Origin of the sequence: Enterobacter sp. E12 (genome assembly GCF_014596715.2) — a bacterium.
Classification (GTDB): Bacteria; Pseudomonadota; Gammaproteobacteria; order Enterobacterales; family Enterobacteriaceae; genus Enterobacter; species Enterobacter bugandensis.
On the sequence record NZ_CP115601.1, the window covers coordinates 3,615,184 to 3,730,526 of the forward strand.

General features: G+C 52.0%; 97 protein-coding genes, 1 tRNA gene, 2 rRNA genes, 1 other RNA gene, 3 pseudogenes and 1 other annotated feature (2 of these 105 only partly in view). Of the genes and pseudogenes, 61 read left to right on the forward strand and 43 right to left on the reverse strand.

The window, feature by feature from the left end:
• From IB212_RS17255 to rluD, 6 genes are all read right to left on the reverse strand, one after another.
• Window positions 1–2,185 (reverse strand): 23S ribosomal RNA (locus IB212_RS17255) (it extends 719 nt beyond the left edge of the window).
• A gap of 184 nt (window positions 2,186–2,369) precedes the next feature.
• Window positions 2,370–2,445, reverse strand: a tRNA-Glu gene (locus IB212_RS17260).
• 85 nt (window positions 2,446–2,530) lie between these two features.
• Window positions 2,531–4,070 (reverse strand): 16S ribosomal RNA (locus IB212_RS17265).
• Together the 16S and 23S rRNA genes with 1 tRNA gene alongside form the textbook arrangement of a ribosomal RNA operon.
• A 426-nt stretch (window positions 4,071–4,496) precedes the next feature.
• Window positions 4,497–7,070, reverse strand: coding sequence for an ATP-dependent chaperone ClpB (gene clpB / locus IB212_RS17270; protein WP_188245857.1), 2,574 nt, complete (start codon window positions 7,068–7,070; stop codon window positions 4,497–4,499).
• A 129-nt stretch (window positions 7,071–7,199) separates the two neighbouring features.
• The gene (yfiH, locus tag IB212_RS17275; protein ID WP_041908642.1) at window positions 7,200–7,931 is read right to left on the reverse strand and encodes a purine nucleoside phosphorylase YfiH; all 732 of its coding nucleotides are present in this window, start codon (window positions 7,929–7,931) and stop codon (window positions 7,200–7,202) included.
• Window positions 7,928–8,908, reverse strand: coding sequence for a 23S rRNA pseudouridine(1911/1915/1917) synthase RluD (gene rluD, locus IB212_RS17280; RefSeq protein WP_028014116.1), 981 nt, complete (start codon window positions 8,906–8,908; stop codon window positions 7,928–7,930). The genes yfiH and rluD overlap by 4 nt, the downstream gene beginning before the upstream one ends.
• A gap of 131 nt (window positions 8,909–9,039) precedes the next feature.
• Between rluD and bamD the strand changes: the two genes are divergently transcribed.
• From bamD to pheA, 4 genes are all read left to right on the forward strand, one after another.
• Window positions 9,040–9,777 carry an outer membrane protein assembly factor BamD gene (gene bamD / locus IB212_RS17285; RefSeq protein ID WP_023308867.1) on the forward strand — a complete coding sequence of 246 codons (738 nt, stop codon included), beginning with the start codon at window positions 9,040–9,042 and terminating at the stop codon, window positions 9,775–9,777.
• Window positions 9,778–10,045: 268 nt separating this feature from the next.
• A complete protein-coding gene (gene raiA, locus IB212_RS17290; protein ID WP_003863162.1) occupies window positions 10,046–10,387 on the forward strand; it encodes a ribosome-associated translation inhibitor RaiA in 342 nt (113 codons plus the stop codon).
• A gap of 103 nt (window positions 10,388–10,490) precedes the next feature.
• Window positions 10,491–10,616, forward strand: a sequence feature (Phe leader region).
• The gene (gene pheL, locus IB212_RS17295) at window positions 10,492–10,539 is read left to right on the forward strand and encodes a pheA operon leader peptide PheL (RefSeq protein WP_100249759.1); all 48 of its coding nucleotides are present in this window, start codon (window positions 10,492–10,494) and stop codon (window positions 10,537–10,539) included. Its footprint overlaps the feature before it by 48 nt.
• Window positions 10,617–10,646: 30 nt before the next feature.
• Window positions 10,647–11,807 carry a bifunctional chorismate mutase/prephenate dehydratase gene (pheA, locus tag IB212_RS17300; RefSeq protein ID WP_028014117.1) on the forward strand — a complete coding sequence of 387 codons (1,161 nt, stop codon included), beginning with the start codon at window positions 10,647–10,649 and terminating at the stop codon, window positions 11,805–11,807.
• Here the strand turns inward: pheA and IB212_RS17305 are convergent.
• From IB212_RS17305 to aroF, 3 genes are read right to left on the reverse strand one after another with little or no spacing between them, the layout of a single operon-like run.
• Window positions 11,804–12,676, reverse strand: a complete 873-nt coding sequence (locus IB212_RS17305; RefSeq protein WP_041908639.1) for an SMP-30/gluconolactonase/LRE family protein — start codon at window positions 12,674–12,676, stop codon at window positions 11,804–11,806. The genes pheA and IB212_RS17305 overlap by 4 nt on opposite strands.
• A gap of 60 nt (window positions 12,677–12,736) precedes the next feature.
• On the reverse strand, window positions 12,737–13,858 hold the full coding sequence (gene tyrA / locus IB212_RS17310) for a bifunctional chorismate mutase/prephenate dehydrogenase (protein WP_028014119.1): 1,122 nt from the start codon (window positions 13,856–13,858) through the stop codon (window positions 12,737–12,739).
• Between the two features lie 10 nt (window positions 13,859–13,868).
• A complete protein-coding gene (aroF, locus tag IB212_RS17315) occupies window positions 13,869–14,939 on the reverse strand; it encodes a 3-deoxy-7-phosphoheptulonate synthase AroF (protein WP_041908638.1) in 1,071 nt (356 codons plus the stop codon).
• A 213-nt stretch (window positions 14,940–15,152) separates the two neighbouring features.
• Here aroF and IB212_RS17320 point away from each other — a divergent pair, with 213 nt between their 5' ends.
• From IB212_RS17320 to IB212_RS17335, 4 genes are all read left to right on the forward strand, one after another.
• Window positions 15,153–15,527 carry a DUF2799 domain-containing protein gene (locus IB212_RS17320; RefSeq protein ID WP_041908636.1) on the forward strand — a complete coding sequence of 125 codons (375 nt, stop codon included), beginning with the start codon at window positions 15,153–15,155 and terminating at the stop codon, window positions 15,525–15,527.
• 228 nt (window positions 15,528–15,755) lie between these two features.
• A complete protein-coding gene (locus IB212_RS17325; RefSeq protein WP_369797228.1) occupies window positions 15,756–16,217 on the forward strand; it encodes a YfiR family protein in 462 nt (153 codons plus the stop codon).
• Complete coding sequence (gene dgcN / locus IB212_RS17330) at window positions 16,210–17,430, forward strand: diguanylate cyclase DgcN (protein WP_041908632.1); 1,221 nt, start codon at window positions 16,210–16,212, stop codon at window positions 17,428–17,430. Before IB212_RS17325 ends, dgcN begins: the two co-directional genes overlap by 8 nt.
• 12 nt (window positions 17,431–17,442) lie before the next feature.
• Complete coding sequence (locus IB212_RS17335; protein ID WP_028014123.1) at window positions 17,443–17,928, forward strand: OmpA family protein; 486 nt, start codon at window positions 17,443–17,445, stop codon at window positions 17,926–17,928.
• Between the two features lie 2 nt (window positions 17,929–17,930).
• Here the strand turns inward: IB212_RS17335 and IB212_RS17340 are convergent, their stop codons facing one another.
• From IB212_RS17340 to ffh, 7 genes are all read right to left on the reverse strand, one after another.
• Complete coding sequence (locus tag IB212_RS17340) at window positions 17,931–19,301, reverse strand: PepSY domain-containing protein (protein WP_041908630.1); 1,371 nt, start codon at window positions 19,299–19,301, stop codon at window positions 17,931–17,933.
• Window positions 19,302–19,340: 39 nt separating this feature from the next.
• The gene (locus IB212_RS17345) at window positions 19,341–19,745 is read right to left on the reverse strand and encodes a DUF2946 domain-containing protein (RefSeq protein WP_041908628.1); all 405 of its coding nucleotides are present in this window, start codon (window positions 19,743–19,745) and stop codon (window positions 19,341–19,343) included.
• Window positions 19,746–19,877: 132 nt separating this feature from the next.
• Window positions 19,878–20,225, reverse strand: coding sequence for a 50S ribosomal protein L19 (gene rplS / locus IB212_RS17350; RefSeq protein WP_002914145.1), 348 nt, complete (start codon window positions 20,223–20,225; stop codon window positions 19,878–19,880).
• A 43-nt stretch (window positions 20,226–20,268) separates the two neighbouring features.
• Window positions 20,269–21,036, reverse strand: a complete 768-nt coding sequence (gene trmD, locus IB212_RS17355; RefSeq protein ID WP_003863138.1) for a tRNA (guanosine(37)-N1)-methyltransferase TrmD — start codon at window positions 21,034–21,036, stop codon at window positions 20,269–20,271.
• Window positions 21,037–21,067: 31 nt separating this feature from the next.
• Window positions 21,068–21,607: a ribosome maturation factor RimM gene (gene rimM, locus IB212_RS17360; protein ID WP_028014127.1), complete on the reverse strand. Its 540-nt coding sequence runs from the start codon at window positions 21,605–21,607 to the stop codon at window positions 21,068–21,070.
• A 15-nt stretch (window positions 21,608–21,622) separates the two neighbouring features.
• Window positions 21,623–21,871: a 30S ribosomal protein S16 gene (gene rpsP, locus IB212_RS17365; RefSeq protein ID WP_022649067.1), complete on the reverse strand. Its 249-nt coding sequence runs from the start codon at window positions 21,869–21,871 to the stop codon at window positions 21,623–21,625.
• Window positions 21,872–21,987: 116 nt separating this feature from the next.
• On the reverse strand, window positions 21,988–23,349 hold the full coding sequence (gene ffh, locus IB212_RS17370) for a signal recognition particle protein (RefSeq protein ID WP_003863132.1): 1,362 nt from the start codon (window positions 23,347–23,349) through the stop codon (window positions 21,988–21,990).
• A gap of 166 nt (window positions 23,350–23,515) precedes the next feature.
• Here ffh and IB212_RS17375 point away from each other — a divergent pair, with 166 nt between their 5' ends.
• Together IB212_RS17375 and IB212_RS17380 are read left to right on the forward strand one after the other, a co-directional pair.
• Entirely contained in the window at window positions 23,516–24,307 is a 792-nt protein-coding gene (locus IB212_RS17375; protein ID WP_032645009.1) for an inner membrane protein YpjD, read from the forward strand.
• Window positions 24,308–24,326: 19 nt separating this feature from the next.
• Window positions 24,327–25,613, forward strand: coding sequence for an HlyC/CorC family transporter (locus tag IB212_RS17380; RefSeq protein ID WP_032644905.1), 1,287 nt, complete (start codon window positions 24,327–24,329; stop codon window positions 25,611–25,613).
• Window positions 25,614–25,664: 51 nt separating this feature from the next.
• Here the strand turns inward: IB212_RS17380 and grpE are convergent, their stop codons facing one another.
• Window positions 25,665–26,258 carry a nucleotide exchange factor GrpE gene (gene grpE, locus IB212_RS17385; protein WP_032644906.1) on the reverse strand — a complete coding sequence of 198 codons (594 nt, stop codon included), beginning with the start codon at window positions 26,256–26,258 and terminating at the stop codon, window positions 25,665–25,667.
• A gap of 122 nt (window positions 26,259–26,380) precedes the next feature.
• Here grpE and nadK point away from each other — a divergent pair, with 122 nt between their 5' ends.
• From nadK to bamE, 3 genes are all read left to right on the forward strand, one after another.
• The gene (nadK, locus tag IB212_RS17390) at window positions 26,381–27,259 is read left to right on the forward strand and encodes an NAD(+) kinase (RefSeq protein ID WP_008502500.1); all 879 of its coding nucleotides are present in this window, start codon (window positions 26,381–26,383) and stop codon (window positions 27,257–27,259) included.
• A gap of 85 nt (window positions 27,260–27,344) precedes the next feature.
• On the forward strand, window positions 27,345–29,006 hold the full coding sequence (gene recN, locus IB212_RS17395; RefSeq protein WP_041908625.1) for a DNA repair protein RecN: 1,662 nt from the start codon (window positions 27,345–27,347) through the stop codon (window positions 29,004–29,006).
• 138 nt (window positions 29,007–29,144) lie between these two features.
• Entirely contained in the window at window positions 29,145–29,483 is a 339-nt protein-coding gene (bamE, locus tag IB212_RS17400) for an outer membrane protein assembly factor BamE (RefSeq protein WP_028014132.1), read from the forward strand.
• A gap of 103 nt (window positions 29,484–29,586) precedes the next feature.
• On the opposite strand, the gene IB212_RS17405 is transcribed toward bamE, so the two are convergent.
• On the reverse strand, window positions 29,587–29,874 hold the full coding sequence (locus tag IB212_RS17405; protein ID WP_041908623.1) for an RnfH family protein: 288 nt from the start codon (window positions 29,872–29,874) through the stop codon (window positions 29,587–29,589).
• Window positions 29,864–30,301, reverse strand: a complete 438-nt coding sequence (locus tag IB212_RS17410) for a type II toxin-antitoxin system RatA family toxin (RefSeq protein ID WP_008502504.1) — start codon at window positions 30,299–30,301, stop codon at window positions 29,864–29,866. The genes IB212_RS17405 and IB212_RS17410 overlap by 11 nt, the downstream gene beginning before the upstream one ends.
• A 156-nt stretch (window positions 30,302–30,457) precedes the next feature.
• Here IB212_RS17410 and smpB point away from each other — a divergent pair, with 156 nt between their 5' ends.
• The 9 genes from smpB to IB212_RS17455 all read left to right on the forward strand — a co-directional run bounded on the left by smpB (window position 30,458) and on the right by IB212_RS17455 (window position 41,018).
• Window positions 30,458–30,940, forward strand: a complete 483-nt coding sequence (smpB, locus tag IB212_RS17415; RefSeq protein ID WP_024908331.1) for an SsrA-binding protein SmpB — start codon at window positions 30,458–30,460, stop codon at window positions 30,938–30,940.
• Window positions 30,941–31,029: 89 nt separating this feature from the next.
• Window positions 31,030–31,393: a transfer-messenger RNA gene (ssrA, locus tag IB212_RS17420) on the forward strand.
• Window positions 31,394–31,597: 204 nt separating this feature from the next.
• Window positions 31,598–32,839 carry an integrase gene (locus IB212_RS17425; protein ID WP_188245858.1) on the forward strand — a complete coding sequence of 414 codons (1,242 nt, stop codon included), beginning with the start codon at window positions 31,598–31,600 and terminating at the stop codon, window positions 32,837–32,839.
• Window positions 32,840–32,977: 138 nt separating this feature from the next.
• Entirely contained in the window at window positions 32,978–36,607 is a 3,630-nt protein-coding gene (locus tag IB212_RS17430) for an ATP-binding protein (protein WP_188245859.1), read from the forward strand.
• Window positions 36,608–37,209: 602 nt separating this feature from the next.
• On the forward strand, window positions 37,210–37,644 hold the full coding sequence (locus IB212_RS17435) for a MarR family winged helix-turn-helix transcriptional regulator (protein ID WP_174592426.1): 435 nt from the start codon (window positions 37,210–37,212) through the stop codon (window positions 37,642–37,644).
• Window positions 37,645–37,674: 30 nt separating this feature from the next.
• Window positions 37,675–38,409, forward strand: coding sequence for an NADPH-dependent F420 reductase (locus IB212_RS17440; RefSeq protein ID WP_049137951.1), 735 nt, complete (start codon window positions 37,675–37,677; stop codon window positions 38,407–38,409).
• A gap of 17 nt (window positions 38,410–38,426) precedes the next feature.
• Window positions 38,427–39,191 (forward strand): NADPH-dependent F420 reductase, encoded by a 765-nt coding sequence (locus IB212_RS17445; RefSeq protein WP_042718056.1) that lies wholly within the window; start codon window positions 38,427–38,429, stop codon window positions 39,189–39,191.
• A 110-nt stretch (window positions 39,192–39,301) separates the two neighbouring features.
• Window positions 39,302–39,904 carry a site-specific integrase gene (locus IB212_RS17450; protein ID WP_023320086.1) on the forward strand — a complete coding sequence of 201 codons (603 nt, stop codon included), beginning with the start codon at window positions 39,302–39,304 and terminating at the stop codon, window positions 39,902–39,904.
• Window positions 39,905–40,214: 310 nt separating this feature from the next.
• Window positions 40,215–41,018, forward strand: a complete 804-nt coding sequence (locus IB212_RS17455) for a sugar phosphate isomerase/epimerase (protein ID WP_223239657.1) — start codon at window positions 40,215–40,217, stop codon at window positions 41,016–41,018.
• A gap of 49 nt (window positions 41,019–41,067) precedes the next feature.
• Here IB212_RS17455 and IB212_RS17460 read toward each other — a convergent pair whose 3' ends face one another.
• Window positions 41,068–42,051, reverse strand: a complete 984-nt coding sequence (locus IB212_RS17460; RefSeq protein ID WP_127353584.1) for a LysR family transcriptional regulator — start codon at window positions 42,049–42,051, stop codon at window positions 41,068–41,070.
• 107 nt (window positions 42,052–42,158) lie between these two features.
• Here IB212_RS17460 and IB212_RS17465 point away from each other — a divergent pair, with 107 nt between their 5' ends.
• The 3 genes from IB212_RS17465 to IB212_RS17475 all read left to right on the forward strand — a co-directional run bounded on the left by IB212_RS17465 (window position 42,159) and on the right by IB212_RS17475 (window position 45,537).
• Window positions 42,159–43,295 (forward strand): metallophosphoesterase, encoded by a 1,137-nt coding sequence (locus tag IB212_RS17465; protein ID WP_042718060.1) that lies wholly within the window; start codon window positions 42,159–42,161, stop codon window positions 43,293–43,295.
• Window positions 43,296–43,499: 204 nt separating this feature from the next.
• Entirely contained in the window at window positions 43,500–44,708 is a 1,209-nt protein-coding gene (locus IB212_RS17470) for an MFS transporter (RefSeq protein WP_188245861.1), read from the forward strand.
• Window positions 44,698–45,537 carry an SDR family oxidoreductase gene (locus tag IB212_RS17475; RefSeq protein ID WP_042718063.1) on the forward strand — a complete coding sequence of 280 codons (840 nt, stop codon included), beginning with the start codon at window positions 44,698–44,700 and terminating at the stop codon, window positions 45,535–45,537. The genes IB212_RS17470 and IB212_RS17475 overlap by 11 nt, the downstream gene beginning before the upstream one ends.
• Before the next feature lie 130 nt (window positions 45,538–45,667).
• On the opposite strand, the gene IB212_RS17480 is transcribed toward IB212_RS17475, so the two are convergent.
• From IB212_RS17480 to IB212_RS17490, 3 genes are all read right to left on the reverse strand, one after another.
• Complete coding sequence (locus tag IB212_RS17480) at window positions 45,668–46,471, reverse strand: SDR family oxidoreductase (RefSeq protein WP_042718064.1); 804 nt, start codon at window positions 46,469–46,471, stop codon at window positions 45,668–45,670.
• 67 nt (window positions 46,472–46,538) lie between these two features.
• Complete coding sequence (locus tag IB212_RS17485; protein WP_042718065.1) at window positions 46,539–47,423, reverse strand: NAD(P)-dependent oxidoreductase; 885 nt, start codon at window positions 47,421–47,423, stop codon at window positions 46,539–46,541.
• 391 nt (window positions 47,424–47,814) lie between these two features.
• Window positions 47,815–48,600, reverse strand: coding sequence for an IclR family transcriptional regulator (locus tag IB212_RS17490; protein WP_020688229.1), 786 nt, complete (start codon window positions 48,598–48,600; stop codon window positions 47,815–47,817).
• 150 nt (window positions 48,601–48,750) lie between these two features.
• Here IB212_RS17490 and IB212_RS17495 point away from each other — a divergent pair, with 150 nt between their 5' ends.
• Together IB212_RS17495 and IB212_RS17500 are read left to right on the forward strand one after the other, a co-directional pair.
• Entirely contained in the window at window positions 48,751–50,334 is a 1,584-nt protein-coding gene (locus IB212_RS17495; RefSeq protein WP_188245862.1) for an MFS transporter, read from the forward strand.
• Between the two features lie 18 nt (window positions 50,335–50,352).
• Complete coding sequence (locus tag IB212_RS17500; RefSeq protein ID WP_020688231.1) at window positions 50,353–51,381, forward strand: HlyD family secretion protein; 1,029 nt, start codon at window positions 50,353–50,355, stop codon at window positions 51,379–51,381.
• A gap of 252 nt (window positions 51,382–51,633) precedes the next feature.
• Here IB212_RS17500 and IB212_RS17505 read toward each other — a convergent pair whose 3' ends face one another.
• The gene (locus IB212_RS17505; protein WP_047058016.1) at window positions 51,634–53,013 is read right to left on the reverse strand and encodes a PLP-dependent aminotransferase family protein; all 1,380 of its coding nucleotides are present in this window, start codon (window positions 53,011–53,013) and stop codon (window positions 51,634–51,636) included.
• Window positions 53,014–53,122: 109 nt separating this feature from the next.
• On the opposite strand from IB212_RS17505, the gene IB212_RS17510 reads away from it, so the two are divergent.
• The 3 genes from IB212_RS17510 to IB212_RS17520 are packed head-to-tail and all read left to right on the forward strand — an operon-like array spanning window position 53,123 to window position 54,659.
• Window positions 53,123–53,548 carry a GNAT family N-acetyltransferase gene (locus IB212_RS17510; protein ID WP_020688232.1) on the forward strand — a complete coding sequence of 142 codons (426 nt, stop codon included), beginning with the start codon at window positions 53,123–53,125 and terminating at the stop codon, window positions 53,546–53,548.
• Window positions 53,549–53,555: 7 nt separating this feature from the next.
• Window positions 53,556–54,164, forward strand: coding sequence for an FMN-dependent NADH-azoreductase (locus IB212_RS17515; RefSeq protein WP_223239658.1), 609 nt, complete (start codon window positions 53,556–53,558; stop codon window positions 54,162–54,164).
• A gap of 15 nt (window positions 54,165–54,179) precedes the next feature.
• The gene (locus IB212_RS17520) at window positions 54,180–54,659 is read left to right on the forward strand and encodes a carboxymuconolactone decarboxylase family protein (protein WP_005131815.1); all 480 of its coding nucleotides are present in this window, start codon (window positions 54,180–54,182) and stop codon (window positions 54,657–54,659) included.
• A gap of 245 nt (window positions 54,660–54,904) precedes the next feature.
• Here the strand turns inward: IB212_RS17520 and IB212_RS17525 are convergent, their stop codons facing one another.
• Window positions 54,905–55,354 carry a carboxymuconolactone decarboxylase family protein gene (locus IB212_RS17525; protein ID WP_005131814.1) on the reverse strand — a complete coding sequence of 150 codons (450 nt, stop codon included), beginning with the start codon at window positions 55,352–55,354 and terminating at the stop codon, window positions 54,905–54,907.
• 518 nt (window positions 55,355–55,872) lie between these two features.
• On the opposite strand from IB212_RS17525, the pseudogene IB212_RS17530 reads away from it, so the two are divergent.
• Window positions 55,873–56,232, forward strand: a pseudogene (locus IB212_RS17530) (integrase); the annotation flags it as partial.
• A 93-nt stretch (window positions 56,233–56,325) separates the two neighbouring features.
• Here IB212_RS17530 and IB212_RS17535 read toward each other — a convergent pair.
• A protein-coding gene (locus IB212_RS17535; RefSeq protein ID WP_188245863.1) for an IS3 family transposase occupies window positions 56,326–57,446 on the reverse strand; the annotation gives its coding sequence in 2 pieces (ribosomal slippage) (window positions 56,326–57,188 and window positions 57,188–57,446; 1,122 coding nt in all).
• Window positions 57,447–58,052: 606 nt separating this feature from the next.
• Complete coding sequence (locus IB212_RS17540) at window positions 58,053–58,814, reverse strand: hypothetical protein (protein WP_188245864.1); 762 nt, start codon at window positions 58,812–58,814, stop codon at window positions 58,053–58,055.
• Window positions 58,815–59,092: 278 nt separating this feature from the next.
• Here IB212_RS17540 and IB212_RS17545 point away from each other — a divergent pair, with 278 nt between their 5' ends.
• From IB212_RS17545 to IB212_RS17605, 13 genes and pseudogenes are all read left to right on the forward strand, one after another.
• Complete coding sequence (locus tag IB212_RS17545; RefSeq protein WP_004136909.1) at window positions 59,093–59,302, forward strand: AlpA family transcriptional regulator; 210 nt, start codon at window positions 59,093–59,095, stop codon at window positions 59,300–59,302.
• 226 nt (window positions 59,303–59,528) lie between these two features.
• Window positions 59,529–61,139: a YfjI family protein gene (locus tag IB212_RS17550; RefSeq protein WP_163387543.1), complete on the forward strand. Its 1,611-nt coding sequence runs from the start codon at window positions 59,529–59,531 to the stop codon at window positions 61,137–61,139.
• 404 nt (window positions 61,140–61,543) lie between these two features.
• Window positions 61,544–62,662: a hypothetical protein gene (locus IB212_RS17555; RefSeq protein ID WP_223239659.1), complete on the forward strand. Its 1,119-nt coding sequence runs from the start codon at window positions 61,544–61,546 to the stop codon at window positions 62,660–62,662.
• Window positions 62,663–62,939: 277 nt separating this feature from the next.
• Complete coding sequence (locus IB212_RS17560; RefSeq protein ID WP_163387544.1) at window positions 62,940–63,404, forward strand: hypothetical protein; 465 nt, start codon at window positions 62,940–62,942, stop codon at window positions 63,402–63,404.
• A gap of 54 nt (window positions 63,405–63,458) precedes the next feature.
• Complete coding sequence (locus IB212_RS17565; protein ID WP_004136901.1) at window positions 63,459–63,818, forward strand: hypothetical protein; 360 nt, start codon at window positions 63,459–63,461, stop codon at window positions 63,816–63,818.
• Between the two features lie 85 nt (window positions 63,819–63,903).
• Window positions 63,904–64,116 (forward strand): hypothetical protein, encoded by a 213-nt coding sequence (locus tag IB212_RS17570; RefSeq protein ID WP_032755286.1) that lies wholly within the window; start codon window positions 63,904–63,906, stop codon window positions 64,114–64,116.
• 106 nt (window positions 64,117–64,222) lie between these two features.
• Entirely contained in the window at window positions 64,223–65,044 is an 822-nt protein-coding gene (locus IB212_RS17575; protein WP_163387545.1) for a DUF932 domain-containing protein, read from the forward strand.
• Between the two features lie 78 nt (window positions 65,045–65,122).
• Window positions 65,123–65,602: an antirestriction protein gene (locus tag IB212_RS17580; RefSeq protein WP_188245865.1), complete on the forward strand. Its 480-nt coding sequence runs from the start codon at window positions 65,123–65,125 to the stop codon at window positions 65,600–65,602.
• Window positions 65,603–65,693: 91 nt separating this feature from the next.
• Window positions 65,694–65,846: a hypothetical protein gene (locus IB212_RS17585; protein WP_223239660.1), complete on the forward strand. Its 153-nt coding sequence runs from the start codon at window positions 65,694–65,696 to the stop codon at window positions 65,844–65,846.
• Entirely contained in the window at window positions 65,843–66,325 is a 483-nt protein-coding gene (gene radC / locus IB212_RS17590) for a RadC family protein (protein WP_188245866.1), read from the forward strand. The genes IB212_RS17585 and radC overlap by 4 nt, the downstream gene beginning before the upstream one ends.
• Before the next feature lie 13 nt (window positions 66,326–66,338).
• Window positions 66,339–66,561 (forward strand): annotated as a pseudogene (locus tag IB212_RS17595) (DUF987 family protein).
• 22 nt (window positions 66,562–66,583) lie between these two features.
• Complete coding sequence (locus IB212_RS17600; RefSeq protein ID WP_163387548.1) at window positions 66,584–66,943, forward strand: type IV toxin-antitoxin system YeeU family antitoxin; 360 nt, start codon at window positions 66,584–66,586, stop codon at window positions 66,941–66,943.
• Window positions 66,944–66,992: 49 nt separating this feature from the next.
• On the forward strand, window positions 66,993–67,367 hold the full coding sequence (locus tag IB212_RS17605) for a TA system toxin CbtA family protein (RefSeq protein WP_163387549.1): 375 nt from the start codon (window positions 66,993–66,995) through the stop codon (window positions 67,365–67,367).
• A gap of 79 nt (window positions 67,368–67,446) precedes the next feature.
• Here the strand turns inward: IB212_RS17605 and IB212_RS17610 are convergent, their stop codons facing one another.
• From IB212_RS17610 to IB212_RS17630, 5 genes are all read right to left on the reverse strand, one after another.
• Window positions 67,447–67,902 (reverse strand): hypothetical protein, encoded by a 456-nt coding sequence (locus IB212_RS17610; protein ID WP_223239661.1) that lies wholly within the window; start codon window positions 67,900–67,902, stop codon window positions 67,447–67,449.
• 3 nt (window positions 67,903–67,905) lie between these two features.
• Window positions 67,906–68,895 carry a glycosyltransferase gene (locus IB212_RS17615; protein WP_163387550.1) on the reverse strand — a complete coding sequence of 330 codons (990 nt, stop codon included), beginning with the start codon at window positions 68,893–68,895 and terminating at the stop codon, window positions 67,906–67,908.
• A gap of 776 nt (window positions 68,896–69,671) precedes the next feature.
• Window positions 69,672–70,580 (reverse strand): kdo(2)-lipid IV(A) palmitoleoyltransferase, encoded by a 909-nt coding sequence (gene lpxP / locus IB212_RS17620; RefSeq protein ID WP_188245867.1) that lies wholly within the window; start codon window positions 70,578–70,580, stop codon window positions 69,672–69,674.
• A 204-nt stretch (window positions 70,581–70,784) separates the two neighbouring features.
• Window positions 70,785–71,057: a hypothetical protein gene (locus tag IB212_RS17625; protein WP_023322470.1), complete on the reverse strand. Its 273-nt coding sequence runs from the start codon at window positions 71,055–71,057 to the stop codon at window positions 70,785–70,787.
• A gap of 79 nt (window positions 71,058–71,136) precedes the next feature.
• A complete protein-coding gene (locus tag IB212_RS17630) occupies window positions 71,137–71,373 on the reverse strand; it encodes a YnfU family zinc-binding protein (RefSeq protein WP_071885096.1) in 237 nt (78 codons plus the stop codon).
• A gap of 93 nt (window positions 71,374–71,466) precedes the next feature.
• Between IB212_RS17630 and IB212_RS17635 the strand changes: the two genes are divergently transcribed.
• On the forward strand, window positions 71,467–71,700 hold the full coding sequence (locus IB212_RS17635) for a hypothetical protein (protein ID WP_004132711.1): 234 nt from the start codon (window positions 71,467–71,469) through the stop codon (window positions 71,698–71,700).
• Window positions 71,701–71,719: 19 nt separating this feature from the next.
• Here IB212_RS17635 and IB212_RS17640 read toward each other — a convergent pair whose 3' ends face one another.
• The 3 genes from IB212_RS17640 to cspF all read right to left on the reverse strand — a co-directional run bounded on the left by IB212_RS17640 (window position 71,720) and on the right by cspF (window position 80,916).
• Entirely contained in the window at window positions 71,720–80,302 is an 8,583-nt protein-coding gene (locus IB212_RS17640) for a GH36-type glycosyl hydrolase domain-containing protein (RefSeq protein WP_188245868.1), read from the reverse strand.
• Between the two features lie 155 nt (window positions 80,303–80,457).
• Complete coding sequence (locus tag IB212_RS17645; protein WP_306308615.1) at window positions 80,458–80,628, reverse strand: YnfU family zinc-binding protein; 171 nt, start codon at window positions 80,626–80,628, stop codon at window positions 80,458–80,460.
• A 75-nt stretch (window positions 80,629–80,703) separates the two neighbouring features.
• On the reverse strand, window positions 80,704–80,916 hold the full coding sequence (gene cspF, locus IB212_RS17650; RefSeq protein WP_188245869.1) for a cold shock-like protein CspF: 213 nt from the start codon (window positions 80,914–80,916) through the stop codon (window positions 80,704–80,706).
• A 266-nt stretch (window positions 80,917–81,182) separates the two neighbouring features.
• Here cspF and IB212_RS17655 point away from each other — a divergent pair, with 266 nt between their 5' ends.
• The 3 genes from IB212_RS17655 (at window position 81,183) to IB212_RS17665 (ending at window position 82,856) form a co-directional block, all read left to right on the forward strand.
• Window positions 81,183–81,401 carry a cold shock domain-containing protein gene (locus IB212_RS17655; protein WP_180264366.1) on the forward strand — a complete coding sequence of 73 codons (219 nt, stop codon included), beginning with the start codon at window positions 81,183–81,185 and terminating at the stop codon, window positions 81,399–81,401.
• 268 nt (window positions 81,402–81,669) lie between these two features.
• The gene (locus tag IB212_RS17660; RefSeq protein ID WP_010434226.1) at window positions 81,670–81,897 is read left to right on the forward strand and encodes a hypothetical protein; all 228 of its coding nucleotides are present in this window, start codon (window positions 81,670–81,672) and stop codon (window positions 81,895–81,897) included.
• A 554-nt stretch (window positions 81,898–82,451) separates the two neighbouring features.
• Window positions 82,452–82,856: an H-NS family nucleoid-associated regulatory protein gene (locus tag IB212_RS17665; RefSeq protein WP_188245879.1), complete on the forward strand. Its 405-nt coding sequence runs from the start codon at window positions 82,452–82,454 to the stop codon at window positions 82,854–82,856.
• Window positions 82,857–83,159: 303 nt separating this feature from the next.
• Here the strand turns inward: IB212_RS17665 and arsC are convergent, their stop codons facing one another.
• From arsC to IB212_RS17680, 3 genes are read right to left on the reverse strand one after another with little or no spacing between them, the layout of a single operon-like run.
• Window positions 83,160–83,585 (reverse strand): glutaredoxin-dependent arsenate reductase, encoded by a 426-nt coding sequence (gene arsC, locus IB212_RS17670; RefSeq protein ID WP_142471945.1) that lies wholly within the window; start codon window positions 83,583–83,585, stop codon window positions 83,160–83,162.
• A gap of 12 nt (window positions 83,586–83,597) precedes the next feature.
• On the reverse strand, window positions 83,598–84,887 hold the full coding sequence (locus tag IB212_RS17675; protein ID WP_023329310.1) for an arsenic transporter: 1,290 nt from the start codon (window positions 84,885–84,887) through the stop codon (window positions 83,598–83,600).
• Between the two features lie 43 nt (window positions 84,888–84,930).
• Window positions 84,931–85,251, reverse strand: a complete 321-nt coding sequence (locus tag IB212_RS17680; protein ID WP_142471946.1) for a transcriptional regulator — start codon at window positions 85,249–85,251, stop codon at window positions 84,931–84,933.
• An 85-nt stretch (window positions 85,252–85,336) separates the two neighbouring features.
• Here IB212_RS17680 and arsH point away from each other — a divergent pair, with 85 nt between their 5' ends.
• The 3 genes from arsH (at window position 85,337) to IB212_RS17695 (ending at window position 88,503) form a co-directional block, all read left to right on the forward strand.
• A complete protein-coding gene (gene arsH, locus IB212_RS17685) occupies window positions 85,337–86,035 on the forward strand; it encodes an arsenical resistance protein ArsH (protein ID WP_180264367.1) in 699 nt (232 codons plus the stop codon).
• Window positions 86,036–86,335: 300 nt separating this feature from the next.
• Complete coding sequence (locus tag IB212_RS17690) at window positions 86,336–86,554, forward strand: hypothetical protein (RefSeq protein WP_142471948.1); 219 nt, start codon at window positions 86,336–86,338, stop codon at window positions 86,552–86,554.
• Window positions 86,555–87,096: 542 nt separating this feature from the next.
• The gene (locus IB212_RS17695; RefSeq protein ID WP_007665146.1) at window positions 87,097–88,503 is read left to right on the forward strand and encodes a hypothetical protein; all 1,407 of its coding nucleotides are present in this window, start codon (window positions 87,097–87,099) and stop codon (window positions 88,501–88,503) included.
• A gap of 74 nt (window positions 88,504–88,577) precedes the next feature.
• On the opposite strand, the gene IB212_RS17700 is transcribed toward IB212_RS17695, so the two are convergent.
• The 3 genes from IB212_RS17700 to IB212_RS17710 form a co-directional block, all read right to left on the reverse strand.
• Entirely contained in the window at window positions 88,578–89,162 is a 585-nt protein-coding gene (locus IB212_RS17700; protein WP_223239662.1) for a DUF4145 domain-containing protein, read from the reverse strand.
• Between the two features lie 159 nt (window positions 89,163–89,321).
• Entirely contained in the window at window positions 89,322–89,924 is a 603-nt protein-coding gene (locus IB212_RS17705) for a site-specific integrase (RefSeq protein ID WP_188245870.1), read from the reverse strand.
• Between the two features lie 135 nt (window positions 89,925–90,059).
• Window positions 90,060–90,632 carry a flavin reductase family protein gene (locus tag IB212_RS17710; protein ID WP_028012260.1) on the reverse strand — a complete coding sequence of 191 codons (573 nt, stop codon included), beginning with the start codon at window positions 90,630–90,632 and terminating at the stop codon, window positions 90,060–90,062.
• Between the two features lie 128 nt (window positions 90,633–90,760).
• Between IB212_RS17710 and IB212_RS17715 the strand changes: the two genes are divergently transcribed.
• Both IB212_RS17715 and IB212_RS17720 read left to right on the forward strand, forming a co-directional pair.
• Window positions 90,761–91,660, forward strand: coding sequence for a LysR family transcriptional regulator (locus IB212_RS17715; protein ID WP_188245871.1), 900 nt, complete (start codon window positions 90,761–90,763; stop codon window positions 91,658–91,660).
• Between the two features lie 452 nt (window positions 91,661–92,112).
• On the forward strand, window positions 92,113–93,003 hold the full coding sequence (locus tag IB212_RS17720; protein WP_155963346.1) for a hypothetical protein: 891 nt from the start codon (window positions 92,113–92,115) through the stop codon (window positions 93,001–93,003).
• A gap of 570 nt (window positions 93,004–93,573) precedes the next feature.
• On the opposite strand, the pseudogene IB212_RS17725 reads toward IB212_RS17720, so the two are convergent.
• Window positions 93,574–94,848: pseudogene (locus IB212_RS17725) on the reverse strand (hypothetical protein); the annotation flags it as partial.
• A gap of 378 nt (window positions 94,849–95,226) precedes the next feature.
• On the opposite strand from IB212_RS17725, the gene IB212_RS17730 reads away from it, so the two are divergent.
• Window positions 95,227–95,949, forward strand: a complete 723-nt coding sequence (locus IB212_RS17730) for a hypothetical protein (RefSeq protein WP_047364363.1) — start codon at window positions 95,227–95,229, stop codon at window positions 95,947–95,949.
• Between the two features lie 2 nt (window positions 95,950–95,951).
• The gene (locus IB212_RS17735; protein ID WP_041908572.1) at window positions 95,952–96,419 is read left to right on the forward strand and encodes a hypothetical protein; all 468 of its coding nucleotides are present in this window, start codon (window positions 95,952–95,954) and stop codon (window positions 96,417–96,419) included.
• A gap of 324 nt (window positions 96,420–96,743) precedes the next feature.
• On the opposite strand, the gene IB212_RS17740 is transcribed toward IB212_RS17735, so the two are convergent.
• On the reverse strand, window positions 96,744–97,466 hold the full coding sequence (locus IB212_RS17740) for an SDR family oxidoreductase (RefSeq protein WP_188245872.1): 723 nt from the start codon (window positions 97,464–97,466) through the stop codon (window positions 96,744–96,746).
• A gap of 98 nt (window positions 97,467–97,564) precedes the next feature.
• Here IB212_RS17740 and IB212_RS17745 point away from each other — a divergent pair, with 98 nt between their 5' ends.
• From IB212_RS17745 to IB212_RS17770, 6 genes are all read left to right on the forward strand, one after another.
• Entirely contained in the window at window positions 97,565–98,482 is a 918-nt protein-coding gene (locus IB212_RS17745) for a LysR family transcriptional regulator (protein ID WP_188245873.1), read from the forward strand.
• Window positions 98,483–98,883: 401 nt separating this feature from the next.
• A complete protein-coding gene (locus IB212_RS17750; RefSeq protein WP_188245874.1) occupies window positions 98,884–99,240 on the forward strand; it encodes a hypothetical protein in 357 nt (118 codons plus the stop codon).
• 764 nt (window positions 99,241–100,004) lie between these two features.
• Window positions 100,005–111,053 (forward strand): BapA/Bap/LapF family large adhesin, encoded by an 11,049-nt coding sequence (locus IB212_RS17755; protein ID WP_188245875.1) that lies wholly within the window; start codon window positions 100,005–100,007, stop codon window positions 111,051–111,053.
• Window positions 111,054–111,133: 80 nt separating this feature from the next.
• Complete coding sequence (locus tag IB212_RS17760; protein ID WP_041908566.1) at window positions 111,134–112,537, forward strand: TolC family outer membrane protein; 1,404 nt, start codon at window positions 111,134–111,136, stop codon at window positions 112,535–112,537.
• Window positions 112,534–114,729 carry a type I secretion system permease/ATPase gene (locus IB212_RS17765; RefSeq protein WP_028014148.1) on the forward strand — a complete coding sequence of 732 codons (2,196 nt, stop codon included), beginning with the start codon at window positions 112,534–112,536 and terminating at the stop codon, window positions 114,727–114,729. The genes IB212_RS17760 and IB212_RS17765 overlap by 4 nt, the downstream gene beginning before the upstream one ends.
• 10 nt (window positions 114,730–114,739) lie before the next feature.
• On the forward strand, window positions 114,740–115,343 hold the 5' portion of the coding sequence (locus IB212_RS17770) for an HlyD family efflux transporter periplasmic adaptor subunit (protein ID WP_088204896.1). 566 nt of this gene lie beyond the right edge of the window; only the first 604 of its 1,170 coding nucleotides appear in the window; its start codon is at window positions 114,740–114,742; the stop codon falls past the right edge of the window.

Genomic DNA, 115,343 nt, shown 5'->3' on the forward strand with positions numbered 1-115,343 from the left:
ATTAAAGGGTGGTATTTCAAGGACGGCTCCACGCAGACTGGCGTCCACGCTTCAAAGCCTCCCACCTATCCTACACATCAAGGACCAGTGTTCAGTGTCAAGCTATAGTAAAGGTTCACGGGGTCTTTCCGTCTTGCCGCGGGTACACTGCATCTTCACAGCGAGTTCAATTTCACTGAGTCTCGGGTGGAGACAGCCTGGCCATCATTACGCCATTCGTGCAGGTCGGAACTTACCCGACAAGGAATTTCGCTACCTTAGGACCGTTATAGTTACGGCCGCCGTTTACCGGGGCTTCGATCAAGAGCTTCGCGTTGCCGCTAACCCCATCAATTAACCTTCCGGCACCGGGCAGGCGTCACACCGTATACGTCCACTTTCGTGTTTGCACAGTGCTGTGTTTTTAATAAACAGTTGCAGCCAGCTGGTATCTTCGACTGATTTCAGCTCCGTCCGCAGGGACTTCACCTACATATCAGCGTGCCTTCTCCCGAAGTTACGGCACCATTTTGCCTAGTTCCTTCACCCGAGTTCTCTCAAGCGCCTTGGTATTCTCTACCTGACCACCTGTGTCGGTTTGGGGTACGATTTCGTGTTACCTGATGCTTAGAGGCTTTTCCTGGAAGCAGGGCATTTATCACTTCAGCACCGTAGTGCCTCGTCATCACGCCTCAGTGTTAAAGTGAACCGGATTTGCCTGGAACACACACCTACACGCTTAAACCGGGACAACCGTCGCCCGGCTGACATAGCCTTCTCCGTCCCCCCTTCGCAGTAACACCAAGTACAGGAATATTAACCTGTTTCCCATCGACTACGCCTTTCGGCCTCGCCTTAGGGGTCGACTCACCCTGCCCCGATTAACGTTGGACAGGAACCCTTGGTCTTCCGGCGAGCGGGCTTTTCACCCGCTTTATCGTTACTTATGTCAGCATTCGCACTTCTGATACCTCCAGCATGCCTCACAGCACACCTTCAACGGCTTACAGAACGCTCCCCTACCCAACAACACATAGTGTCGCTGCCGCAGCTTCGGTGCATGGTTTAGCCCCGTTACATCTTCCGCGCAGGCCGACTCGACCAGTGAGCTATTACGCTTTCTTTAAATGATGGCTGCTTCTAAGCCAACATCCTGGCTGTCTGTGCCTTCCCACATCGTTTCCCACTTAACCATGACTTTGGGACCTTAGCTGGCGGTCTGGGTTGTTTCCCTCTTCACGACGGACGTTAGCACCCGCCGTGTGTCTCCCGTGATAACATTCTTCGGTATTCGTAGTTTGCATCGGGTTGGTAAGCCGGGATGGCCCCCTAGCCGAAACAGTGCTCTACCCCCGAAGATGAGTTCACGAGGCGCTACCTAAATAGCTTTCGGGGAGAACCAGCTATCTCCCGGTTTGATTGGCCTTTCACCCCCAGCCACAGGTCATCCGCTAATTTTTCAACATTAGTCGGTTCGGTCCTCCAGTTAGTGTTACCCAACCTTCAACCTGCCCATGGCTAGATCACCGGGTTTCGGGTCTATACCCTGCAACTTAACGCCCAGTTAAGACTCGGTTTCCCTGCGGCTCCCCTATACGGTTAACCTTGCTACAGAATATAAGTCGCTGACCCATTATACAAAAGGTACGCAGTCACACCACGAAGGTGCTCCCACTGCTTGTACGTACACGGTTTCAGGTTCTTTTTCACTCCCCTCGCCGGGGTTCTTTTCGCCTTTCCCTCACGGTACTGGTTCACTATCGGTCAGTCAGGAGTATTTAGCCTTGGAGGATGGTCCCCCCATATTCAGACAGGATACCACGTGTCCCGCCCTACTCTTCGAGTTCACAACCTGTGCATTTTCGTGTACGGGACTGTCACCCTGTACCGTGCGACTTTCCAGACGCTTCCACTAACACACAAGCTGATTCAGACTCCGGGCTGCTCCCCGTTCGCTCGCCGCTACTGGGGGAATCTCGGTTGATTTCTTTTCCTCGGGGTACTTAGATGTTTCAGTTCCCCCGGTTCGCCTCGTTAACCTATGTATTCAGTTAACGATAGTGTGACGGATCACACTGGGTTTCCCCATTCGGACATCGACGGGTCAAAGGTTCATATCACCTCGCCGTCGCTTTTCGCAGATTAGCACGTCCTTCATCGCCTCTGACTGCCAGGGCATCCACCGTGTACGCTTAGTCGCTTAACCTCACAACCCGAAGATGTTTCACTTCATGATTGCGAAAATTTGAGAGACTCGAACACACCATTTAAGATGTGTCGTTTCAATTTTCAGCTTGATCCAGATTTTTAAAGAGCAAATATCTCAAACATGACTCGCAAGTCAGTTTTGAGATATGACGGCAGGTGACTTTCACTCACGAACCAGCAAGTGGCGTCCCCTAGGGGATTCGAACCCCTGTTACCGCCGTGAAAGGGCGGTGTCCTGGGCCTCTAGACGAAGGGGACACTGAAGTCTCAATCGCAAGACGCCTTGCTGTTTACTTTTCATCAGACAATCTGTGTGAGCACTGCAAAGGCAGGTTCTTTAAGGTAAGGAGGTGATCCAACCGCAGGTTCCCCTACGGTTACCTTGTTACGACTTCACCCCAGTCATGAATCACAAAGTGGTAAGCGCCCTCCCGAAGGTTAAGCTACCTACTTCTTTTGCAACCCACTCCCATGGTGTGACGGGCGGTGTGTACAAGGCCCGGGAACGTATTCACCGTGGCATTCTGATCCACGATTACTAGCGATTCCGACTTCATGGAGTCGAGTTGCAGACTCCAATCCGGACTACGACGCACTTTATGAGGTCCGCTTGCTCTCGCGAGGTCGCTTCTCTTTGTATGCGCCATTGTAGCACGTGTGTAGCCCTACTCGTAAGGGCCATGATGACTTGACGTCATCCCCACCTTCCTCCAGTTTATCACTGGCAGTCTCCTTTGAGTTCCCGGCCTAACCGCTGGCAACAAAGGATAAGGGTTGCGCTCGTTGCGGGACTTAACCCAACATTTCACAACACGAGCTGACGACAGCCATGCAGCACCTGTCTCAGAGTTCCCGAAGGCACCAAAGCATCTCTGCTAAGTTCTCTGGATGTCAAGAGTAGGTAAGGTTCTTCGCGTTGCATCGAATTAAACCACATGCTCCACCGCTTGTGCGGGCCCCCGTCAATTCATTTGAGTTTTAACCTTGCGGCCGTACTCCCCAGGCGGTCGACTTAACGCGTTAGCTCCGGAAGCCACGCCTCAAGGGCACAACCTCCAAGTCGACATCGTTTACGGCGTGGACTACCAGGGTATCTAATCCTGTTTGCTCCCCACGCTTTCGCACCTGAGCGTCAGTCTTTGTCCAGGGGGCCGCCTTCGCCACCGGTATTCCTCCAGATCTCTACGCATTTCACCGCTACACCTGGAATTCTACCCCCCTCTACAAGACTCTAGCCTGCCAGTTTCGAATGCAGTTCCCAGGTTGAGCCCGGGGATTTCACATCCGACTTGACAGACCGCCTGCGTGCGCTTTACGCCCAGTAATTCCGATTAACGCTTGCACCCTCCGTATTACCGCGGCTGCTGGCACGGAGTTAGCCGGTGCTTCTTCTGCGGGTAACGTCAATCGATGAGGTTATTAACCTCACCGCCTTCCTCCCCGCTGAAAGTACTTTACAACCCGAAGGCCTTCTTCATACACGCGGCATGGCTGCATCAGGCTTGCGCCCATTGTGCAATATTCCCCACTGCTGCCTCCCGTAGGAGTCTGGACCGTGTCTCAGTTCCAGTGTGGCTGGTCATCCTCTCAGACCAGCTAGGGATCGTCGCCTAGGTGAGCCGTTACCCCACCTACTAGCTAATCCCATCTGGGCACATCTGATGGCAAGAGGCCCGAAGGTCCCCCTCTTTGGTCTTGCGACGTTATGCGGTATTAGCTACCGTTTCCAGTAGTTATCCCCCTCCATCAGGCAGTTTCCCAGACATTACTCACCCGTCCGCCACTCGTCACCCGAGAGCAAGCTCTCTGTGCTACCGTTCGACTTGCATGTGTTAGGCCTGCCGCCAGCGTTCAATCTGAGCCATGATCAAACTCTTCAATTTAAGTTTGATGCTCGTGAATTAAACTTCGTAATGAATCACGTATGTTCACTCAGAGACTTGGTATTCATTTATTGTCCGAAGACATTAAGAATCCATGTCACTTTGAGTGCCCACACAGATTGTCTGATAAATTGTTAAAGAGCAGTGCCGCTTCGTTTTCGCTGCGGCGCGGGGTGTGCATATTACGCTTTCCCGCTTCAGAGTCAAGCATTTGTTTCGCTTTTCTCTGCTGACCCGGCGGCGTGTGTGCCGTTGTTCCGTATCAGTGGAGGCGCATTATAGGGAGTAATTCCGAAGCTGCAAGGATAAAGTGAAAATTATTTACTGACTGCTCACTTTCCAGGCAAAACGCATCCCAGACCTCAATTTTCGCCTGGTTTTTAAACAAAAACGAGCCGCAAGCGGCTCGTTTTTGCATTTTGTGACTTACTGCACTGCCACAATACGATCGTCGTTGGCTTCCAGACGGATAACTTTGCCCGGAATCAGTTCTCCGGAGAGGATCTGCTGCGCCAGCGGGTTTTCGATCTGCTGCTGAATAGCACGTTTCAGTGGACGCGCACCATAAACCGGATCGTAACCATTCTCGCTCAGCAGCTTCAGCGCATCGTCGGAGATGTGAATTTCATATCCACGCTCTTCCAGACGTTTGTACAGACGCTGCAGCTGGATCTGCGCAATCGACGCAATGTGTTTCTCACCCAGAGGATGGAATACAACCACTTCGTCAATACGGTTAATGAACTCCGGACGGAAGTTATGGCTCACCACACCGAGCACCAGATCCTTCATATGGCTGTAGTCCAGCTCACCGAAACGTTCCTGAATCAAATCGGAACCCAGGTTCGAGGTCATGATGACGACCGTATTACGGAAATCGACCGTTCTCCCCTGCCCGTCTGTCAGACGACCATCATCCAGCACCTGAAGCAGGATGTTGAACACATCCGGATGCGCTTTTTCCACCTCATCCAGCAGGATGACGGAATAAGGACGCCGGCGCACCGCTTCGGTCAGGTAGCCGCCCTCTTCATAACCCACATATCCCGGAGGCGCACCGACCAGACGCGAGACGGAGTGTTTCTCCATGAACTCGGACATGTCGATACGCACCATCGCATCGTCGCTGTCGAACATAAAGTTTGCCAGCGCTTTACACAGTTCGGTTTTACCGACACCGGTCGGCCCCAGGAACAGGAACGAACCGATCGGGCGATTTGGATCGGAAAGCCCAGCACGGCTACGGCGAATAGCGTTGGAGACCGCTTCAACCGCCTCGTCCTGACCAATCACCCGCTGATGCAGATCCTGCTCCATACGCAGCAGCTTATCGCGTTCGCTTTCCATCATGCGCGCCACCGGAATACCGGTCCAGCGAGCGAGCACTTCGGCAATTTCGGCATCCGTCACTTTATTACGTAACAGACGCATGGTTTTTCCTTCAGACTGCGTGGCGATCTCAAGCTGTTTCTCCAGCTCAGGGATTTTGCCGTACTGCAGTTCAGACATACGTGCCAGGTCACCCACACGGCGAGCCTGCTCAATGGCAATTTTGGCCTGTTCGAGTTCAGCTTTAATGGTCTGCGTGCCAGAGAGGGAGGCCTTCTCGGCTTTCCACTCTTCTTCCAGCTCAGAATACTGGCGCTCTTTATCGTCCAGCTCTTCATTGAGCATATCCAGGCGTTTCTTACTGGCTTCATCAGACTCTTTTTTCAGCGCCTGCTGTTCCAGCTTGAGCTGAATGATGCGGCGGTCGAGTCGGTCCAGTTCTTCCGGCTTCGAGTCAATCTGCATACGAATGCTCGACGCCGCTTCATCGATCAGGTCGATTGCTTTATCAGGCAACTGACGATCGGCGATATACCGATGCGAAAGCGTCGCCGCCGCAACGATGGCCGGGTCAGTAATTTGCACATGGTGGTGCAGTTCATAACGCTCTTTCAGACCACGCAGGATCGCGATGGTATCTTCAACGCTTGGCTCAGCAACAAACACTTTCTGGAAGCGACGTTCCAGAGCGGCATCTTTCTCAATGTACTGACGATACTCATCAAGCGTAGTGGCACCAACGCAGTGAAGTTCACCACGCGCCAGCGCAGGTTTCAGCATGTTCCCGGCATCCATCGCGCCGTCAGCCTTACCAGCCCCCACCATGGTGTGCAGTTCGTCGATAAACAGAATGACGTTGCCTTCCTGTTTCGCCAGGTCGTTAAGCACGCCTTTCAAACGCTCTTCAAACTCACCGCGGTATTTCGCCCCGGCCACCAGCGCGCCCATATCCAGCGCCAGTACGCGGCGGCCTTTCAACCCTTCCGGCACTTCACCGTTTACGATACGCTGCGCAAGCCCTTCAACGATGGCGGTTTTACCGACCCCCGGCTCACCAATCAGTACCGGGTTGTTTTTGGTACGACGCTGCAGTACCTGAATCGTACGGCGGATCTCTTCGTCACGGCCGATAACCGGGTCAAGTTTGCCCTGCTCGGCACGTTCGGTCAGATTGACCGTAAATTTCTTCAAAGCCTGACGTTGGTCTTCGGCTCCCTGATCGTTCACGCTTTCACCTCCGCGCATTTTCTCAATCGCCTGAGTCACATTGGCGGTGGTTGCACCGGCAGATTTCAGCAGGTCGGTCAAGGTACCGCGTGATTCAAGCGCCGCCAGAACAAAGAGCTCCGACGAAATAAAGTTGTCCCCACGTTTTTGCGCCAGCTTGTCGCAAAGGTTCAGCACGCGCACCAGATCCTGCGACGGTTGAACGTCGCCGCCGGTACCTTCTACCTGCGGTAAACGGCTCAGCGCCTGATCGATAGCGGTGCGTAACTGGCCAGCATTAATGCCAGCAGACGTTAATAAAGGACGTACCGATCCCCCTTCCTGATTCAGCAAGGCGCTCATTAAATGAAGAGGTTCGATGAATTGGTTGTCGTGCCCCAGTGCAAGGGACTGGGCATCGGCGAGAGCAAGCTGGAATTTATTAGTAAGACGATCCAGACGCATAACTCCTCCCATAACAGGTCAAATTTGCTACTGGAGATTAAATGAGGTCATCCCTCAATTATTCAAGGTTAATGACCTGAATTATGTGAAAAGAAAACGGCACGTGCCGGATCGTCTTGATTCTTTAGGTTATATCAGCCAAATGAAACTTGCCATACGACCCGTCGTCTTGTCGCGGCGATAGGAGAAAAAATCACCCTTTTCGGTGAACGTACAGCGATCGCCGCCGAAGATCTGCGTTACGCCAATATTATTCAGACGCTGGCGGGCAAGCTGGTAAATATCCGCCAGATATTTTTCCCCGGCAGGCAGGAAGGCCTCAATGGCTTGCGGATCTTTTTCCATGAATGCTTCGCGAACCTCCGGCCCCACTTCAAAAGCACGAGGGCCAATCGCCGGACCTAGCCAGGCCATGATATTGGCGGGATCATCATTGAAGCAGGCGACGGTCTCTTCCAGCACGCCCTCGCATAAGCCACGCCAGCCCGCGTGCGCTGCTGCTACCTCCGTACCGGCACGGTTACAAAACAGAACCGGCAGACAATCGGCGGTCATTACGGCACAAACCGTGCCCGGCGTATTACTGTAAGAAGCATCGGCGCGTTTGGAAGCGTAAGGTTCTCCCGTCAGCTTCAGTACCGCTTTGCCGTGAACCTGCTCCAGCCAAACCGGCTTCGACGGCAGATTTCCCGCAGCAAACAGACGCGTGCGGTTCTCTTCAACGTGTTCCAGGCTGTCGCCGCAGTGCGCGCCGAGGTTTAAAGACTCCCACGCGCCCTGGCTCACGCCGCCAATACGGGTCGAACTACAGGCGGCCACGCCTGCAGGCAGCGGCCACTCCGGGACAATCAGTTTGGTCATAACCAGTCCACTTGATCCTTATGTTCTTCGAAATCAGCACGCATGGCATCAATGAGTTCCACCATATCCTGCGGGATAGGCGCATGCCATTCCATCTGGATACCACTGATCGGGTGATAAAGACGCAGCATGGTCGCGTGCAGCGCCTGACGATCGAATTTACGCAGTACGCTGATGAACTCATCTGACGCGCCTTTTGGCGGACGCGGACGACCGCCGTACACCTGATCCCCCACCAGCGGATGGGTAATGTGCGCCATGTGTACGCGGATCTGGTGAGTACGACCGGTTTCCAGGCGCAGGCGCAGGCGGGTATGAATACGGAAGTGCTCCATAATGCGATAGTGCGTCACCGCCGGTTTACCCATCGGATGCACCGACATATGGGTACGTTTCGTCGGGTGACGGCTGATCGGCTCTTCTACCGTGCCGCCAGCGGTCATGTGTCCAATCGCCACCGCTTCATATTCGCGAGTAATCTCACGCAACTGCAGCGATTCCACCAGACGGGTTTGAGCGGGAACGGTCTTCGCCACCACCATCAGGCCGGTGGTGTCTTTATCCAGACGGTGAACGATACCTGCACGTGGGACATCCGCAATCGGCGGATAATAATGAAGAAGTGCGTTAAGTACCGTACCGTCTGGATTCCCTGCGCCCGGATGAACAACCAGGTCGCGCGGCTTGTTGATCACCAGAATGTCATCATCTTCATAGACGATGTCCAGTGGGATATCCTGCGGCTCGAAGCGGATTTCCTCTTCGATTTCAGCATTGATGGCAACAGCTTCCCCACCAAACACTTTCTCTTTTGGTTTGTCCCAGATCTTGCCGTTTACCAGCACGCGCTGGTCAAGGATCCATTCTTTTATGCGTGAACGCGAATAATCAGGGAACAATTCGGCCAAAGCCTGATCTAAGCGTTGACCGAGCTGATTTTCGGAGACTGTTGCGGTGAGTTCTACTCGTTGTGCCATAAACTGCTTCTTTGTTTAACGTTGGGTTTTACGGCTTTGCCGTTTAATATAGTGTGCTATTGTAGCTGGTCTTAATCGGGAGCAGGAACAGAGTTTCTCCCGGACAAACATTTGAGGAAAGTCAAAACGTCATGACGCGCATGAAATATCTGGTGGCAGCGGCCACGTTGAGCCTGGCTTTGGTGGGCTGCTCCGGTTCGAATGAACAGGTCCCTGACAATCCGCCGAATGAAATCTATGCGACTGCACAACAAAAGTTGCAGGACGGTAACTGGAAACAGGCGATAACGCAACTGGAAGCGTTGGATAATCGCTATCCATTTGGTCCGTATTCGCAGCAGGTACAGTTAGATCTTATCTACGCCTACTACAAAAATGCCGATCTGCCGCTGGCTCAGGCAACTATCGATCGTTTCATGCGTCTGAACCCGACTCATCCTAACATCGACTACGTCATGTACATGCGCGGCCTGACCAACATGGCGCTGGACGACAGCGCCCTGCAGGGCTTCTTCGGCGTAGATCGCTCCGACCGTGACCCGCAGCATGCGCGCGACGCCTTCAATGACTTCTCCAAGCTGGTGCGCGGCTATCCGAACAGTCAGTACGTCACCGACGCGACCAAACGTCTGGTGTTCCTGAAAGATCGTCTGGCGAAATATGAGTACTCCGTTGCGGAATACTATACCCGCCGTGGCGCATGGGTTGCCGTGGTTAACCGCGTAGAAGGTATGCTGCGTGATTACCCGGATACTCAGGCAACGCGCGACGGCCTGAAGCTGATGGAAAATGCTTACCGTCAGATGCAGATGACCGCTCAGGCTGAAAAAGTGGCGAAAATCATCGCCGCGAACAGCAGCAACACGTGATATCGCTTCAATGCAAAACGGCAGCCCGAAGGCTGCCGTTTCTTTATTCAATTCAGACATCCGCTGAAGCGCTTTAGCCTCAACACATCCCGTCAACTATGACCGCAATTCGTACCTTCCACAAGGTAAATCTCATCTCTTCCTGCCCTGCCTCACAAAAAAGATTCACTGACAAAAACCGACAAAATAACGTGATCTAAATCACACATTTTGACATTAGGTCGGGTATGCTGGAATCACCAAGACGGAAAGACAAGAGGTAAAATTTATGACAATGAACATTACCAGTAAACAAATGGAAATTACTCCGGCAATTCGCCAGCACGTCGCAGACCGTCTCGCCAAACTGGATAAATGGCAAACACATTTGATTAATCCACATATCATCCTGTCCAAGGAGCCCCAGGGTTTCATCGCTGACGCAACTATCAATACTCCAAACGGCCATCTGGTCGCCAGCGCAAAACATGAGGATATGTACACCGCAATCAACGATTTGATCAACAAGCTGGAACGGCAGCTCAATAAAGTGCAACACAAAGGTGAAGCCCGTCGCGCCGCAACGTCGGTGAAAGACGCCAGCTTCGCGGAAGAAGTTGAAGAAGAGTAATCCTTTAAATTGAGTGTACCGCCAACGCGCCTTCGGGCGCGTTTTTTATTGACAGGGTGAAAACAGTACGGGTACTTTAACGGTATCAATCACAGGATGACTTTATGAAACTTACGCCGTTCTTCTTCGCATTCTTTTTTACCTTCCCCTGAACGGGAGGCGTTTCGTCGTGTGATAAAGAATGCGAAGACGAACAACAAGGCCTCCCACACCGGGGGGCCTTTTTTATTGATAACGATAAAATGAGACAGGCAACACTATGACACCGGAAAACCCGTTACTGGATCTGCGAGTAAAAATCAGCGCGCTGGATGAAAAATTACTGGCGCTGCTGGCCGAACGTCGCGCCCTCGCCGTTGAAGTGGGCAAAGCCAAGCTGGACTCCCATCGTCCGGTCCGTGACATCGACCGCGAGCGGGATCTGCTGGAACGTCTGATCCAGCTCGGCAAAGCGCATCACCTTGATGCCCACTACATCACCCGGCTGTTCCAGCTCATCATCGAAGATTCCGTTCTGACCCAGCAAGCGCTACTCCAGCAGCATCTCAATAAAACCAACCCGCACTCGGCGCGCATCGCCTTCCTCGGGCCTAAAGGCTCCTACTCTCATCTGGCCGCACGCCAGTATGCCGCACGTCATTTTGAAGAGTTTATTGAGAGCGGCTGCGCAAAATTCGCCGATATTTTTAACCAGGTTGAGACCGGCCAGGCGGATTACGCCGTGGTGCCGATTGAAAACACCAGTTCCGGTGCCATCAACGACGTCTACGATCTACTGCAGCACACCAGCCTGTCGCTGGTCGGCGAGCTGACGATCCCTATCGATCACTGCGTGCTGGTCTCCGGTTCAACGGACCTGAACACGATCGAAACGGTCTACAGCCATCCGCAGCCTTTCCAGCAGTGTAGCCAGTTCCTGAACCGCTATCCGAACTGGAAAATTGAGTACACCGAAAGCACCTCGGCGGCAATGGAAAAAGTAGCGCAAGCCAACTCCCCAACCGTTGCTGCGCTCGGCAGCGAAGCGGGCGGCGCGCTGTATGGCTTACAGGTTCTGGAACGCAATCTTGCTAACCAGACGCAAAACATCACCCGCTTCGTGGTGCTGGCCCGCAAGGCAATCAACGTGTCAGACCAGGTGCCGGCAAAAACCACGCTGCTGATGGCGACCGGCCAGCAGGCGGGCGCGCTGGTAGAAGCCCTGCTGGTGCTGCGCAACCACAATTTGATCATGACCAGGCTGGAATCACGCCCAATCCACGGTAATCCATGGGAAGAGATGTTTTACCTCGATATCCAGGCCAACCTGGAATCTGCATCCATGCAGAAAGCCCTGCGCGAACTGGGTGAAATTACCCGTTCAATGAAAGTGCTGGGCTGCTATCCGAGCGAAAACGTCGTCCCGGTCGATCCAAGCTAGCATTCGATAAAACGGCTTTTCTTCATCCCTGCCACATTAACCGGCAGGGTGAAGACGGCTCCGGAAAGCGGATACTTCGCCACCTCCTCCGCATCCATATTTTCCCGCGTGGTGGTAATGAACAGCGTTTTCATATCGTCGCCGCCAAAGCAGACCATCGTCGGGCAACGCACCGGCATGCGGTATTCTTCCAGTTGCTCCCCTTGTGGAGAAAAACGTGCGATACGCCAGCCGTCAAACAGCGCGCTCCAGTAGCAGCCTTCCACATCCATCGCCGCACCGTCCGGTATCCCCTCGCCCTCTTTAAACTGACGAAACACCCCACGCCTGCCGGGTTCGCCCTGCTCGTTAAGCGGCGTGCGGTAAATTACGCCGTTTGGCGTGTCTGAGGTAAACATCCACTGTTTATCCGGGGTAAACGCTAAGCCGTTGTGCCCGTGAATATCGCACTGGATCACTTTCGGCGTCAGGTCATTGTCGATGCGCATCAGCAGGGCACCGTTGTAATCTCCCGGCCCCCAGAACGTGCCCGCATAGAACCGGCCCTGATGGTCGGTGCCCCCATCGTTAAAACGTGCGAGTTGCGGGTTAGAGGGGTTATCACACACCTTGCGCTGCAGGAGCCCATGCTTATCGGCAAGCCAGATGCCGTTGCGCATAGCGACGATAAAACCGCCTCGCTCACGCAGGGCAAAGCAGCCCACCTCTTCATGGAAGGAAAGCACGGTATGTTCCCCCGTCGGCAGGTGGTAGCGGTGGATCTCCCCTTCCAGAATATCAGCCCAGTAAAGCGCATTTTCTTCTGCGCTCCACGTCGGGCATTCGGGCAGATGCCCGGTGTAGTTTAACAGCAGCTGCGGTTCAGCCATGACAGTTCCCCAAAATGAAAAAAGCCAGCATTGCTGGCTTTCAGTATATACATCATTGGATTACTGGCGACTGTCATTTGCCTGGCGCAACAGCGTGCGGCTTTCACTCTGGAAACGCGTGGCGTAATCGCCGAACCAGTGCTCCACTTTGCGGAAGCTGTCGATAAACGCCTGCTTGTCTCCGTGCTCCAGCAGCGTAATGGCTTCGCCAAAGCGCTGATAGTAGCGCTTGATCAGCGCCAGATTATTTTCAGACGACATGATGATGTCGGCGTAAAGCTGGGGATCCTGCGCAAACAGACGCCCGACCATCGCCAGCTCAAGACGATAGATCGGTGAAGAGAGCGCCAGCAGCTGTTCAAGCTGCACGTTCTCTTCCGCCAGATGCAGACCGTAGGCAAAGGTCGCAAAGTGGCGCAGCGCCTGAATGAACGCCATGTTCTGATCGTGCTCGACCGCGCTGATGCGGTGCAGCCTCGCGCCCCAGACCTGAATCTGTTCCAGGAACCATTGATAGGCTTCAGGCTGACGGCCGTCGCAGTAAACCACCACCTGCTTTGCCAGGCTGCCGCTGTCCGGGCCAAACATCGGGTGCAGCCCGAGCACCGGGCCCGTATGCGCAGCCAGCATCGCCTGCAGAGGACCGTTTTTAACGGAAGCCAGATCCACCAGAATGCAGTCTTTTGGTAAAGGAGGAAGCTTCCCGATGATCTGCTCCGTCACGTGGATCGGCACGCTGACGATAACCATTCCGGCATCTTTCATCAGTTCTGGTGCTTGTGCCCAGTCCTCTTTTTCCAGAATGCGCACCTGATAGCCAGAAAGCGTCAGCATTTTCTCGAACAGACGCCCCATCTGCCCTGCTCCGCCAACAATCACCACCGGACGCAGGGACGGACAGAGGGTTTTAAAGCCCTTGTCGTTTTCGCTGGAATAGGATTCCCGCATCACGCGACGCAGAACATCTTCAATCAAATCCGGCGAAACGCCCAGCGCCTGCGCCTCTTTACGACGGGAGGCCAGCATTGAGGCTTCGCGCTCCGGGACGTAAATCGGCAGGCCGTATTTGCTTTTCACCTCACCGACTTCGGCAACAAGCGCCATGCGGCGCGCCAGCAGGTCCAGCAGCGCCTTATCCACTTCATCAATTTGATCGCGCAGTGCGGTCAATTCAGCAACCATAACTACCCTCTTAAGCCAGACGCGTCGCCAACTGGCCGCTTAAATCTTTATGGATCTCACGCAGCAGCGCATCGGTGGTTTCCCAGCTGATGCAGGCATCCGTCACGGAGACGCCGTGCTTCATCGCGCTGCGCGGCTGTTCTGATGACTGATTACCTTCATGAATGTTGCTCTCAATCATCAGGCCGATAATCGAACGGTTTCCGTCTTTGATCTGTGCGACCACGGATTCCGCAACCGCTGGCTGGCGACGGTAATCTTTATTCGAATTACCATGACTGCAATCTACCATCAGTGCCGGACGCAGTCCCGCCTGTTCCATCTCTTTTTCACACTGCGCCACGTCCGCCGGGCTGTAGTTTGGCGCTTTACCGCCGCGCAGGATCACATGACCGTCCGGGTTGCCCTGCGTTTGCAGCAGGCACACCTGGCCCGCCTGGTTGATCCCAACAAAGCGGTGCGGCATGGCGGCGGCGCGCATGGCGTTGATCGCCGTCGCCAGGCTGCCATCGGTACCATTTTTGAAGCCAACCGGCATCGACAGGCCAGACGCCATCTCACGGTGGGTTTGCGATTCAGTCGTACGCGCACCAATTGCGGACCAGCTAAACAGATCGCCCAGGTATTGCGGGCTGTTTGGATCCAGCGCTTCGGTTGCCAGCGGCAGCCCCATGCTGACCAGTTCCACCAGCAGGCGACGCGCAATCTTCAGGCCTGCTTCCACATCAAACGAGCCATCCATGTGCGGATCGTTGATCAATCCTTTCCAGCCAACCGTCGTACGTGGCTTTTCAAAATAGACGCGCATCACCAGGTAGAGGCTATCGCTGACCTCCTCCGCTAATGCTTTAAATCGACGCGCATACTCAATGGCGGTTTCAGGATCGTGAATAGAGCAAGGACCACAAACCACCAGCAGGCGCGGATCGCGGCCGGCAATAATGTCAGAAATGGTCTGGCGAGAGTGCTCGATCTGAGCCTCCTGCGCGGCGCTCAGCGGAAACTCCGCTTTCAGTTGATCCGGGGTAATCAAAACCTGTTCGTCAGTGATATGTACGTTGTTCAGCGCGTCTTTTTGCATGATAGCGATCCTGTAAAGCTCGTTTGCGATAGTTGTTTTCCTCAGTGAGGTGAAACCACGATACCATAAAAAGTAAACATTTCAATCCAAAATACGTACACATTAGTTTACATTGGCACAATAAAGGCAAAAATCAGCCGCTAAAATCGTAAAGTTTAAATTACACTCTAAATTTCTCCCGCCAGGCTATGCTGAAGAAAAAGGAGAAGGGTTATGCGATCGATTGCTTTCGTCCTGCTGTCGCTGTTTTTATCGGGCTGCCAGATTAATCCTTACACTTTCCAGCCCAACTGGACGAGCCCGGACTGGTTCAGCGCGGGTAAAGAAGACGCCATAAATGGCCTGCCGGTTAAAGATAACCAGACCCTGGCCGATAGTTTTAACGACCCCCACGTCGATCGTAATGAATATCTTCGCGGCTATGCTGATGGTCAGAAGAAAGTGTGTGAAGAAGGCTTTATTCATGCATGGGGATTAGCGGGCAAATCTTATCCAGCCAGTTGTGATACTGTTGAAAATGCAGCGAAACTGCATGCGTCATGGCAAAAAGGTATGGATGAAAGTATGCGTTCCAGCAGGCTTAATTAAGTCTGCTTTTATTCTTTGGAAAATAAACAACTGTAGGATTTAGCTTAGGTCAGCCATGGGCTATTTCTGACATAATGACGGTTCTGATAAACAATGGTATTCTGCCCGCAACTCTTAAGGACATCTATTTCCGGAGCGGTACGGCGGATTCTGGTGAGAAATTTATACTTGAACTCTTTGTTCCGACTCACTCTGGTGCTAATGCTGTTCCTTATGGTGGGCCCGGCGATGGCAGGCGCGCTCTCGGAGACAGATAAATCGGTACGTTCTATTGTCTCAGGCATAGTGAGCTATACGCGATGGCCGTCGCTTTCCGGTCAGCCTAAACTCTGCATCTATGCCACTTCTCACTATACGCACGCGCTCAGCGAAGACCAGGGGCATAACGAGTTACCTTATACCCCCGTTATTGTACGTAACGATCGGGAAGCCCTGGCCGCGACATGCGATGCTGTTTATTTCGGGACTGAACCACCTGCGAAACAACTTGAATTAATAAGTCAATATCAGGGCAGAGCATTGCTATTAATCTCAGAGCAAAATCCGGAATGTGTTATTGGCAGCGCCTTTTGCCTGATAATCGATCGTGACCAGGTGCGATTTTCCGTCAATCTGGATGCGTTGACACGCAGTGGCGTCAGGGTTAACCCGGATGTATTGATGCTTGCACGGAATAAGCAGCATGGATAAAGATTTCATCTCGACGCAGCGTCCGACCTTTAAAAGAACGCTGAGGCGAAACAGCATGATAAGCGTCATCATCACAATGACGTTAATATGGCTATTGCTCTGTTTTGCCTCGGTCGTAACATTAAAACAATACGCGCAAAAAAATCTCGAATTAACCGGCGCCACAATGAGCCACAGCCTTGAAGCCTCTCTGGTTTTCAACGATTCACTGGCGGCCAACGAAACGCTCGATGCGCTGGGTAAGCAGGGGCAGTTTGCCGTAGCAGAAGTCATCAACGGGCATAAAAAGCGCTTTGCCTACTGGTCCTGGAACCCGAAGGATAATAACGACACGCTGGGGGCGCTGGTCAGCCGCTGGCTTTTCCCCGTTCCGGTTGCGCAGCCCATCCTGCACAACGGCGCGAAGATAGGTGAAATACGTCTTACCGCGCGTGACAGCCTTATCAGCCATTTCATCTGGATGTCGTTTGCCGTCCTCACCGGCTGTATTCTTTTTGCAACCGTCGTCGCGCTCACCATTACCCAGTCTCTGCACCGCGGCATGGTCACGGCGCTGCAAAATATCACCGACGTTGTGCATGACGTCCGCACCAATCGCAACTTTTCCCGTCGGGTGAAAGATGGGCGCATTGAAGAATTCCATCAGTTTGGAGAAGACTTCAACAGCCTGCTGGACGAGATGGAGGAGTGGCAGCTTAAGCTCCAGGCGAAAAACGCTCAACTGCTTCGTACCGCCATGCACGACCCGCTCACCGGTCTTGCTAACCGCGCTGCGTTTCGTAACAGTATTGCGGCATTAATGAATGACCCCTCGGCAAAAACAAACTCGGCCCTGCTCTTCCTCGACGGTGATAATTTTAAGTTTATTAACGACACCTGGGGACACGCGGCAGGAGACTGCGTGCTGATTGAAGTCGCCAGCAGGATGGTGGAATTTGGCGATAAACGCCACCAGTCCTACCGCCTTGGCGGTGACGAATTTGCCATGGTGCTGTACGGGGTGCATTCTGAACCAGAGGTTCAACACATTTGTGCTGCGCTAGCGCAGCAGTTTATCCGTCCGTTTGATCTGCATAACGGACAAAAAGCATCGATGTCACTCAGCATTGGCTTTGCTCTGGCGTGGGAAAATGCTTCCGTGGAAGCATTACTGGAGAGGGCTGACCGCAACATGTACCAGGTTAAAAACCAGCGTACGAAAACAATAAGTTAGAAAGGATACACTATGTTAAAACGTTACTTCGCGCCGTTAGTTATGGCCTCACTGGTTCTGGCAGGCTGTCAGTCGCCGCCCCAGGGCAAATTTACTCCTGAGCAAATCGCGGCGATGAAGTCATACGGTTTTAACGAACTGAACGGCGACTGGTCGCTTGGTATGTCGGACACCATCCTCTTTGATAAGAATGACGCCAGACTGCGCCCGGAAAGTGAAACACAGATCCAGTCTATGGCCTCTCGTCTGGCGAAAACTGGCCTGAATCACGCGCGAATGGACGGTCATACGGATAATTACGGTGAAGCAAGCTACAACGAAGCCCTGTCGTTAAAACGCGCCAATGCCGTGGCCGACGCGTGGGCGAAGGGCGCGAATATCCCGCGCAGCAATCTCACCACCCGGGGATTAGGCCAAAAATATCCGATTGCGAGCAACAGCACTGCACAAGGGCGCGCTGAAAACCGCCGGGTGTCAGTGGTTATCAGCGCGCCATAGGATTATTTAGCGGATGATTCGGTGAGCGACACGCCTGTTGCCGCTCGCCAGCGCAGCCAGTCAATCAGAACAAACAGCGCCAGACTCACGCCCATCACCGGCAAAGCCAGCCCCAGCAGTGCGCTGATGACCACGGTAACACCTCTTCCCCACCCTGACAGCGCCAGCCAGCTCTGAGAAAGCGTCTGCACCGGACTCATTGCCGACTGTGCCGGACGACGCATCCACCACATCCGGTATCCCCAGATGATAAGCACACACAGGGCAAGGCCGAAAGCAACGAGCAGCAGCTGATTCACCAGCCCGAATAAGATCCCCATATGGAAATCCACGCCCCAGCGGGTCAGTTTTGCCATGAGCGGGAAGTCCTCGAATCGGGTTCTGTCGAGGATCTGCATCGTACCGGGATCAACCGCAACGGCGTCCACCTGAGTCGGCCAGCTGCGGTCGATTTCCGTCACTGTCCATGCGCGATCCATTGTTTTCGCCGGGCGGATCTCCAGCCTGTTGGCATCAATACCCGCGTTACGCGCCGCGCTTAACACACCGTCAAACCGCGTCAGATCCATCGCCATTTCCGGCATCACCATTCCGCCGTGATGGCCACGGTGTTCGGCGTGCTCATCCACGCTCTCCGGCACGCCGGATAGCGTCGTATTCACCTGCGGGGTTAGCCAGTTCAACTCAGCGCGCAGCTTATCAACATTCCCCCCCGCCCACTGGGACCAGGTCAGGCCGGTTGCAGAGAAGAGCAGCATGCCCCCCAGTAATATCCAGCCGAGCGTCACATGCACCCGACGGCGGTTCTGGAAGCGATTGTTAATCCGGCGTTTTGGTCGGGTATAAAACCACAGGGCAATCCCTCCCAGTGCGGCCACCCACATCCAGGAAGCGGCCAGTTCGCTATAGAGCCGCCCGATATCGCCCAGCATCAGAGAGGTATGCAGATAATCAATGGTCTGACGCAGCGGTAAAATCCCGCTGGTGCCGTACACCGTCATATCCCCCAGCACCGCCAGGCTTACCGGATCGATAAAGATCGCCCGGTTTTCCGAGGGCCCCAGCGTCGGGTCAGCAAACATCACGCGGGTGGTTTCACCTTCAACCAGCCCCGGGCGAACGGCGTGCAAACGCAAATCTGAGCCAACGGCCTTTTCCGCCGTGGCGATTTGTTCCGCCAGCGGCTTCGGTTCGCCCACGGAATTCGTGTGGAGCGCGTCCCGGTAGAGCGCATTCTCGAGCTGCGGGGTCGCCACGTACAGCGTACCGGTCAGCGCGGCGAAGAAGATAAACGGGCCGACAAATAGCCCGACGTAGAAATGGAGGCGACGCAGCAGGTTTCCCCATGCCGCGCGCGGAGTGCAGGTAGTCATACTTTTCCTTTTTAAGGCAGAAAGTTATCGATTGAGTTTTTAAAGGGAAAAAGCAGACTGCCGCGGCGGCGCGCGGGTATCAGGGTAAAGCCAGGGGAAAAAGTGCCAGTGGCTGACCGCCTGACGTGGCGGCTTCACGCGAAGCCTTTGCAGCACGATACTGAGCAGCACTATCAGCGCGAGCATCACGCCAGGGACATGCGCTAACAGCACGCAGTAGCCGCACGCCTCCGCATGGTCGACCGGCATCGTGTGCGGCATATCGCCGTGATGCTCGTCCATCGACATCATGCTCATGTCATGATGCATGCCCGGCATGGCGCTCATTGGGTCTTTCTGCAGCGAGACGGAGATAAGGGGTGCCACCACGATCAGCAGGATCGCAAACAGCGCGGTCAATGCCGCTGCGCGTTTCCGGTTAGGCTGATGCAGTACGTTATTCACTTCCCCTCCATTCAAGAGGCAAGCATTGTAAATGATTTATGACGAAAGGGTTAATGCGAGAGGTGCGATGGGATAAAAAAAGGGCCAGCCTTTCGGCCAGCCCTTTCTAACAGGATGTCGCTTAAGCGAATCTTAGTTCAGACGCTCTTTAATACGAGCAGACTTACCAGTACGCTCACGCAGGTAGTACAGTTTAGCTTTACGTACAGCACCACGACGTTTAACAGCAATGCTGTCAACTACCGGAGAGTGAGTCTGGAAGACACGCTCAACGCCTTCGCCGTTGGAAATTTTACGAACAGTGAATGCAGAGTGCAGACCGCGGTTACGAATAGCGATAACCACGCCCTCGAATGCCTGCAGACGTTTTTTGGAACCTTCAACAACCCATACTTTCACTTCCACGGTGTCACCTGGACGGAAGGAAGGTACGTCCTGCTTCATCTGCTCTTGTTCAAGTTGCTTAATAATGTTGCTCATAATTTAATCTCTTATCCTGGGTAAACTGATATTCGGGAGCGTATTACGCCTTCCCATCATGTTCATGCTGCTGGTGCGCGTGTTCAGTTTTGAACTCGGCCAGCAACTTTGCTTGCTCTTCAGTCAGAGCCAGGTTTTCCAGAAGTTCAGGTCTTCTAAGCCAGGTTCGGCCCAGCGACTGCTTCAAACGCCAGCGACGTATCTCGGCATGGTTTCCAGACAGTAACACTGCCGGTACTTCCATCCCTTCTAACACTTCAGGACGAGTATAGTGTGGACAGTCCAGCAATCCATCGGCAAAGGAATCTTCCGTTGCCGAAGCTTCATGGCCCAGTACCCCCGGAATAAACCGGGCGACGGAGTCAATCAGCGTCATTGCCGGTAACTCACCACCGCTGAGAACGTAATCGCCGATAGACCATTCTTCGTCAATCTCGGTTTGAATTACGCGCTCATCTATCCCTTCGTAGCGCCCACAGACCAGAATCAGCTTTTGATTCGTCGCCAGTTCGCTCACGCCCGCTTGATCAAGCTTGCGTCCCTGAGGTGACAGATAAATCACCTTTGCGCCTTCACCTGCCGCGGCTTTTGCTGTGTGAATGGCGTCCCGTAAGGGTTGCACCATCATTAACATCCCCGGTCCGCCGCCGTAAGGACGATCGTCCACGGTACGGTGCCGGTCATGAGTAAAGTCACGAGGACTCCAGCTCTGGATGCTCAGCAGGCCATTCTTTACTGCCCGGCCAGTTACCCCGTAATCGGTAATCGCGCGGAACATTTCAGGAAACAGGCTAATTATGCCAATCCACATAGCGCCGTCTTTTACCGTTTATCCGGAGAATTTAAAAACCAGGATCCCAATCTACTTCAATGGTTTGAGTAGCGAGATCGACTTTCTTGATAACCTGTCCATCGAGGAACGGGACCAGCCGCTCCTTGATGCCAAATGCATCTTTCAGGTTTGCCTTAATGACGAGAACGTCATTTGACCCGGTTTCCATCATATCGATGACTTTCCCCAGGCTGTAACCTTCAGTGGTGACTACCTGGCAGCCCATAAGGTCTTTCCAGTAGTAGTCGCCCTCTTCCAGCTGTGGCAACTGCGACGAATCCACGACAATTTCACAATTAGTCAGCGCATTCGCGGCATCACGATCGTCAATGCCTTTCAGCTTGATGATGATGTCCTGATTGTGGTGACGCCAGCTTTCCAGCTCGACCTCTTCCCACTTACCGGCTTTCTGGATGAACCAGGGCTGGTAATCAAAAATGCTATCAGCGTCTTCAGTGGAGGAAAACACTCTGAGCCAACCACGGATACCGTAGCAAGAACCCATTTTTCCCAATACGATCGGTTCAACAGGTGCTTTATTGCTCATCATGACCACCGTGACAGATTAAGCTGCTTTGTTTGCTGCTTTGATCAGCGTAGCAACGCGATCGGAAACAGTAGCGCCCTGGCCAACCCAGTGAGCGATACGATCCAGATCCAGACGGGTTTCTTCTTCTGCGCCAGAGGCCAGTGGGTTGAAGAAACCAACGCGCTCGATGAAGCGACCGTTGCGTGCATTACGGCTGTCAGTCACAACAACCTGGTAGAACGGACGCTTTTTAGCGCCGTGACGTGCTAAACGAATAGTTACCATAACATCCTCTTGTGTGAATAAAACAACCGGGCCCCATCGAGGAACGGAGCCCGGGTGTCATATTAAAAGCCCGAAAATTTTACTCATTTTCGGGCAAAAAGCAATCTCAAAAGCGATTAACGCCCTGGAAAACCGGGAGGCATCATGCCTTTCATGCCGCGCATCATCTTCGCCATGCCGCCTTTCTTCATTTTCTTCATCATGCGCTGCATGTCGTCGAACTGTTTCAGAAGGCGGTTAACGTCCTGCACCTGCATGCCGCAACCGGCAGCGATACGGCGCTTACGGGAACCTTTGATGATTTCTGGCTTGGCTCGTTCTTTCAGCGTCATGGAGTTAATGATCGCCTCCATACGCACCAGCACTTTGTCATCCATCTGGGATTTAACGTTGTCAGGGATCTGGCCCATGCCCGGCAGTTTGCCCATCAGGCTTGCCATGCCGCCCATGTTTTTCATCTGACGCAGCTGCTCAAGGAAGTCGGTCAGATCGAAACCGTCGCCTTTTTTCAGCTTGCTGGCGAGCTTTTCAGCCTGCGCGCGGTCGACCTTGCTCTCGATATCTTCGATCAGCGACAGCACGTCGCCCATGCCGAGGATACGGGAGGCGATACGGTCCGGGTGGAACGGCTCCAGCGCTTCGGTTTTCTCGCCCACGCCGAGGAACTTGATCGGCTTACCGGTGATATGTCGAATGGAAAGCGCCGCACCGCCGCGGGCGTCGCCGTCGACTTTGGTCAGCACCACGCCGGTTAACGGCAGCGCTTCGTTAAACGCTTTCGCGGTGTTCGCCGCATCCTGACCGGTCATGGCGTCAACGACAAACAGGGTCTCTACCGGGTTGATAGAAGCGTGCACCTGCTTGATTTCGTCCATCATCGCTTCGTCAACGTGCAGACGACCGGCGGTATCCACCAGCAGCACGTCGTAGAATTTCAGCTTCGCTTCTTTCAGCGCGGCGTTAACGATGTCGACAGGCTTCTGGGCAACGTCGGACGGGAAGAAGTCCACGCCGACCTGCTCGGCCAGCGTTTCCAGCTGCTTGATCGCCGCCGGGCGATAGACGTCCGCAGAGACCACCAGCACTTTCTTCTTGTGCTTTTCGCGCAGGAATTTACCCAGCTTACCGACGCTGGTGGTTTTACCCGCACCCTGCAGGCCCGCCATCAGCACCACGGCCGGCGGCTGAGCCGCCAGGTTAAGCACCTGGTTCTCTTCGCCCATCGCCGAAACCAGTTCGTTACGAACGATTTTGACGAACTCCTGACCCGGGGTCAGGCTCTTGTTAACTTCATGACCAACCGCCTTCTCTTTTACGCGGTTGATAAAATCACGAACAACCGGCAACGCCACGTCTGCTTCCAGCAGCGCCATGCGCACTTCGCGCAGCGTTTCCTTGATGTTCTCTTCAGTAAGGCGTCCGCGGCCGCTGATGTTGCGCAGCGTGCGCGACAAACGATCGGTTAAATTATCAAACATTGTCTCTCGCCTGAGTAGAAACGTTGGGCCGCATTGAGCGACACATACACAGAATTTTGCCGGAGTATAACATGAAGGCGCCTTTGTTGTTATGCAACGGTTGGAGCAGGCGTCACGTAACGTTATACTGCTTCTCTTTCTTATTAAGACAACTGTCGATGCCTATATGCCTGTTTTCGCACTGATCGCCCTTGTTGCCTACTCTGTCAGCCTCGCGCTGATTATTCCCGGACTGCTGCAAAAAAACAGCGGCTGGCGGCGCATGGCTATTCTTTCGGCGGTCATCGCACTGATAAGCCACGCGTTTGCGCTGGAATCACGCATTATTCCCGGCGACGGCAGCGTGCAAAACCTGAGCGTCCTCAACGTCGGCTCGCTGGTCAGCCTGATGATCTGTACGGTAATGACCATCGTCGCGTCTAAAAATCGCGGCTGGCTGCTGCTGCCGATTGTCTATACCTTCGCGCTGATCAATCTGGCTTTAGCCACCTTTATGCCTAATGAATTCATTACGCATCTGGAGGCGACGCCGGGGATGCTGGTGCACATCGGCCTGTCGCTGTTCGCCTATGCGACGCTGATCATCGCCGCGCTTTACGCCATGCAGCTCGCCTGGATTGATTACCAGTTGAAAAACAAAAAGCTGGCGTTCAACCATGAAATGCCGCCGCTGATGGTCATTGAGCGTAAGATGTTCCACATCACCCAGATAGGCGTGGTGCTGCTGACCCTCACGCTTTGCACCGGCCTGTTTTACATGAAGAACCTCTTCAGCGTGGAGAATATCGATAAAGCAGTGCTCTCCATCATCGCGTGGTTTGTCTATATTGTCCTGTTGTGGGGCCATTATCATGAAGGCTGGCGCGGTCGTCGCGTCGTCTGGTTCAACGTCGCGGGTGCGGGCATTCTCACCCTTGCCTATTTTGGCAGCCGCTTCATACAGCAATTTGCTGGCTAAGTTATAAAAGGAGTTCCCCCTGGAACACATCTCTACCACCACGCTGATCGTTATCCTGATCGTCATGGTGGTCATCTCCGCCTATTTCTCCGGCTCGGAAACCGGCATGATGACCTTAAACCGTTACCGGTTGCGTCATCGTGCTAAACAGGGTAACCGTGCCGCCCGCCGCGTTGAAAAACTGCTCCGCAAGCCGGATCGGCTGATAAGCCTGGTGCTTATCGGCAACAACCTTGTCAATATTCTGGCCTCAGCCCTCGGCACCATCGTTGGGATGCGCCTGTACGGCAATGCCGGGGTCGCGATTGCCACCGGCGTGCTGACGTTTGTGGTGCTGGTGTTTGCCGAAGTGCTGCCAAAAACCATCGCCGCGCTTTACCCGGAAAAGGTGGCCTATCCGAGCAGCTTCCTGCTGGCACCGCTGCAGATCCTGATGATGCCGCTGGTCTGGCTGCTGAACATGGTCACGCGCGTTTTAATGCGGATGGTGGGGATCAAAGCCGACGTCACTATCAGCAGCGCGCTCAGCAAAGAAGAGCTGCGCACCATCGTGAACGAATCCCGCTCGCAGATCTCCCGGCGCAATCAGGATATGCTCCTGTCGGTGCTGGATCTGGAAAAAGTGAGCGTGAACGACATCATGGTGCCGCGTAACGAAATCGTCGGTATCGACATCAACGACGACTGGAAAGCCATTGTCCGCCAGCTGACGCACTCCCCGCATGGGCGCATCGTGCTCTATCGCGACTCGCTGGATGATGCCATCAGCATGCTGCGCGTGCGCGAAGCCTACCGTCTGATGACCGAGAAAAAAGAGTTCACCAAAGAGGTGATGCTGCGCGCCGCGGACGAGATTTACTACGTGCCGGAAGGTACGCCGCTCAGCACGCAGCTGGTTAAATTCCAGCGCAACAAGAAAAAAGTCGGCCTGGTGGTCAACGAGTACGGCGATATTCAGGGCCTGGTGACGGTCGAAGATATTCTGGAAGAGATTGTCGGGGACTTTACCACGTCGATGTCCCCTTCCCTCGCGGAGGAAGTGACTCCGCAGAACGACGGTTCGGTACTGATTGACGGTAGCGCGAACATCCGTGAACTCAACAAAGCCTTTAACTGGCATTTGCCGGAAGATGAAGCTCGTACCATGAACGGGATGATTCTGGAAGCGCTGGAAGAGATCCCAGCGGCGGGCACGCGGGTGCGCATTGAGCAGTACGATATTGATATCCTGGACGTGCAGGACAATATGATTAAGCAGGTGAAGGTGCTGCCCGTCACGCCACTTCGGGAAAGTATTGCCGAATAAAGCGTAGGCCGGGTAAGGCGAATGCCGCCACCCGGCACTACAGGTAGCAAATTAGGCTTTCGCTTTCGCCACGGTCACCATCGCAGCGCGAATGGTACGGCCGTTCAGGGTATAACCTTTCTGCATCACGCCCAGCACTTTACCGGCTTCAATCTCTTCAGATTCCACCATCGCAATGGCCTGGTGAACGTTTGGATCCAGCGGCACATCGGTATCCGCAATCACTTCCACGCCAAACTTACGCACCACGTCGAGCATGGATTTCAGCGTCAGTTCGATACCTTCGATCATCGCCGCGTTGTCCGGATTCGCTTTGTCAGCCACTTCCAGCGCGCGGTCGAGGCTATCGATCACCGGCAGCAGTTCGTTGACGAATTTCTCCAGCGCAAATTTATGCGCCTTCTCAACGTCCTGCTCGGTGCGACGACGCAGGTTTTCCATTTCCGCCTTGATGCGCAGAACGGTGTCGCGTTCGCGATTCTGTGCTTCTACCAGTTGGGCTTCCAGATTCGCAATTTTTTCATCGCGCGGGTCCACCTGCTCAGCAGATGCGTCTGGCTCTACAGCCTCAACTTCATCGTGCTGTTCCGTGATAATTTCTTCAGGGGCTTGCCCCTCAGGCGTTTTCTGTTCTTTACTACTCATGAATTTCTCCGCGTTTTTCTGCATTCATCTCGCTAACTTCGCTTATTATGGGGATCAGTTTCCTGGATTCAAGGGAACAAGAGAGATTGTCATCATTCATCAGGCACAAGGACCTCCAGAAAATGAATAATCATTTCAGGTGTATTGGGATCGTCGGGCATCCGCGTCACCCTACCGCATTGACGACACATGAAATGTTGTATCGCTGGTTGTGTAGCAAAGGCTATGAAGTGATGGTCGAGCAGCAAATTGCGCAGGAACTGCAGCTGAAGAGCGTCAAAACCGGCACGCTGGCGGAAATTGGCCAACAGGCCGATCTCGCCGTGGTGGTGGGCGGCGATGGCAACATGCTCGGTGCGGCACGCACGCTGGCGCGTTATGACATCAAGGTCATCGGTATCAACCGCGGCAATCTCGGCTTTTTAACCGACCTCGACCCGGACAACGCGCAGCAACAGCTGGCCGACGTGCTGGAAGGTCATTATATCAGCGAAAAACGCTTTTTACTGGAAGCGCAGGTGTGCCAGCAGGACTGCCAGAAGCGCATCAGCACCGCGATTAACGAGGTGGTGCTTCATCCCGGTAAAGTGGCACACATGATTGAGTTCGAAGTTTATATCGACGAAATCTTTGCCTTCTCCCAGCGTTCTGACGGTTTGATTATCTCCACCCCGACCGGCTCAACCGCCTACTCGCTTTCTGCGGGCGGCCCGATCCTGACGCCCTCTCTGGATGCTATTACGCTAGTGCCGATGTTCCCGCACACGCTCTCCGCGCGCCCGCTGGTGATTAACGGCGACAGCACGATACGTCTGCGCTTCTCGCACCGCCGTAACGACCTGGAGATCAGCTGCGACAGCCAGATCGCGCTGCCAATCCAGGAAGGTGAAGATGTTCTTATTCGCCGGTGTGATTACCACCTGAACTTGATTCACCCGAAAGATTACAGCTATTTCAACACATTAAGCTCGAAGCTTGGCTGGTCAAAAAAATTGTTCTGATTTTGCATCCAGTACTTTACTGTATAAAAAACCAGTTTATACTGTATGAAAACACAGTTATGGTTTTTCATACAGGAAAACAATTATGCTGGCACAACTGACCATCAGCAACTTTGCCATTGTTCGTGAGCTTGAGATCGATTTCCACAGCGGCATGACGGCGATCACCGGCGAAACCGGTGCGGGTAAATCCATTGCCATTGATGCCCTCGGCTTGTGCCTTGGCGGCCGTGCAGAGGGCGACATGGTGCGCATGGGCGCAAACCGTGCCGATCTTTGCGCACGTTTCTCCCTGAAAGATACCCCTGCAGCCCTGCGCTGGCTGGAACAAAATCAGCTCGAAGATGGACGTGAGTGTTTACTTCGCCGCGTGATCAGCAGCGACGGGCGCTCCCGTGGCTTTATCAACGGCACTGCAGTCCCCCTCTCCCAGCTCCGCGAACTCGGCCAGCTGCTTATCCAGATCCACGGTCAGCACGCGCATCAGCAACTCGTCAAACCAGAACAGCAGAAAGCCCTGCTTGATGGCTATGCGGGTGAGTACGCGCTTACTCAGCTTATGGCGGAGCACTTCCGCCAGTGGCATCAGAGCTGCCGCGAGCTCGCCCAGCACCAGCAGCAAAGCCAGGAGCGCGCCGCGCGTGCGGAGCTGCTGGCGTACCAGCTTAAAGAGCTGAACGAATTCAACCCGCAGGCGGGTGAGTTTGAACAAATTGACGAAGAGTACAAGCGCCTCGCCAACAGCGGCCACCTGCTCTCAACCAGCCAGAATGCCCTCAACATGCTGGCAGATGGCGAAGACGTTAACCTGCAGAGCCAGCTGTACAATGTCCGTCAACTGGTCACCGAACTGGCCGGCATGGACAGTAAACTTTCTGGCGTACTGGATATGCTGGAAGAGGCCGCGATTCAAATCTCAGAAGCCAGTGACGAACTGCGTCATTATTGTGAACGGCTGGACCTCGACCCGAACCGCCTGTTTGAGCTGGAGCAGCGCCTTTCTCGTCAGATTTCACTGGCGCGCAAGCATCATGTCACGCCGGAAGAACTACCAGGCTATTATCAGTCTCTGCTCGAAGAACAGCAGCAGCTTGACGATCAGGCGGATTCGCAGGAAACCCTCTCTCTGGCAGTGAACCTGCATCATCAGCAGGCGCTGACCACGGCGAAAAAACTGCATGAGATCCGTCAACATTACGCTCAGGAGCTAAGCCAGCACATCACCGACAGCATGCACACGCTGGCGATGCCGCACGGTATATTCACTATTGATGTCCGTTTTGAAGAGAACCACCTGACGGCAGAAGGAGCGGATCGCATCGAGTTCCGCGTCACCACCAACCCGGGGCAGCCGCTGCAGGCCATCTCCAAAGTGGCATCCGGCGGTGAACTGTCGCGTATTGCGCTAGCGATTCAGGTGATTACCGCGCGTAAAATGGAAACCCCGGCGCTGATTTTCGATGAAGTGGATGTCGGCATCAGCGGCCCAACGGCGGCAGTGGTGGGTAAACTGCTGCGCCAGCTAGGTGAATCAACGCAGGTGATGTGTGTCACCCACCTGCCGCAGGTTGCGGGCTGTGGTCATCATCACTTTATTGTCAGTAAAGAAACCGACGGCGAAATGACCGAAACGCACATGAAGCCGCTGGATAAACGCGCGCGTCTGCAGGAGCTGGCACGACTGCTCGGAGGCAGTGAAGTCACGCGTAATACGCTCGCGAACGCGAAAGAACTGCTGGCGGCATAAACTTTTTCGGGATCTCAGGGTCATACAGAACAACAAAAACGCCGCCAGACCGGTTTCAAAGTGGGGCAAGGTCTATTATCATCGGCATATTACATATGAGCCGCGTTCTGCTCGGGCCCGAAAAGGAATCAAATCACTATGCGTTGTAAAATGCTGACCGCTGCCGCAGCGGTTCTTCTGATGTTGACCGCAGGCTGTTCCACTCTGGAGAAAGTGGTTTACCGTCCTGACATCAACCAGGGGAACTACCTTACCCCTAACGATGTGTCCAAAATCCGCGTGGGGATGACACAACAGCAGGTCGCTTATGCACTGGGAACCCCGATGATGACCGATCCGTTCGGCACTAACACCTGGTTCTATGTATTCCGTCAGCAGCCAGGCCACGAAAGCGTGACCCAGCAGACCCTGACGCTGACCTTCAGCAGCGCCGGTGTGTTGACCAACATCGACAACAAGCCTGCGCTGACCAAATAATCAGGCGTCAGAAAAGCAAAAAGGTGCTCATTGAGCACCTTTTTTGTTTTGTGTTGATCCCCTCGCCGCTTTAGGGAGAGGAACAGGGTGAGGGAAAGAAGCGCTACTTACCCGCCTTCTCCGCACGCTGACGACGCAGCTCTTTCGGATCGGCAATCAGCGGACGATAAATCTCGACCCGGTCGCCCTCCCTCAGCACATCGCCCAGCTTCACCGGACGGCTGTAAATCCCGATCTTATTCTTCGCCAGGTCGATATCTCTGCGAAGCTCAAGGATGCCGGACGCGCGGATAGCCGCCTCTACGGTTGCCCCCTCTTCCAGCATTACACGCTGTAGGTACTGCTTCTCCGGCAGCGCGTAGACCACCTCTACAGCAATCTTATGCGACACTGTAAACCTCTTTGGCACGAGTGGTGAACGCCTGAACCATATTTGACGCCAGCTCTTTAAAGATGCGGCCAAACGCCAGCTCGATTAGCTTATTGGTGAACTCAAAGTCCAGATGGAACTCGATGCGGCAGGCGTCAGCGCTCAGTGGCGTAAACTTCCAGCCACCCATCAGGGTTTTAAATGGACCATCCACCAGATGCATCAAAATACTCTGATTGTTAGTCAGCGTATTGCGGGTGGTGAACGTCTTGCTGATCCCCGCTTTGGAGACATCCACCGCCGCAGTCATCTGCGTCGGGCCAGACTCCAGAACGCGGCTCCCGGTACATCCCGGGATAAACTCTGGATAAGACTGAACATCGTTCACTAACTGATACATTTGTTCCGCGCTGTAAGGAACGAGCGCAGTACGGCTAATCTGAGGCATAGCATTTTCCATGGTCACACAACGGATAAATAATAACATTTATCACCTGTTAAAAAAACGCTAAGCCTCATCTCGTGCTAAGATAGCGCGTTAGACCTCACAGGACGCAATGAGGTGACTTTTTGAAATCAGATTACCGACGGCTTTACGACACTTATGACGAAGAAAAAAGCACATAAACCAGGCTCGGCGACCATTGCGCTCAACAAGCGTGCTCGCCACGAGTATTTCATTGAAGAAGAATTCGAAGCTGGCCTTGCGTTGCAGGGCTGGGAAGTAAAATCGCTGCGCGCCGGGAAAGCCAACATCGGCGACAGCTACGTGATCCTTAAAGATGGCGAAGCCTTCCTGTTCGGCGCGAACTTTACGCCGCTGACCGTCGCCTCGTCGCACTACGTATGTGACCCAACACGCACCCGTAAGCTGCTGCTGAACAAGCGTGAGCTGGAATCCCTCTACGGACGCATCAACCGTGAAGGTTTCACCGTGGTCGCCCTGTCGTTGTACTGGAAAAACGCCTGGTGCAAAGTAAAAATTGGCGTCGCGAAAGGTAAAAAACAGCACGACAAACGTACTGACCTGAAAGAACGCGAGTGGCAGTTGGATAAAGCGCGCATCATGAAAAACGCAGGACGTTGATTCTGCACACTTATTGTACTATTCAATAAGTTAGCGTTCCGGGCTGGTATCCAGGAAGTGAAATCTGGTATACTTAGTTCAACACTATTGGGGCTGATTCTGGATTCGACGGGATTTGCGAAACCCAAGGTGCATGCCGAGGGGCGGTTTGCCTCGTTAAAAGCCGCAAAAAAATAGTCGCAAACGACGAAAACTACGCTTTAGCAGCTTAATAACCTGCTCTGAGCCCTCTCTCCCTAGCTTCCGCTCTTAAGACGGGGATCAAAGAGAGGTCAAACCCAAAAGAGATCGCGTGGAAGCCCTGCCTGGGGTTGAAGCGTTAAAACTAATCAGGCTAGTTCGTTAGTGGCGTGTCTGTCCGCAGCTGGCGTGCGAATGTAAAGACAAACTAAGCATGTAGTACCGAGGATGTAGAAATTTCGGACGCGGGTTCAACTCCCGCCAGCTCCACCAAAATTCTCCATCGGTGATTACCAGAGTCATCCGATGAAGTCCTAAGAGCCCGCACGGCGCAAGCCCTGCGGGTTTTTTTGTGCCCTCAATTTGTCCCGCGAATTCCGAAGAGAACTAATTAAATCCGAACCTTTTAGGCACCTTGTTAGGCACCTCATAAAGCTTTATTGTTTTTGAGGTGCCTAAAACTATGGAAACCCGGCAATGGCAAGACAAACCAAACCTCTATCCGTTAAAGAAATCGAATCCGCCAAACCCAAAGAAGCGGACTACGTTCTCTATGATGGTGATGGCCTTGAGCTACTCATCAAATCCAGCGGAAGTAAAATCTGGCAGTTTCGCTACATTCGCCCTGTCACTAAGAAACGTGCGAAGAAGAGCATAGGTCCCTACCCGTCAGTTACCCTTGCCGATGCCCGAAACTATCGGGCAGAGTCCCGTTCTCTTCTGGCGAAACAAATTGATCCCCAGGAACATCAGCAGGAACAACTGCGCAGTTCAATTGAAGCCAAAACCAATACTTTCCAGCTCGTAGCTGAACGTTGGTGGAATGTGAAGAAAGCAAGCGTGACAGCGGACTATGCAGAAGATATCTGGCGCTCTCTTGAGAGAGATGTCTTTCCTGCAATTGGGGACGTTAGCGTTACAGATATTAAAGCTCACACACTGGTTCAGGCCGTTCAACCTGTTCAGGCCAGAGGAGCACTGGAAACCGTTCGTCGACTGTGCCAACGCATTAATGAGGTCATGATCTATGCCCAAAACACAGGGCTGATTGATGCTGTTCCCAGCGTTAATATCGGTAAAGCCTTCGAGAAGCCTCAGAAAAAGAACATGCCCAGCATTCGACCGGACCAGCTACCTCAACTGATGCAGACAATGCGAACAGCCAGCATTAGCCTTTCCACACGCTGCCTGTTCATGTGGCAACTTCTTACTATTACCCGCCCTGCCGAAGCGGCTGAAGCTCGCTGGGAAGAGGTAGACATAGAAGCGCGAGAGTGGAAGATTCCTGCAGCACGCATGAAAATGAACCGCGGCCATACTGTTCCATTGTCAGATGAAGCAATTGCGATACTGGAGATGATGAAGCCGTTAAGTGGTAATCGAGAATTTATCTTTCCCAGTCGCATTAAGCCTACCCAGCCGATGAACAGCCAGACAGTGAATGCTGCACTCAAGCGTGCTGGCTTAGGAGGCATACTCGTATCACACGGTTTACGTTCTATCGCTAGTACGGCACTCAATGAGGATGGATTTCTGCCTGATGTCATTGAAGCAGCACTGGCTCATGTAGACAAAAATGAGGTACGTCGCGCTTATAACCGCAGTGATTACCTTGAGCAACGGCGACCGATGATGCAATGGTGGGCTGATTTTGTTATGGCTGCTGATCGCGGAAATATGATTGAGGGAGGTATGAGGGGAGAGCGTTTAGCGGGATGACGGATAATTAATGACAGTTCCCACTTTAGTAGTGGGCCAGATGAGAATTTATATTTCAAGCGAAAGCTAGTAGTTTTAGAAATAAAGCTAATTAGCATAATATCTCTTAATGGAAGGGATATGGAGCCGCAGAAATAAATGAAGACACGGCAGTATGCGCAAAAATCAATCTTCGATCTGGAAGCAATCTTCGAGCAGTCCAGCAACAATGTTAGCGAACTTGAACAGTTGTTGAGCGAGCTGACCTTTCGCAACACTGCCAAGGCGCGGACGCTGACGGCTAAAATCGAGCAATCTCTATTTGCACTTAGCGGCCACAGCGTGGTCGCCATGTCGGCTTCCAGCCCATCAACACGCCATCCCGATTCGGTGTCCATTCAATCTTCTCGAGTTGTGCCCCACAATTCGCCTGCTGCGGAAGAGCAACTGCAACTGAAGGCCATCCCAGACTCTGCCATACGAGAGCAATTCGACAAAGACCAAATCGACCTTGGTCCGATCCCGTCTTTTTCTCCATCAGGTAAGGCGAATGATGCGCGAGCAATACTGGCAGCATGGACAGCCCTCGAAGCACTGTCGCCTCAAGGTTATAAACGCCCAGAGGATATGGCAACCGGCGACCGCTCTAGGGTTGCTCTATTGGAGCGAGGTGTTCCATGGGGACCAAATGCCCGCAGCAAGCCCAGTTATAAGCTTTATTTCGAGGTCGTCCTCGGCTCCATCGCTCTCGACAAGGCGACGGACGAGCTGGTCAAGGTTTTTGGCGAGGATGAGGAGCGTTCACGCCCGGACGGTAAGAAAGCGGCCATCGGCTCGATCCTGATCGACAAAGAAGGCTATGTGCTTGAGGAAAAAGGCGTTGCCGTGTCAAGTTTTGCCTGGGCACTCAAGCCGGCTCTCGATCTGAAGCTTGGGAGTTTAGGGAATTGGCCGAATGTTGAGCCGCGCATTATCAAGCATCTGGATCGAATGATTCGCCACCACAACAAAGATGGAGAACCCATACCGATCGATCTGAATGTTGTTCATAACGCTTATAAATGGCTTGTATCGCAGTTCAGTGTACCCGAGCATTTGGTTGAGCCACCCACATTCGCGATTAAGGTGTTTCATCATTTCAAGGCTAAGGCGCCGCCTGAACCTTCATTACTGAATTCCTTCTATCTTGAAGATCTCGGTGAAGCAACCAAATTGCTCGAGACGGGCAAAGCCGGAACCGGTTTGCGCCGCTACATGGGAATTGGCAGACCTGACCAGAAAATCGACGTGCTATCGCCCATTTCCGCAGTTGAGCCGTTCGTCGCACCGTCGCTCATGCCGCAGGCTCGTTGGCCTTCGAAAGGCGGCCATCCACTGGTGTTGCTTCAACAGGCTGCCGTGAATGCGGCGCGTGCTGAGCTGAATGATGCTCCAGGTATCATCGGCGTCAATGGGCCTCCGGGAACCGGTAAGACCACTCTTCTCCGGGATATCGTCGTTGGATGCATTCTCGATCGGGCCACGGCGATGTCCGGCTTCAACAAACCGCAGGATGCCTTTTCCACAACAGGCGAGAAGCTGGCATTCGGTTCCAATGCATTCCTGCACTTCTACAAGTTACATGCATCCTTGAGGGGCCATGAGATCGTCGTAGCCTCCTCCAATAACAAAGCGGTCGAAAACGTCAGTAAAGAGCTTCCTCTCAAGGAAGCCAATGGTCGCCATGAACAGATCGCCTACTTCCGGTCCATCAGCGACCTGATTGCGAATCCCAAACGCGCCGGCTATTTCGAAGCCGAGGCCGAGGGGGACATCCCCTCCGACACTGTCGAAACCTGGGGGCTGATCGCCGCTGCTCTCGGCAAGAGCAGCAACCGAGGCGCGTTTCAGCAAGGTTTCTGGTGGAATGAAGACGGTGGTTTCCTTACCTACCTGAAAGCAGCTCGCGGCATAAATGTCATGCGTGAGATCAAGGACGAGCGAACTGGCGAAACCATCGATCGTGTGATGCCCAGCGTGGTTGTCAATGAGCGGCCCAGCACCAACGAAGCGGATGCTGCTGCGGCCTGGCTGAAAGCGCGAACCGCCTTTCTTAAACTTAAGGAGACGGTAGACGCCGAAATCGCCAGCATCGAAGAGATGCGACGGGATATCCAGGCGCTCAAGGGAGCGATCACCGAACTTCAAAGGGCTGAACAGCGTCGACCGAGTCTGAATGAAGCCGTCGAAGAGGCACACAAGACTGCTGAATCCTGCCAACGAGAGCATGAGAAGGCAAAATCGCAGATCGAGCAGGACAAGATCATGCTCGACAGCCATCTTGCTTGCCGTCCAGGTTTCTTCTCCCGTTTGTTTGCGACTGCGGCCTGGAAGTCGTGGAGATCGACACTGCAGAAGCTCTCGACGACCTTGCAGCAATCAGTCATACGGGCGCAGGAGACAGACAGGGCCCTGGAGCTTGCAAGGGCTGAGTGGAGCAATACTGAGTCCCAGTTACAGCAACTCGACCAGGAAATTTCCAGCAAATGTCAGGCTGTCTCGAAATTGAAGGCAACCGAGGCACAGGCACGAAACCGTATGGGAGACAGGGTCGTTGATGAGAGGTTCTTCGAGCGCGAGCACGAGGCTATCCACCTCACTGCGCCATGGCTTCCCGATGAGGTTCATCGCCTGCGGGAGGATCTTTTCGCCGCTGCCCTGACTGTGCATAAAACGTTCATCGATGCTTCGGCCAGCCGCTTGCAACACAATCTTGGGTTATTGATGTCAGGCATGGTAGCTGGTGCCTTCCAGTCTTCCGCTCACCGTGAACTTCTCCCCGACCTTTGGTCAAGCCTTTTCGTGGTTGTGCCGACCGTGTCCACGACATTCGCCTCTGTTCGGACGATGTTCGGGGATCTGCCACCAGAGAGCATTGGTTGGCTTCTGGTAGATGAAGCGGGCCAAGCCGTTCCTCAGGCAGCAGTTGGAGCTATCATGCGGGCAAAGCGCTCCATTGTGGTAGGTGACCCGTTGCAAATCCCACCTGTAGTTTCACTTCCTGAAAAGCTGAACGCCGAAATCTGCAAGTTCTTTGACATTGACCAAGTCGAATGGTCTGCCCCCGCAGCATCTACGCAGACCCTTGCTGATCAGGCATCGCGCTTCAAATCCACCTTCGTCATGGACGTAGGTGATCGAGAAGTCGGGCTGCCATTGCTCGTTCACAGGCGTTGCCAGAACCCAATGTTTGATGTTTCTAACTCCATCGCCTATGCCGGGCAGATGGTCCATGCTGTCGGGCCTAAAAAACCCGGATCTATAGGCTCGGCTTTGGGGAGATCTCACTGGGTGGATATCAATGGCGATGCTGAGACGAAGTGGTGTCCCGACGAGGGCGAAGCGGTTGTGCGAATGCTCAAAGAGCTGGCAGCATCGGGCATTACAAATCCGGACGTATTTATCATCACACCATTCAAGATCGTAGAGCAGAACATGCGTCGGCGTCTCGACAGTGAAACTGATCTGCTGCGAACGTTCGGCGTAAAGCTGGATGAATGGTGCCGTGATCGTGTAGGCACAATCCACACGTTCCAGGGCCGAGAGGCGGACACGGTAATCCTGTTGCTGGGTGCGCCGAAAGCGAGTCAGCAAAGAGCACGTCAGTGGGCGGCAAGCCCACCAAACATAATCAATGTAGCCGTCTCACGCGCCAAGCAAAACCTGTATGTGGTCGGCTCGGCTGCTGCATGGACAGGGGCGGGAACTAGCCTTCAGGTCCTGCATCGGCAATTGGCGAAATCAGCCTAACAATCTCCGAGGTGGCCCTCATTATTGAGGGCTCATCGCGACTCATTTTTGGCTAACTTCAGTAATGGGCTGGCCGCTATGTGTTAAAATCTGACATTGCTCACATAATAATCAAGTAGTCACTTTTCACCGCCCATACAAGCTTGATAATTCTTACCGCTCCCCTTATATCCACACTGAGGAATAACCTCTGACATGGCTAAGGAGTATGATTATGGGGCTTAAACCTGGTCCAAAACCAATCGCAAAATCAACAGGAAAACCCGATCAACGCAGACGTGATAATAAGGATAAACCCGGCAATACCCCAGGACTGAAACCAAGCAAATCAACTGGGAAGTAATCGTTCAAGGGTATGGAGAATTCATCTATACCCTTATCTCATCAAATCAGTCTGCTTTAGCCCGTTTAGTGCCAGAAGCGGACCTGTTTGAATAGCCTGGAACGATAGTACCCGTCAGTCTGGAGACTTCTCAGCCTGCTTTGTTGTCATTGTCATACCGCACGAATTACTCATTCATCACTCTTTAACTGATTAAAAGTTTGTTATATGGTTTTATCTAGTGCACTATATAATCATCTACAAGATAACGGATTGGCATATGAGCATGCAGTCACGACAGGAAATAGGGACACAACTTTCGTTTGCCCTCTATGGTGCGGCGAGCCGCATGAACCGGTTACATAAGCCGTTGCTGGACCCGCTGGGGCTAACCTTTCCCCAGTATCTGGTCATGCTGGAGTTGTTTAACGGAACCCCACGCACCGTGGGTGATATCGGGAATAAGCTCGGCATGGATACCGGCACCATTACCCCCCTTCTCAAACGGCTTGAGGCTGCCGGACGCATAGTTCGCATGCGGGATCGCGCTGACGAAAGGCGAGTCCTCATTACTCTTACGGATGACGGGCTCGCTTTGCAAAGCGAGCTGTGGCACGTAACCGAAAAAATCAAATCAGCCTGTCAGTTATCGGATGCGAAGCTCGAGGAGTTACGAGATACCCTCAATAACTTTGCCCATCCCGCTGATAACTGATCATCCTCCACTCAGACAAAAGGTACTGGTATGAAAATAGGCATTATTGGCGCTGGAAACATTGGTGCGACTCTGGCACATAAGCTCTCTGTGCAGGGCCATGAGGTCAAACTGGCTAACTCAAGGGGACCGGAAACAATTGCAGAGATTGCGCGAAGAGCTGGGGCACTGGCGGTTGAGCGTCAGGAAGCCGTACGAGATGTGGATGTCATCATCCTCTCTACGCCCTTTGATAAGCATGCTGAACTGGCTGAACTCTTGCGTGATGTTCCGGAGAGCGTGATCGTCATTGATACGTCTAACTACTATCCCTTCCGCGACGGGGACATTGAAGAGATCCGTGAAGGCAAACCTGAAAGCGTGTATGCCAGTGAAATAGTCAAACGCCCTCTTGTCAAAGCCTGGAACGCTGTTCTGGCCGAGACGCTTAAAGATAAAGGGCTGGTTGCCGGTTCACCCTCACGTATCGCTATTCCGGTTGCCGGCGACAGTACGGTAGCAAAATCTGTTGCACTTGAACTGGTCAGTCAGACCGGTTTCGATGCAGTTGATGCCGGTACGCTTAGCGAATCATGGCGGCAACAGCCCGGCACGCCAGCCTACTGTACTGAGCTAAAAACCGGAGAGCTTGAAGCAGCCCTTAAGGCAGCGGATAAAACTCGCGCTCCACTAAACAGAGATGCGTTGATCAAGGAGTTTATGTCTGCAGGCGAACAACTCACTCATGATGCCATCGTTAAACGTAACCGTGCAGTAACGGCCTGAGCCAAAAAGGGGATGTTATGATTAATTATGAAAAGTACCGGATTGCTGTTCTGGGAACCGGCCATATCGGTAAAACGCTTGCTCGCAGTCTCGCCTCTGCCGGTCACTCCGTTAAGGTTGCAAATTCACGTGGGCCTGAAACGATAGCCCCCGACGTGCTTGAAACGGGCGCTGAAGCAGCCGATGCAGCCAGTGCAGTACAGGATGCACAGGTTGTCATCCTGTCCATACCTATGGCAAAGGTTGCGGATATCGCGCCTCTGATCCGGACATTACCCAGTCATGTTATCGTTGCTGACACGTCGAACTATTACCCACATCGCGACGGAATCATCGATGGGTTCTCAGATGGTCAGGTCGAAAGCGCGTGGGTAGCGCATCTCCTGAACCGTCCACTGGTGAAGGCCTGGAATGCAATAGGTTCAGATTCTCTCGCTACAAAAGGTAAAGCAGAGGGTACAGCAGGACGTATTTCAATTCCGGTGGCAGGGAATATCGTAGAGCACAAAAAATTGATTATGCGTCTTGTCAGTGATACGGGGTTTGACGCCTTCGATGCAGGTACAGTTGAGGAGTCATGGCGTCAACAACCGGGTGCACCTTGCTACTGTACTGACCTCACATTTGATGAAATGAAGTCAGCGATCGCCGCAACGGAAAAAACACGGCTGCCTGCGCGTCGGGATATTGCTGTTCAGGCAATTCAGGAGCGAATGGGCGATAAGCAATCCAATCCGACTGCAGATTATATTGTTCGATTACACCGGGCTCTTTTTATGTAATCCGTAAGCCATATTTCATTTATCGATGTATGAGCGAAAATGCAAACATCTGCTCTTCGCTCATAAGAGACAACCATACTCAAATCTCCCACATTGCAGGAGATTTGAGTATGAACACGTCACCGTGGAATAAAGACCGTATCATAGGCCAAAAAAGACCACTTCAGATATCTCATATCTGGGGGATCCGAATCCGGCTTGAACTGGAAGGTAAAACGCGTGATTTAGCTCTGTTCAATATGGCCTTAGACAGTAAGCTACGAGGCTGCGATCTGGTGAACCTCAAAGTATCTGATGTTGCATATGGTAGCTCGGTTTCAAGCAGAGCAACGGTGCTGCAACAGAAAACCGGAAGCCCTGTGCAATTTGAGATAACCAAAGGGACAAGAGAAGCTGTTGCTGCATTGATAAAGCTTGGCAATTTGCACAGTAAAGACTTCTTGTTTCGGTCTCGGATCGGAACTAACCGGCACATATCAACCCGACAATACAGCCGAATTTTTCATGGGTGGGTAGAAAAGCTTGGTCTCGAAGCTTCGCTTTACAGCACACATTCCATGAGAAGAACAAAACCTTACCTGATATACAAGAAAACCAAGAATCTCCGGGTGATCCAACTTCTGTTGGGCCATAAGAAACTGGAAAGCACTGTCCGTTATCTAGGCATCGAAGTCGATGATGCGTTAGAGATCTCTGAATCGATTGAAGTCTAAGGTTGTCAGGGCTGCAACAGCAGCCCTGTGCCATAAACGGACGTTAAGCACGAACTCTAATGGTTAATGTCGACACGTATATTCAGCGACCTCTGTAATGGAGTTGGATTACTGCTGTGGATTGATTTTTAACAAAAATGTCAAATGAATTAACTTATATTGCTTATTAGGGAAAATTACTTTCAGTGATTTAGTTCACATTTTTATGGATGCTTGTTGTATTAAAAATCTGCCGAATTATATTTTGTAATCGATTACTTTTTTAATGAGAACGATAATGATTAAAAACTCGATTTTTTGTGGAGTCCTTATGATGGCAAGCATGGTGGGGTATGCCCGCACCGAAGCGCAGGACGATATTGCTATTCAGATGTACACGCTTAGAAATGTTGGTAATACCGATGCACAGTTTGCCATGGCTAAAAAAGCGGGATTTTCACATGTAGAACTTGTCGGTGATCATCACATGGATTTACCGACAATGAAGGAAACGTTGAAAAAATATCAGCTTAACGTTATTTCATCGCATGTACAGCTATCTGCTCTTGAGAGCGAGCGCGGAAAAATTGTTGCTTTTAACAAAGGCATAGGAAACTTTCACCTCGTTGTCCCATGGATTGAGGTTAATGAACGACCTACGACAAAACAGGGATGGATAGATTACGCCAGGAGGCTTGATCGTATGGGGGAGGCGTTAAGAAATGAAGGAATGTCGTTGTCTTACCATAATCATAATTTTGAGATGAAGAAGTATGATGATGTGACAGCCCTGGATTTGATTATGAAGCATACCCACAAGAATAATCTTAGCCTTGAACTCGATGTGGCATGGGCTGCACGTGGAGGACAGGATCCTGCGTCAATAATTGCAAGATATTCAGGACGCGTCTATGCGATTCATGCAAAAGATAACGCTGCTATCGGGATTCGTGATGACGAAATGAATTTCACTCCGGCAGGTGAAGGTTTGCTGGAATGGCGCTCAATCATCAGTGCGGGGAGAAGCAGTGGGGTTGAGTGGTATATTGTTGAGCATGACGCGCCAAAAGATCCCTGGACTATCATAACGACCTCACGTCATAACCTTAAGGAAATGCTTCAAAAACATCCGTAACAGGTTATGAAATTCAGGCTCAGGTGATTTGCGAATCCCTGAGCCTGATTCAGGCTGAAACTGCATGTGTTAGTTCTATTTCTTCTCTCAGAGTTTCGATAAGTTCCTTTAATCCCTGGGGAACTTGTCTGTGACCTGGATAGTACAGATACATCGGCTCTTCCAGAGGAGCCCATTCAGGAAGGACAATCCTGAGCCTGCCGTCACGAATATAATCACTCACCCGGTCTTCGAGGCAGTAAGCAATACCGACGCCGGACAGCGCCAGCTCAATTGCCAGCGCCGTTTCGCTCACACAGAGCTGCCCCCTGACGTCAACTACGCGATAGTCTTCTCCTTTACGGAATTCCCATTTGTAGATGACGCCTTGCCCGGTGCGCAGTTGAATGCAGTTATGCAGGCGCAGATCCTCAGGCACGGCAGGGGGAGTATGTTGATAAAGATAGCGTGGCGATGCCACCGCTACCCATCTGAGTTCTCCCCCCAGGCGGACTGCAACGAGATCTTCAGGAACGGTTCCGCCAAAGCGGATCCCGGCATCAAATCCTTCCTGGACGATATCGACCATTCTGTCATCAACGCTGATTTCGAGTTCCACTTCAGGATATTTGCTGATAAAGCGTGGAAGATGTCGCGCCATGATGAGGCGTGCTCCGTCACTCAGCACATTAAGCCTGAGCTTTCCAACGGGCCGATCGCGCATGCGGTTAATTTCCTCAAGCGCGTCGCCTATTTCTTTAAAGCCTGTTTCAAGACGCAGAGCAAGGCTTGCGCCCGCTTCGGTCGGAGAGACCGTACGGCTTGTTCTGTTCAACAACCTGACACCCAGGCGCGTCTCGAGATTGCGTATGGTATGGCTCAGCGCAGAGGTGGTGATCCCCAGTTCTATGGCGGCCTTAGTAAAACTGCGCCTTTTCTCAGTGATAAGAAATGCGTTGAGCTCAGCAAGATCGCTTCGGGTGAGCGTGGTAGACAGTCTGGAGGACATGGCGTTAAACCGTTGATTAAAATTCAATGCAATGTCAAATGACATTGCATTAAATCGTTCCTGAAGGATGGTAAGTTTAGATTCATTCAACAAAACGTTGCAACCCGCTGCCACGGCAAACTAACAGTTTTTAATTCCCGGGAGATTTCCGCGTGTTTCATATCTGGACCCTCATTCCAGCGCTTTACGTGCTGTTTCGTTTTATCAGGCCGCTTCCCGCCCCGGTTTCGGTAAAAATAGCCGTCGCAGGCGCAATGATTGTGGCCTGCGAGTTTCATCTGATCACGAAATTATTTACGGGGAATATGTTTTCTCCTGAGATACCAAAACCGTTGCTGCTGCTTACTACCGGGTTTTTCGGTATGACCGTCTTTATGGCAGTCCTGTTAGTACTGCGTGACCTGTTCTGGATATTGCACCGACTGGTATCAGGACGCCGGATGAAATGGCATACAGCTTTCTGGTTTATCCTGCCTGTTCTGGCGGCCATGCTCACAGCGCTGGCCCTGAAAAATGGTACAGCGGTTCCTGAAGTGAAAAAGATAGACGTCACGCTCAGGAGCCTGTCCCCCCGTTTTGATGGTTACCGGATAGTTCAACTGACGGATTTGCACGCCAGCAGACTGCTGCCGCGAAGCTGGATACAGGATGTTGTTACCCGCACCCGTGAGCTCGATGCGAATATGATTGTGGTTACCGGGGATATGATTGATGGCTGGCCAGAAGCGCGTTTCTCCGACATTGAGCCGCTTGGACAGCTGCGGGCTGAGGACGGCGTTTTTGCCGTAACGGGCAATCATGAATATTACTTCGGCGCTGAAAACTGGATCCAGACCTTTGAAAAACTGGGCCTGCATTTTCTTAATAATGCCGGTTACCGTATAAGCCGTGGCAGCGACTCGCTGTATCTGTCGGGCGTGACGGATGTCGTTGCGCCATCATACGGCCTGCCGGGTCCTGATCTGTCCCTGGCCCTGAAGTTTTCCCGCCCGGGTGAAACCGTCATCCTTCTTGACCACAGGCCTGAAAATGCTGACGAGGCCGCAGAAAGCGGAGTTAGCCTTCAGCTTTCCGGACATACTCACGGCGGTATGATTGCCGGTCTCGACAGGCTGGTCGCATCGGCTAATAACGGTTTTGTGTCCGGGCTGTATGAAGCAGGGCCCCTGAAGCTTTACGTCAGCAACGGTTCCGGCATCTGGAACGGTTTTCCCTTCCGGCTTGGAAAACCTGCCGAAATAACGCTTATCACCCTGCATGGCGAAACCAGCAACAGAATTGTTGAATAATACTCATCGTTACTGACTATCTGATTCATCAATAACCGAAAGGAGACGTTTATAGTTTATTTCAGTTCAATATACCACTGCCTGTTGCCGTTCTTTCCTGAACGTTGTGACTCATAAGTTGCACATAGCTGAGAGCCCTTACCCGACTGGTAGCGGTTCTTCTTTTTTGCACCCGGCAGTGAACGGGATCAGGAGTCATAGTCAATGTCTGAACAAACGCTTTCACGGCAGGATGAACGTATTCATCCACCTGTGGGTCTTTTTCCGGCCATGCTTGCGCTGGGCGCGGGCGGATTATGCATCGGAACGGGCGAGTTTGCGCCCATGAGCCTCCTGCCGGATCTTGCGCGGGGAACCGGCGTTTCAATCCCTGCCGCGGGAGGCTATATCAGCGCCTATGCTGCAGGCGTGGTGGTCGGTGCCCCTGCGATCGCGGTGCTTGGCGCGCGCCGGGCCCGTAAAAACCTTCTGCTGATATTGTTAATTATTACACTTGCAGGCTATGCCCTGAGCGCTCTGGCCATGGGCTATAATTCCATGTTCGCAGCACGCTTTATTGCTGGTATGCCTCATGGCGCCTGGTACGGCGTTTCCGCGCTCGTGGCGGCTTCAATGGTCTCGCCACAGCACAAAGCCCGGTATATCGGTTACGTTATGCTGGGACTGGCCGTAGCGAACGTTGCCGGCGTTCCGCTTGTCACATGGGCGGGCCAGACGCTGGGCTGGAGAATCTCTTTCTGGATGGTGGCAGCGGGCCTGGTGCTGACGTCCATAATGGTTATGCTTTTTGTCCCATCCGTGGCGGCCGACAGGTCCGCTTCACCGCTCAAGGAACTTGGCGCGCTGAAGAGCCCACAGATCCTAATGACGTTTGCCGTCGCTTCAGTCAGCTTTGCGGGCATGTTTGCCGTATACAGCTTTATCACCCCGGCGCTGACGAAAGCTGCCGGGTTTTCAACCTCAGCCGTGCCATGGATCCTGGTTCTTTGGGGGGCGGGCATGGTTGCTGGCAACATTATCGGTGGCAGGCTGGCGGACATTGCGCTGATCCCATCCATATTTGGCATCATCGCCTGGAACATCGTCTTTCTGGGCCTGTTTTCCCTTACGGGCACACTGCAGACCCCGATTCTCATCGTGCTGTTTATGCTCGGGTGCGGATTTTCGCTCGTGCCAGCGCTTCAGGCCCATATGATGAACATTGCCGGTGAGGCACAGACTCTGGCGTCATCCCTGACACACAGCGCGTTTAATATTTCCAATGCGCTTGGCGCAGCTGCAGGCGGTTTCGTTATCGCTTCGAGAGGAAGCTGGCTATCTACGGGGTGGGTTGGGGCTGCTTTTTCCCTGTTAGCACTTCTTCTTATGTTCTTATCGGTACGCATTACTGACGGGAGAAATCATGAACGATAAAGTCATCAGTACAGGTAACGTTGCCGTAATAACCGGCGCGGCGAGAGGTATTGGCGCTGCGGCGGCAAGGGAGCTGGCACGAAAGGGCATGAAGCTTTGTCTTTTTGACCGGAACAGACAGGCGCTCGAGCAGCTGGCCGGCGAACTGGAGGTTGAAACGCTGCTGGTCACTGGCGACATTACCCGTGATGAAGATCTCCAACAGCTCAAGGACACCGTTTACAGCGCCTGGGGGAAAGTAAATCTGCTGTTTAACAATGCCGGCGTGAAAATAGCTGCCGGAGCCTGTGATTCCCCAACTCTCTGGCGACAGCAGATGGAGGTAAACCTGCTGTCCATGGTTGCCACACAGCATATTTTTCTGCCGGAAATGTTAAAAATGGATGAGAACGGTGCGATCGTTAACCTGGGCTCGAAGGAGGGTATTACGACCCCACCAGGGTTCGCAGCCTATAACGCCTCAAAGGCAGCCGTAAAGGTGCTGACGGAGCAGCTGTCTCATCAGCTTGTGAAGGAAACCGGCATCAGGCTCACCGCTCATCTTCTGGTGCCAGGCTATACCTGGACCGATATGAACGATCCTGGCATGAACGAGCGCAGCGGTAACAAGCCAGATGAAGCGTGGATGGCTGCGCAGGTTATTGACTATTTCCTCCCGCGCTTTGAGCGGGGTGACTTCTATATCATCTGCCCTGATAACGCTGTGACCAGCGAGATGGATGCTAAGCGTATCCTCTGGGCCGCCCAGGATATGCTGGACAACCGCCCGGCCCTGTCGCGCTGGCATCCTGACTGGAAGACGGCTTTTGAACGCTGGATGAAAAACTGATGTGTCATCGGTAGCCCGCTCCGGGGCAGGTTGCCTAAAAGATGAAATGAGGTCGTCAGCAACCATGCTTTTGGCATTGTATTTATGCTGATGAAAGAGGCGCCGGGCTGATGCCCGGCGCCGTGCGGATTTACTTTTTTGTGGCAGAGTCGGGTTCAGAAATGATTCGGTGACGCTGAGCCTTATGTGACTCACTCATCATTCTGTTCATCACCTCGCCCTCATATTCGGCATATTCACTGCCATAGACAAATTCATGTCCTGTCATCAGGGCATACCAGGCACGTTTTGCCACTTCTTTCGGATCGTCCTTTTTCATCGAACCTACGGTCGTGCTGGCCTGTCCTGCATTTTTGAAGAAATTGGTCTCCGTTGCCCCAGGCATCAGAAGCGTCATTGATAAACCGCTCCCCATCAGCTCGTTACGTATGGCGTAAAAAAAGGAGTTTACGAAAGCCTTTGACGCCCCGTAAACCGCTTCGAAAGGTATTGGCGCCGAGCCGGAAAGCGACGATGTGATAAGAACGTGCCCGTTATCCTGCTCAACGAGCCGCGGGATAAATATTTTAGAAAGATGTACCACAGCATCAACGTTGAGCCGGATTAATCTAAGCTCTTTTTCAAGATCGGTACCGTCGATAAACGCGCCGCCGAGTCCCTGGCCGGCGTTGATGATCAGTGCATTAGGGGCTAAACCGGCATCATCCATTCTGGCCTGCAGGTCTGTTATCTGGTCATACTCACTCAGGTCAGCACTGAACGCGTGTACGTTAACTGAAAAACGTTTTTGCAGGTTTTCACCCGTGGCTGAAAGTTTTTTTTCATCCCTGGCGACGATGACAAGATCGTATCCGTTAGCTGCAAATTCTTCAGCAAGTGCAAGGCCGATACCGTTGCTCGAGCCAGTAATAAGAGCCAGTTTTTTCTCACTCATATGATTCTCCGGTTAAAGGGGTTAACCGGCCATGTGCAGGCCGGTAGCAAAGGAGGGCGCGTGAGCATCACACGCTATCGGTCCAGCGGTGCGCTGGGCGATATCCCAGGACGCGCATTGCCTTTTCGCTGCTGAGTGCTGACTCATTACCTACAAAATTTTTACGCTGTTCAACGCCTGGATAGTAGCGGTCCAGAAGTTCCTGTGTGGGGGTTCGCATGCAGGTCACATCGCTGGTAATAAAGAACTCATCTTTACCCCTGACATCATATTCGACAGCTTTCTCAATCGCCTGGGCTACATCCCGGACGTCAACATAAGTCCACATATTCCATTGCCTTACGGCAGGATCGTTCTGCCAGCTTTCAAACTGCGCGTACTCTTCCGGCGCCATAACATTAGAAAGCCGCAGACAGGTAATGCGCATGTCAGCGTTATTAAGGCAGAACTGACGGGCCATCTCTTCACCCAGCACTTTAGTCAGCGCATAAATGCTGATCCCCCGGGCCGGGTAGTGCTCATCCACCGGAACATAGGGGGCATCCCACTGGTCGTAAGGCACGCCGGTAGGGACTTCGCTCGATGACCAGATGATATTTTTTATTCCCAGCCGCCTGGATGCCTCAAATACGTTGAAGGTAACCAGCATATTATTTCTGAACTCGTCAGAATCAGGGATCATTCGGGGGTGAGGAATACTGGCAAGGTGAACCACGGCATCAAAGGCTGCAGGTTCAGGTCGTGAATAAACGTCTTCCCCGACGGAGGAAAGTGCGTCGAGCGTTGCACCAAAATCCTCTAAATCCGCGATCATCGCTGGATGGGCATCGGTTACGGGCTCTTTTTTATCGATGAGAAACAGGTCATAACCGGCTTTCTCAAGCCATTCTACTGTCACCCTGCCAATTTTCCCTGAAGCACCGGTAATGGCTATACGTTTTTTATCTGACATACTTCGTCCTTATGGTTGAGGTGCAAATCAACCCTAAGTTTTGTCGACAAAAAACAATATGTGATGAGACAGACTAAAAGCTTCTATTAATTCAATTCATCAATCGAAGTTTGTTTGTAGAACAGGCAGAATCCGTGAACTGATAAGAGGGCTTACACTGAAGCTCCAAAAATGAATGTCCGCTTATCGCTCTCAGCAGACCTTTATCGGCAGGTACTTGTCTGCTGTGTGCCAAAAGCGGAAGTAGCTAACAGTGCTTAGTGTTGAACAACGGGAAGCTGGTCAACTCTTATTACTAACTGATCGTTGTATCTAATGCTGGGGGCAGGTCAGGCCGGATCGTGCAAGCGGCCTAACAAATTTCGTTGAGAACAATTATTGATGTTGTTAGTTATTCTCCTACCGAAATTATTCTTCCAATTTCATTAACTATTGCCTCCTTGCATTGCATGAGTTCTTGCCGATAAAAGGTTTCATGTTTATGGAAACGTGGCGCTGGAACTAATAATGAGATAGAAAAACGACCAAAAAGTGTGTCCAGCGCTACCGCTATCGTGCAGACACCCTCAAGAGTTTCCCCCAGATCTATAGCCAGCCCTTTGGCACGAACATCAGCGATCAGCTCCAGAAGCTGTGGAAGAGTTTTAACTGTCATTCCGGTGAGATCTTCATAGGCTTCGCCTACCAGTATGCGGACATCTTCATCACTTTCCATAGCCAGTAACACACGTCCGCCGGAAGTGCTGTAGAGCGGCAAATTAAGTCCAATACGAGGTACAACACGTAATTCCCGTGTTGCTACGACGTAGTGGATGATTGCCAGCTGTGTACCGCTGGCACGTGCCAGGGTCACTGTTTCATTAATATTGGCCGAAAGTTGCTCTAGGAAGGGACGTACAAGATCCACGACATCGCTGTGCACACTGGAAATAAGTTTGAGTAGTGCAGGTCCCAGACGCAGGCCACCGGCCCCGCTGCTACGCACAAGTTGAGCGCTATCTAAAGCCGCGACAATACGCTGCACCGTTGAACGAGGGAGAGCAACCTCCTGCGCAATTTCTCCCAGACTCATGCCGCCTGGGTGTTTTCCCAGCACATTCAAAATTGCAGCTGCGCGGGCGATAACCTGAATCCCGCCGGTTTTTTCATCCTCAAAGCTTGAAACATTTACGGCCATATAGAGCTCCTTATTGTCCGGTCACGGACAGCCTGTTACCTCGGTTCATGTATTAATTATCACATTGCAATGGACGCTATCGCAATGTAAGATGTCACATGTGTATCATAATGTGGTACATCGTATCGATATAATGCATGAGAACTTTGTATGAATGCACAGCGTTCTACTCCACCTTCGCCCCCCTTTACCTGGCGCCTTGCAATGGGATTTGTGGGGATACTCATCGCAGCCTTAACTTCCGGACTTAATGGTCGGGTTATAGATATAGCGCTTGCGGATGTGCGTGCCGGAATTGGCGTGACTTATGATCAAGCCAGTTGGTTCACCTCTGCCTACCAGGCCGCAGAAGTAGTGGCGATGATGATCGCACCATGGTTTGCTGTGACTTTTTCGCTGCGTAAATTCGTGCTTACTTGCGCTGGCGGTTTTATGGTTTGCGGCATACTTTTACCCTTGCTCCCGAATGCGCCGCTGTTTATTCTCTTGCGAACGATACAGGGCCTGTTTAGCGGTGCCCTACCTCCCTTACTCATGACTGTGGCGCTACGTTTTCTGCCACCATCGATAAAACTTTATGGACTTGGCGCTTATGCTCTGACTGCGACTTTTGGTCCAAATGTGGCCCCTTCACTGGCGGCATTCTGGACAGATGATGTGAGCTGGATGTTCATGTTCTGGCAAGTGGTCCCCGCCATTTTGATTTCGATGCTCTTTATTGGCTGGGGTTTGCCGCAGGACCCGATTCACCTCGACCGATTTAAACAGATCGACCTGTTCGGTATGATTACCGGCTGTTCTGGAATGGCGTTTTTGATAATCGCCATCACTCAGGGTGGACGTCTGGACTGGTTTGAATCGCCCTTATTTAATGGCCTGTTATCCAGCGCCTTCGTGTGCCTGACGATTTTCCTGATTAATGAATGGTTTCATCCCCTCCCTTTGTTCAAATTACAGATGCTGGAGAGAAGTAACTTTTCATATGGCCTGATGGCGCTCGCTGTAGTGTTGGTACTGGCACTGGCTGGCTCTGCTTTGCCGTCCAATTTCTTTGGTAAAGTAGAGGGCTTTCGAACAGTGCAGTTTGCCCCGCTGGCTTTGATAATTGGGCTCCCGCAGTTAATTATCACCCCGCTTGTTGCCGCATTGCTTAGTCTGCGCTGGGTTGATTGTCGCTGTCTGATAGCTTTCGGGATTGTTCTGATGATTTCTGCCAGCCTGATGGGTATGCAGATAACCAGCGATTGGTCACGCCAGAATTTCTGGGCAATACAGCTTCTGCAGGCGATTGGATTACCGTCAATTATTTTACCGTTGCTTATGAGCGCAACCAGCGTTGTGGCTCCCCCTGAAGGACATTATGCCTCTGCTATGTTCAATACCGTACGGGGTTTTTCAAGCATCGCAGCTGGCGTTTTAGTGGAATGGTTTATAAATGACAGAGAGCAATTTCATTCTAATGTTCTGGTCAATAACGTAGCCAACCGCCCATGGTTGATATCGACACCGGTCAGCGAGCAGGCCAGCAGCAGCATTCCTTTATTACACGACGGCAGCATCAGCAACACCGAGAACATCGCTGGATTTATCACCTTATTAAAACATCAGGCAATTGTTCTGAGTCTGGCCGATAGCTATCTGCTGATGACTGGCTTTGCCGTCCTTCTGTTATTACTCACTGTCTGGTTGCCAAAACGTGTCTGGCCGCCCCAGACACTTTTCAACCTGCAATGACAAAATAGAGGTGGTTAAATGAAATTTTCGGTATCGAGAAGAACGACTCTGCTCAGCGCATTATTAATCCTGATGATGACGATGATATTTTTCGTCTGGTCGACAATGCTGAACAATGATACCCGTACCAATGATGCCTATGTGAATGCGGATTACACACTGGTAGCACCAAAAGTATCGGGTTATATCAAAAATATCTATGTTGCGGATAACCAACGTGTTAAAGCAGGGCAAACACTGGCCACGCTGGATGACCGTGACTACAAAATAGCGCTTGAAATGGCGCAAGCTAATTTGCAGCTTAGTGATGCAAAACGCCTGAGCAGCCTTGCACAACTGGAGCAGCAACAATCCATTATTGCTCAGACAAAAGCGACCCTTTTAGCCAGTCAGGCATCGGCGCAGTATGCCAGTCAGAATGCTGAACGTTTTAATAAGCTTTATCAAAGAGGTACCGTCGCTGCGGACGATCAACAAAAAGCCCATTCAACACAGCGTTCTGCATCCGCAGTCGTTCGTCAGAACGAAGCTGCTCTGACCTCAGCAGAGAAACAGGTAGGCGTGTTGAGGGCTGCATTACGTCAGGCGGAAGCCGATGTTGCAGTCGCGCAGGCAAAAGTCAGTCAGGCGAGGCTTAACCTTTCTTATACGCATATTGTTGCACCAGTCGATGGGATGGTAGGCCAGCGTTCGGTGCGCCTCGGAGCGTACGTTAACGCAGGGACACGTCTGCTGGCCGTGGTTCCGCTACATCAAACTTACATCACTGCCAATTATCTTGAAACACAGTTGGCAAATGTTCAGCAGGGGCAGAAGGTCTTAATTAAAATTGATGCCATGCCTGGCAAAAAGTTTACTGGACATGTCGATAGTATCGCTCCTGCAACCGGCGCAACGTTTTCAGCCATCCAGCCAGACAATGCAACGGGTAACTTTACTAAAGTCGTCCAGCGTTTACCGGTGAAAATAGTGCTGGATGGTAATCAACCCGATGCAAAATTATTGCGCGTCGGGATGTCAGCCGTTCCTGAAATTAAAATCCGCTAATATTCCAGATATACTCAAAAAACGCTCTATTTTTTAATGTCTGGCTTAGAAACGGCGTTCCAGTTATCTATACATAATTTCCTGTTGGAAATAAAGGGCACTGACACCAAGCTAACTTCATGTACAAAAACGCATGAGCGATCACGATCATATTTAGTCGACCCTCATTTACAGAGAGTGATCGACTAAATTTTTTCAGTCCACAATACTGGTAAATAATAGGTTATTCTTCACGCCTGGCTATCAAAATACTTAATGCTGCATAAGTGCCAGTGTTTTTTCCTTAACACGCTGCAAAATTTTCTGCGCCTCCTCGGTTGAACGAATATTGGTGTATCCAATGACTAATCCATAACGTTTTCGTGTCTGCGCATACCAGCTCGAGAGTGGCCGGACGTAAAGCTCGTGCTGTGTCCATAATGCAGCTAATGCAGTATCTTCAATGCCACGTTGCAGGAAGGCAACAATATGCATACCGCCATCTGTAAGCTCAAATTCAAAAAAACCTGGAAAAGTCGTTTCAATTGCGTCAAGCATCATGCGACGCCGCTGCTGGTAGAGTAAACGCATCTTTTTTATATGCCGGTAGAAGTGCCCTTCACTAAGGAACTGTGCAAGGATTTTTTGCGGTAGTAATGGCAGACCCGTTTCAAGGATTTCACCCAGTTCACTGAAACGGGCTACCGTCTCCTGTGGCACTACCATATATCCGATACGCATAGCTGGCATTATCGTTTTACTAAATGTACCGGTATAAATAACCCGGTCATGCGTATCGAGGCTTTTCAACGCCGGGATTACTTTGCGTGTGTAGTGAAACTCTCCGTCGTAATCATCTTCAATTATCCAGCTATTGTTTTGCTGTGCCCAGGACAGTAACTGATGCTTACGCGGTAATGAAAGGCTAACTGCGAGCGGACTTTGATGAGTGGGTGTAACGATAGCGAAGCGTGCATCGTTGTGATAGCGCTGAAGATAATCAACATCCATGCCCTGTCTATCAACAGGTATATAGTGCAGTTTGGATGCCATTCGCTTCAATAATTGCTGACCATAAAAGTAGCCAGGATCTTCAAACAGCACTTTATCATCAGGTTGTGCAAGTACCGACAGAATAAACCGTAAATTGGCACGATAGCCGCTGGTAACGAAGATTTGCTCTGGTCGGCAATTCAGTCCTCTTGAAATAGTGAGATAACTTGCAATGGCCTCACGTAGTGGCTTAAAGCCCACTACCGGGGGCATGAGCATTTCTTCCGGACGCAGACTTCGCGCCGCTTTTCCCGATATCAACAGCCATTTTTTATGGGGGAATTCATCCAGTGCAGGAATGCCGAGTCGGAGATCACCCTTCCTTTCAGTAACCGGCGTGTCAAGTGAACGAGACGATACATAATTGTCTTCTCTGACCGTTGAGGTCAGCCGGAGCTCCGGATTTATATAGGTCCCCTTCGCCCCCAGACTTACAAAATAGCCTTCTCCAGTAAGAATTTCATACGCGGTTTCCACCGTTTTTCGCGCGACCTGCAACTCGCTCGCCAGCGAACGAATTGAGGGAACGCGCTCCCCCGGTTTCAAAAGGCCGTCCTGAATTTGCTGACGATAGCGGGCATAAATCTCTTTGTACCCCATCAAATGCACCTTTAAATGTCCTATCAATTAATTCGAATAATGACCCTTTTTAACAAGACATACAAGATTAAGATATGGCTATTAACTAAGCCACTCACTATGAGGCGTCATGAAGATTGTACATTACGACACCGTCATTGACCTTGCCCGTTGCTTTGCGCTGATGCAGGAGCTACGCAGCAAACTAACGAATGAGAAACAATTTATCGCCCAGGTACAGCGCCAGCAGGCGCAAGGCTATCGGCTTGCAGGACTGGAGCAGGATGGCAAAACAATGGCGCTGGCCGGTTATCGACTGCTCGAAAATTTCATTCACGGGCAATTCTGTTACGTCGACGATCTGGTAACAGTGAACGAGGCTCGCGGTCAGGGGATGGGTGCAACGCTGTTGAATCACTTAGCGGTCATCGCACGTGAATACGGTTGTGGTCAGATGGTCCTTGATACCGCCATTAGTAATTCAGGAGCCCAGGCATTTTATCAGCGTGTCGGATATACCGCCCTCGGCCTGCATTATTATCGCGATCTCACTTGAGGAAAAAATGATGAAACTGCTTCACATTAAAGTCAGCCCGGATTTATCAGGATCGACATCCCGTGTGGCGTCTGAGCGCCTGGTAGAAAAATTACGCGCGCATCATGCCGGGCTTCAAGAATCAGTGCTGGACCTGGCTAAAAGGCCGCTACCACATCTTGATGCATTTACCATTGCTGGTTTTTTTACCCCACCAGACCTACGCAGTGAAGCTCAGCTCACCGCTATTCAGACTTCGGAACAACTGGTAGATCAGCTTTTAGATTGTGACACGCTGGTTATCTCATCACCGATGTGGAACCTCGGCCTGCCTTCTGTGTTAAAGGCCTGGTTCGATCATATAACCCGCGCCGGACGAACTTTCGCCTTTACGCCAGAGGGCAAAAAAATAGGGCTCGTCAGCGGCAAAAAGGTGTATTGCGTTGTCGCCAGCGGCAGCGTATTTGCACACGGTCCATTTGTAGCGGATGACCAGTTTACGCCATACATTCGCGTAGCGCTTGAATATATTGGCATTACCGACGTGCAATTTATTCGGGTAGACGGTACGCATGATCCCGTCGCTCGTACTACAGCGTTACCTCATGCACTGCAAACCATTGATCGTTTATTTTAAAAAGAGGATTACAATATGTCGTCACGTGTGAATCATTTTAAAACCATTCCCGCACTGGCTAAAACACTAGCCGATGCCTCTATGGCATTAGGAAAAGTCTCGCTGGATAAAAAACTTAAGCACTTAGTGGATATCCGTGCCTCACAGATGAATCATTGTGCGTTTTGTCTGGATATGCACGTTAAAGAAGCAAAAATGCATGGGGAGCGTGAACTGCGTCTTTATCACGTTGCAATCTGGCGGGAATCGCCACTGTTCAGCGCCAAAGAGAAAGCTGCTCTGGCACTGACTGAAGCGTTGACACGCATTGGTGATAATGGTGTAAGCGAAGCGCTTTACAGCGAATTGCGCGAACATTTCTCTGAAGTGGAAGTATCAGAGTTAACTTTCACCATTGCTGTAATCAACGCCTGGAATCGTCTCCAGATTTTATCACAGATGTCACCAGGATCGATGGATAGCGCTTACGGTCTGGATCGTGCTGAATTACATTAATAAATGTCCGCCAACAACACTTCTTGTTGGCGGCTTTATTTTTTATTATTAGCTTACATATGTTGTAATAATCACCCACAAATAGTATTCATAGTGTATTTTTAACCTAATATTATACATGCTTAAAAGAATATTAAGATCGATTATATTCATCGCTAGCTGTTAAAAAAGTAAAAACCGCCTTGCGGCGGTTTTTACTTTGGAGGAAATGAGTAACCAATCGCGAGAAGAAAACGAATGGTAATTTATGCCTTGGCCAGCGGCTTCATTCGAAAGCTGACGCCCATACGATTAAGTGCATTCATTGTTGCAATAACGATGGTCAGATCGACCAAATCTTTTTCACCAAATACTGAAAGCGCTGCAGAATACGCTTCATCCGAGGCATGTGTCTCACTTACTCGGGTAACTTCTTCAGCCCATGCCAGTGCCGCTTGCTCCAGATCCGAGAATAAATATGTAGCTTCCTCCCATACGGGAATCAGAACTATTTTCTCTACTGACATGCCACACTTCATAAGATCGCGGGTGTGAATATCAATACAATGCGCGCAGCCATTAATCTGAGATACTCTTAAAAAAACCAAATGTATTAACTCTTCCGGGAGATTTGTTCCTGTTGTGGCAAAATGATGCAGCGTTCCCAGTGCTTTTGAACCTTCTGCAGATACCTGGAACCAATTTGGACGTTTCATGTGTTTTCCTTTAGAAAGTGATAGTTGATTGATTTATCTACGGAAATATACCTAACCTTCTTCAGAAGGGTTACTGATGGATACTTCAGTGTTAAGTCATCATAATCAAAATTGACATGTAAAAAAGACACAAAGGAGAGGAAAACGGGTAGGACATGATAAAAATGAAAGGCCATGAAAGGCCATGAAATTAGTATGGGTTTAACTTTGATTCAACAATGATGATTGTTTGAATGGCCAGTTTTAGTCTTTATGCAGAAATGGCACCTGAGAATGTGACTTGGTGAAGGCCTTCATCATAATGATAAAAAAGGTGCAGGATACATTGTCGGAACACTCTTTCTTCTGGCTGAACTGACGATTACCAGCAGGCTAAAGCCTGGCTATCCCAAACGACAATCGACGTTCCCCGGGAAGAAATGTTTAATTCATATGTAATGAAATTCGTTCTGTACGTCCACCTCTCGCTCATAAGGGACAATCATACTCGAATCTCCCATATTACAGTAGATTTGAGTATGAACACTTCATCGTGGAACATAGGCAGTATCGTAGGCCAAAAAAGACCAGTTCAGATATCTCATATCTGGAGGAACCGAATCCGGCTTGAATTGGAAGGTAAAAGGCGCGATCTAGCTCTGTTCAATATGACCTTGGACAGTAAGCTTCGAGATTCTGATCTGGTCAAACGCAAAGTATCTGATGTGGCAGATGGTAGCTTGGTTTCAAGCAGAGCAACGGTATTGCAACAGAAAACCTGTAGTCCTGCGCAATTTGAGACCACCAAAGGAACAAGAGAAATAGTTGCTGCATTGATAAAGCTTGGCAATTTGCACAGTAAAGACTTCTTGTTCCGGTCTCGGGCCAGAACTAATCAGTAAATATCAACTCGAAAATACAACCGAATCTTTAATAGGTGGGTAGAAAAGCTTGGTTGACCTGTGACCTGCCCCCAGGATTAGCTACAACCTTCAGTTAGTAATGTCGGTTGGTTTTTCTTCATATTTCCTGTTTCGCCAGTCTGTTGCGAATTCAGCTGGTGTCTGGTAATCCAGCGATGAATGGGGACGGCACTCGTTATAATCCTGCCGCCAGTCATTAATCGTTTTCCGGGCATGAAGAATATCGCGGAACCAGTGTTCATTCAGACACTCATCGCGAAAGCGTCCGTTAAAACTCTCAATAAATCCGTTCTGCGTTGGCTTACCTGGCTGGATAAGCCGTAGTTCCACACCATGCTCAAAGGCCCATTGATCGAGCGCGCGGCAGGTAAATTCCGGGCCCTGATCGGTTCTTATTGTCGCCGGATAGCCCCTAAACAGTGCGATGCTGTCCAGAATACGCGTAACCTGAACGCCTGAAATACCGAAAGCAGCGGTGATCGTCAGACACTCCTTCGTGAAATCATCCACGCAGGTCAGACACTTGATCCTGCGACCGTTGGCCAGTGCGTCCATAACGAAATCCATCGACCATGTCAGGTTCGGTGCATCCGGGCGCAGAAGAGGAAACCGTTCGGTTGCCAGCCCTATACGGCGTCGTCTGCGTTTTACGCTCAGTCCATTAAGGTGGTAAATACGGTATACCCGCTTGTGATTGACGTGAAGGCCCTCCCGGCTCAGCAGCTGCCAGATGCGGCGGTAGCCAAAACGCCTGCGCTCCAGTGCCAGTTCAGTGATGCGCCCTGATAAATACGCATCCGACGCCGGACGCTGCGCTTCATAGCGGCAGGTCGACAGGGACAAACCTGTCAGCCTGCAGGCACGACGTTGCGACAGACCGGTCGCGCCACACATCAACTCCACGGCTTCCCGCTTCTGGTCTGTCGTCAGTACTTTCGCCCAAGAGCCACCTGAAGCGCCTCCTTATCGAGCATGGCTTCGGCGAGCAGCTTCTTGAGTCGGGCGTTCTCTTCTTCAAGCGACTTCAGGCGCTTAACCTCAGGCACTTCCATACCGCCATACTTCTTACGCCATGTGTAAAACGTGGCATCTGAAATGGCGTGCTTACGGCAGAGCTCACGGGCAGATACCCCGGCTTCAGCCTCGCGGAGAATACTGATGATCTGTTCGTCGGAAAAACGCTTCTTCATGGGGATGTCCTCATGTGGCTTATGAAGACATTACTAACATCGGGGTGTATTAATCAACGGGGAGCAGGTCATAATAGCTGCGTCAGGTCAAACCTGATCTATGAGCAGATATAACGAGGGGCCCCACGCTGATTTTTATCAACTAATTAAGCTATGAGCTGAGTTGTGCCGAAGTTAAGATATCCTCATCACCTACGTTGATGAGCTGAAGAGCATCTCTGACGCCATTAATGCAGTTTATCCGGAGAGCGGATTAAGTTCTGTATCATTCACATGGTGCGTAATAGCCTGCGGCTCGTATCTTAGAAGGACTACAAAGCATTAACCCATGACCTGGGGTACCAGCGGCAGAGGCGGTTTTACACGACGAATACCATTGCCAGATTGGACAGTGTGATCCGGCATACCATTAAAAAGTGCAAGGTACTCCCGACAGATTACTCATTAAAAAGTTGTATCGCTATCAACCCTGTCAGTATCGCTAAAAAGACGATGATGTTCAGGGGAGCTCGTATCGTCTTATTATCAGCTCTATGCTCTTCTGCACAGCCACATCTGAGAAAAAGCAGTCACATTGAATCACGTACGCGCTCTCAAGGTACCGGGCTATCGATTTTGCGACACCCTGATACGTTTTTGTACTGCCTTCGCGAACGCCGCCTTCACTCTTTTGTCTTTGACTGACCATTCAGCCAACAACTTGCTCTGGCTTGCCTCCACCATTGCCGCGTCCCGTGAGTCGTTTTTATCCTGTGCGGAAGGCCATCCATGCTCCTCAATATAGGGCCTTAACGCTTTAATAATTGCGTTGATGGCATCGGTTTTAGTTTCCCAGCCCTCAGGTTGCGCTTCCAGGTGTTTTATCACTTCGTCTTTAACGCCATCAAAACGTGTCGCTTTGACCTTTCCGCCATAAGCAGAATTGAGTTTATGCCGTTCCTTGATTCTTTTACCTGCTGCGGATTCACTGCGTTTCAGACCGCGATCCAACAACGCGATAGCCTTCAGCATTAATTGCACCGCATGATCTGGATCAGATTCGAGAGCCGATGTTCCCTGCTCCCAGTATTGTTCAGCCTCAGACATATCGTTCCTGATCCTCTTTATCATCCATTCTGAAAGACTGAAAATTTTCAGATAACGCCGCCATTTTTTCTCTCCGTGCTCATCAGCAAGTCGCCGCGCTAAATCTTCATCCTTCGTTTGTCTCCCTGTTTGTAGCACGATAACAATTTCAGTATCTTTATTCAGCCATTGCCTGGCGATATGTTTCTGTCTGACCCCGAGATGAAAACGTAACGCTTTCCTCTTTTTACGAAATACGATGAGTAACTCATCAGGGGTAAAATCCCTGTCTAAATCAGCCATGAAGTCCCTCTTTTCGAATGACAATTTCTATACTCCAGTAAATTTCCTTGCCTGACACCAGGAACGACTCATTCTTGCCCTTAGCCAGACGCTTCCGACACCATTCTCGAAAAAAAACATTCTTTCACCAACAAAAAACGGGAAAAAAAGCTAAAAAAAATCCCCTATCTCATTGTTATAAAATGCCTTTTTTGCCACAGCCACCAGGCGGGTGCCATTACCTGTTCCGGCACCATACAATTGCGTCCATATCGAAAGAACAGGGGGAATTAACAGATATGTCTGTACAAGGTATCAGGATACTGCGCATACGCGCCGTTGTTAACAAAACGGGCATCGCCCGCTCAACCATCTATGACTGGATCAACCCGAAGTCACCGCGTTACGACCCGACCTTCCCGAAACAGCGCAGGCTGGGTATGCAGTCCGTCGGCTGGCTTGAGTCAGAGCTGGATGCATGGCTGCTGGAACGCCAGCAGGCATCATAAGCGATGAGATAGTATTGGTAAAAATTAAAGGAGGATACGCAGGTTATATAACAACGTCTCTGATTAAAATATGTGCTCGCTGCGACATATTTTTGCCAGTTGCAAGGAAACTGAATACGATTATTTATTGGGTAAGATTATTACTTTAAATAAATTTTGACGCTTGGCTATTTTATTATATTCACAACTACCCGTTACTGAAAACAGTAACCAAGGAGAATATTACATGCAGAATATACTGCCACACACTGTCATTCCGAAAATGCCGGAGCCTTATATTCCCGTACAAAACAGAACCCCGGAGGGTTACCCTGTCTGCGCGTTCCCGCCGGTGATGCGGGATGTCATTGATGCTCTTTATAACGAGACGGGTATCCCGGCGGAACTGATAGCGGGGGCCGTACTGGCAGCCTCTTCCCTCGCCTGTCAGGCTCATATTGAGGTGGTACCACCACACTCATCGGATCCGATGCACTGTGCACTGTATTTACTGACGTTGGCGGTCTCCGGTGAAGGTAAGACCAGTATCAGCAAAAAAGTGATGAAGCCTTTTTACCGGTTCGCTGAGCAAATGAAGCAGCAGCACGACGGTCTGATGAAGGCACACCTGCGTGCTGACAATATCTGGAAAATACACCAGAAAGCATTGACCAGTAATCTGTACACTGCCATCAAAAGCGGTTCTGAGGGGACGGAGGAAGAACGGCTGTTAAATGAACATGCAGAAACCCGGCAGCAGCCTCCGACCCGCCTGGCGATGCTTTATGACGACACCACCGCAAAGGCGCTCCTGGAAGGTTTGAGCCGGTATTCTGAAGCCGGGGTGCTCTCAGATGAGGCAATTACCTTTTTTAAAGGGTATCTGAAAAACAACCTCGGTTTACTGAATAAAGCCTGGGACGGGGAGACCTATGAATACCACCGCCCGGGCGGTGAGGAGTACGATATCAACGCCTGCCTGACCCTGGCATTAATGGTTCAGCCCCCGGTCTTTGAAAATTACCGCCGTAACCACGGTGAACTCAGCAAGGGAAGTGGTTTTCTGTCGCGGTTTCTTTATATCAATACCATCAGCACGCTGGGACGTCGCCGCACAAATACGGACCATGCTCATTCTGATGAAGCATTAAATGTGTTCCACAGTAAAATTAACCAGTTACTTGATAAGCAAAAGGCGCGTTTTTATAGTCACGATACGCAGAAACAAACGCTCAGATTATCTGATGATGCGACCACTTACTGGGCAGATAAACAGTCAGAGCTCAGCCGTAAAACAGCCCCCGGACAGCAGATGGAGCATATCAGTGAAATTGCAGCCAAAGCGGGGGCGAATGCCCTCAGGGTTGCGGCCATTCTGACATATATGTATTCACCTGAGAGTTTATGTATTTCGCGGGGGGTCATCCAGGCCGCCTTCAAAATTGTGGAATGGCATCTTGAAGAAGCGGAAAGGCTGTTTTTCCCTTCTTCTGAACGGAATGCATTTATGGAGGACGTTTACGAGATGTTCAGGTGGCTTAAGGAGAAATTTCTCGATAATGAGGGATATCCACTCAGGAAAAATGAGGTAAACCGGAACGGCCCGAACCGGCTGCGTGACGCCAGTAAATCACAATCTGTTCTTGAGCAGTTAATCGCACTAGGTCTGATTTGTTTTATTCGTCCCGGCCGTCATTCTGCGGTGTATATTGCCATGCCCTCCCTGGAATGTCGCCACTCATGGTGTATTCCACCGGCATTCCTGGAGAACGGACATAATCCGATTATTGCATCGCCAGAGAATGTCACTGGCAGGTATGGTTTTGAATACTTTGACTTTAACAGGCTGGAATATTAATCGGGACACCTCACTACAGAGACCCGAATGGCCAGAGCGTAAACCGGTTAAATGTCTTCGAAAAACAGCCACAGAGGCAAAAACCCCGCGCCAGTCGCGACTGGTCGCAATCCGCGCGGGGTTTTCTCAGAATACAGTGCTAAAAAACAGATAATGACGACTGGTGGAAAGCTCTGGGGATATGAACCATTAACAGCCATCAAAACATGTAATTTAACACAATGTGTTTTGCTAGTGTATTTCTTACTCATTTGAGACAAATACATTAACATTTAATTGATGTTGATTAATAAATATATTTAATGGCGTATAAAAATAGCATCATTGCTATTAACAATAAAAGCAAAGATATTATCATATTAAATAAGAGTTTAATTATGGCCATATGTAAAAGAAATAACTGCATGGCACAGATCGGCCATTCACCCGCCGAACGGATATTACGGCTATGCCCGGCACATTATCAGGGCAGACAGTTAAATGCAGCCAGACGAACGGAAAGAGCAGCATTAATATGCCGGTATCCCGCCTGTGGTATCAGTATATCTGAAACCCGCAATCAGTTTTATTGTTGTAAGGAACATCGGGATAAAGCCCGGAGGTTAATCGATGACGATGCTATTATAAGACTGGTTAAGCACTCTTACTGGCTCAATGTGGAAGCTATGCTAAAAAATAATTCCCTTGGACTGGGGAGTATCACCGGTCCGACGGATATTGCAGACCTCATTCGGTTATATCAGCGCAAAGCTGTCCACCAAAAAACGTATAATATGCTGAACGGGCACAGAGTTGCTGATACGACAAAAAGGTTAATCCCCTGGCTGGATCTTGAGCTATGCCACATTTACCCTAACTCTAAGGGCGGTGCAAATATCGCCAGAAACATTATCATCGCACCTGCTGCTATAAACCGGATGATGAAGGATTTTATCCCCTGCTGTCAGTCAGGAGTGCTGAGTGGCATAAAAGCAATGGAAACACCTCAACCGGTTAAATCGACCTTACTGAAAGCGTTAACGGATAAATACGGTTCAGATGCTGTACAGGAAGCATTATACGGAGTTAAGCATCTTGCCTTTGCTGATTTAAGTCTGTCACGCAGGCTATTTGACACTGATATTTACGCATTCCCTCCACTAACCCGTCTGTTAAAAGAGGAAGCCTTACGCCTGAATTTGATGTCACTATGGGAAACGCTGGTTTGTACCGAAGTCAGCGTCTGGCTTAATGCCGGGCCTGCGAATGAATTATTTGCCGTTGCCGCGTTTCATGCGTTGCTGAACGGCGACGGCGACCGCCTGCTGGAGCAATGTTATCGTTTAGTCGATGAAATCAGGGTGAAGCACAAGCGCGGGTCTCAACAAATCTACGACGAATTTCAGCATATACTCAGCCAGTACATGGCAAAATATTTTCACATTGACACCAGCGACCACAGAGCCTGTAATCTCTTCTATAACCGCTTTTTTAGTGTTCCTCCTGTCACAGAGGACGGTGTCTGCGCCATACCGCCTCAGTGATGCATTTCCTCAGCCTGTGTTCAATAAAATCTCAGATATATATCACCCTTCTGAAGTGAAACCGGACCATCGATAAACTCGGGCGAGGTTTACGGTAAATATATTTACTGAACCACGATCAATTTTGTCGATCGGTTCGATCGAATTTCATCGTTATCCCCTTCTTTTTTGCAGCTATAAAATCCCAACGGGATGCTTATGACTGTCTGTCTTCTACTAAAAAACATGCAGATACCCTTTCCGGGTAGCGTTTTACGAAAACCAGAGGTGCACAAAAATGAACAGAAAAATGATTCACCCTTTACTACTGACCTGTGCGCTGGTACCGGCAGTGGCAATGGCCTTCGGTAATCAAACCACCTGGACCCAGGGCTGGGGCCAGGGAGTATCAGAGTTTGTTATCAATGGGGAAAGTCAATCGCAACTGTCTCTGACCTGTGAGGATTACGGCTCGCAACCGGCCACGGTCATATTCACTGACGCCAGCGGGCATCAGGTCAGTATGGATGAAGATAAAAACCTTCAGGTCAGTATCGACGGTGGAGCCCCCATCGACATCAGCGAATCTGGCAGTCGAGTGGGCGGTAATAACCTGGCGCTGGCCTGGGCTCAGCTACGTAATGGCAAACAGGTCTCAGTAACCGGAGACGGTGTTAAGGATGCCACATTCACGCTGGCTGGGGCAGCAAGGGTATTGCCAGTATTCGGGACCCACGGCTGCGTGGGTAAAGATGCACTCTAGCCTGCATCTGAATTTAATACCTGTTGATTACGTTATTTTTAAAAGGAACAGTTTATGAAATTTAAACACATGCTGGTGCCCGCACTGTTTGCACTGTCAGCCCTGGCGCTGGCAGAGCCAACGCCATCCATCAAAGTGGAGACCAGTAATCAGGTTCACCCTGCCGGAACACGCTACGTCACGGTCGTGGTCACTGCACTGGATAACACCGTGAAAGTCGAAAATATTGACGTGAACCGGGGAAACTGTCGCATTGCCAACCAGAAATATCTGTACTCCAGCAATAAAGAAACTATTTTGCCTGCTACCCTGCGTTACGGGCAGTCCGTCAGCGTGAGTTTTTATAATAACTGCGTGGCTTCAGAAGTCGTCGTCACTACTGATAAGGGGGGATGGCGTTACACTTACCACTGAGTCCCCCGCCCCTGATTAACGTTTCCCAACCTAAAAAATGCCACATGACCAACGGGCTGCCGCTGCGCAGTCCAGAGTAAATCCTATGACCTTTCTGAAAATGCTGGTGACCGCCCTGAGCCAGGCGCTGACCTGGTGCGGCGGACATCATGCCCGGCAGTATATTGAAATCCGCTTTCGTCAGGCCGGTTACGATGACGACTGCATTGATACAGCCCGGGAAGCGGTCACGTTGCTGGTCACTGCACTTATCACCGCCCTGATGGCGCAGATACTGAAGATTCTGGATACGCTGTAATCCCGCCCTATCCGTTCATTGAGAACAACACATCCATCCCCTGCCTCCTCACGGAGCAGGGGCTTTTGCTTTTATGCCTTCAGATTAATCAGATGAGGAATCAACCATGCGATTAGCCAGCCGTTTTGGTCGGGTGAACCAGATTCGCCGCGACCGTCCCTTAACCCGCGAAGAACTGATGCAGCATGTCCCCAGCGTCTTCGGGGAAGACAAGCACGACTCCAGAAGCGAAAAGTACACCTACATACCCACAATCACCCTGCTGGAGAACCTTAAACGCGAAGGGTTCCAGCCATTCTTTGCCTGTCAGTCACGAGTGCGAGACCAGAGCCGACGGGAACATACAAAGCATATGCTGCGCCTGCGTCGTACCGGTCAGATAAACGGTCAGCAGGTGCCGGAAATTATCATTCTGAATTCTCACGATGGCGCATCGAGTTTTCAGTTGCTGCCAGGGATATTCAGAAGCGTCTGCACCAATTCGCTCGTCTGCGGACAGTCGTTTGGCGAGATCCGCGTGCCGCACAGGGGCGATGTTGTCGGGAAGGTGATTGAGGGGGCCTATGAGGTTCTCAGCGTCTTTGACCGGGTGGAAGAGAAACGCGACGCCATGCAGTCCCTGCAACTCCCGTCACCCGCGCAGCATGCACTGGCTAAAGCGGCGCTGACATACCGTTTTGGGGAAGAGTATCAGCCTGTGACTGAATCGCAAATTCTTGCACCCCGCCGCTGGCAGGACAAGAGAGATGACCTGTGGACCACCTACCAGCGCATTCAGGAAAACCTGCTGAAAGGCGGACTAAGTGGCCGTACCGCTCAGGGTAAACACACCCATACACGCGCAGTAAACGGGATTGATGGCGACGTTAAATTAAACCGCGCGCTCTGGGTGATGGCGGAGAACATGCTGAACCTGTTGGACCGGTAATCACCCGCGCCCCGCCACAGAAATCAATCCCCGGCCCAAGACCTTCATTCGACATCTCCATGCATAAGGAAAATTAACATGACCGACATAATTAATATTAACGATAACAATCAGCGACCTCTGCAGGCTGGCGATGACGGTTCTGCACCGGCACTGACAGCCATGTCCGTAGCGGACGAACAGCGTGTGGAATTCTGGCCGCAGCACTTTGGCAACATCCCGCAGTGGATAACCCTTGAACCGCAGGTCTTTGCGTGGATGGACCGGTTCTGCGCTGACTACAGCGGCGGTATCTGGAGTTTTTATTCTCTCAGCAACGGCGGAGCCTTCATGGCTCCGGAAACGGACAGCGATGCCTTCTGGTCGCTGTTTAACGCCATGAATGGCAATGCCGCAGACATGAGCGCCGAAGCTGCAGGGATTGCGGTCTGTCTTATCGCTTACAGTCATCACGCATGCCGCACAGAATGCGATGCCATGAAGGAACATTACTGGCGTCTGCGTGACTATGCGCTCAATCACCCGGAATGCAACGCCATCATGTGCATTACCGACTGAGCGTCCCGCTATGCCGTATGAACTGTCTCATCTTAATGCCCTGAGGGATGCGCTGGGGAAAACAACGGTCAGGGATGAGGACGGAGAGGTTGTGACCGACGAACCCTTCCTGCATTTCCCGGCAGGTACCCCTCTCTTCCATATCTGGGCATGGTTCGAATCCCTGCACAACGAGTTCGTCGTTGCCGTGAAACTGTACAACACATCCGTCCCGGATACGTCAACAGACAGGAAAAGCAAATGAATACCACCACGTGTCCCCCTGACCGCGGGGGAATATCTCCCGTCGCACAGCGCACTATCAGACGCGCACTGACCCTGCTGGAACGCCAGTTACGCGAACCCGGCGAGGCATTCACCTCCAGTCAGGCGGTCCGCGACTGGCTCCGTCTGCAGCTCACCACGCTTGAGCGTGAAGTCTTCATGGCACTCTTCCTCGATAACCAGCATCGTCTTATTGCCCATGAAACGCTCTTCACCGGCACCATCAACCATACGCAGGTACATCCCCGTGAAGTGATAAAGGCCGCACTGAAATACAACGCGGCTGCCATCGTGCTTTCACATAATCATCCGTCAGGTTATGCGGAACCTGGCCATGCCGACCGGCTGCTCACTGACCATCTGAAACAGGCACTTAAACTCGTGGATATCTGCCTGCTGGACCACCTGGTCGTGGGAGGCATGGACATCGTCTCGTTTGCCGAGCGTGGCTGGCTTTAGGGAGAGAATAATGATGAGAATCATCAGTAAACGTCAGGCAATGGCGATATACCGCCAGCATTCTGAGTCCCGGCTGTTTCGCTTCTGTACCGGGAAATATAAGTGGTTCGGAAGTATCTGCCATTACTACGTCAGGGAAGTGCAGGATATCCGGGGGGGTATTGGCCGTGTTTGCTGAACGCCGACAGGACCGCAACGGTCCGTATGTGATCCTGCGCAGCGTTACCCTGAATTAACTCACCGTTAAGGAGTACTTACATGCAGAAAGCAACCTGCGTAATCAACCATAACATCGCGGAACACTGGTGGGGCCTCAGACGCAACGTCACGCCATGTTTTGGTGCCCGGCTGGTACAGGAGGGTAACCGCCTGCATTACCTTGCTGACCGCGCCAGCATCACTGGGACATTTAATGACGCAGATTTACGCCATCTGGACCAGGCATTTCCGTTACTGATGAAGCAGATGGAGCTCATGCTGACCAGCAACGAACTCACGCCCCACATTCAGCGCTGCATCACGCTCCACGCAAAAGGGCTGATATGTGAGGCCGATACGCTCGGCTCCTGTGGCTATCTGTACATCGTAATTTATCCGACATCTGCAACAACCGCATAAACCCCGGACGCTTTTCCTTCGTCAAACCAGCCAACAAAGAGCGCAAACCATGCAAATACAATCCCTGCCCCCTCAAAGGGCGGCATCGTCACGTCTGTCAACAGTCGAAATCTGGCAAGAATTACTGAAGTATCTGCTGGAGCAACATTACGGACTCACGCTTAACGACACACCGTTTGGCAACGACAGAGTGATCCAGAAGCACATTGATGCGGGCATCTCACTGTGTGACGCGGTGAGTTTTATCGTGGAAAAGTACGACCTAGTACGTACTGACCGTCACGGTTTCAGCGTGAAAGAACAGTCTCCGTTCATCGGCAGCATCGATATGCTCCGCGCCCGGAAGGGTACCGGGCTGATGACCCGTAAGGGATATAAAACCGTTACTGACATCACAGGTGGCAGATTCAGCGGAGGGAAATAATGACGTTAGCCCTGATCGTTGACGCCAACACCGTCAGCGTTCAGCCCCTCAGGTACCAGTACAAAGACTGGCGCTTTTATCAGATCTCCATCAACTGATACAGATGTTCGCTCAGACAGCGCGTATGGCGGTAACACCTTAACGGAGATATCCGTCTGAGGTATAAGAGGGTGTGGCAGGACGCCGCCAGAACATCAGGGGCCGTATCGTCTGTCAGGATGGGGCTTAATTCCGGGGCGTTCAGTAAAATGAAACATTTCTCCGGTAGCATGCCGTCGGCATTTCCTTTCGGAAAATAACCGCCCAGATACAGTAACACGGTCAGCAGGCGAAACTGTCGGGTGAGTACCGTTTCAGTGTCCCGGTAATGTGCGGCTATCCACAGGCATTCCCGCAGCATAAACCGTCGGGTCCGTCGGGTGAGGTCACCGCCTTTATCATACCAGTGTTCGACGATATCCCTTGCGGAGCTAATGGAGTCATCACCCGTTGTCGCAGTTTGCCACGACCGAGCCAGAAGCGTTGCGATATCCATGGATTAACGCCGCACCTGCGAAACGGCTGCGGGAGTATTGCGGACACCAGGCAGATAAATATTGCGGACCAGCTTCAGGAGGAAAAAGACATCGCTCAGGTTGCTCACGCCGGGTACCAGATGGCGAAAGGCTATCCGCGCACGAAAACGCGCCCGGACCGCCAACCGGTCATTCACCCTGCGCCGGTACAGGCCCAGAAAATGGCGGCTTTCCACCAGCGCATGCCTGACCAGCGCTCGTCTGACAGATCGGTACTGCGTCTGTGTACTGAGTGTCAGAATATCTGCAATCACGTCGCAATAGCTGAACGCGCGGATATCATAATAATCCGGGCGGTGGGTAATTGACGCCGGGTTATTCACCCACAGGTAATCCTGTCTGTCAGAGAAATAAAATCGGCCATCTGCGGCGGCAAGCTGTATCGTCCAGAGAATGTCCTTGTGGCTTTTCCCTTCCTGGAATCGCAGGTCATGCTCGCGAATATACGCTGAACGGATTATCTGCAGCCACAGATAATGCGGCCATTCCCTCTGACTGACGCAATGGCGTATCCACTGCTGACCCGTCAGCGTATGACCGTAAGGCTGTCTGCAGTGAACGGTATGCCGCAGATGTCCGGCGCTGTCTGTATGCCGGGCATTGAAAAGGACGACATCGGCCTGCGCTTCGCGGGCTGTGCGCAGCCGCTCCTGCAGAAAATCTGCCGCAACCCGGTCATCCGCATCCAGGAACACCACCCATTCACCACGGTGAATCGCCAGTGCAGCATTACGGGCAGCATACACGCCCTGATTTTCCTGACGAATGAGAATAAGCCGTTCATCTGTAATGGCGCTGAGTAGCGTCCATGTTTCGTCGGTTGAACCGTCATCCACTACAATGATTTCAGTGCTGAGCGTTGTTTCGCCAAGCAGTGTCTGGACCAGAACCCCGATACTGTCAGCCGCATTGAAGGCAGGAATGATGACGCTGATATCGATGTTGATTTTCATTGCACTAAGGGAATGTAAACAGAGGGAAGGTTCAGAGTTGTCACCCCATCATGGGCAATAACCTGCCGGGTACGAAACATTATCAGGAAGAGCATCCCGGTGATTTTCGTGCTGGTGTTGATGCCACTCGTTTTTCTCTGATTTCCTGGTTAACCACCATCAGACAGTCATCGCAGAATTCTTTATCCAGCCCGAAAATCCGGTCCAGAACGCCTCTTTTCTTGTTACATCTGGCACATCTTTTCATTCCATCACCTGCTGTCGCATTCCCATGCCGTGTCCGCAGGACAAAAGAAGGGCGCCCACCAGAAGACAGGAAATAAATAAATTAATAAACAATACGTTAAATGAATTGTTGGGAATTTAGCACAGGCACTAGCGGGCAGGATAATTCATTTTGCAGATCAATTTTATAAAATCGATCGGTTTAATCGATCATCTTTTTCACTCTGCTTTACACGCCATCCGTGTTCCTGCTCTCTTTATCGGTACGACCAGTTTGTTGAACTGGAAAGAATGCACTACCTGTTGGATAGTCAAGCCATTCCCGATAACCGACATTATGTGGAATAGAAAATCTACAAAAATTATTAACGCTTTGAATGGCTGCTATGAGCGAGAAGCGGACCTTCAAATCCGCACAGGTTCAATTGATTAACCTTGGTTGTCAGTTACGCCATCGTTAACATGAAGCCGATCGAAAATTCTTTATCGCATTTTTTACAAATACGCAGTGGCAAGAAAGATAGATTCTGGCTCATGACAAGTTGAGTGGTTCATTTGTATAAAGAGACTTCGCCTTCGGGACGCGTTTTGAACCTGCGATGCATCCACAGGTATTGCTCAGGGGCACGGAGAATTTCACGCTCGATGATCTTGTTCATATAAGCCGCTGCGGCGACCTTGTCCTCCCCTGGATAGCCTGACAGCGGATTGCTGATATACATGTGATAACCTTTTTTATCGCTACGTCGAATCATGCTAAGTGTGAGCAAGTCTGCACCAGCGAGTTTTGACAAAGCATACGTTCCGTTCGTCGTGGCTGCTTTTTTTACCGAGAAAAAAGGTGCAAAAACGCTTCCCTTAGATCCATAATCCTGGTCTGGTGCAAACCACACGGCTTCACCAGCTTTTAGCGCATGAACAAAACCTGATAAATTACGTCGATTAATCATAGCCTTATTTGAACGCATACGTCCTTTTGTCTGTACCCATTCCATTAATGGATCATTGTGTGGGCGATACGTTGCCATCATAGGATGGCATAACCCCATTACTCTTCCACACAACTCAAGGGACATAAAATGTATCCCGACAACCATTACCCCTCTGGTCGCACCGGTCAGGTTTTCAAGCCCTTCGACATCAAACCATTTTTTGACTCTCGCATCGCTCCAGAACCAGGCCATTCCTGTTTCCATTAGTCCCAGCCCGAGAGAAACAAAGTTTTTATTGACCATCTGGCTCCGGGCAAACGGTGTCATCTCGGGAAAGCACAGTTCGATATTTCTACTCGCAATCCCTTCCCGGCGTTTCAGAAAGGGTCTGGATATTTTTCCAAGACCAGAGCCCAGAGTATGTAAAACCGGGTAAGGAAGTTGAACGAGAAGCCACAGCAGACCCAAACCAGTCCAGGTAAGCCAGTAGCGGGGATGGAGTAAATTATGAGTAAAAGTCTGTGCCATAAATTTCCTTAATGCTAATGAAGGTTATAACGCAAAAGGAAAACAATGAAGCAATTCGTCTTGAGCGATACATTTTGTTTTAGACAATTTAAAGTCATCTAAATTCAAAAAAAAAAATAACTTTGCAATGACTAGTAAAGAGTTTAAAGAGTCAGGAATGAATTGTAAGCCAGCAAAGTTATTCTGTTATAAATCCATGTTTTATCATTGATACTCAAGAAATTGTCTTCTTGATTCATCATCATCAAGGTACTCAAAAGAAAGAAGCCGAATTTTGGTAAATTTATAAAACCACTCACAATCGTTTCGTTGAATAATTTCGCCTGGTTTGAAACATATCCCGGATGCCACCCGTATAATCGCATATTTACCATTACTAAACCTGACCCGGTGAATACAGAAAGGTTGACCGGCCTGCCCGTGACAGCTGTTTGACAGGATATGTCCTTCAATAAAAACAGTTTTTTTAGATTTCATTATCATACCCTCGACAACTGCAGTACAGGAGAAATGTTGTCATTTCCCGACATCACTGACGTTAAGTGGCAGAAGCTGATCAGCCGCCGATACACCAGCATTCTGAAGGTCTGAAGAGCAGTCCGCAGGCAGGGCACTCAAGAACCGCATCTTTTCTTAGTTTACCTGCTTTTTGATCGGCTCTGTGTGCGCATGCCGGGCAGGCAACATGAACCGGTCTTTCTTTAAAATACCTGAGCCCATTTGTATAAGACATAAATAATTCTCTGAGGAATACAGTAATTATTATACGCTTTAATATAAAAATAACTGGCATAAGTTATGTTAAGTTGTGTCTGAATCAGTATATCAGATATTGAAAATTGAACGTCTGATTTATGGTACACTACCCTTCCGTGAGAAATTTAAGATGAAATCAGAAGACACCCTTGACTGGTATCCGGCACAACTACCGCCAGTGAAAATTATTCTTGGCGAAGCCGTGCTGGCTGTGGGTAAACAGGGCCGGCCGATTAATACCCGCACCTTGCTGGAATACCTTCAGGTCATGCAGGACAAACAAAAAAGGCGGGATGACAAAATCGCCATGCAGACTGCGATTGATGTTCTCAGGGATAATCAGCGCATTAACGGCAGACGTTAATGCACCTCCGGGCTCAGTGTCAGTTCTGAATGATCTCAACCGTATGGTTTTGTCCATCATCCTTCAGCGGTATTCTGTCATCAGGGAGGAGAACACCATCCAGTGTCACGCAATATTCTGCATCGCCGCGTGAAACACTAATCTGATAATGGCTTTCACCATATTGATATGCCATAGAAAAAGACGACCACTCATCCGGTAACCGGGCATGAACACTAAACTCAGTGCCGGAACGTTTTATCCCCAGTAATTCCTCGGTAAGTAAACGCCAGGCCCAGCCTGCGGAACCGGTATACCAGCTCCACCCTGCACGTCCGGTATGGGGAGCGACGCTGTAGACATCAGCACTCATGACATAAGGCTCAGCTTTATAAATCCCGACAGAGTCCGCATTCAGGGTATGATTTATAGGGTTGAGCATTGACCAGAGTTGCCAGGCTCGTCCGGCATTCCCCATTCGGGCAAAGGCCATCACTGCCCAGATGGCGCCATGCGTATACTGCCCTCCGTTTTCCCGCACGCCTGGCAGGTACCCCTGTATGTAGCCCGGATTTGGACCGTGTCCGTCGAAAGGAGGCGTTAACAGTTTGATCAGCCCTCCTTCGTTATCCACAAGGTGCTTATCCAGCGCCTGCATGGCCTTTGCGCACCGTCCCGGGCTCGCGGCGCCGGACAATACAGACCAGCTCTGCGCAATCGCATCAATCCGGCAGTCCTGTGAGGTTTTCGATCCCAGGGGAGTACCATCGTCAAAATACCCGCGCCGGTACCATTCCCCATCCCAGGCGTGGGCTTCGAGATTACTTTGCAGGCGCAGAGCCTGTGAACGGCACATCGCGGCGACGCTTTCATCCAGCCTGCGCTCCGCCAGCGCTGCAAACCGCTGCAAAATGTCGTACAGGAAGAAGCCCAGCCAGACGCTTTCACCTTTGCCTTCGATACCCACCCGGTTCATCCCGTCATTCCAGTCACCAGCACCCATCAGCGGCAGGCCATGCTCCCCGAAGCGAAGTCCATAGTGAATAGCTTTGACGCAGTGTAACCAGAGTGTCTCTTCGGTGCCGCTGATGACCGGCGTGTCATAGACAGACTCTTCACCAGGCTGAAGCGAGCGTCCCTCCAGATAAGGAATGCGTATTTCCAGTGCATCCATATCCCCCGTCGTTTCAACATAGTGGCAAACAGCAAGCGGCAGCCAAAGATAGTCATCGGAACAGCGGGTACGCACACCGTTGCCGTGTGGCGGGTGCCACCAGTGCTGCACATCCCCCTCGATAAACTGCCGTGATGCACAGAGTATTATCTGTTCACGCATCCGGTCCGGAGCAGCGTGGCTCAGAGCCAGCGTATCCTGCAGCTGATCGCGAAAACCAAATGCACCGCCAGACTGATAGTAGCCACTCCGGGCCATAAGACGGCAGGCGACCGTCTGATACAACAGCCAGCCATTAACCAGTAAATTTACGGACGTGTCGGGGGTGTTAACTACGATTTTATCGAGAACATTGTGCCAGTGATTATGAATCCGGTTCAGCTCCTGGCGGACCGTATCCTCGTTCATGTAGCGGGCCAGCGTCTCCTGAGCACAAACATCATTCTCCTCTGCGCCGAGGATAAAAATAAACGTCCTCTGGTCCCCGTCAATTAATGTAACCGCCGATTGCACCGCTCCGCAGGGATCCAGACCGGCCCCCGTCTTACCAGAAAGCTTTTGCAGTTTCATAGCCGAAGGGGCGTGAAGGGAACCATTACGGCCAATAAACTCCCGGCGGTCCCCTGTCAGAGAACAGTCATTACCGCTGACGGCAAAAAATGCAGTTCGGCCGCCACCATTATCACCATAAAAGTTATTCGCAAGCACCCCGCAGCCGCCGGGCGTTCTGGCCACATGTGTCACAATGTGAGGGGCTGAGCGCGTTCGTGTTTCTCCGAGCGTCCATTCTACATAGCCTGTGACGGAAAGTTGACGTGTCCGTCCCGAAGAGTTGCTGAGCGTCAGGAGCACCAGTTTAACCGGATCTTCTTCAGCAACCAGGACCGTCAACTCGCTGTCTATACCACTCTCACGATGGGCAAAAACGCTGTAGCCAAAACCATGGCGGGTCAGGTAATCACCGTGTCCGCGAACAGGTAAAGCCGTCGGCGACCAGCACTCCCCGCTCTCTTCATCGCGCAGGTAAAATGCCTCGCCGCTGCGATCGCTCACCGGATCGTTCTCCCACGGCGTCAACCGGTATTCATGGGCATTCTCATACCAGGTATAGGCCTGCCCTGCCTCTGAGATCACACTGCCAAAACGAGAATTTGCCAGTATGTTCGACCAGGGAGCCGGTGTAAGCGCATTTTCCCGAAGGACGATCTGATACTCCCGCCCATCCTGAGAAAATCCACCGTACCCATTGAAATGGCATAACTGACTGGTATCAGGGCTCCAGTCCGTATGTTGATTACGCTCGCGCACAGCACGCGGAATGAATGCCCTTGCCGGCGATTTCAGGGTATGAATACGCTGGTTAAGCTGCTCATTAATCCCCCCTGCGCGGTCATCAAGATAAAGACAGGCCACGCTCATCAAAAGCAACTTATCCTCAGCGGAGAGATGCTCACCGTTGCGGACAAAAAGCCCGCCCTTTTTATCCAGCAGACTGGCTTCAGACCCGGCATAAATTAACTCCATAATCTGATTTTGTAATCCCTGCTGGTAGCCGCCGGGGCTGTTATTCAGGATAACTAAATCAACATCCAGCCCTTTCTGTCTCCAGTAACGGTGTGCCTGAATCAGTGTGGTCACTGAGGTGATACTTTCCTCGCTGGTTATACTCAGCAGCACTATCGGCAGATCCCCTGAAATTGCCCAGCCCCACAGTCCGGACTGGCCACGTCGGTTGCGGCCGATCGCCTGGCCTTCGGCGCGCAGCTCCTGGACAGGGTAAAGCACAGCGCTGGCGAGACTATTGAACAACGTGGCATCATCTTCACTGGCGTTCATCTGGCGCAATACCACCAGACTGTGAGACCAGGCCAGTTCAAAGACGCGATCGGCGATAGGGTAATCGCGATATTTCTCCAGCAACGCCAGGCTCTGCTGACGGGTCTCGCTGATGCCATAAATGATATCAATCGTAACCGGCTGCCCCGGCTGCAGAATAATGGCGTTGCGAATTGCCAGTATCGGATCCAGCACCGAGCCCGACGTGTTGCCTAGCATCCCTCCCGTCTCTATTGCCTGTGCATTCGCAGGGTTTCTGCCACGTCCAATAAACCTTGCCCTGTCCGTTTCAAACGACACGTTATGTCGGTTATCGCCGTGCACCACCATCATGTGAAACAGGCAAGGGCCCGGTTCATCCGGTGAGCGCGGGCGCCGGTGGCAAAGAATAGCGTCACGCTCAGGAGCCAGCTCAGTCTGAATAAACAAATTGCTGAATGCCGGGTGTGCCAGATCGCTGGCATCAGGTGCCAGTACCACTTCAGCATAGGTTGTCAGCTCCAGAGAGCGAGGCTTGCGACCACGATGAATCAGTGTGAGCCGTCGCAATTCAACATCATCCTCCGGAGAGATCACCACCTGAGTTTTGACGCTGAGTCCCCCTAAGCTGCGTCTGAATTCTGCCCCCGCATCGGTGAACAACACTTCCTCGTCTTGTCCGCTGGTGTAGCCTGTTGGTTGCCAGGTATTGCTCCACACATCTCCCGTCTGGGTATCGCGGATGTAGCAGAAAGCTCCCCAGTTATCACGGGTGGTATCACTGCGCCAGCGCGTTAGTGCAATATCATTCCAGCGACTGTAACCGCCCCCGCCCGCGGTCAACATCAGATGATAATGGCCGTTGGACAGGAGTTGAATATCCGGGGCGGGGGTATCCACGCTATAGAAAATACGGGGTTCATAGCGAACGGGTTTGACCATGCCCTCATGAGATTCAAAATGACGGCGCGGACTGTACAGATCGACCGCATCCGGCACGCGCTCCTGTAACAGCAGACTCGCTGACCGGAATACCGTACTGGACATAAAGCGTTCAGTCATGGGGGCATCAAGCAGCACATGAGCCAGCGCCTGAAATGCCATACCCTGGTGATGCGCCATCCAGGACTGTACCACCGCATAGAGCTGACCGGTTGCAAGACGTGAGGGGGTATAGTCCAGCGCTTCATAAAAACCGTATTCTCCGCATGCACCATTTTTTTGCAGCCTGAACAGGTTCTCACAAGCTTTCTGCGGGGAAACCATCAGCGCCAGCAGCGTGGCGTAAGGAGCGACAACCATGTCATCGGCAAGTCCCCTGCGCAGACCGAGCCCCGGTACGCCAAATGCCTGATACTGATAATTATGCTGAACATCAAAAGCATGATAGCCAGACTCTGAAACACCCCATGGTACCCCGCGTTCTTTCCCCCAGTGAATCTGGCGCATAACCGCCGACTGACTCATTTCATCGAGCAGGCTGCCGGGCCAGGTGGGCATCACCAGATTCGGCATCAGATATTCAAACATGGATCCGCTCCATGACATCAGGGCAGTTTCATTATCAATCGTGGTAAACAATCGACCCAGCGCGTACCAGCTTTTAAGAGGCAGCTGATTAGTCGCAATGGCAAGAAAACTGGTCAGGCGGATTTCAGACGGCAGGAGATCGTAGTGGCTCTTGTCAGGCATATTGGTGTCACAGTTATAACCGACGCTGAGCAGACTGGTTGCTTCACTGTACAGAAAGGCGAAATCCATCCGGGCATGCTCATCCAGCCGCTGTTCCAGCTCGGTGATAATATTGAGTCGCATTCGGGCCTGCTCCGCCACTGACGCCGGAGGCGTTCCTGTACCGGTTAATGTCGGACGGGCAAGCTCGCTCAGCGTCGGCAGCGTCTGTTCATTCCAGGATGCAGGCAACCAGCCAAGCAACAGAGACCACTCATGGCAAAGCTGAACCAGTTGATGCTCCAGATGTCCAGCCCAGCGCATCTGAAGAGGAGATCCCTGATGACATGCGCTGGTCAGATGGTTGCACTGGGTGCGCATGCTTTTCAGTTCGCTGAAAAGCGCCTGCGGAGAGAGCGACACCGCGTTCAGGCAATGCTTGCGCAGCAGTCTCAGGCTGTCAGGTGGGTTCTTACCCCACTGTTTTTCCAGAATATCCAGCGTATCGTTCAGTCCTGCCAGTATCTGTTGGTTGCTTAAAACAGGCTGATGACGCATGGCGGACAGGCCTGCACGCAGGGTCAATAAATGCCCGGCCATATTGCCGCTGTCGACGCTGGAGATATAGCGTGGACTGAGGGGGACCAGCGTACGGGTGTCATACCAGTTGTAGAGATGGCCCCGGTAGTGCTCCATTTTATCCATCGTGTCGAGCGTGAGCGACACGCGCCGGAGCACCTCTCCGCCAGGCAGGTAGCCAAAGTCCCATGCCGTCAGGTTAGCCATAAGTGAAAGACCAATATTGGTAGGAGAAGTTCGGTGTGCCACCGTCGGTTGTGGTATTTCCTGATAATTATCAGGCGGAAGCCAGTTCTCTTTTGCTGTGGCAAATGTTTCAAAAAAAGCCCAGATTTCACGGCTTGTCTGGCGTAACAGCTGTTTTTGTTCCTGATTAGGCGAAAAAACCTTACGCACGGGCTGGCGACTCAGCCAGCTCATCAGCAGCGGTGCCACACACCATACCAAACCGATCGGTAACGCAATCCCCAGCAGCTGTGGGGCAAATTGTCCGGTCAGTATTGTCAGCGCCACGCCACCGGCAGCGTTCAGCCACATCGCCTGATAAAAACGTGCAACAGTGGGTCTGGCCTGACTGCTGTCCTGGCTGTGGCTGACCCACTGGCTGAGGTGACGCCTGCTTATCCCCAGTCGCCATAGCGTCACGGCGATCGCTTTCAGCGAATATCCGGCTTCGTGCGGCAGTATCGCAAAATTAAGGCTGATACCTGACAGACGCTTTAGCGCGCCCGCCCCCACCAGTAACAGATGCGACTTCACGCGGCGACGCAGAGGTTTATGCAGAAGGTCGTGGCTAATGCAGAGGAGCGCTGGCAACAGCCATATCAGCAACAGTATGCCCAGCCAGTAAACCGGATTGGGTACCCAAAGCAGAGTGAAGAACAGCAATACCAGTAAGGAGGGGGCTACCAGGCTGCGACGCAGATTGTCGAGTAATTTCCAGTAAGAAAGCGCGGTCAGTGGATTCCGGGTACGGGTTCCATCGGCTTTTCTGACGTGTGGTTTCAGCCAGTTAAGCAGTTGCCAGTCACCCCGGATCCAGCGTGAACGGCGTGCAACGTCGGACAGATAATTATTAGGGTACTGTTCGTAGAGTAACACCTCACTCAGCAGACCCGAGCGCGCATAGCACCCTTCGAGGAGATCATGGCTGAGAACCAGATTTTCCGGGCAGGTATTGGCAGTGGCCTGCATAAAAATGTCAACATCGTAAATCCCTTTGCCCACAAACGATCCTTCCCCAAAGAGATCCTGATAGATATCCGAAGACATCATAGAATAGGGGTTATTACCCGGTATGCTGCTGCGCAAGGCGGCGTAACGCCCCTGACCGTTACGTGGTATCTCCTCCGCAAGACCGGGTTGTAAAATACCAAATCCTTTGACCACCCTCTGGCGTACCGGATCATACTCTGGCGTATTCAACGGATGGGCCATCGCCGCGACCAGTTTGTGAGCCGTATCGCGCAGCAACACCGTATCACTGTCCAGGGTAATGACGTATTTAATGTGATCCGGTAAAAGGTGGGCAGGCATGTCTGCAGCGCTGACGAATTGTTTCCCGGGCTGGCGTAGCCAGCTATTGAGCAACGCCAGTTTTCCCCGCTTGCGTTCATATCCCATCCATACTCGTTCTGCAGGGTTCCATTCAGGCTGACGATGTAACAGATAAAAACGTGGTCGGCCGGAGGGGTAGCGCCGATTCAGCGCCTGCGTATCAGCGATAGCCTGTCTGAGCAGCGCGTGACTTTCCGGCGAGGGTTCATTTTCAGAATCTGCAAAATCAGTGAGCAGCGCGAACCTGAGATTTTCGTTTTCATTCCCCAACCAGCAAACTTCAAGACTGGTGAGGAGCTGGCTGAAACTTTCGTGGCTGGTCAACATGCAGGGAATGACTAACATAGTGGCACTGTCAGCGGGAATACCGGCTGAAAAATCCATCCCCGGCAAGGGGCGAGGAACGCGAAAACGGGTGGTTGCGTCACTGAGTAAATCACTCATTAACTGAGTTAAAGCGATAACCAGAGGTAATATCACCGCGATTAACAACCAACCTGCGCCCTGCATGGCAGTTTCGTGCAATATTGCCGCGGTCGCTGCGGTTGTCAACAACGCCAGGCTGCCAAGCCATGACAGCAGGGTTATTCTGTTGAAACTGTGCCGCAAGCGTATGAGTCTTGAGGTGTCTGCCAGAAGATGTATATCCAGTGCCTGTCGACCTTCGCCGGCGAGATAATAACCAATATGATGTTCCGGTGTATTGGGGGCTTTTTCCTCTGAAAGCGCCAGCACCCTGTCAGCAACCTCAGGCTCGCTGAGCCCACTGTCTCTGGCCAGGACCTCAACTACGTGCCGGTAATGATCCCGGGTATTGAAGTGCATCCGGGGATAGATACCGGCAGGATCATTTCTTAATGCCTGTTCGACGACGCTTATCGTTTCGGCGAAATCAGCCCAGTCCGTTTCACCCAGTAATCGCAGACCTGCGATGCTGTTACTGACAGACAGCTGGCTGGCGGCAAGCTGTTGATTGAAGTTATTTATGAGAATGTCAGTGGTGACTCCCTGTTCCCGAAGGCACTGATCAACCCAGGTAAGAGGTAACGACAGCGCGTTGCCGTGCCCCTGCAGACGCCGCACCAGTTCTGCGACAAACGCGCTGGATAACGGAGGACGGGAGCGAGCCAAATCGGCAACCACCATAATTAAATCACCAGGCGCACTCTCTGCACATTCGAAAATCCTGGTTATCCACGTATCTGCCAGGTTTCTGTCCTGTTGCGCTTTTATCACTTCCATACTGATACGACGAAGATTTTCAATCAGCGCCAGGCGCAGCATTCCCGGTAATGCCCAGATTTCACCTAGTGTCAGCGGAGTCACCTGTTGATAGGCAGCGAGATAGCTGGTCAGACTGGTGGCATCCCAGCGGCCATCACCGTGAGCAATGGCCTCTGATGCGATATGATAAATTCTTGGGCAATTCAGCGGCGACATCAGCGACGGGAGACCTTTACCAAAACTTTTCGGCAAGTGCTGGCGGACGGTACGGATTTGTTCCTCAATCAGATAATAATTGTCCAGCAACCACTCCCCGGCGGGCATGATACTGGTCTTTTTACCTGCATTAAGCTCATAGCAGTTTTGGGTGATAACGGCCTCATTGTCGCCAAGCCGTTTCAGAAGATAATAGGGATGTTTATCCGGTGATACTTTATGGGTCCGCGCCAGCTTCTGACCATAGCGTTCCATCTGGGCAGTCGAAAAGAGTTCTGGCCGCGGAGTGCTTTCGCTTGCAGGATCGTTCGCCGAAAACGTTACGTTTTCGGCAGCATTCATCGGAATACGGGAGCGGTTAAACCACGCTCTGGGGTTCATTTTCATAGCATTGCTCTGATGCGACATTAGCGCGCAGGAGCAGTTGCGAAATCAGTTCAGAAACGTTCTCTCAGGATGTGCGTCAGGCATCAGGGATTTAACAGCTGCCGGAATCTAACATAAGTATAGGACATGAGCTCTGTTCTGCGGTTTTGGTCGAGCTAGCGTCGGGAGATAAACAGAGCCTTACATCCGGGGCAAAGCATGGTCTGGTTGAGCCGGATTTTTGACAACGGTTGTGCTGATTTTAAGCCACAAACAGGACAGGCAGCAGTGGCAGTAGACGCACTGCTGAAGAGTTTCATTGCGTAATTGATAACAGACATAACCATTAACCTTTCAATGAATGAGATTCACTGTACCACGTGTGGTTAAGTTTTGATCTGTTAATTTTGTCACGCTGAAAATCAGGAAAGATAAATGTTTGCAGCCACATGCCCCCTGAGACCGTTGATCCGGCAAAATTCTATGCGGCTTCCTGGGATGAGTAATTCTGATTCGCGAAAGTTAACGGCTGAAATGTGAAGCAGAACGTCTTTTCGGCCATCAGATGGGATGATGAGGCCTTTACCACTAAGAATGTCAAAGCTTTTGACAATTCCTGTCATTTTATGGGACAAGTCAATTCCTTACTGAAAACACGTAAAGACTATACATTGAAAATGGCATTCAGCCATTTTTATTTTTCCTACAGGACCTCTGGACGGCTAAAAGATAATTTGCTTATATCGATTCCATGTGCCTTAATGAATCCCATCAGTTCGATGTACGAATGAAAGTTAGAAATTTTCCGGGCAGTTCTCATTACCAGGCGCTATCGTTGATATCCCCTCTTTTTGAGTCCATACGTTTACTATCAATACAATGATGTATAACAGGAGTCAGTATGACCTCTAGAATTACAGGCCTGGTAAAATGGTTTAACGAAGACAAAGGTTTTGGCTTTATCTCTCCTCTTGATGGCAGCAAAGATATCGTTGTCCATTTTTCTGCGCTTAATGGCGACAACTTTAAAACTTTATTTGAAGGACAGAAAGTTGAATTCGCCATTCACCGCGGAGACAAGGGTCCTGCTGCTGCAAACGTAACACTTTGCGATAAATAAATCATTGTGGGTCTGCGATAACGATGAAGGATTATTCCTGAGTAGACAGATCCATAACTTAAATCAGATGAAAGTCGTTTATTCTTAATATCTAATCAGCCTATTTTTCAAAATTATGAGTATGCTAACCGATGTGATGAAGTGCAGTACTAGTGCATAAAAAGTCTAAAAGCACAAGCTAACCGCAAGTTAAATAAGAAGTGCGTAATGGCTTTGAACTTAATGGCATCTGCCAGTTAATATCCACGAGAGAACAGGGTAATAGAATATGATTAAAGTCCTTGTTTTCTTTAATGCTGAATCCTGTAAAGTCATGACCGTTCTGGAAGGTATATCCTCAATCAGGCAGGAATATCCAAACGGTGAAGAAACACATCTTCGGATTATGTCTGCAGGTTTTCCTTCCTTAACTGGCGATCATGGTATTGTTTACGTGGCTACTGACAGGGAGTTAACGTCACAGGAGATACTTGATGCGGCCAGGAAATATTTATAACATTTTTGTCATGCTCTCTGCTCCACGTTTAATTGCATGCTTACCCTATTTATCAGAATCGAACAAAAAAAGAGTTAAAAACATTTATGGCCTGCTAACAGCAGGCTTTTTTTTTACATTACACTTTTTTAGAAACACCTCTATAAAGAGAGAGTAATTCGCTACGCTCTGACAAAATGCAAGTGTCTCTCCCCTGCGTGCCATCTTGCCATTTGTGAAAAACCTTGCTAAGTGGCGGCGATGTCTCTCTTCATTTTAAATCTCATCAGGTGTAACTGAAGCAATAAGTTATGAGGGTATAAAAAGACTCTCCGGATGACTCCTGGCATCATAGTTTTAAGTACCTTCAAAAATGCATGGACATTTCGTAGGAGTTAGAATTTAGTTCTTGCACATTCTTCTTAGTTTTGTCTTGCGATAAGAGATTTATATCAGTAGTCTAAACCTCGTTAATAACAATATGTACCAATCGGATTAAAATGCTCATTAAGAAAAATCGGGTTGATGAGCAACCGTCGACATTGGTATTTGCTGAAATTTTAAGAGGTCTCTTTATGTCAGGTGCTCTCACACAGTTGAACAATATCCGTACCTTACGTTCCCAGACTCGTGAAATGTCCTTAGATGTGCTGGAAGATGTTCTGGAAAAGTTTAAACTTATTCTTATAGAACGACGAGAAGAAGAGACATTACGTCTTGCAAATGAAAGTCAGCGCCGCGATAAACTGGAATCACTTCGTCAGATGATGCTTGATGAGGGTATCGACCCATCCGAACTTATGGCTGCTATTGGCTCTCCGGGTAAGGCTAAAAGAACGCGCTCCCCCCGCCCCGCGAAGTATCGATATACTGACGAAACTGGAGAGTCAAAAACATGGTCAGGTCAGGGGCGAATGCCGAAGCGGATCTCAAATCTGATTGCTGAAGGTGGGGAAATAAAAGATTTCGAAATCAGCTAAAAAAGAGCCGGGCATACCCGGCTCTTTTTACGGATAGTCCACAACCATCCTTAGAGGATCGTCGAGAAGCAGCTGGTTCGTAACTGGCTTCAACAAGGTGTTTCATGAAGAGTTTATGTTGCGCTATAAACTGGGTAAAGAAGGTATTAATGGTGACATTACGCAGTTGTAATGCAGCCAACACCACAGTCTTTCCTCTCATAGCATGATGCGGACGGGGTTAGTAGGCTGGAGGTCTTTAGTGAACGGCAAGCGGACGCCCTCGTAGATTAAACAGGCGTCCGATATCTTGAAGTGGACAGATTACCTAAGCCGCGTCCCCGTTTCGTCAATGACCTTCTCGCCATCCTCTTTGGTAAACGCTCCTTTCTGGCCTTCCGGTAGAATATCGAGCACTATTTCTGAAGGACGGCAAAGACGAGTGCCAAGCGGCGTAACTACAATCGGCCGATTAATCAGGATCGGATGTTGAAGCATGAAATCAATCAACTGCTCATCACTAAATTTCTCTTCATTAAGACCCAGATGTTCATAAGGCTCAACATTCTTACGCAGTAATGCACGCACCGTAATTCCCATATCTGAAATAAGTTTAATCAGCTCATCACGGGTCGGTGGCGTATCGAGATAATAAATTATCGTCGGTTCGTTGCCGCTGTTACGGATCATCTCCAGCGTGTTGCGTGAGGTGCCACAGGCCGGGTTGTGATAGATGGTAATGTTGCTCATATCAGTTTCTCATTACAAAGTGACAGAGAGCCGCCACGCCAGCGCGGCCAGAGTGACAAACAGCACCGGTACAGTCATGACAACGCCGGTACGGAAGTAATATCCCCAGGTGATAGTAATATTTTTCTGGGCAAGCACATGCAGCCACAGCAGTGTTGCCAGACTGCCAATCGGGGTGATTTTCGGGCCTAAATCGCAGCCAATCACATTGGCATAAATCATTGCCTCTTTGACGACGCCGGTCGCCGTACTCCCGTCAATCGACAACGCGCCAATCAGTACCGTCGGCATATTGTTCATCACCGATGAGAGAAATGCCGTCAGGAAGCCAGTGCCGAACGTCGCTGCCCATAACCCCTTGTCTGCCAGCAGATTCAGCATGCCAGACAGGTACTCCGTGAGCCCTGCATTGCGCAGGCCATAGACCACGAGGTACATGCCCAGCGAGAAAATAACTATCTGCCATGGCGCACCGCGCAGGACTTTCCCGGTGTTGATGGCATGGCCTCTTTTCGCCACCACAAACAGCACTGCTGCGCCAGCCGCCGCTATTGCACTGACCGGGATCCCCTGCGGCTCCAGAACAAAGAAACCAACAAGCAGCAATAACAGGACAATCCAACCCGCCCTGAAGGTTGCCGGATCCTTGATCGCACTTGCAGGCGTCTTCAGCAGCGAAACGTCATACGTTGCCGGAATATCCCTGCGGAAGAAGAGATGCAGCATGATCAGCGTGGCCGCAATCGCTGCCGCATCCACGGGGATCATAACGGAGGCGTACTGCGTAAAGCCCAGACCGAAGAAGTCCGCCGAGACGATATTAACCAGGTTAGAAACAATGAGCGGCAGGCTGGCCGTATCTGCAATAAACCCTGCAGCCATGACAAAGGCCAGTGTCGTGCCCTGGCTGAACCCCAGTGCGAGCAGCATCGCAATCACAATCGGCGTCAGGATCAGCGCGGCGCCGTCATTGGCAAACAACGCAGCAACAGCGGCACCGAGCAAGACTATCCAGGTGAAAAGCAGGCGGCCACGTCCGTTACCCCAGCGGGAGACGTGCAGTGCGGCCCATTCAAAGAAGCCGGACTCATCGAGCAGCAGGCTGATGATGATGACCGCAATAAATGCCGCTGTCGCGTTCCAGACGATATTCCAGACAACGGGAATATCAGCGATATGGATGACACCGGTTCCAAGCGCCAGCACTGCCCCGATACTCGCGCTCCAGCCAATACTCAGGCCTCTGGGTTGCCAGATCACCAGTACCAGCGTCAGTAAAAATATACTCCCTGCCAAAAGCATCTCAGACTCCGTTATATATGATTATGTAAATATGTTTACTGTCTCAGCAGGAGGTACAGGCTGATTTGTTCAGCCATTCACGTACATCCTCGCGCAGACACAGCCAGGTCGTCGTGATTGTCTCTGCTGCCCACGCCGGTATATGGGGTGACAGACGATAGTGGATCCATTTGCCTTCCCGACGGTCAAGAACCAGTTCAGCCTCGCGAAGGATAGCCATATGTCGCGAAATTTTGGGCTGTGATTGGGAGGTGACCGCGCAGATATCGCAGACGCACAGTTCACCGGACTCCCGGAGAAGCATGACGATGGCAAGCCGTGTTTCATCCGACAGGATTTTGAAAAGCTGAACAGGTTGTAGCATTTATCACTCCATTCCCTTTAGAATATACATATGGTAAATCATATGCATTGACTTTGAAATCATCTATTCTCTCCGGAGGAGAAAAATGGAACAATTTCCTGCCCTGAACACCGAATGCTTTGATCTACACATCGCTGAACGCCTGCACCTGCAGGAGCCGCCACGGATTCTAATCCTGTATGGCTCAGTAAGAGAGCGTTCGTACAGCCGCTTTTCCGCGGAAGAAGCTGGTCGCCTGCTCACGGCGATGGGCGCGGAGGTAAAACTCTTTAACCCCTCCGGTTTACCCCTGCCGGATGATGCTCCGGACACGCATCCTAAAGTCACCGAGCTACGCGGTCTGGTCAGATGGTGTGACGGGATGGTGTGGAGTTCTCCGGAACGGCACGGGGCTATGAGCGCAGTTATGAAGGCGCAGATCGACTGGATACCCTTAAGTGAAGGCGCGGTTCGTCCTTCACAGGGCAAAACACTTGCAGTGATGCAGGTCTGCGGTGGTTCGCAGTCCTTTAATGCGGTGAACCAAATGCGCATTCTGGGCCGATGGATGAGGATGTTCACTATCCCCAACCAGTCATCCATTGCTAAGGCATGGCAAGAGTTCGACGAAAACGGCCGAATGAAACCTTCGTCATGGTATGACCGTATCGTCGATGTAGCCGAGGAGCTGTTTAAAATCACTGTGCTGCTTAAGGGACAAACTGGTTATCTTGCAGATCGTTACAGCGAGAGAAAAGAGAGCTATCAGGAGCTTTCATCCCGTGTCAATCAGGACAAAATTTAACGTATGTTTTTCATGAATCCATACTGCATGAGATTAATAACATCCGCTATGGCATAAAGGAGATATCCCATCCGGTGTCAGAATATGAAAAACTACCTTAAGGTGAGCTAGTAACTCTGGTTATGACGTGGCGCTTGCGCGTCATGATGCGAAACTAATTTTGATGTTTAATGAAATCCTGGTTGCACGCAAGCTAAGCGCTTCATGCTAAATTTTAGGCGAAGGAATAACAGACGTCCTGTCCATTGCGTGTTATAACCGAGGTTGAAAATCGGCACACTGGCGGTTGAGAGGCATCGCATGAAATTTCAAATCACAAGAGCAATTGGCCTCAGTAAGTTCTCTCCACGTTGGGTTAAGGTTATCTGCTTACGGTTAATTAAAAATGATATTGAACGCTCTCTCAACGTTCTTCTGGTCAAAATCGATGAATCTGAACTCTCTACGGAGCAACTAAAAGCGTTTAGGGAATGCGTAGAAAGAATTAACCTGGCACGGGCTAAGGGAATGCAGGCGTGAGCACTTTTAATAAAGCATTTTTCAATGTTGCTTTGGTAATGATGGCTTTTATCCAAAAAATTTGGCAGGCGAATAGTAGTCTTAGCGTTTGATAAAAGGTAACCCCAAACCGTATATGCGCGGCGAGTTTGCTGCGCAAGTATCGCTGACAGGCTGGCACCAGCGGAGCTCTCGAAAGCCACATATGAGCCAATGAAGGCTGATGGGAGCACATAGGGATGAAACTGTCCGCTATGAGCGAAGAGCGGAAGTAGCTTATCGTACGGCAATGATCACCCTACAGGGAAGCAAACCAGCAAAGGGATCTTATGCTGTGAGCTGTAGTTGGCTTTGATAGATAAAGTACCAGTATGATCTTGGTTTTTTTGGTTGCATCAGTTGGTTCAGCTAGTTTAAATTGCTTTTAGAATCAAAAGCCCGTGATAAAAAATGAGACACTATCAAGTGTTTTTCAAATGACTTACATGAATAATTAATGGAATTGTTATCAGTTCTTTCTGAACTGTTGACTGAGGCATGAAAATCGATGAAAAGGAATGAAAATGGCAAATAACTTATTAGTAGTTGACACACAAAGTGTCACAACTGTAGTGGACCAATTTAATACGTCACTTGCTGTCTACCTAACAAGTCTAGACTTGCCCACAAATAATGTTCTCGTAGAGAATTCAGAACGTCACAGAGTTATTTCAAATCTCCCCGATGTCATAAGTAACATGACGGCACAAACCCGGTCTGGGTCATTATATTTATCGAAATTCGTCGCGGCATGCGGTGCTGGTCTTTTTGATGCTGCTCTGAATTTCCTCTGGAATGAGACTGTAACCAATTTGAGATGGAAGGTTTCATTAAATGATATTGATTATTTTTATGACAGCATAATAACCGATCCTAAAAGACGAGATAAATTAAAATCTATTGATGATCTTGTAAAGGTTGAGGAGTGGGAATTAATTAGGGGATGTCACCTAACAGGTCTGCTTTCAGATTTAGGGTTTAAACACTTAGATTACATTAGGGATATGCGAAATTGGGCAAGCGCAGCACACCCTAACCAGAATCAGCTAACTGGTTTTCAATTAGTTTCTTGGTTAGAAACATGTATAAAAGAAGTGATATCAAAGCAACCTGAACCTGCAGCCTTAAATGTAAATCGATTTCTGCTAAGCATCAAACAAGAGTCTTTAGATACGACTGCCATAGCCCATATCAAAACAGGCTTACAAACTCTACCTTTAGATGCTCTAAATTCTCTCCTGCGAACTATATTTGGAATGTATACAAATGATTCTGCATCGGTGCAAATTAAAAACAATATTAAAGGTATTGCAAATGATTGTTGGACCTTAGCATCTGATAGTGCGAAATATAACTGCGGCATTAAATACCAGTCATTTGCTACTAATGGCGAGAACTCTCGGCGTGATGCAGCAAACGAATTTTTGACTATTGTTAGTGGGTTGCCATATTTGCCTGCAGATACATTATCAGTTGAAATGTCGATAAAGATATATAATCTATATCAAGCTCACAGCGGATGGAATAATTTTCATAGTGAACCGCCTCATGCTTCAGCTTTGGCTGCATATATATCCAGCACCGGAATTATACCTGATGCAGTAAGAAAGGATTACGTCAAAACCATAATTATGTGTAAATTAGGCAATGGATACGGCGTTTCAAATGGGGCTGTATATTATTACGATCAGATGATTGCTAAGTTTGGTGACAACGAATTAAAAGAGTTTGTAAGACTTGTCTTAGATAGTGAATTTGCATCCAGAGTTTCTATAGCTAGATGTGCTGAGAGTTATAAAAATCTAGCTGCAACATTTACTTCTACTAATCAAGTTGTAATTCAAGCTCTGGGTTACATCGCAACAGCAACACTGCCTCAACTCCCTAATCTTGGAAAAGTTTCTGCTTATCAACGTTTGGTTAATTCATAGGGAAAAGCATAACAGTTAGGTAACGTACTTTTTTCAGCCGCCAACCCTGCCTTAGAGTGAGCGGCTGGATGCGTTTACTCATTTTCTAACACTACGGATGAATCCGGCTCGATGATAAGGAGAGAGATCTGAACGGCTATTTTTAGGTATCGTTCAGCTTCATCTTTTGTGAGTTCGAAATCTTTCAAATGACTCGCTTCATTTCGTAGTTTTCTCATCCTATCGACCAATATAGCGGTTGATTTATCAATTTTTCCTTCTCTTACTAACCATTCAATAAATAATAAAGGATTGATTCGTGGAATAGATGCTCCTTGGACAAAACCTGCTTTTCCTGCCGCTTCTTCAATTAGTAACCATGACTCCATAATTGCGGCCCTAGGCGATACATCCGCAATGCGCTCTAACTGCGACATACGTTTAGAAAACTCGATGTCTTCCTCATGTAGATCTTTTGATGCTTCAACCAAGGGAGCTCCATTAGCTAACTCTTCCGCGGCTTTTAACCCTAAAGTAAATTCAGCTTCCGCATTTCCAAATTTTACTTTAGATAGCCGGAGAATTAGCTCTTTAACATCATTACCATATTTCTGAACAAACCATACAAAAGCTAATGGCCAAGCTAAAGCTGATACTAAATCTGTAACAGTAGACATCATTCTCCCTCATGTCCTCGATCTTTTCTTTAGCAGATTATACATTTTTGAAATAGATGAACAGGAGTTTAAGTAACCATTGAGGACTAACCTTAAGCATTGAATAGCAATATGTAAAACGTCTGCTTGTGGCACAGGGCTGCTGATGCAGCCCTGACAACCTTAGACTTCGATCGATTCAGAGATCTCTAATGCATCATCGACTTCAATGCCCAGATAACGGACTGTGCTTTCCAGTTTCTTATGGCCCAACAGAAGTTGGATCACCCGGAGATTCTTGGTTTTCTTGTAGATTAGGTAAGGTTTTGTTCTTCTCATGGAATGTGTGCTGTAAAGCGAATCTTCGAGACCAAGCTTTTCTATCCACCCATGAAAAATTCGGGTGTATTGCCGGGTAGATATGGGCTGGTTAGTTCCGACTCGAGACCGAAACAAGAAGTCTTTACTGTGCAAATTGCCAAGCTTTATCAATGCAGCAACAGCTTCTCTTGTCCCTTTGGTTATCTCAAACTGCACACGGCTACCGGTTTTCTGTTGCAACACCGTAGCTCTGCTTGAAACAGAGCTACCATATGCAACATCAGATACTTTGAGTTTGACCAGATCACAGCCTCGTAGCTTACTGTCCAGGGCCATATTGAACAGAGCTAAATCGCGCGTTTTACCTTCCAGTTCAAGCCGGATTCGGATCCCCCAGATATGAGATATCTGAAGTGGTCTTTTTTGGCCGATGATACGGTCTTTGTTCCACGGTGACGTGTTCATACTCAAATCTCCTGCAATGTGAGAGATTTGAGTATGGTTGTCCCTTATGAGCGAAAAGCGGACATCTTAATTGTTTTTTTTGCTACTACCTCTATGTAGCCATGTTATATGGCTACATTTATACAGAAGTAAGGATTAGTCTTTTCCCGGACCATAATTAAATTTTGTACCTTTGCCAATGGCATAAAACTGTCCACCAGCTACGTAATGGACAGTACGTAATTCATCAGGCGCATCATCAAAAATCCAGTGCCCATTTCTGAAAACGCGGTCATCACTCCATGCTCCGACAATTTCCCCCAAGAACAAGTTGTGCTGCTTTTCATTTTCTTCATTGGGTATGACCTTACATACTAACCAGCCAGCGCAACCTTCAACTAGAGGCAGATCAAACTCTTTCTGATAAAATAGTGGGATTTTACTATTTTTATCTGGTGTGTCGGAATAACTGTGGCCTCCAGCATATAAAACCATTTCCATCTGATTTACTACTGGGATCTGGACAGCGTAATATCCGCTTTTTTCTACAAGCCCGCGAGTAAATGCCTGTGGACCTATAAAAGCCATCACTTTGTTATTGCCTACTAATCCCACCCAGGCCGCTGCCATGACATTTTCAATGCCATCATTTTTAGCCGATATCATCGTGGTTGGCCCGACCTGTAATAAACGATAGGCTTTGTTTAACTCTACTGGTTGAATTGACATAATTTACTCTTTTGAGTTCTGATAAAAAGTAAGACAGGTTACTTATTTGATTGTTCGATTATATGGCTGGAATAGTTGCAAATTAATTGCTATTATCAAAATACATTATTGCAAATTTCACAATAATCATGAACAAACTTGATGCACTAAAATTTTTCATCATCGCCTCTGAAACCTTGAACTTCCGCGAAGCAGCCATCAAACTGTCGGTTTCACCATCAGTAGTAACCCGAACAGTCGCTGAGTTGGAGAAACAACTTGGTGAACCTTTATTCAAACGCAATACTCGTTCGATCTTTCTCACCAGTTTCGGCGAACTATTTTTACCCCAAGCGAAGCGACTGCTGGAAGATTCTGAAAAATTATTTCAGATGGCGAAAGATGATAATGAAATGAAAGGTATTGTTCGCATCACATTACTTCGATTTCCAAATCATGAACAAATCTTGTATGAACTCTTGACTGCACTACGCCCCTATCCTGAGTTATTTATCGACTGGCGTTTAGATATGATGAAACTTGATACTATTGAGCATCGTATCGATATAGGTATACGCGTAGGGCGAGAACCTAATCCAAACTTTATCATTAAAAACATCGGACAAGTTGAACATATTTTGGTTGCATCCCCTGAACTTATTGAGCGTCTGGGAGCACCTACTGATTTAGAAGATCTTCGACAGCGTTATCCATTCAGTGGTTTAATTAATCCTGAGACGGGAAAATCATTTGAGTTTATGAGTGACGCAGTGAACACTTTTGTCCCTCGTCATATTGAGTTTTATACTACAGACCCATACGCCGAAATTCAGGCTGCATTGGCCGGAAAAACGGTTGTACAATCCAGCGATTTTATCTGTAGGGAGTACTTAGCAAGCGGCCAACTAGTTACCCCACTGCCAGAACTCCGACAGGAGAAATGGCAATTTTATTTATATCGACCTTACCAGCTGATTACTCCCAAAAGGGTGACGGTCGTTTTCTCGCTATTAGAAAAAATATTACGCAAATATTTCACATCAAAATAATATTCTCCTCAACGTCTGCTGCTGGCACATAGCGGCCAGAGTTGAGGTGGGTTGGTCCGCTCTAAGCGAGGAGACGAAATCACAGTCGTTGTTACAACAGTTGAGGGTCAACTTAAGTTGTTCTCTGTTACTCAACGGTGAGCAGGTCAAGTCTGTTTTTCAGTGTGACGACCCAACTAGATATCATCACGCACAGTCACTATCTCGTCTCATTTTTCTCATCAAAGGGAGAAAAAACTTTTAGGCACCCAAATAGGCACCAGCAAAAAGTTGAACTAGTAGTTACCAAAGTAAATTCAATGGATTAAAAAACCAATTCAGACTCCGCCAGCTCCACCAAATAAAACAAGGGGTTACGTGAAAGCGTAGCCCCTTTTTAATGTCCAATGTCCATTTTACGTCCATCGCTATCTCTGACAATCAGAGAGGCTTGCAAACATGGGAAACAGAAAGTGGGACCAATCGAGCAATTCTTTTCATTCCTTTCAACCCTGTATACTCCTCGTCGTGCTGCTCTGACAGTCTTCATGGTGGTAGGCGTAACTTTATGCTTAATTTTTCTTAATCAAAATTTTGTGTATTGGCTAACGCCAGCCTTAAAACCTGTAACAGATTTCTATCTGGCTTATATCGCTTTCCTAACCGCCACTTTTGGGCTTGGACTCTCCGTATTAGCTTTTTCATTGTGTGAAAAGTTATGCGGCATGGTTCGTAATATCTGGTCAAAGATAGAAAAAAAACGGCAGGCTATTGCTGAAAAAGACAAAGAAAAGTTGAGGGTGGATCAGGAAGAAGCAAAATTCATTGCTAACTTCAAAGCAGCCTATCCACACTTGGAGGATAGGCTTGTTGAAATTTTAGAACATCTAGCAATCGAAGGTGATCAACGCTTTCTGAAAAATGCTGAAAGAATTCAATTTTTGAACCAACAGAGATGGATTCTTGCAGTAGCCCGGGTCAGCAAATCTGAATATGTATTTAAAATCAACAAATTAATAAAGCCATATGTGCAGGAACAATTTTTAGGAGAAATAAATTTCAATGTGGAGAACGCCCTTGCCTCTCCAGAACCAGCAGTGCGCTCTATACTTGCACTGCTGGTTTCAGAAATCCCTGACGAGCGCTGTAGAATAGAGTATACGGACTTCTATTCTTTTAACTCCCAAGAAATTTTGAAAAACTGCTTCGTACTTAGCGGTTATAAACGTGATTTATTGTTGAAATTTAAAGATTACTACAAGCCACATTTTGAAAATTTGATGTCAAAGCCTTTGAAAGAATCTATTGAAATTGAAGTCGTTGACAGAGTCGAGCCGAAAGAAAAACATAACCAAGTGTTCTAATAGATTTCACTTTGTCCCAGTTTCTATTTGCGCTCGCATTCCGCATTGTATCTGGGCTTGGAAGACGACTAAGCTTTTTAACTTAGTGCACCTTGCGATCCAAATCACTTACATAAAAAACAAAAAAAACAAAAAAAACAAATAATAACAGTAGGTTACAACAGTCACTGATCATTTTATTTTATTCAAATCTGAAAAACACTGAAATTCTTTTCAATCTTTTCAGTTCTGGTTTTACGCAAAGCCGCCAGCACTGGCGCGGTCTGGCGGTCTGGTTTGTAGAAAAATAAAGCTGAAAAATTTTTATGATCCAAAAACCGCAGGCGGGTGCGGTGTAGTGCGATTTTGGTCTGCGAAAGATTTTTTTGGCCGTGCTGTGACGCGCCAGCGCCCCGCTGTGGGCATGATCTGTTTTAAGGGTGGCTCTGAGTGTGCGAAAAGGCTGAACGCGCCAGAGCGCCGCTGACAGCGCGTAGCGTTAGCTGCTTAAGAGGTAAGAAAAGAGATATCCCCGCCTGGGGATGAAGGGCATAAAAAAACCCGCTTTCGCGGGTTATGTTCTGGACAGGTTTACTTGCCAATCACCGGGGAGTATTTGCCGTTCAGCGTGTCCGCTTTCGTTCCGGTGTTCCGAATGGCTCCCGCGTTGGTCGGTGCGCCCGTATTGCTGTGCGTGTGGCTTGCCGTTTGCTCTGCCAGCTCTTTTACCACGTCGAGTGTGTCGAGCATCAGCTGTGCCACATTGATAGTGCCAGAGCCAATCCACACCACCGGGGCAATAATTTGCTGTTGCACAGCCGCCACGCTTTTACGTATCTGGCCAATTTTCTCAATCAGGTCTTTACCCGTTGTGACTGTCTGGCTCCCGGCTATGTCCGTTTCATCATTGCCGCCGATACTCGCCACGCGGTTATTGACGGCCTGACTGTAATCCCCCGTGCATACCTGCTGAATGGCTCCGGCCAGCAGTGTGGACGTGCCCAGCACAGTCAGTTTATCCGTGGCCTTAACCGTCGTTTCACGGCTGACCAGCTCCCGCTGTTCCGTATCAGACTTAACCACCCGCGCCATTGAGGTTTCACTGATCGTCTGGTCTGTCTGCCTCACCCAGTCACCCGCCCGGGTGACGCGCTGCGACACCTCCGCTCGCTGCTGTTGCAACTGTTCGCCAGGCTGGATATCCGGGAGGCTGGTTCCGTCCGGCACGGTCTGCCGCACAAAGAGTTTATCCGGCCGTCCGCCAGTAAAAGCGATTTCTACCAGCGTCCCTTCAGGCGGAAACTGGAACATCCCCGAATCATTACCCGCCATAGGAACCGGCAGCGGAACGGCTGAATAAACAGGCGTGTCTTTATCCGGGTTGCCGTCCGCGTCCAAGAGTTGCACGTCAACCGCATAGCGGGGACGGAATGGATCGGAGAAATTGCCGCTTTTCACCGCCTCAACGGGATTCATGACACGGCCAAACTTTGGCAAATGCAGACCGGATGCCAGCTCCGGATAATGGCTTTCAATCTGGCGCTGAACAGGCGTTTTTTGCAGTGCCTTACCCGTGGCACGGTTGCGTGGCGTCCAGGTAACAGCCATCGTGTCATTTTGCAGGTGGGCTTTCGTCACCCTTTCCCCGTTCAGCTCCACACCGGGGCGCAGACTCTGCACCAGGGGAAGTATCATTGAGTTTCCCCCGGCCGCCCCCTGATTAAATTCATGTGGGATCTCAACCGGGCGATCAGTAAACAGGGCTTTTTCCGCGCCGCCTGTATATACCGCGCCGTCCGACAGCTGATACCAGACGTAATCCGTGATGCCGAAAGCCTTTCCCAGATTATCCAGCAGCTGATAGCCGAGCTACTCGATGTTCATACACAGGGATAGTGCTGTCGACGTTTTCAGATAGATAAGTCCTGGTGCAGGAATGCGCACTTGTTTTGCAGAACGAGGCCTATGCCTCACCTTAGGAAAGCCATCTTGAATCAGTTTTTTGAGAAGAACATAAAACCTACTGACCAGCAAAGTAATCCCTATTAAGAACAATCTCCATTCTTTTGAAGCTGCAAATCGTTCATAGCAAAAAGTCACTAGCCTAACCAATATCACATTGAAATATAATGAAAAATATAAAATTAAAAGCAAAGTTAATAAATTTTAAAAAGAACTTTTGAAGATAATGTGCTAGAAATTTGTTCAACGCATCTCAGAGCCAATGACAGGAACAATAAGAACATGGATACGACATTGCTGAGCGCATTAGATACCGATGGACGCGATAAATTCGAAAGCGCGATGAATGCCTTGCAAGGCGATGTTTCCGCTGCGGCCGCGAGGTTGTCAGTTGATCCACGCCTACGCCTTGAGTACTCAAAAAGAATCAAAGAAATGTCCGCAGACTTACACGCAAAGGCCAATGCTGGTGTGATCTCCTGGGACAAAGCGGCACGAGAGGCTCAGGAAACGAGAAATTTGATCATGGAGATGGTGCGTTCTCGCAGCACTCCACTCGGACGGGCAATGGCCGAACGAATAAAAAGCGAGGGTAAGACGCTTAATGAGTTGGTAGCAAAAAAAGCGAAAGCTTTATTTGGCCCGCAGGCAAATTTTAACAGTCTTTCTGAAGTACAAAAAAATCAGATTTATGCAAGTATTGTTGAATCCGCAGGCAAGTCTAACCCACAAGTAAACATGAAAATGATGCAGCTCTCGCGCATTGGAAGGGGGTTAATTGTTCTTTCGATTGCGATTTCTGTTTACGAAATTTATGCCGCTGATGATAAGGTTTCTGAATCAGGCAGACAGATAGCTATTAATGGTGCAGGTATTGCCGGTGCTGCCGCAGGTGGTGCAATGGCGGGATTAATGTGTGGGCCAGGCGCACCTGTTTGCGTGCTTATCGGTGGCTTCGTCGGCGGCGCGCTTGCTGCATGGGAAATGGGACGTTTGTGGAATTGATTATGCAACAGGTTAATTCAATAACATTGGTTAAGGTTAGTGAAGCCACCGATGTATCCCAGGCTCAATCTGACGTTGTGCTCAATGGTAAAAGCACCGGTATTATTGTACCGGGGCAAGTGCTTGAAGCAGCGGTCCAGGTTAATGAGCAGCGTTACATCCTGTTTCTGACGGATGACATTATTTTTGAAGAATCCCTGACAATTGTCCTTATTGACGTTCATGACGGGCTTAAAGAAATTGTTCGTTTGGGCAATGAGTACTCTACAGGAACTTTTGCGGATCTCCAGGTCACTGACGATAGCGTGGACTTCAGGTTTATTGGGGATTATATCTGGACACTGAAAGTATCCGATTCACCTCGCTTGCGGCTTCCTTTTGTTTCCGATCCCAAAGGGGTTAAACGGGAGTCCGGTCTGAAAAAGTACATAACGATATTTGCCGCACCGGCGTCGGAAAACGTAAGCTGAAGCCATTATTTAACAGAATGAAAAGGCTTTCCGCTGAGCTGGATAAATGCTCCTGGGAAGTATGCAGACTTCGCATCCGATGAAGTCCTAAGAGCCCGCATGGCGCAAGCCCTGCGGGCTTTTTGTACCCTCAACTGGTTGTGGAGTTCTGCAAAATTCATATTCATTTCCTCTCAATAGATTGAAAATGAATCTAAGCATTCAGTATGAACGTCACAACCGAAATTCAGACGACCATTTTTTAGCAAGCGTAGTCTGGATTCGCAGACCAGTCAGATCTGTTGTAAACCAGCTGCGCTAACCTGCATTTTTTCATCCGCAACGTTAGTTCGCAGATGCCGTCGGTCTGATCGTAATTTCTGTTGTATCGACACTCTCAGGCGCCTCGATGATGTGGCGTACAGCGCGGGCGATATCAGCAGGTTTGAGGGCAATAGCACGGTACGCGTCCATCGCCGCCATGGTTTCCGGGTGCGTAATGGTCGAGGCCAGTTCGCTTTCCACTACCCCAGGGTTAACGCAGGTCACGCGGATGTTCGAACTTTCCTGACGTAAACCATCCGAAATCGCCCGTACGGCGAATTTGGTGGCACAGTAGACGGCAGCCGTGGGCACCACGGACAAGGCACCAATCGAGCCGATATTAATGATTTGTCCCGAGCCCTGGGCTTCCATAATCGGCAGAACGGCGCCTATCCCCCACAGCACGCCCTTGATATTCACGTCAATGGTGCGCTCCCACTCATCCTGCTTGCCTGCCGAAAGCGGAGAAAGAGGCATGATGCCCGCGTTGTTAATCAGCACGTCAATGCGGCCCCACTTTTCACGCGCTGCCTGTACGAAGTCAGCCATCGACTGGCGGCGGGTAACGTCTAAGACTGCGGCCTCTGCTTCCCCCCCTGAACTGCGGATTTCAGCAACCAGGGCGTTGATGCGATCCAGCCTGCGAGCGCCCAAGAAAACGTTCGCGCCTGCCTTGCCTAACTCTCTGGCAATACCTTCTCCGATACCGCTTGATGCACCGGTAATTAAGATAACTTTGTTCATATTTTGCTCCTTACGTTGAGTTCAACGTGATAATAGATACTCACCATTGTTTCTTGTATCCTGCATTTACTGGACTCACTGGTTAGCAATGTTAAACAATGAAAATCGATCTCAATCTGTTACCTGTTTTTCTGGCGGTCGCAGAGGAGCGCAGCTTTAGCGCTGCCGCCGCGCGGCTGGGCATAACCCGCTCCGCTGTCAGCCAGGGGATTAGGCGTCTTGAAGATGGTTTTCAAACCCTGCTGGTGATGCGCACCACGCGCTCGGTAAGCCTCACTGAAGCAGGGGAACGGCTGCGTAAATCGTTGCAGGCCCCCATCGCCAATATTGAAGCGGCATTTGAAGACGTCGCGTCGGACAGCGCACCGCGCGGCCAGCTCAGAATCGCGGTCACCTCAATCGCGGAAGCCTTTCTCTCTGGCCCGCTGCTCGCTTCGTTTGCGGCTGCGCATCCTGCGGTATCGCTTGATATCTTCGTGTCGGACGAAGAGTTCGATATCGTGGCGGCGGGCTATGACGCCGGGGTAAGGCTGGGTGAAGTTATTGAAAAAGACATGATCGCCGTTCCCCTTACGGGTCAGCAGCGTGAGAGGGTGGTGGCTTCACCGTCCTATCTGGCGACTCACGGCGTACCTGAGCACCCCCGCGAGCTGGTGGCTCACCGGTGTATCGGCTGGCGCCCAGCCCCGGACGTTGCCCCCTATTGCTGGGAATTTGAGGAGGCGGGCGTTCCTTTCGATGTGGCGATTGAACCGCAGATCACCACAAACGATCTCCGCCTTATGCTCAGCCTGGCACTGGCCGGCGGCGGCATAACCTTAGCCACGGAGGATACATTCACTCCGTATATTGAAACGGGGCAGCTTGTTTCCCTGCTGGATGCGTTTCTTCCATCTTTTCCAGGCTTTTATCTCTATTTCCCCCAGCGTCACAATATGGCGCCCAAGCTAAGAGCCCTGATCGAGCACGTCCGCCAGTGGCGACAGCCAGCGGCAACGCAAAGCGTTCAAAGCTAACAAGGCCAGTAACTTTCATGCAGATTTTCCTTACCCTGCCGCTGCCCTTTGATAAACATCAACGACACCGCTCTCCTCCCATGGAAAAGTAAAAACGGACACAATTCACTCAGGGGATATGTCGTGCCGGGGATGGCTTAACGATGTATCCCGTACGCTGGACAAGACATCACACAAGGATGGAGCCTTAAAATGTACAGACCCATGGTCGTTATTTTCTTTATTCTGCTGACCCTTGCAGCCCTCATAGAAATAGGTTTTTTATCCTTCGGGTGATCCTCAAGCAAGGAGGCGCTTACCTGGGTACTTTGATCTCATTACAGTTTTTTCCTAAAGCCACCCCGCTTCGTCTGTGCCATGCTGAATCACGCTCATAACCGATAACGTTAAATGAGGATATTATGAAAAAAACAATTATCGCATTATCTGCCGTTCTGCTGGCCTCCCCAGTATTTGCTGCGACCACACATGCAACTGACGATACCGTCGCTGCGGCGAATGCAAACGCCAACGAAGCGAAGCAAAAACTGCACGAAGAGCAGAACAAGGGCGAAGAGCTGAAGCTGAAACAGCAGCATGCTGCGGAAGGTAAGAGCGAAAGCTTTGGCAGCAAAGTCAGCGAAGATTCCCAGAAAGCCTGGCATAAAACCAAAGAAGGCACCGAGAAGGGGTGGGATGCCACTAAAGAAGGCGCAGAGAAAGGCTGGAACAAAACCAAAGAAGGTACCAGCGAGCTGGAAAAGAAAGTCACTGAGTAATCGACACACCATCTCAGGGCCGCGTTAGCGGCCTTTTTAATGCTTCGAACAGAGGGTATTAATGCAAACGTCCGGCTGCCCATCCCCGTGGTCATATTTTTTCGACCTTAGTATCAGGCTAATAGATGAACCGCATTGAAAATAAAGCAGGTTATTATATTTTCGCTCGCAGTAGCAGAATTCCCACACCATATAAGAATATATTTTAAATTCTAATTAATATAATATATCCTACATCAAAAATGTTACCCTAACTTAAACACAAATTAAGCAGATTTAAATAATAACATTTTTAATTACATTCAAAAACGTCACTACCAATTATTGAATTACACCTAAAGCACAAATAAAACACGCAAACTAAAAATAAAAAAACCAATAAAAACAAGACAGTGAGAAAATAAACACATAATCCACATCAATAAATTAATGCCCTTCTTACGACTTACCCCTTTATTTACGAAAGCTTAATTTGCACATTCACCGTTTTCTGGCTATATCATTTTTATATCCTCAAAACCAAATCCTCTATTAATTACAGGGTTTTATAAGGCACAAAATACGCATAGCAAACATTCTGACTCGTAAGTAATTACATTCGCTCTGATGTTGCCACTCTGAGTCCTGGCGGGCATCGTTCGCTCTAAAAAAGACGGTGAGTGCTGTTTAATAAACAGTAACTCCGCCGGGGGCGCCCTTTACCTTCTCCAGAGATGGCTCGTCTTGCTCGTCGTTCACGATAACTCTGCTGGAGTAATACCTAAATGAGCCAAATCTCTGTTATATCAAAACTCACTGGCGTGGAAACGACTACGGAAGGCACACAGGTTACGCTGAGCCATTCCTCTATCGTTGAGCTTCATGTAGAGCGAGCCGATGTCTCCCACTTCGCGCGAAGTGGTAACGATCTGGTGGTGACACTGCACTCAGGGGAAGTGATCACCCTTAAAAACTTTTATGTCACCGACGCGCAGGGCGTGAGCCAGCTGGTGCTCCAGGAGAGTGACGGTGCGTTATGGTGGATTGAAGATCCCACCGGAGCCGCCACGTACGAATCCATCGCGTCCACGGACGCCTTGCTGGCCGCATCCGGGAGTGATGCAGGTGGTGCCGCCATCTGGCCGTGGGCGCTGGGCGGCATTGTCGCGGCTGGCGCCATCGCGGCGGTGGCAAGCTCCAGTGGCGGCGGCGGCGGCGGGGATGACGATGATGGGAATAACAACAATCCTAACCCTAACCCCGGTACGCCAGTCGATCCCACCAACCCGGATACAACACCGCCGAATGCACCCTCCAGCCTTCAGTTCTCGTCGGACGGTAAAAGCGTCACCGGTACCGCCGAGCCTGGCAGTACCATCACGCTGAAAGATGCGTACGGCAACGTCCTTGGCACCGGAAAAACCGGCAGTGACGGCAACTTTACCGTGTCTCTCGGCACTCCGCTGACCAACGGCGAACAGGTGACCGCCACCGCGACGGATGCGGCCGGGAATACCAGCCAGGGCACAACGATTACGGCGCCGGATCTCACCGCACCCGATGCCCCAACGATCGGCAGCGTGACGGACGATATTGATCCTCAAACGGGGTCGGTCACAAACGGCGGCAGCACCAACGATCCACGTCCGCAGCTCAGCGGCACTGCGGAGGCGGGCTCCACCGTAACCATCTATGACGGCGGAGTCGCCATTGGCACGGCGCTCGTCGCCAGCAACGGCACCTGGACATTTACCCCGTCAACCGATCTGACTGAAAGCACCCACCAGATTACCGTGCGGGCAACCGACGCCGCCGGCAACCTCGGACCGGCCTCACCGGTATTTACCCTCACCGTGGATCTTACCCCGCCGACCGCGCCGACCGCGATTGTGCTGACCGACGACACGGGTGCGATCAGAGGGACCATAACCGCAGGCACGCCTACCGATGCGTCAAAGCCGATCCTGGCGGGAACGGGCGAGCCCGGTGGCACAATCACTATCTACGATAACGGCGTCGCGGTTGGCACCACAACAGTGTTGCCCAACGGCACCTGGAGCGTCACGCCAGATGGCCCGCTCACGGACGGGACGCACACGATAACCGTCGTTGAAACCGATGCAGCCGGAAACCAGAGCGCGCCATCAGAACCTATCACTTTCACCGTCGACACCACGCCGCCGCTGGCCCCCGGGGACCTCGTCGTATCGAATGATGGCGGCACCATCACCGGCACCGCGGAGCCTGGCAGCACGGTAACCATCCGTGAAGGCGACGCTATCCTTGGCACCCCTGTGGCCGACAGCGAGGGCAACTTTAGCCTGACGCTGACCCCGCCTAAGCTCAACGGCGAAATCCTGACCGCAGACGCCACCGATGCTGCGGGCAACACGGGGCCAGCAACCTCCGCAGCAGCGCCGGATATCACCCCACCGCAGGCCCCGGTTATCGTGTCGGTGATTGACGACGTGCTGAACACAACCGGTCCCGTGGACCAGAATGGGCTGACCAACGACCGGGCGCCGACCCTGAACGGCACGGGCGAACCCGGTTCGACCATCACGATTTTCAACGGCAGCGATATCATCGGCACGGTGGCCGTCCCCTCATCCGGCCTGTGGAGCTTTACGCCGCCCTCACCGCTGGCCGATGGTACGTACGTGCTGACGGCAACGGCGACGGATGCCGCCGGTAACCCGAGCGGACAATCGAACGCGTGGACCATTATCGTCGACGGGACGGCACCGGCCGCCCCGGTGATTACGCAGGTCGTTGACGATGTGCCTGAACGTACCGGCTCGCTCGACCTCAATGAGACCACCAATGATTCAACCCCGACGCTCAGCGGTACCGCCGCGGCCAACGCCACGGTCACCATTCGCGTGGATGGGGTTGATATTGGAACCACTGTCGCCGATGGCCTCGGCGCGTGGAGCTTTACTCCGGACACCCCGATCGCTGAGGGTCAACATACCCTGACCGCCGTCGCAACTGACGCGGCGGGCAACATTAGCGACGTATCCAACAGCTGGGGCATCATCATTGACAGCGTTGCCCCTGATGCGCCGGTCATTACCCAGGTGGTGGATGACGTGCCAGAGCGCCTCGGCGCGCTCAACTCTGGCGACAGCACCAATGACACCACGCCGACCCTAAGCGGCACGGCGGAGCCGGGCTCAACCGTCACCATCCGCCAGGACGGCGTTGATCTCACTACAATTGTGATCGACAGCAGCGGCACGTGGACCTATACCCCAACCACACCGCTTGTTAACGGCACCTATACCTTTACCGCTGTCACCACCGACGGAGCGGGTAATACCAGCCAGCCGTCAGGCGGCTTTACCCTGACCGTCGATACCACGCCGCCAGCGGCGGCCACCATCGCCACCGTAACCGATGACGTCGGCGGCATTAACGGGCCGCTTACCAGCGGCGACACCACCGACGACACCACGCCGACCCTGAACGGCACGGGCGAACCCGGTTCGACCATCACGATTTTCAACGGCAGTGATATCATCGGCACGGTGGCCGTCCCCTCATCCGGCCTGTGGAGCTTTACGCCGCCCTCTCCGCTGGCTGATGGTACGTACGTGCTGACGGCAACGGCAACGGATGCCGCCGGTAACCCGAGCGGACAATCGAACGCGTGGACCATTATCGTCGACGGGACAGCACCGGCCGCCCCGGTGATTACGCAGGTCGTTGACGATGTGCCCGGACGAACCGGCTCGCTCGACCTCAATGAGACCACCAATGATTCAACCCCGACGCTCAGCGGTTCCGCCGAGGCCAACGCCACGGTCACCATCCGCGTGGATGGGGTTGATATTGGAACCACCGTCGCCGATGGCCTCGGCGCGTGGAGCTTTACTCCGGACACCCCGCTCGCTGAGGGTCAACATACCCTGACCGCCGTCGCAACTGACGCGGCGGGCAACATTAGCGACGTATCCAACAGCTGGGGCATCATCATTGACAGCGTTGCCCCGGATGCGCCGGTCATTACCCAGGTGGTGGATGACGTGCCAGAGCGCCTCGGCGCGCTCAACTCTGGCGACAGCACCAATGACACCACGCCGACCCTGAGCGGCACCGCGGAGCCGGGCTCAACCGTCACCATCCGCCAGGACGGCGTCGATCTCACGACAATTGTGATCGACAGCAGCGGCACGTGGACCTATACCCCAACCACACCGCTTGTTAACGGCACCTATACCTTTACCGCTGTCACCACCGACGGAGCGGGTAATACCAGCCAGCCGTCAGGCGGCTTCACCCTGACCGTCGATACCACACCGCCAGCGGCGGCCACCATCGCCACCGTAACCGATGACGTGGGCGGCGTTAACGGGCCGCTTACCAGCGGCGACACCACCGACGACACCACGCCGACCCTGAGCGGCACCGCGCCGGCAGATGCGGTGATTACCGTTTATGACGGTACCACCCTGCTCGGCACCGCGACCCTCGACGGCAGCGGCGGCTGGAGCTTTACCCCCGTTATCCCGCTCACCGACGGCCCGCATACGCTGACGGTGCATGCCACAGATGCCGCGGGCAATACCACCATCTCAACGCCGTTTGAACTGACGGTAGATACCGTTCCGCCAGCTACGCCGGATATCCCGGCAATCACCGTCAATCCTGACGGCACAGAAACGCCGCTGAACCCGGGAGAAACCACCCGCGACACCACACCGACCCTGAGCGGCACCGGCAATCCGGGCGATACCGTGACCATCTACAACGGTGGCGTCAAGCTTGATGATGTGCTCGTGGACGGCACCGGCAACTGGACCTGGACGCCAGCTACCCCGCTGCCTAACGGCACCTATGACATTACCCTGACCGTCACCAATATGGACGGCACGGGCAACGAAAGCGCCCCGTCGCAGCCGGTCACCATCACCATTGATACCGATGCGCCAACAGCACCAGCAGCACCGGTGATTACCGACAGCGTCAGCCAGATAACCGGCCCCGTTCCCGATGGCGGAACCACCAACGATCCGCGCCCGGTCCTGAGCGGCACCGGTACGGCGAATGACGTTATCAACATCACTGATACCGTTAACGGCATACCGACCATCGTGGGCACCGTGACGGTAGACAGCAACGGCAACTGGAGCTGGCGTCCTGACAGTAATATTGGGGAAGGCAGCCACGTCTATACCGCCACCGCCACCGATGAGGCGGGCAACGTCTCTGACCCGTCGCCAGCGATTACGATTAACGTGGATACCGTAGCACCGGATGTCCCGGTATTTGACGCCGTCGGGGGCCAGCCGAATGGGGGCTTAATCACCGATGCGACGCCAACCGTCGGAGGTACCGGCACGACTGGCGACACGGTCATCGTTTACAACAACGGCGTTGAGGTAGGACGTGTCGATGTCGTTAACGGAGAATGGAGCTTTGTCCTGCCACCACAGCAGGACGGCCTGCTGAACATCACCGTTGCGGGAGTCGATGCCGCGGGTAACGTCAGCGCGCCGAGCCCGGTCGTTTCCGTCACGCTCGATACCCTTGCGCCGGAAATCCCCGTCATTAGCGCCGTTGCTGACAGCCAGCTGTCCAACAACCAGCTGTATACGCAGGACGGCACGCCAACCCTTACCGGGACCGGTGAGCCGGGAACTACCGTGATCGTTTCCGTAGACGGCACGCCATCTGCCGTGACGGTAACAGTGCAGCCGGATGGCACCTGGAGCTGGACTGCCGACGCGACGCTGCCGGATGCTACATATACCTTCACCGTCTCTTCCAGCGATCCGGCGGGTAACCTCTCTGGTAGTTCAGCACCGCTGAGCGTTACGGTCGATACCGTCGCCCCGGCCGATCCGGGCAACATGCTCCTGGCTGATGAAGGGACACCGCTGACCGGTACCGGCGAAGAGGGAAGCACCATTACCGTGAAAGACAGCGGTGGCACGGTCATTGGTACCGGCGTTGTCGGCAGCGACGGCAGCTTCTCCATTGCGCTGAGCCCGGCGCAGCTGGATCCAACCACGCTGACCGTGACCGCCACGGACGCCGCAGGAAATGCCAGCGCTGACGTGCCTTTTATCGTCACCGACTCGCCGCTTGAGCTGCCGCAGGTACCCGTCATTACGGCTATTGTCGATGACGTGGACCCGGTCATCGGCGATGTGAAAGGCAAAACCACCAACGACACCACGCCAACGCTTACCGGTACGGCCGAAGCGGGCAGCGTGATTACTATCTATCAGGACGGTAGCACGACGCCATTAACAACGGTGACCGCCGACGGCAGCGGCAACTGGAGCTATACGCCGGCCGCGCTTGGCGAGGGGCTGCACACCTTTGAGGTGACCGCGACCCTCAACGGTGCCACCAGCGGCCGCTCTCCGGCGGCCAGCGTAACCGTCGATCTGACCGCGCCGGGCACGCCAACCATTGGCTCGGTCATTGATGACGTAGGTCCTGTCACCGGTCCGCTGACCAGCGGCCAGACCACCAACGACAGCCAGCCGACCCTCACCGGCACCGGCGCGGTGGGTGATACCATTTCCATCTACAACAACGGCGTGCTGCTGGACAGCGTGGTGGTTGGTAATACCGGCACCTGGAGCTACACCACGCCCGCCCTGCCAGAAGGCAGTAATGTTCTGACCATCCGCGAAACCGATCCGGCGGGAAATCAGAGCGGTCCTTCGGCGGACTTCACCATCGTGGTGGATTCCATTTCCACCACGCCGGTCATCACCAGCGTAACGGATAATGTGGGCAATACCGCCACCCCGGTAGCGAGCGGCAGCGAAACGAACGACGCCACGCCAACCCTTTCGGGGACAGCGGACGCAAACAGCATCGTGACCATTTTCGATGGCGCTACCCAGATTGCCGTGGTTACGGCTGATGACACCGGCGCGTGGAGCTTTACGCCAGAGACCGCTCTTGTCGAAGGGCCACACGCGTTTACGGTTCAGGCAACCGATCCGCAGGGTAACCTGAGCCTGGTCTCCGCCCCGTGGAGCGTGGTGGTTGACCTCACGGCGCCGACGGTTCCAACGCTGGATACGGTAAGTGATAACGTCCCTGGCGGCGTCACGGGCAACCTCAACAGCGGGCAGGCGACCAACGACAACACCCCAACGATTAGCGGCACCGGAGAGGCAGGCAGCACCATCTACATCATGAATAACGGTACGCAGTTGGGTACGACGACCGTCGACGTAAACGGTAACTGGTCCTTCACCCCGACCACGCCGCTGGACGACGGCAGCTACTCCCTGCGCGCGTACGCAACGGATGCCGCGGGCAACGCCTCGGCGAACTCGTCGGTCTTCGCCTTCACCGTCGATACCGCAGGCCCCGGCGTGCCGGTGGTGACCAGCGTGATTGACGATGTCGCACCGATCACGGGGACGCTCACGTCGGGTAACAGCACTAACGACGCGCGTCCGACCTTCAATGGTACGGGCGACGTGGGTTCTACTGTACACGTGATTGTTGATGGCAACGAAATTGGCACCGCCGTGGTCAACGCCCTGGGCAGCTGGACCTTCACGCCGGGTACCGATCTGCCCGACGGACCGCATGCCATCACCTTCAATGCCACCGACGCGGCGGGCAACGTGGGTACTGCAACGGCACCGTTTAACCTGACGGTGGATACGGGCGTGCCGTCTGCGCCGGTCATTTCAGCGGCGGCAGATAACGTGGGCAGTATTCAAACCCCGCTCACTTCCGGGCAAAGCACCGACGACACCACGCCAACGCTGAGCGGCACCGCGACGGCCAACGCCACGGTCACTATCTATGAAAGCGGGCAGCCTGTCGGCACCGCACTGGCAGACGGTACCGGTACATGGAGCTTTACGCCGTCCACGCCGCTGGCGGCTGGCAGCCACACCTGGACCGCCACGGTCACCGATGCCGCAGGGAACATCAGCCCCGCCTCGCCGGGCTTTACGCTGGTTGTCGATAGCACGGCACCCACCGCGCCGGTTATCAGCCAGGCGATTGACGATGTGGGGAGCATTACCGGGCCAATCACGTCCGGGCAGACGACTGACGACACCGTACCGCGGCTGGTCGGAACCAGCGAACCGTTTGCCACCGTGAATATCTATGAGGGAACCACGCTGGTCGGGACGGGCACCGCAGACGGCAGCGGCAGCTGGAGTATCTTACTCAATACCACGCTGACAGAGGGGGCGCACAGCTTCACCGCGCAGGCTACGGATGCCGCAGGCAACACCAGCGCGTCGTCCGCAAGCTTCAGTCTGACGATTGACACCGCGCCGCCAGCGCTGCCGGTGCTCAACAGCATTCTGGATGACGTCGGCAATGCGGCAACGCCAGTCGCGAACGGAGGAATAACCAACGACGCGCAGCCAACCCTCAGCGGTACGGCGGAAGCGGGTTCTACGGTGAAAATCTTCGATAACGGCGTGCAGATCGGCAGCGTGATCGCCACCGGCGGGGCGTGGAGCTATACGCCTTCTCCGGCGCTGGGCAACGGCCCGCACACGTTGACCTTTACCGCCACCGATGCGACGGGCAATGCCAGCGCGCCAACCGCCGGGTACACGATTAACGTCGATACCCTTGCCCCGGCAGCGCCGGTCATCAGCTCGGTAATTGATGATGTCGGCAGCGTCATCGGACCGGTAACCGGCACCAACCCGACCAACGACACGCGTCCGGCGCTGAGCGGGACCGCCGAAGCGAATGCAACGGTACGGATCTACGATGGCATCACGCTGGTGGGCACCGTCACCGCCGACGGCAATGGCAACTGGACGCTGCCGGAAACCACCACGCTGACGCAGGGCACCCACAACTTCACCGCCACGGCCACCGATGCCGCAGGCAACACCAGCCCGGCATCGGCCGTGACGACGATTATCGTCGATCTGACCGCGCCAACGGCCCCAACCGGAACCTTCAACGCCGACGGTAGCGTATTAACCGGCAATGCTGAAGCAGGCAGTACCGTCACCATCCGTCTAACGGACGGCTCGACGGTCACGACCACAGCGGGCAGCAACGGCACGTACAGCTACACCTTCGTTAACAAACAGACTGAAGGCCAGACGCTGCAAATCACCGCCACCGACGCGGCGGGCAATATCTCGCAGCCCGGCTCGGCGCTCGCGCCGGTGGTGCCGCTCTCCGCCAGCAATAATGTCGAAGAGCTGGATCTCAGCACCACGGCCACCGTCACCAACAGCCAGTACAGCGACTACGGCTTCCTGCTGGTCGGCGCCGTGGGCAACGTCCTGACGCTGCTCGGTAATGACACCGCTCAGGTCAACTTCACCGTGGGCAGCGGCGGCAGCGCGGATATCGTCGTGAACGCCAACGCCACGGGGGCCGTGCTCTCTCTGCTCAACACCCTTGAGCTGGTGGTACAGCGCTTTGACACCGTTAACAATACCTGGACTACCGTAGTCGATACCGGACAGCCGCAGTTTGCCGACCTGCTGACCCTGGGGGCAACAGGCGTTTCACTAAACCTGACCGGGCTGGCGGACGGCAACTACCGCGTGCTGAGCTATAACACCAACCTGCTGGCAACCGGCTCCTACACCAGCCTCGACGTGGCGGTGAAAGAGACCGGGCCGGGCACCGTTACGGGCGACACCAGCCTCGGCGGTAACGTGATCACCGACGTTGACCCAACCGCAGGCAGCGACAACGCTCCGGCAGGGGCAACGGTCACGGCCGTCACTAACGCCCAGGGTGTCACCACCAGCGTCACTGCCGACGGCACGGTGATCCAGGGACAGTACGGTACGCTGACCATTAACCGCGACGGCAGTTACACCTACGATCTGACCAACACCAGCGCATCGGTGATTGGCCGGACGGAGAGCTTCAGCTACACCATCACGCATAACGGCGTCAGCGCGTCGGCGAATCTGGTGCTGTCGCTGGGCACCGGTACCGCCACCAGCGGTATTGTCGCGGTTGACGATACGAACTCGCTGACCTTCGATACCACCGTCAACGCGATTAACAACGGTACGTCGTCCCAGGGCGGCTTTACCCTGGTGGGAATCAATCTCGGCAACACGCTGGGGCTGAACCTGCTGGACGATATGACCAATCCCATCATCTATAACGTGGAGGAAGGCACTACCCGCACCATGACCATCCAGGCCTCCGTGGGCGGCGTGGCGCTGGCGTCGGTGTTTGATTTGTACGTTTACAAGTTCAACAACGCGACCCAGACCTTCGAGCAGATGCGCGTTGAACCAGGCTGGCTGCGCGCGCCGCTGCTGGGCGGCACCTCGCCTCAGCTGACGCTGCAACTGCCGGCCGGTGAGTACCTGTTCCTGCTGAATACGGCTGCGGGGATCACCGCCCTGACGGCCTACACGCTGGACGTGCTGCAGGATCATGTCTACAGCGTGGCGAGCGTCAGCGCGAGCACTACCGGGGACGTTCTGTCGGATGATATTGCGCCAGTCGGCACGCTGGTGACGGAAGTTAACGGCGTAGCGGTGAACAGCAGCGGTCTGACGAACATTACCGGCGAGTACGGTACGCTGAGCATCAACGCGGCCGGGGAGTACACCTACACCCTGAATAGCGGCGTCGGCGTTGACCACATCAGCACCCCGGATACCTTCGTCTACACCATTACCGCGCCGGACGGCACGAAAGACACGGCTTCGCTCAACATCACCCCAACCGCGCAGCCGATGAATGCGGTGAATGATGTCAGCACCGCGATGGACGTGACGTCGGTACACCACACCGCCGCATACTCGGATACAACCGTCGGGTCGGCGAGCTGGAACGCCGCGCTGCTCGCTTCAACCCAGGGCTCCGGCTCCGGCACCTTCGTGGTGGATGCCAATACCGCGCTGCACAACGTGGTGCTGTCGTTTAACGTCGCCTCGTTGCTGACGCTTACAGGGTTGACGGTTGACTGGACGCTGACCAACGGCGCCACCACCGTCAGAACCGGCTCGTTCAACGGCGGGCTGCTGCTGGGCGGCACGGCAACGGTCAACCTGACGGGTCTCGACCTGGAGGCGGGGACCTACACCCTGAGCTATACCGGCAGAATGGGGCCGCTGGGAGTAGGAAATATCACCATCACCCCAAGCGTCACCGGCACAAGCTACTCGCTGTCGCAGTTCGACGCCACGGGCACCCACACTGTTGACGGCAACATTTTCGACGGCACTGGTTCCGCAGGGACGATGGACCAGCTGCACTCGGTGGATACCCGCGTGAGCATTACCGGCTACGACGGCGTTACCACTACGCTGGATCCCTACACCGGCAGCACGCAGTCGAGCATCACGGGTCACTACGGCACGCTGGCAATTGCCGCAGACGGCAGTTACACCTATACGCTCAATCCGGGGATATCGCTCTCTACCATTACCACGAAGGAGGTCTTTAACTACACCCTGACCGATGCCAACGGCACCACGGACACCGCGTCGCTGACCATCAACATGGCGCCGAAATTTATCAGTTCGGAGCATAACGATGTGATTAGCGGTACGGCCTACGGAGACACGCTGATTTATCAGGTGCTGAACAGCACGGCGGGCAACGCGACGGGGGGCAACATCACCAGCGCCGGCGGCGACCACTGGACGAACTTCTCCCTGGCGCAGGGAGACAAGATCGACATTGGCGATCTGCTGGTGGGCTGGGACGGTAATACCGCCTCGCTGGGGAATTATATCCATGTCACGCAAAGCGGTAGCAACACTGTGATCTCCATCGACCGTGACGGCGCAGGGAGCACCTACAATAATACTGCACTCGTTACGCTTGATAACGTGCAGACCACGTACGACGAGCTTGTGAACCAGCAACACATCATTACCTGATAGCACCTGCAGGACATGACCCGGGCGCACAGCGCCCGGGCATAAATAATAAAGCTGTACTTATTTATTAGGGACAAGACATGGGAATAAAGATGCCTTACTGGTGGCTCTCGTGCTGCCTGATATCTGTACCCGCCATCGCGGCAAACCCGGCGGCAACCATCAATACCGGACAGCTCCGCGAAACGCAGGAACTCCCCTCACTGAATGGCCGCGTCGCCCCGGTGGCAGGCAAAGCCGCTCCCGGTTCACTACAGCTTGGCGAGGCCGTTAATCGCGCCGTCACCTGGCACCCGGCGATCGCTGAAGCCGTGGGCAAACTCTACGAACAGAACGAAGAGGTCGACGTCGCCAAATCGAAATACTATCCGCAAATCAACGCCGGCATGGACAACGGGTATTCCCACGACGGCGACCAGAACGGCTTTACGCCGTCGCTGGTGCTCTCTCTTTCACAGATGCTCTACGACTTCGGCAAAGTGGCAAGCCAGGTGCGGGCCGAAAACGCCGGGGTCGCCCAGCAGCAGGCCAACGTGCTGGTCAGCATCGACACCATCGCCCACGATACCGCTATCGCCATGGTGCAGGTGCAAACCTGGCAGCAGATGGTCGACACCGCCAAAGAGCAGCTTGACGCCCTCTCATCAATAGGCACCCTGACCCGCCAGCGTAACGACGAAGGGGCCACCTCGCTCTCTGACGTGGTGCAGACCGACGCACGCATTGAAGGGGCGCGCGCCCAGTTGATGCAGTATCAGGCCAGCCTCGACAGCGCCCGCGCCACGCTGATGAGCTTTCTCGGCTGGAACAGCCTGAACGATATCAGCAATGACTTTCCGCAGAAGCTGGCCCGCAGCTGCGATATCGCTGAGCCGGACGATCGTCTGGTGCCTGCGGTCCTCGCCGCCTGGGCACAGGCGAACGTCGCTCAGGCTAACCTTGACTACGCCGACGCGCAGATGACGCCAACCGTCTCGCTGGAGCCGGAAGTCCGTCACTACCTGAACGATCGCTACGCGGGTAACGAAACGCGGGACCGTACCCAATATTCCGCCTGGGTGAAAGTCCAGATGCCGCTCTATCAGGGCGGCGGACTCACCGCCCGACGCAACGCCGCCGGTCACGCGGTGGAAGCGGCGCAGTCGACCATTCAGCGCACGCGCCTCGATGTCCGCCAGAAGCTGCTGGAGGCCCGCAGCCAGGTCATGAGCCTGCAAAGCACGCTGCAAATTCAGGGCCGCCAGGAGGCGCTCAGCGCCCGCACCCGCGAGCTCTACCAGCAGCAGTATCTCGATCTCGGCTCGCGCCCGCTGCTGGACGTGCTCAACGCCGAGCAGGAGGTCTATCAGGCGCGCTTTACCCAGCAGCAGACCCTCGGTCAGCTGCATCAGCTGCAGCTCAACTGCCTCTATAACACAGGGCAATTGCGTCATGCGTTCGATCTTGATAACCGCACCATCCAGACCGTGGAGATCCAGCCATGAAGCAACGCGACATCCCGCAGGGGGAAACGATGACGGATGAGGCGCTGGAGCAGTGGGCTCAGGCGTTTGGCTTTGTCGCCACGCGCTACCGCGTTGCCTGTTCGCCAGGCTCGCTCGTCGCGGGCGCGCCGTGGCTGAAAGGCAAACCGATGGTGCCCGCGCTGACTCAGCTTGCCCGTGAAGCCGGGCTGACGTTCCAGCTGCTGACGGCCGATCAGCAGTCGATCAACAGCTGGCGTCTGCCGGTGGTGGTGGCGCTGAACGACGGAAAAATCGGCGTGATTGAGAATTTCGACGGAGAAGATACGCTCGAGGTCAGCTTTTTCGACGACAAGACATACACCAACCGCCTGTCGATGAGCGCAATGCTGCCCGCCATCCGCCACGTTATCGCCCTGCGTCCGCTGGCCGCGCTGAAAGACAGCCGCGTGGACGCCTACATCTCAAAGTACCGTCCGGACTGGCTCTACCGGCTGGTGATGCGCGACCTGCGTCCCTACAGCTGGGTGATGCTGGCGGCGCTGTTTATCAATGTGCTCTCCCTCTCCGGCATTGTCTTTTCCATGCAGGTGTATGACCGGGTGATCCCCGCCCAGTCCTACCCGACGCTCTACGTGCTGACCATCGGGGTGCTGATCGCCACCCTGTTTGGCTTTGTGCTGCGCGTTGCGCGCGGGCACATTATGGATCTGCTGGGCAAACGCTCGGATCTGCGCGTCTCGGATCGCGTGTTCGGCCACGCGTTACGGCTGCGCCACAGCGCCATTCCGCGTTCCACCGGCAGCTTTATCTCCCAGCTGCGCGAGCTGGAGCAGATCCGCGAGATGGTCACCTCTTCCACCATCTCGACGATTGTCGATCTGCCCTTCTTCTTCCTGTTTGTGGTGGTGCTGGCGATCATCGCGCCGCAGCTGGCGTGGATCGCCCCGGTAGCGGCGGTAATCATGGTCCTGCCGGGCCTGCTGCTGCAAAAGAAGCTGGCCGAGCTGGCGAAGCAGTCGGCGCATGAATCCACCCTGCGCAACGCGGTGCTGGTGGAGAGCGTACAGGGGCTGGAGGACATCAAGCTGATGCAGGCGGAGAACCGCTTTTTGCAGCAGTGGAACAGCTATATCCAGATCACCGCGGAATCCGGCCTGCGCACCCGCGAGCTGACCCAGAACCTGATCAGCTGGGGGATGACCGTCCAGAGCCTGGTTTACGCGGCCGTGATCGTGGTTGGCGCGCCGATGGTGATTGACGGCACGCTGACCACCGGCTCGGTGGTGGCCGCTTCGATGCTGGCCTCCCGGATGATCGCCCCGATGGCGACGCTGTGCGGCGTGCTCGCCCGCTGGCAGCAGGTTAAGGCCGCCAAAGAGGGGCTGGACAGTATTATGCAGCTTCCTACTGAAAATCAGCGTGAAGAGACGCCGATCCGCCAGGACGTGCTGCGCGGACACTATCTTTTCGAGCAGGCGCAGTTCCGCTATCAGCCGGAAGATCCGCGCATGGCGCTGCGCATTAACCGTCTTGAGATCAGGCCGGGCGAGAAAGTGGCGATCCTCGGGCGTAACGGCGCGGGCAAATCCACTCTCCTGCAGGCGATGGCGGGCGGCATGGATCTGGCGGCCGGCGAGTTGCGGCTCGACAACCTCAGCCTGCCGCATCTGGACGTGGCCGACGTGCGGCGAAACGTCGGCTTTATGACCCAGAACGCGCGGCTGTTTTACGGCACCCTGCGCGAGAACATCACCCTCGGCATGCCGCGCGCCACCGACGAAGAGATCTTCGAGGTGCTGGAGATGTGCGGCGCGGCCAGCTTTGTGCAGAAGCTGCCGAAGGGGCTGGACTACCCGATTATGGAGAACGGCGTGGGATTGTCCGGCGGGCAGCGGCAGTCGATTCTGCTGGCGCGGATGCTGCTGCGCGATCCGAATATCGTGCTGATGGACGAGCCGACCGCTTCCCTTGACGAGCACACCGAGCGGGAATTTATCCAGCGCCTGGGGGCGTGGCTCGGCAACCGGACGCTGGTTGTCGCCACCCACCGCGTGCCGGTGCTGGAGCTGGTGGAGCGCGTGGTCGTGCTGAAAGATGGGATGCTGGTCATGGACGCGCCAAAAGCGCAGGCGCTGAACAACAGCCGCATGCAGCAACAGCAGCAGGCAGCAACCGGACGGGAGTGGAAAAATGAAAATCAGTCAGCGTGACGTGGCCGCGATGGACGATCTGGATAATGCGCTCGACTCCGAAAGCGGCTATACCGGCGCGCGGCGGATTGTGATCTTCTCGCTGCTGATGTTTGTGGCGCTGGGCGTCTGGGCGTGGTTTGGGATGCTGGATGAAGTCTCAACGGGAACCGGAAAAGTGATCCCCAGCTCGCGCGAGCAGGTGCTGCAGTCGCTGGATGGGGGGATCCTCACCGAGCTGAACGTTCACGAGGGCGATCAGGTGCAGGCCGGACAGGTGCTGGCGCGGCTGGATCCAACACGTTCCGAATCGAACGTCGGCGAAAGCGCGGCGCGCTACCGCGCGTCGCTTGCCTCCAGCGCCCGTCTGTACGCCGAGGTGAACGATCTGCCGCTGAAGTTCCCGCCTTCGCTGGAGAAATGGACCGAACTAACCGCCGCCGAAACGCGGCTCTACAATTCTCGCCGCGCGCAGCTGGAGGACACGCAGCGTGAACTGCGTTCAGCGTTAGATCTCGCAAACAAAGAGCTGGCAATCACCCAGCGGCTGGTAAAAACCGGTGCCGCCAGCCACGTGGAAGTGCTCCGCCTGCAGCGACAGAAAAGCGACCTGGAGCTGAAGCTCACCGACGTGC

Coding starts and splice junctions, on each gene's coding strand:
- clpB (WP_188245857.1), bottom strand. CDS start 7,070: ATGCGTCTGGATCGTCTTACTAATAAATTCCAGCTTGCTCTCGCCGAT.
- yfiH (WP_041908642.1), bottom strand. CDS start 7,931: ATGACCAAACTGATTGTCCCGGAGTGGCCGCTGCCTGCAGGCGTGGCC.
- rluD (WP_028014116.1), bottom strand. CDS start 8,908: ATGGCACAACGAGTAGAACTCACCGCAACAGTCTCCGAAAATCAGCTC.
- bamD (WP_023308867.1), top strand. CDS start 9,040: ATGACGCGCATGAAATATCTGGTGGCAGCGGCCACGTTGAGCCTGGCT.
- raiA (WP_003863162.1), top strand. CDS start 10,046: ATGACAATGAACATTACCAGTAAACAAATGGAAATTACTCCGGCAATT.
- pheA (WP_028014117.1), top strand. CDS start 10,647: ATGACACCGGAAAACCCGTTACTGGATCTGCGAGTAAAAATCAGCGCG.
- IB212_RS17305 (WP_041908639.1), bottom strand. CDS start 12,676: ATGGCTGAACCGCAGCTGCTGTTAAACTACACCGGGCATCTGCCCGAA.
- tyrA (WP_028014119.1), bottom strand. CDS start 13,858: ATGGTTGCTGAATTGACCGCACTGCGCGATCAAATTGATGAAGTGGAT.
- aroF (WP_041908638.1), bottom strand. CDS start 14,939: ATGCAAAAAGACGCGCTGAACAACGTACATATCACTGACGAACAGGTT.
- IB212_RS17320 (WP_041908636.1), top strand. CDS start 15,153: ATGCGATCGATTGCTTTCGTCCTGCTGTCGCTGTTTTTATCGGGCTGC.
- IB212_RS17325 (WP_369797228.1), top strand. CDS start 15,756: ATGGCAGGCGCGCTCTCGGAGACAGATAAATCGGTACGTTCTATTGTC.
- dgcN (WP_041908632.1), top strand. CDS start 16,210: ATGGATAAAGATTTCATCTCGACGCAGCGTCCGACCTTTAAAAGAACG.
- IB212_RS17335 (WP_028014123.1), top strand. CDS start 17,443: ATGTTAAAACGTTACTTCGCGCCGTTAGTTATGGCCTCACTGGTTCTG.
- IB212_RS17340 (WP_041908630.1), bottom strand. CDS start 19,301: ATGACTACCTGCACTCCGCGCGCGGCATGGGGAAACCTGCTGCGTCGC.
- rplS (WP_002914145.1), bottom strand. CDS start 20,225: ATGAGCAACATTATTAAGCAACTTGAACAAGAGCAGATGAAGCAGGAC.
- trmD (WP_003863138.1), bottom strand. CDS start 21,036: ATGTGGATTGGCATAATTAGCCTGTTTCCTGAAATGTTCCGCGCGATT.
- rimM (WP_028014127.1), bottom strand. CDS start 21,607: ATGATGAGCAATAAAGCACCTGTTGAACCGATCGTATTGGGAAAAATG.
- rpsP (WP_022649067.1), bottom strand. CDS start 21,871: ATGGTAACTATTCGTTTAGCACGTCACGGCGCTAAAAAGCGTCCGTTC.
- ffh (WP_003863132.1), bottom strand. CDS start 23,349: ATGTTTGATAATTTAACCGATCGTTTGTCGCGCACGCTGCGCAACATC.
- IB212_RS17375 (WP_032645009.1), top strand. CDS start 23,516: ATGCCTGTTTTCGCACTGATCGCCCTTGTTGCCTACTCTGTCAGCCTC.
- grpE (WP_032644906.1), bottom strand. CDS start 26,258: ATGAGTAGTAAAGAACAGAAAACGCCTGAGGGGCAAGCCCCTGAAGAA.
- nadK (WP_008502500.1), top strand. CDS start 26,381: ATGAATAATCATTTCAGGTGTATTGGGATCGTCGGGCATCCGCGTCAC.
- recN (WP_041908625.1), top strand. CDS start 27,345: ATGCTGGCACAACTGACCATCAGCAACTTTGCCATTGTTCGTGAGCTT.
- bamE (WP_028014132.1), top strand. CDS start 29,145: ATGCGTTGTAAAATGCTGACCGCTGCCGCAGCGGTTCTTCTGATGTTG.
- IB212_RS17410 (WP_008502504.1), bottom strand. CDS start 30,301: ATGCCTCAGATTAGCCGTACTGCGCTCGTTCCTTACAGCGCGGAACAA.
- smpB (WP_024908331.1), top strand. CDS start 30,458: ATGACGAAGAAAAAAGCACATAAACCAGGCTCGGCGACCATTGCGCTC.
- IB212_RS17425 (WP_188245858.1), top strand. CDS start 31,598: ATGGCAAGACAAACCAAACCTCTATCCGTTAAAGAAATCGAATCCGCC.
- IB212_RS17430 (WP_188245859.1), top strand. CDS start 32,978: ATGAAGACACGGCAGTATGCGCAAAAATCAATCTTCGATCTGGAAGCA.
- IB212_RS17435 (WP_174592426.1), top strand. CDS start 37,210: ATGAGCATGCAGTCACGACAGGAAATAGGGACACAACTTTCGTTTGCC.
- IB212_RS17440 (WP_049137951.1), top strand. CDS start 37,675: ATGAAAATAGGCATTATTGGCGCTGGAAACATTGGTGCGACTCTGGCA.
- IB212_RS17445 (WP_042718056.1), top strand. CDS start 38,427: ATGATTAATTATGAAAAGTACCGGATTGCTGTTCTGGGAACCGGCCAT.
- IB212_RS17450 (WP_023320086.1), top strand. CDS start 39,302: ATGAACACGTCACCGTGGAATAAAGACCGTATCATAGGCCAAAAAAGA.
- IB212_RS17455 (WP_223239657.1), top strand. CDS start 40,215: ATGATGGCAAGCATGGTGGGGTATGCCCGCACCGAAGCGCAGGACGAT.
- IB212_RS17460 (WP_127353584.1), bottom strand. CDS start 42,051: ATGTCATTTGACATTGCATTGAATTTTAATCAACGGTTTAACGCCATG.
- IB212_RS17470 (WP_188245861.1), top strand. CDS start 43,500: ATGTCTGAACAAACGCTTTCACGGCAGGATGAACGTATTCATCCACCT.
- IB212_RS17475 (WP_042718063.1), top strand. CDS start 44,698: ATGAACGATAAAGTCATCAGTACAGGTAACGTTGCCGTAATAACCGGC.
- IB212_RS17480 (WP_042718064.1), bottom strand. CDS start 46,471: ATGAGTGAGAAAAAACTGGCTCTTATTACTGGCTCGAGCAACGGTATC.
- IB212_RS17485 (WP_042718065.1), bottom strand. CDS start 47,423: ATGTCAGATAAAAAACGTATAGCCATTACCGGTGCTTCAGGGAAAATT.
- IB212_RS17490 (WP_020688229.1), bottom strand. CDS start 48,600: ATGGCCGTAAATGTTTCAAGCTTTGAGGATGAAAAAACCGGCGGGATT.
- IB212_RS17495 (WP_188245862.1), top strand. CDS start 48,751: ATGAATGCACAGCGTTCTACTCCACCTTCGCCCCCCTTTACCTGGCGC.
- IB212_RS17500 (WP_020688231.1), top strand. CDS start 50,353: ATGAAATTTTCGGTATCGAGAAGAACGACTCTGCTCAGCGCATTATTA.
- IB212_RS17505 (WP_047058016.1), bottom strand. CDS start 53,013: ATGGGGTACAAAGAGATTTATGCCCGCTATCGTCAGCAAATTCAGGAC.
- IB212_RS17510 (WP_020688232.1), top strand. CDS start 53,123: ATGAAGATTGTACATTACGACACCGTCATTGACCTTGCCCGTTGCTTT.
- IB212_RS17515 (WP_223239658.1), top strand. CDS start 53,556: ATGATGAAACTGCTTCACATTAAAGTCAGCCCGGATTTATCAGGATCG.
- IB212_RS17520 (WP_005131815.1), top strand. CDS start 54,180: ATGTCGTCACGTGTGAATCATTTTAAAACCATTCCCGCACTGGCTAAA.
- IB212_RS17525 (WP_005131814.1), bottom strand. CDS start 55,354: ATGAAACGTCCAAATTGGTTCCAGGTATCTGCAGAAGGTTCAAAAGCA.
- IB212_RS17540 (WP_188245864.1), bottom strand. CDS start 58,814: ATGGCTGATTTAGACAGGGATTTTACCCCTGATGAGTTACTCATCGTA.
- IB212_RS17545 (WP_004136909.1), top strand. CDS start 59,093: ATGTCTGTACAAGGTATCAGGATACTGCGCATACGCGCCGTTGTTAAC.
- IB212_RS17550 (WP_163387543.1), top strand. CDS start 59,529: ATGCAGAATATACTGCCACACACTGTCATTCCGAAAATGCCGGAGCCT.
- IB212_RS17555 (WP_223239659.1), top strand. CDS start 61,544: ATGGCACAGATCGGCCATTCACCCGCCGAACGGATATTACGGCTATGC.
- IB212_RS17560 (WP_163387544.1), top strand. CDS start 62,940: ATGAACAGAAAAATGATTCACCCTTTACTACTGACCTGTGCGCTGGTA.
- IB212_RS17565 (WP_004136901.1), top strand. CDS start 63,459: ATGAAATTTAAACACATGCTGGTGCCCGCACTGTTTGCACTGTCAGCC.
- IB212_RS17570 (WP_032755286.1), top strand. CDS start 63,904: ATGACCTTTCTGAAAATGCTGGTGACCGCCCTGAGCCAGGCGCTGACC.
- IB212_RS17575 (WP_163387545.1), top strand. CDS start 64,223: ATGCGATTAGCCAGCCGTTTTGGTCGGGTGAACCAGATTCGCCGCGAC.
- IB212_RS17580 (WP_188245865.1), top strand. CDS start 65,123: ATGACCGACATAATTAATATTAACGATAACAATCAGCGACCTCTGCAG.
- radC (WP_188245866.1), top strand. CDS start 65,843: ATGAATACCACCACGTGTCCCCCTGACCGCGGGGGAATATCTCCCGTC.
- IB212_RS17600 (WP_163387548.1), top strand. CDS start 66,584: ATGCAGAAAGCAACCTGCGTAATCAACCATAACATCGCGGAACACTGG.
- IB212_RS17605 (WP_163387549.1), top strand. CDS start 66,993: ATGCAAATACAATCCCTGCCCCCTCAAAGGGCGGCATCGTCACGTCTG.
- IB212_RS17610 (WP_223239661.1), bottom strand. CDS start 67,902: ATGGATATCGCAACGCTTCTGGCTCGGTCGTGGCAAACTGCGACAACG.
- IB212_RS17615 (WP_163387550.1), bottom strand. CDS start 68,895: ATGAAAATCAACATCGATATCAGCGTCATCATTCCTGCCTTCAATGCG.
- lpxP (WP_188245867.1), bottom strand. CDS start 70,580: ATGGCACAGACTTTTACTCATAATTTACTCCATCCCCGCTACTGGCTT.
- IB212_RS17625 (WP_023322470.1), bottom strand. CDS start 71,057: ATGAAATCTAAAAAAACTGTTTTTATTGAAGGACATATCCTGTCAAAC.
- IB212_RS17630 (WP_071885096.1), bottom strand. CDS start 71,373: ATGCCAGTTATTTTTATATTAAAGCGTATAATAATTACTGTATTCCTC.
- IB212_RS17635 (WP_004132711.1), top strand. CDS start 71,467: ATGAAATCAGAAGACACCCTTGACTGGTATCCGGCACAACTACCGCCA.
- IB212_RS17640 (WP_188245868.1), bottom strand. CDS start 80,302: ATGAAAATGAACCCCAGAGCGTGGTTTAACCGCTCCCGTATTCCGATG.
- IB212_RS17645 (WP_306308615.1), bottom strand. CDS start 80,628: ATGGTTATGTCTGTTATCAATTACGCAATGAAACTCTTCAGCAGTGCG.
- IB212_RS17655 (WP_180264366.1), top strand. CDS start 81,183: ATGACCTCTAGAATTACAGGCCTGGTAAAATGGTTTAACGAAGACAAA.
- IB212_RS17660 (WP_010434226.1), top strand. CDS start 81,670: ATGATTAAAGTCCTTGTTTTCTTTAATGCTGAATCCTGTAAAGTCATG.
- IB212_RS17665 (WP_188245879.1), top strand. CDS start 82,452: ATGTCAGGTGCTCTCACACAGTTGAACAATATCCGTACCTTACGTTCC.
- arsC (WP_142471945.1), bottom strand. CDS start 83,585: ATGAGCAACATTACCATCTATCACAACCCGGCCTGTGGCACCTCACGC.
- IB212_RS17675 (WP_023329310.1), bottom strand. CDS start 84,887: ATGCTTTTGGCAGGGAGTATATTTTTACTGACGCTGGTACTGGTGATC.
- IB212_RS17680 (WP_142471946.1), bottom strand. CDS start 85,251: ATGCTACAACCTGTTCAGCTTTTCAAAATCCTGTCGGATGAAACACGG.
- arsH (WP_180264367.1), top strand. CDS start 85,337: ATGGAACAATTTCCTGCCCTGAACACCGAATGCTTTGATCTACACATC.
- IB212_RS17690 (WP_142471948.1), top strand. CDS start 86,336: ATGAAATTTCAAATCACAAGAGCAATTGGCCTCAGTAAGTTCTCTCCA.
- IB212_RS17695 (WP_007665146.1), top strand. CDS start 87,097: ATGGCAAATAACTTATTAGTAGTTGACACACAAAGTGTCACAACTGTA.
- IB212_RS17700 (WP_223239662.1), bottom strand. CDS start 89,162: ATGATGTCTACTGTTACAGATTTAGTATCAGCTTTAGCTTGGCCATTA.
- IB212_RS17705 (WP_188245870.1), bottom strand. CDS start 89,924: ATGAACACGTCACCGTGGAACAAAGACCGTATCATCGGCCAAAAAAGA.
- IB212_RS17710 (WP_028012260.1), bottom strand. CDS start 90,632: ATGTCAATTCAACCAGTAGAGTTAAACAAAGCCTATCGTTTATTACAG.
- IB212_RS17715 (WP_188245871.1), top strand. CDS start 90,761: ATGAACAAACTTGATGCACTAAAATTTTTCATCATCGCCTCTGAAACC.
- IB212_RS17730 (WP_047364363.1), top strand. CDS start 95,227: ATGGATACGACATTGCTGAGCGCATTAGATACCGATGGACGCGATAAA.
- IB212_RS17735 (WP_041908572.1), top strand. CDS start 95,952: ATGCAACAGGTTAATTCAATAACATTGGTTAAGGTTAGTGAAGCCACC.
- IB212_RS17740 (WP_188245872.1), bottom strand. CDS start 97,466: ATGAACAAAGTTATCTTAATTACCGGTGCATCAAGCGGTATCGGAGAA.
- IB212_RS17745 (WP_188245873.1), top strand. CDS start 97,565: ATGAAAATCGATCTCAATCTGTTACCTGTTTTTCTGGCGGTCGCAGAG.
- IB212_RS17750 (WP_188245874.1), top strand. CDS start 98,884: ATGAAAAAAACAATTATCGCATTATCTGCCGTTCTGCTGGCCTCCCCA.
- IB212_RS17755 (WP_188245875.1), top strand. CDS start 100,005: ATGAGCCAAATCTCTGTTATATCAAAACTCACTGGCGTGGAAACGACT.
- IB212_RS17760 (WP_041908566.1), top strand. CDS start 111,134: ATGGGAATAAAGATGCCTTACTGGTGGCTCTCGTGCTGCCTGATATCT.
- IB212_RS17765 (WP_028014148.1), top strand. CDS start 112,534: ATGAAGCAACGCGACATCCCGCAGGGGGAAACGATGACGGATGAGGCG.